Origin of the sequence: Flammeovirga sp. SubArs3, from assembly GCF_947387565.1 — a bacterium.
Lineage (GTDB): Bacteria > Bacteroidota > Bacteroidia > Cytophagales > Flammeovirgaceae > Flammeovirga > Flammeovirga agarivorans.
Genome location: NZ_CANDOA010000013.1, coordinates 1 through 115,343, shown reverse-complemented (window position 1 = coordinate 115,343; position 115,343 = coordinate 1). Strand labels below are relative to the sequence as shown.

The 115,343-nt window shown below is 33.3% G+C and carries 88 protein-coding genes and 2 tRNA genes (1 of these 90 running past the window's edge); 47 read left to right on the top strand and 43 right to left on the bottom strand.

What is annotated here, in order from left to right; genetic code table 11:
- From purH to QL232_RS24750, 9 genes are all read right to left on the bottom strand, one after another.
- Nucleotides 1-708: the 5' end (the start) of a bifunctional phosphoribosylaminoimidazolecarboxamide formyltransferase/IMP cyclohydrolase gene (gene purH, locus QL232_RS24790; protein WP_281616194.1), read on the bottom strand. It extends 837 nt beyond the left edge of the window; the window shows 708 of its 1,545 coding nt (coding positions 1-708); its start codon is at nucleotides 706-708; its stop codon lies off the left edge, out of view.
- A 144-nt stretch (nucleotides 709-852) separates the two neighbouring features.
- Nucleotides 853-1,461 carry a dephospho-CoA kinase gene (gene coaE, locus QL232_RS24785; protein WP_211093317.1) on the bottom strand — a complete coding sequence of 203 codons (609 nt, stop codon included), beginning with the start codon at nucleotides 1,459-1,461 and terminating at the stop codon, nucleotides 853-855.
- Between the two features lie 11 nt (nucleotides 1,462-1,472).
- A complete protein-coding gene (locus tag QL232_RS24780; protein ID WP_281616193.1) occupies nucleotides 1,473-2,516 on the bottom strand; it encodes a hypothetical protein in 1,044 nt (347 codons plus the stop codon).
- A gap of 120 nt (nucleotides 2,517-2,636) precedes the next feature.
- Nucleotides 2,637-2,972: a preprotein translocase subunit YajC gene (gene yajC, locus QL232_RS24775; RefSeq protein WP_168883491.1), complete on the bottom strand. Its 336-nt coding sequence runs from the start codon at nucleotides 2,970-2,972 to the stop codon at nucleotides 2,637-2,639.
- 100 nt (nucleotides 2,973-3,072) lie between these two features.
- Nucleotides 3,073-3,540: a DUF1573 domain-containing protein gene (locus QL232_RS24770; protein ID WP_168883492.1), complete on the bottom strand. Its 468-nt coding sequence runs from the start codon at nucleotides 3,538-3,540 to the stop codon at nucleotides 3,073-3,075.
- A 262-nt stretch (nucleotides 3,541-3,802) separates the two neighbouring features.
- On the bottom strand, nucleotides 3,803-4,126 hold the full coding sequence (locus QL232_RS24765) for a YtxH domain-containing protein (RefSeq protein WP_168883493.1): 324 nt from the start codon (nucleotides 4,124-4,126) through the stop codon (nucleotides 3,803-3,805).
- A gap of 18 nt (nucleotides 4,127-4,144) precedes the next feature.
- Nucleotides 4,145-5,332 carry a transcription antitermination factor NusB gene (gene nusB / locus QL232_RS24760; protein ID WP_281616192.1) on the bottom strand — a complete coding sequence of 396 codons (1,188 nt, stop codon included), beginning with the start codon at nucleotides 5,330-5,332 and terminating at the stop codon, nucleotides 4,145-4,147.
- A gap of 188 nt (nucleotides 5,333-5,520) precedes the next feature.
- Nucleotides 5,521-5,596 (bottom strand) — tRNA-Met (locus QL232_RS24755).
- Between the two features lie 90 nt (nucleotides 5,597-5,686).
- Nucleotides 5,687-6,388, bottom strand: a complete 702-nt coding sequence (locus QL232_RS24750) for a phosphoribosyltransferase family protein (RefSeq protein WP_281616191.1) — start codon at nucleotides 6,386-6,388, stop codon at nucleotides 5,687-5,689.
- Nucleotides 6,389-6,423: 35 nt separating this feature from the next.
- On the opposite strand from QL232_RS24750, the gene QL232_RS24745 reads away from it, so the two are divergent.
- The 8 genes from QL232_RS24745 (at nucleotide 6,424) to QL232_RS24710 (ending at nucleotide 17,833) form a co-directional block, all read left to right on the top strand.
- Nucleotides 6,424-6,822, top strand: coding sequence for a hypothetical protein (locus QL232_RS24745; protein WP_235958314.1), 399 nt, complete (start codon nucleotides 6,424-6,426; stop codon nucleotides 6,820-6,822).
- Between the two features lies 1 nt (nucleotide 6,823).
- Nucleotides 6,824-7,591 carry an exodeoxyribonuclease III gene (locus QL232_RS24740; protein ID WP_281616190.1) on the top strand — a complete coding sequence of 256 codons (768 nt, stop codon included), beginning with the start codon at nucleotides 6,824-6,826 and terminating at the stop codon, nucleotides 7,589-7,591.
- A gap of 140 nt (nucleotides 7,592-7,731) precedes the next feature.
- On the top strand, nucleotides 7,732-9,495 hold the full coding sequence (locus QL232_RS24735; protein WP_281616189.1) for an ABC transporter substrate-binding protein: 1,764 nt from the start codon (nucleotides 7,732-7,734) through the stop codon (nucleotides 9,493-9,495).
- A 133-nt stretch (nucleotides 9,496-9,628) separates the two neighbouring features.
- Complete coding sequence (locus tag QL232_RS24730; protein WP_281616188.1) at nucleotides 9,629-13,012, top strand: DUF4175 family protein; 3,384 nt, start codon at nucleotides 9,629-9,631, stop codon at nucleotides 13,010-13,012.
- Nucleotides 13,013-13,031: 19 nt separating this feature from the next.
- Nucleotides 13,032-13,433 carry an ATP-binding protein gene (locus tag QL232_RS24725; protein ID WP_168883499.1) on the top strand — a complete coding sequence of 134 codons (402 nt, stop codon included), beginning with the start codon at nucleotides 13,032-13,034 and terminating at the stop codon, nucleotides 13,431-13,433.
- Nucleotides 13,433-13,870: an rRNA maturation RNase YbeY gene (ybeY, locus tag QL232_RS24720; protein WP_281616187.1), complete on the top strand. Its 438-nt coding sequence runs from the start codon at nucleotides 13,433-13,435 to the stop codon at nucleotides 13,868-13,870. Before QL232_RS24725 ends, ybeY begins: the two co-directional genes overlap by 1 nt.
- A gap of 232 nt (nucleotides 13,871-14,102) precedes the next feature.
- The gene (gene mnmG / locus QL232_RS24715; RefSeq protein ID WP_281616208.1) at nucleotides 14,103-15,977 is read left to right on the top strand and encodes a tRNA uridine-5-carboxymethylaminomethyl(34) synthesis enzyme MnmG; all 1,875 of its coding nucleotides are present in this window, start codon (nucleotides 14,103-14,105) and stop codon (nucleotides 15,975-15,977) included.
- Between the two features lie 98 nt (nucleotides 15,978-16,075).
- Nucleotides 16,076-17,833 carry an Ig-like domain-containing protein gene (locus tag QL232_RS24710; RefSeq protein ID WP_281616186.1) on the top strand — a complete coding sequence of 586 codons (1,758 nt, stop codon included), beginning with the start codon at nucleotides 16,076-16,078 and terminating at the stop codon, nucleotides 17,831-17,833.
- Nucleotides 17,834-17,919: 86 nt separating this feature from the next.
- Here QL232_RS24710 and QL232_RS24705 read toward each other — a convergent pair whose 3' ends face one another.
- Nucleotides 17,920-18,594: a DUF6624 domain-containing protein gene (locus QL232_RS24705; protein WP_281616185.1), complete on the bottom strand. Its 675-nt coding sequence runs from the start codon at nucleotides 18,592-18,594 to the stop codon at nucleotides 17,920-17,922.
- 1,249 nt (nucleotides 18,595-19,843) lie between these two features.
- Between QL232_RS24705 and QL232_RS24700 the strand changes: the two genes are divergently transcribed.
- On the top strand, nucleotides 19,844-21,691 hold the full coding sequence (locus tag QL232_RS24700) for a tetratricopeptide repeat protein (RefSeq protein WP_281616184.1): 1,848 nt from the start codon (nucleotides 19,844-19,846) through the stop codon (nucleotides 21,689-21,691).
- Nucleotides 21,692-22,106: 415 nt separating this feature from the next.
- Here the strand turns inward: QL232_RS24700 and QL232_RS24695 are convergent, their stop codons facing one another.
- On the bottom strand, nucleotides 22,107-22,844 hold the full coding sequence (locus QL232_RS24695; protein WP_281616183.1) for a class I SAM-dependent methyltransferase: 738 nt from the start codon (nucleotides 22,842-22,844) through the stop codon (nucleotides 22,107-22,109).
- Nucleotides 22,845-23,193: 349 nt separating this feature from the next.
- On the opposite strand from QL232_RS24695, the gene metG reads away from it, so the two are divergent.
- From metG to QL232_RS24675, 4 genes are all read left to right on the top strand, one after another.
- A complete protein-coding gene (gene metG / locus QL232_RS24690) occupies nucleotides 23,194-25,257 on the top strand; it encodes a methionine--tRNA ligase (RefSeq protein ID WP_281616182.1) in 2,064 nt (687 codons plus the stop codon).
- Nucleotides 25,258-25,367: 110 nt separating this feature from the next.
- Nucleotides 25,368-25,589 (top strand): hypothetical protein, encoded by a 222-nt coding sequence (locus QL232_RS24685; protein WP_281616181.1) that lies wholly within the window; start codon nucleotides 25,368-25,370, stop codon nucleotides 25,587-25,589.
- 17 nt (nucleotides 25,590-25,606) lie between these two features.
- The gene (locus QL232_RS24680) at nucleotides 25,607-26,266 is read left to right on the top strand and encodes a hypothetical protein (RefSeq protein ID WP_281616180.1); all 660 of its coding nucleotides are present in this window, start codon (nucleotides 25,607-25,609) and stop codon (nucleotides 26,264-26,266) included.
- Between the two features lie 134 nt (nucleotides 26,267-26,400).
- On the top strand, nucleotides 26,401-26,757 hold the full coding sequence (locus QL232_RS24675) for a hypothetical protein (protein ID WP_281616179.1): 357 nt from the start codon (nucleotides 26,401-26,403) through the stop codon (nucleotides 26,755-26,757).
- A 66-nt stretch (nucleotides 26,758-26,823) separates the two neighbouring features.
- On the opposite strand, the gene QL232_RS24670 is transcribed toward QL232_RS24675, so the two are convergent.
- Nucleotides 26,824-28,263: an aldehyde dehydrogenase family protein gene (locus QL232_RS24670; protein WP_281616178.1), complete on the bottom strand. Its 1,440-nt coding sequence runs from the start codon at nucleotides 28,261-28,263 to the stop codon at nucleotides 26,824-26,826.
- A 191-nt stretch (nucleotides 28,264-28,454) separates the two neighbouring features.
- On the opposite strand from QL232_RS24670, the gene fahA reads away from it, so the two are divergent.
- The 4 genes from fahA (at nucleotide 28,455) to QL232_RS24650 (ending at nucleotide 33,317) form a co-directional block, all read left to right on the top strand.
- Nucleotides 28,455-29,714 carry a fumarylacetoacetase gene (gene fahA / locus QL232_RS24665; RefSeq protein WP_281616177.1) on the top strand — a complete coding sequence of 420 codons (1,260 nt, stop codon included), beginning with the start codon at nucleotides 28,455-28,457 and terminating at the stop codon, nucleotides 29,712-29,714.
- 178 nt (nucleotides 29,715-29,892) lie between these two features.
- Nucleotides 29,893-31,116 carry a hypothetical protein gene (locus QL232_RS24660; RefSeq protein WP_281616176.1) on the top strand — a complete coding sequence of 408 codons (1,224 nt, stop codon included), beginning with the start codon at nucleotides 29,893-29,895 and terminating at the stop codon, nucleotides 31,114-31,116.
- A 17-nt stretch (nucleotides 31,117-31,133) separates the two neighbouring features.
- On the top strand, nucleotides 31,134-32,180 hold the full coding sequence (locus tag QL232_RS24655; protein WP_281616175.1) for a hypothetical protein: 1,047 nt from the start codon (nucleotides 31,134-31,136) through the stop codon (nucleotides 32,178-32,180).
- 321 nt (nucleotides 32,181-32,501) lie between these two features.
- The gene (locus QL232_RS24650) at nucleotides 32,502-33,317 is read left to right on the top strand and encodes an energy transducer TonB (protein WP_281616174.1); all 816 of its coding nucleotides are present in this window, start codon (nucleotides 32,502-32,504) and stop codon (nucleotides 33,315-33,317) included.
- Nucleotides 33,318-33,451: 134 nt separating this feature from the next.
- Here QL232_RS24650 and QL232_RS24645 read toward each other — a convergent pair whose 3' ends face one another.
- Entirely contained in the window at nucleotides 33,452-35,092 is a 1,641-nt protein-coding gene (locus tag QL232_RS24645; RefSeq protein ID WP_281616173.1) for a C45 family peptidase, read from the bottom strand.
- Nucleotides 35,093-35,205: 113 nt separating this feature from the next.
- Nucleotides 35,206-35,538: a hypothetical protein gene (locus QL232_RS24640; RefSeq protein ID WP_281616172.1), complete on the bottom strand. Its 333-nt coding sequence runs from the start codon at nucleotides 35,536-35,538 to the stop codon at nucleotides 35,206-35,208.
- 219 nt (nucleotides 35,539-35,757) lie between these two features.
- Here QL232_RS24640 and QL232_RS24635 point away from each other — a divergent pair, with 219 nt between their 5' ends.
- The gene (locus QL232_RS24635; protein ID WP_281616171.1) at nucleotides 35,758-36,804 is read left to right on the top strand and encodes an aminopeptidase; all 1,047 of its coding nucleotides are present in this window, start codon (nucleotides 35,758-35,760) and stop codon (nucleotides 36,802-36,804) included.
- Between the two features lie 46 nt (nucleotides 36,805-36,850).
- Here QL232_RS24635 and QL232_RS24630 read toward each other — a convergent pair whose 3' ends face one another.
- The gene (locus QL232_RS24630; protein WP_281616170.1) at nucleotides 36,851-39,220 is read right to left on the bottom strand and encodes a TonB-dependent receptor; all 2,370 of its coding nucleotides are present in this window, start codon (nucleotides 39,218-39,220) and stop codon (nucleotides 36,851-36,853) included.
- A 105-nt stretch (nucleotides 39,221-39,325) separates the two neighbouring features.
- On the opposite strand from QL232_RS24630, the gene QL232_RS24625 reads away from it, so the two are divergent.
- Complete coding sequence (locus QL232_RS24625; protein WP_281616169.1) at nucleotides 39,326-39,826, top strand: GNAT family protein; 501 nt, start codon at nucleotides 39,326-39,328, stop codon at nucleotides 39,824-39,826.
- A gap of 58 nt (nucleotides 39,827-39,884) precedes the next feature.
- Here the strand turns inward: QL232_RS24625 and QL232_RS24620 are convergent, their stop codons facing one another.
- The 3 genes from QL232_RS24620 to QL232_RS24610 all read right to left on the bottom strand — a co-directional run bounded on the left by QL232_RS24620 (nucleotide 39,885) and on the right by QL232_RS24610 (nucleotide 45,167).
- Nucleotides 39,885-40,664, bottom strand: coding sequence for a hypothetical protein (locus QL232_RS24620; protein ID WP_281616168.1), 780 nt, complete (start codon nucleotides 40,662-40,664; stop codon nucleotides 39,885-39,887).
- Complete coding sequence (locus tag QL232_RS24615; protein WP_281616167.1) at nucleotides 40,664-43,348, bottom strand: TonB-dependent receptor; 2,685 nt, start codon at nucleotides 43,346-43,348, stop codon at nucleotides 40,664-40,666. Before QL232_RS24615 ends, QL232_RS24620 begins: the two co-directional genes overlap by 1 nt.
- Nucleotides 43,349-43,784: 436 nt before the next feature.
- Entirely contained in the window at nucleotides 43,785-45,167 is a 1,383-nt protein-coding gene (locus QL232_RS24610) for a pyridoxal-phosphate dependent enzyme (RefSeq protein WP_281616166.1), read from the bottom strand.
- Between the two features lie 414 nt (nucleotides 45,168-45,581).
- On the opposite strand from QL232_RS24610, the gene recA reads away from it, so the two are divergent.
- The gene (recA, locus tag QL232_RS24605; RefSeq protein WP_168883523.1) at nucleotides 45,582-46,628 is read left to right on the top strand and encodes a recombinase RecA; all 1,047 of its coding nucleotides are present in this window, start codon (nucleotides 45,582-45,584) and stop codon (nucleotides 46,626-46,628) included.
- 763 nt (nucleotides 46,629-47,391) lie between these two features.
- Here the strand turns inward: recA and QL232_RS24600 are convergent.
- From QL232_RS24600 to QL232_RS24580, 5 genes are all read right to left on the bottom strand, one after another.
- Nucleotides 47,392-48,807, bottom strand: a complete 1,416-nt coding sequence (locus QL232_RS24600; RefSeq protein WP_281616165.1) for a BCCT family transporter — start codon at nucleotides 48,805-48,807, stop codon at nucleotides 47,392-47,394.
- A gap of 113 nt (nucleotides 48,808-48,920) precedes the next feature.
- On the bottom strand, nucleotides 48,921-51,278 hold the full coding sequence (locus QL232_RS24595; protein WP_281616164.1) for an ABC transporter permease: 2,358 nt from the start codon (nucleotides 51,276-51,278) through the stop codon (nucleotides 48,921-48,923).
- Nucleotides 51,279-51,290: 12 nt separating this feature from the next.
- Nucleotides 51,291-51,980, bottom strand: coding sequence for an ABC transporter ATP-binding protein (locus QL232_RS24590; protein WP_168883526.1), 690 nt, complete (start codon nucleotides 51,978-51,980; stop codon nucleotides 51,291-51,293).
- Between the two features lie 32 nt (nucleotides 51,981-52,012).
- Entirely contained in the window at nucleotides 52,013-53,266 is a 1,254-nt protein-coding gene (locus QL232_RS24585; RefSeq protein WP_281616163.1) for an HlyD family efflux transporter periplasmic adaptor subunit, read from the bottom strand.
- Nucleotides 53,267-53,278: 12 nt separating this feature from the next.
- Nucleotides 53,279-54,607: a TolC family protein gene (locus QL232_RS24580; RefSeq protein ID WP_281616162.1), complete on the bottom strand. Its 1,329-nt coding sequence runs from the start codon at nucleotides 54,605-54,607 to the stop codon at nucleotides 53,279-53,281.
- Between the two features lie 311 nt (nucleotides 54,608-54,918).
- Between QL232_RS24580 and QL232_RS24575 the strand changes: the two genes are divergently transcribed.
- The 7 genes from QL232_RS24575 to QL232_RS24545 all read left to right on the top strand — a co-directional run bounded on the left by QL232_RS24575 (nucleotide 54,919) and on the right by QL232_RS24545 (nucleotide 61,178).
- The gene (locus QL232_RS24575) at nucleotides 54,919-55,737 is read left to right on the top strand and encodes an ABC transporter ATP-binding protein (RefSeq protein ID WP_281616161.1); all 819 of its coding nucleotides are present in this window, start codon (nucleotides 54,919-54,921) and stop codon (nucleotides 55,735-55,737) included.
- A 1-nt stretch (nucleotide 55,738) separates the two neighbouring features.
- Entirely contained in the window at nucleotides 55,739-56,539 is an 801-nt protein-coding gene (locus QL232_RS24570; protein ID WP_281616160.1) for a hypothetical protein, read from the top strand.
- Nucleotide 56,540: 1 nt separating this feature from the next.
- Nucleotides 56,541-56,909, top strand: a complete 369-nt coding sequence (locus QL232_RS24565; protein ID WP_281616159.1) for a GntR family transcriptional regulator — start codon at nucleotides 56,541-56,543, stop codon at nucleotides 56,907-56,909.
- Nucleotides 56,896-57,573, top strand: coding sequence for a hypothetical protein (locus QL232_RS24560; protein WP_281616158.1), 678 nt, complete (start codon nucleotides 56,896-56,898; stop codon nucleotides 57,571-57,573). The genes QL232_RS24565 and QL232_RS24560 overlap by 14 nt, the downstream gene beginning before the upstream one ends.
- A gap of 177 nt (nucleotides 57,574-57,750) precedes the next feature.
- Complete coding sequence (locus tag QL232_RS24555) at nucleotides 57,751-58,488, top strand: class I SAM-dependent methyltransferase (protein WP_281616157.1); 738 nt, start codon at nucleotides 57,751-57,753, stop codon at nucleotides 58,486-58,488.
- Nucleotides 58,485-59,834, top strand: a complete 1,350-nt coding sequence (locus tag QL232_RS24550) for a sigma-54 dependent transcriptional regulator (RefSeq protein ID WP_281616156.1) — start codon at nucleotides 58,485-58,487, stop codon at nucleotides 59,832-59,834. Before QL232_RS24555 ends, QL232_RS24550 begins: the two co-directional genes overlap by 4 nt.
- A gap of 27 nt (nucleotides 59,835-59,861) precedes the next feature.
- Nucleotides 59,862-61,178 carry a HAMP domain-containing sensor histidine kinase gene (locus QL232_RS24545; RefSeq protein ID WP_281616155.1) on the top strand — a complete coding sequence of 439 codons (1,317 nt, stop codon included), beginning with the start codon at nucleotides 59,862-59,864 and terminating at the stop codon, nucleotides 61,176-61,178.
- Nucleotides 61,179-61,248: 70 nt separating this feature from the next.
- Here the strand turns inward: QL232_RS24545 and QL232_RS24540 are convergent, their stop codons facing one another.
- On the bottom strand, nucleotides 61,249-61,836 hold the full coding sequence (locus QL232_RS24540; RefSeq protein ID WP_168883534.1) for a porin family protein: 588 nt from the start codon (nucleotides 61,834-61,836) through the stop codon (nucleotides 61,249-61,251).
- Between the two features lie 415 nt (nucleotides 61,837-62,251).
- On the opposite strand from QL232_RS24540, the gene QL232_RS24535 reads away from it, so the two are divergent.
- Complete coding sequence (locus QL232_RS24535) at nucleotides 62,252-66,823, top strand: prolyl oligopeptidase family serine peptidase (RefSeq protein ID WP_281616154.1); 4,572 nt, start codon at nucleotides 62,252-62,254, stop codon at nucleotides 66,821-66,823.
- Nucleotides 66,824-66,900: 77 nt separating this feature from the next.
- Here QL232_RS24535 and QL232_RS24530 read toward each other — a convergent pair whose 3' ends face one another.
- Complete coding sequence (locus tag QL232_RS24530) at nucleotides 66,901-67,863, bottom strand: hypothetical protein (protein ID WP_281616153.1); 963 nt, start codon at nucleotides 67,861-67,863, stop codon at nucleotides 66,901-66,903.
- Between the two features lie 170 nt (nucleotides 67,864-68,033).
- On the opposite strand from QL232_RS24530, the gene QL232_RS24525 reads away from it, so the two are divergent.
- Both QL232_RS24525 and gmk read left to right on the top strand, forming a co-directional pair.
- Nucleotides 68,034-68,627: a sigma-70 family RNA polymerase sigma factor gene (locus QL232_RS24525; protein ID WP_168883537.1), complete on the top strand. Its 594-nt coding sequence runs from the start codon at nucleotides 68,034-68,036 to the stop codon at nucleotides 68,625-68,627.
- A 66-nt stretch (nucleotides 68,628-68,693) separates the two neighbouring features.
- Entirely contained in the window at nucleotides 68,694-69,263 is a 570-nt protein-coding gene (gene gmk / locus QL232_RS24520; RefSeq protein ID WP_168883538.1) for a guanylate kinase, read from the top strand.
- 80 nt (nucleotides 69,264-69,343) lie between these two features.
- Here the strand turns inward: gmk and QL232_RS24515 are convergent, their stop codons facing one another.
- From QL232_RS24515 to QL232_RS24505, 3 genes are all read right to left on the bottom strand, one after another.
- Nucleotides 69,344-72,715 (bottom strand): cyclic nucleotide-binding domain-containing protein, encoded by a 3,372-nt coding sequence (locus tag QL232_RS24515; protein ID WP_281616152.1) that lies wholly within the window; start codon nucleotides 72,713-72,715, stop codon nucleotides 69,344-69,346.
- A 120-nt stretch (nucleotides 72,716-72,835) separates the two neighbouring features.
- Nucleotides 72,836-74,575: a transcription termination factor Rho gene (gene rho, locus QL232_RS24510; RefSeq protein ID WP_281616151.1), complete on the bottom strand. Its 1,740-nt coding sequence runs from the start codon at nucleotides 74,573-74,575 to the stop codon at nucleotides 72,836-72,838.
- Nucleotides 74,576-74,774: 199 nt separating this feature from the next.
- On the bottom strand, nucleotides 74,775-76,124 hold the full coding sequence (locus QL232_RS24505) for a neutral/alkaline non-lysosomal ceramidase N-terminal domain-containing protein (RefSeq protein WP_281616150.1): 1,350 nt from the start codon (nucleotides 76,122-76,124) through the stop codon (nucleotides 74,775-74,777).
- 205 nt (nucleotides 76,125-76,329) lie between these two features.
- Between QL232_RS24505 and QL232_RS24500 the strand changes: the two genes are divergently transcribed.
- From QL232_RS24500 to QL232_RS24470, 7 genes are all read left to right on the top strand, one after another.
- Nucleotides 76,330-77,019 (top strand): DUF4136 domain-containing protein, encoded by a 690-nt coding sequence (locus QL232_RS24500; protein ID WP_168883542.1) that lies wholly within the window; start codon nucleotides 76,330-76,332, stop codon nucleotides 77,017-77,019.
- Between the two features lie 40 nt (nucleotides 77,020-77,059).
- A complete protein-coding gene (locus QL232_RS24495; protein ID WP_168883543.1) occupies nucleotides 77,060-77,647 on the top strand; it encodes an outer membrane beta-barrel protein in 588 nt (195 codons plus the stop codon).
- Between the two features lie 99 nt (nucleotides 77,648-77,746).
- Nucleotides 77,747-78,205, top strand: a complete 459-nt coding sequence (locus QL232_RS24490; RefSeq protein WP_281616149.1) for a hypothetical protein — start codon at nucleotides 77,747-77,749, stop codon at nucleotides 78,203-78,205.
- A 92-nt stretch (nucleotides 78,206-78,297) separates the two neighbouring features.
- On the top strand, nucleotides 78,298-78,882 hold the full coding sequence (locus tag QL232_RS24485) for a TlpA disulfide reductase family protein (RefSeq protein ID WP_281616148.1): 585 nt from the start codon (nucleotides 78,298-78,300) through the stop codon (nucleotides 78,880-78,882).
- 239 nt (nucleotides 78,883-79,121) lie between these two features.
- Nucleotides 79,122-82,994, top strand: coding sequence for a DNA-directed RNA polymerase subunit beta (gene rpoB, locus QL232_RS24480; RefSeq protein WP_281616147.1), 3,873 nt, complete (start codon nucleotides 79,122-79,124; stop codon nucleotides 82,992-82,994).
- Nucleotides 82,995-83,236: 242 nt separating this feature from the next.
- Complete coding sequence (locus QL232_RS24475; protein ID WP_168883546.1) at nucleotides 83,237-83,668, top strand: DUF5606 domain-containing protein; 432 nt, start codon at nucleotides 83,237-83,239, stop codon at nucleotides 83,666-83,668.
- Between the two features lie 201 nt (nucleotides 83,669-83,869).
- Nucleotides 83,870-84,835 carry a calcium/sodium antiporter gene (locus tag QL232_RS24470; protein ID WP_281616146.1) on the top strand — a complete coding sequence of 322 codons (966 nt, stop codon included), beginning with the start codon at nucleotides 83,870-83,872 and terminating at the stop codon, nucleotides 84,833-84,835.
- Between the two features lie 57 nt (nucleotides 84,836-84,892).
- Here the strand turns inward: QL232_RS24470 and QL232_RS24465 are convergent, their stop codons facing one another.
- Both QL232_RS24465 and QL232_RS24460 read right to left on the bottom strand, forming a co-directional pair.
- The gene (locus tag QL232_RS24465; protein WP_281616145.1) at nucleotides 84,893-86,581 is read right to left on the bottom strand and encodes a DNA polymerase/3'-5' exonuclease PolX; all 1,689 of its coding nucleotides are present in this window, start codon (nucleotides 86,579-86,581) and stop codon (nucleotides 84,893-84,895) included.
- A gap of 36 nt (nucleotides 86,582-86,617) precedes the next feature.
- Nucleotides 86,618-87,409, bottom strand: coding sequence for an SDR family NAD(P)-dependent oxidoreductase (locus tag QL232_RS24460; RefSeq protein ID WP_281616144.1), 792 nt, complete (start codon nucleotides 87,407-87,409; stop codon nucleotides 86,618-86,620).
- Nucleotides 87,410-87,562: 153 nt separating this feature from the next.
- Between QL232_RS24460 and panB the strand changes: the two genes are divergently transcribed.
- Nucleotides 87,563-88,381 (top strand): 3-methyl-2-oxobutanoate hydroxymethyltransferase, encoded by an 819-nt coding sequence (gene panB / locus QL232_RS24455; RefSeq protein ID WP_168883550.1) that lies wholly within the window; start codon nucleotides 87,563-87,565, stop codon nucleotides 88,379-88,381.
- 117 nt (nucleotides 88,382-88,498) lie between these two features.
- Nucleotides 88,499-89,188, top strand: a complete 690-nt coding sequence (locus QL232_RS24450) for an RluA family pseudouridine synthase (protein ID WP_281616143.1) — start codon at nucleotides 88,499-88,501, stop codon at nucleotides 89,186-89,188.
- Nucleotides 89,189-89,692: 504 nt separating this feature from the next.
- On the opposite strand, the gene QL232_RS24445 is transcribed toward QL232_RS24450, so the two are convergent.
- On the bottom strand, nucleotides 89,693-91,417 hold the full coding sequence (locus tag QL232_RS24445; protein ID WP_281616142.1) for a GNAT family N-acyltransferase: 1,725 nt from the start codon (nucleotides 91,415-91,417) through the stop codon (nucleotides 89,693-89,695).
- A gap of 651 nt (nucleotides 91,418-92,068) precedes the next feature.
- Between QL232_RS24445 and QL232_RS24440 the strand changes: the two genes are divergently transcribed.
- Nucleotides 92,069-92,917, top strand: coding sequence for a flavin reductase family protein (locus tag QL232_RS24440; RefSeq protein WP_281616141.1), 849 nt, complete (start codon nucleotides 92,069-92,071; stop codon nucleotides 92,915-92,917).
- A gap of 73 nt (nucleotides 92,918-92,990) precedes the next feature.
- Here the strand turns inward: QL232_RS24440 and QL232_RS24435 are convergent, their stop codons facing one another.
- The 9 genes from QL232_RS24435 to QL232_RS24395 form a co-directional block, all read right to left on the bottom strand.
- Nucleotides 92,991-93,761, bottom strand: a complete 771-nt coding sequence (locus tag QL232_RS24435; protein WP_168883554.1) for a phosphosulfolactate synthase — start codon at nucleotides 93,759-93,761, stop codon at nucleotides 92,991-92,993.
- 184 nt (nucleotides 93,762-93,945) lie between these two features.
- On the bottom strand, nucleotides 93,946-95,334 hold the full coding sequence (locus QL232_RS24430) for a tetratricopeptide repeat protein (RefSeq protein ID WP_281616140.1): 1,389 nt from the start codon (nucleotides 95,332-95,334) through the stop codon (nucleotides 93,946-93,948).
- A gap of 112 nt (nucleotides 95,335-95,446) precedes the next feature.
- Nucleotides 95,447-96,427: an NAD-dependent epimerase/dehydratase family protein gene (locus QL232_RS24425; RefSeq protein WP_281616139.1), complete on the bottom strand. Its 981-nt coding sequence runs from the start codon at nucleotides 96,425-96,427 to the stop codon at nucleotides 95,447-95,449.
- A gap of 7 nt (nucleotides 96,428-96,434) precedes the next feature.
- Nucleotides 96,435-97,217: a CpsB/CapC family capsule biosynthesis tyrosine phosphatase gene (locus tag QL232_RS24420; protein WP_281616138.1), complete on the bottom strand. Its 783-nt coding sequence runs from the start codon at nucleotides 97,215-97,217 to the stop codon at nucleotides 96,435-96,437.
- Nucleotides 97,218-97,276: 59 nt separating this feature from the next.
- Nucleotides 97,277-99,757, bottom strand: a complete 2,481-nt coding sequence (locus QL232_RS24415) for a tyrosine-protein kinase (RefSeq protein WP_281616137.1) — start codon at nucleotides 99,755-99,757, stop codon at nucleotides 97,277-97,279.
- 23 nt (nucleotides 99,758-99,780) lie between these two features.
- Entirely contained in the window at nucleotides 99,781-100,713 is a 933-nt protein-coding gene (locus QL232_RS24410) for a polysaccharide biosynthesis/export family protein (RefSeq protein WP_281616136.1), read from the bottom strand.
- 180 nt (nucleotides 100,714-100,893) lie between these two features.
- Nucleotides 100,894-102,915: a thioredoxin family protein gene (locus QL232_RS24405; RefSeq protein ID WP_281616135.1), complete on the bottom strand. Its 2,022-nt coding sequence runs from the start codon at nucleotides 102,913-102,915 to the stop codon at nucleotides 100,894-100,896.
- A gap of 15 nt (nucleotides 102,916-102,930) precedes the next feature.
- The gene (locus QL232_RS24400) at nucleotides 102,931-103,242 is read right to left on the bottom strand and encodes a DUF4286 family protein (protein ID WP_168883561.1); all 312 of its coding nucleotides are present in this window, start codon (nucleotides 103,240-103,242) and stop codon (nucleotides 102,931-102,933) included.
- 161 nt (nucleotides 103,243-103,403) lie between these two features.
- Nucleotides 103,404-104,063, bottom strand: a complete 660-nt coding sequence (locus tag QL232_RS24395) for a peroxiredoxin-like family protein (protein WP_281616134.1) — start codon at nucleotides 104,061-104,063, stop codon at nucleotides 103,404-103,406.
- 579 nt (nucleotides 104,064-104,642) lie between these two features.
- On the opposite strand from QL232_RS24395, the gene QL232_RS24390 reads away from it, so the two are divergent.
- The 4 genes from QL232_RS24390 to QL232_RS24375 all read left to right on the top strand — a co-directional run bounded on the left by QL232_RS24390 (nucleotide 104,643) and on the right by QL232_RS24375 (nucleotide 108,686).
- Nucleotides 104,643-105,002, top strand: coding sequence for an Hpt domain-containing protein (locus QL232_RS24390; RefSeq protein WP_281616133.1), 360 nt, complete (start codon nucleotides 104,643-104,645; stop codon nucleotides 105,000-105,002).
- Nucleotides 105,002-105,940, top strand: coding sequence for a tRNA epoxyqueuosine(34) reductase QueG (gene queG / locus QL232_RS24385; RefSeq protein ID WP_281616132.1), 939 nt, complete (start codon nucleotides 105,002-105,004; stop codon nucleotides 105,938-105,940). The genes QL232_RS24390 and queG overlap by 1 nt, the downstream gene beginning before the upstream one ends.
- Before the next feature lie 443 nt (nucleotides 105,941-106,383).
- Complete coding sequence (locus QL232_RS24380) at nucleotides 106,384-107,862, top strand: BatD family protein (protein ID WP_281616131.1); 1,479 nt, start codon at nucleotides 106,384-106,386, stop codon at nucleotides 107,860-107,862.
- Nucleotides 107,863-107,873: 11 nt separating this feature from the next.
- Nucleotides 107,874-108,686, top strand: coding sequence for a hypothetical protein (locus QL232_RS24375; protein ID WP_281616130.1), 813 nt, complete (start codon nucleotides 107,874-107,876; stop codon nucleotides 108,684-108,686).
- Between the two features lie 66 nt (nucleotides 108,687-108,752).
- On the opposite strand, the gene era is transcribed toward QL232_RS24375, so the two are convergent.
- Nucleotides 108,753-109,646 carry a GTPase Era gene (era, locus tag QL232_RS24370; RefSeq protein ID WP_281616129.1) on the bottom strand — a complete coding sequence of 298 codons (894 nt, stop codon included), beginning with the start codon at nucleotides 109,644-109,646 and terminating at the stop codon, nucleotides 108,753-108,755.
- Between the two features lie 56 nt (nucleotides 109,647-109,702).
- Nucleotides 109,703-111,856 (bottom strand): DNA helicase RecQ, encoded by a 2,154-nt coding sequence (gene recQ, locus QL232_RS24365; protein ID WP_281616128.1) that lies wholly within the window; start codon nucleotides 111,854-111,856, stop codon nucleotides 109,703-109,705.
- A gap of 531 nt (nucleotides 111,857-112,387) precedes the next feature.
- Here recQ and QL232_RS24360 point away from each other — a divergent pair.
- Together QL232_RS24360 and QL232_RS24355 are read left to right on the top strand one after the other, a co-directional pair.
- Nucleotides 112,388-112,750, top strand: coding sequence for a response regulator (locus QL232_RS24360; RefSeq protein ID WP_168883569.1), 363 nt, complete (start codon nucleotides 112,388-112,390; stop codon nucleotides 112,748-112,750).
- Between the two features lie 106 nt (nucleotides 112,751-112,856).
- On the top strand, nucleotides 112,857-114,569 hold the full coding sequence (locus QL232_RS24355) for a hypothetical protein (RefSeq protein WP_281616127.1): 1,713 nt from the start codon (nucleotides 112,857-112,859) through the stop codon (nucleotides 114,567-114,569).
- Here QL232_RS24355 and QL232_RS24350 read toward each other — a convergent pair.
- Nucleotides 114,566-114,931, bottom strand: a complete 366-nt coding sequence (locus QL232_RS24350; protein ID WP_168883571.1) for a hypothetical protein — start codon at nucleotides 114,929-114,931, stop codon at nucleotides 114,566-114,568. The two genes, QL232_RS24355 and QL232_RS24350, sit on opposite strands and share 4 nt — an antisense overlap.
- A 335-nt stretch (nucleotides 114,932-115,266) precedes the next feature.
- Between QL232_RS24350 and QL232_RS24345 the strand changes: the two genes are divergently transcribed.
- A tRNA-Gly gene (locus tag QL232_RS24345) sits at nucleotides 115,267-115,339 on the top strand.
- The last annotated feature ends 4 nt before the right edge of the window (nucleotides 115,340-115,343 follow it).

The window sequence follows — 115,343 nt, the reverse complement described above, 5'->3', positions numbered from 1 at the left end:
CATGTCTGACAATTCACCATAGAATGTACCGCTTTGGTGAGGGTTCTCGCCATAACGTAATGTTTTAGCCGAACGTTCTGTTACTTTAAATGCTGGGATTTTTTCTTCCTCTTCTGCTTCTACTGCACTATTGAAGTAATCGAAGATTTTTGCATCATAGTGAGAAGAAATATCGAATGCTTTTGCTGCGAAACGCATACGATCTTTAAGTTCTGTAGCACCATTTTTCTCTGAAAGAATCTGAGCTACTTCATCATACTGCTCTCTTGAAGATACAATTAATGTATCCTTGTAGTTTTTAGCAGCTGCACGAATTAATGAGATACCACCGATATCTACTTTTTCAACAATGGCTTGATGCTCTGCACCAGATGCTACTGTTTCTTCAAAAGGATAAAGATCTACAATTACTAGATCAATGTTAGGGATACCAAATTCAGCAATTTGTGCTTGATCTTGTTCGTTGTCTCCTCTGTTAAGGATACCACCGAAAATCTTAGGATGTAAAGTCTTTACTCGTCCTCCTAGGATAGAAGGGTAAGAAGTTAAGTCTTCAACAGCCGTTACTTCGGCTCCTAGTTCTTCTATAAAACTCTGTGTGCCACCTGTAGAATAAATAGTGACGCCATTTTCTTGAAGGAGTTTTACAATTGGCGCTAGATTGTCTTTGTAAAAAACCGAAATTAAAGCTGATTCAACCTTTTTCATATTCGTTTGATAATCTTTAGTTTATGATTATGGCGCAAAAATAATCAATTCAAGTAAAAAAAATATCCTTTAACCCGAAAAAGGTTCATTTTTTTACTTACAGATAAGGTAAAAATCACCCTATCTGTAAGCAATAGTTAGTAATTAACTTTTAGTAACTAAAGTGTTTAACGTTACGAACGATTTATGTAGTTCGATAACTTGAGGAACAATTAAATGTTTTTCATCATTATTGATCACAAAATCGGCAAGAGTTGATAACTCTTCTTCCTGTCTTTGCTTATCAATAATTTCTTCAATTTGATGTTGTGGTCGATTATCCCGAGAAAGGACTCTCTTTATACGATCTTCGTATGGAGCTCTTACAACAATCACCTTATCAAGTGATTTGTATTGTTCATTGGTAAACATCAGCGCAGCTTCTTTAATCACATACGCATTTTTCAACAACTGGATTTTTACCCAATCGTCATAATGCTGTTTAACGCGAGGATGAACAATTTCATTCATTTTTTCTAATTTCTCTTTACTAGAGAAAATCTGATTGGCTAGGTATTTCTTATTTAGATAGCCATTTGGGAAATAGGATTCAGCTCCAAAATTAGATTTAACAAGATCAATAATTTCTGGGTCTTCAACCATTAACATTTTTGCGGAATTATCGGCATTGTAAATAGGTACTCCTAAAACTTTAAAAAGTCTACAGATGTAACTTTTACCGGCACCAATTCCACCTGTGATGCCAACTTGCATAATTTTAATTTTTATCTCGTTGTTTTGATCACCCTTAATTTTTTAGGGGATAGGATAATGTTTTCGTAAAAATCTTCTACAAACACCTTTGGTGTTACCGTTGAGTCGTTCCAATCTATATCCTTATAGTCAACAACTACAGGTATAGTATCTACGCTATTTATCAAGTCTTCTCTGATAATATAACTAATATACACATCTTTAGGCTGTAATAAAAAGATTGAATCTGTAGAGTCCTCAATATCAGGGAAATTCACCTTAAAAAGCTTTGTTTTTTCAGTGGTCGAAATGAAGTAAGATACATCAAAAGAGACCTTAACTTCATCATATTGAGAAACAATTAGACTTTTCTCATTATCTACAGGAATTCTAACAGGTATGTATTCATTTAAATTTTCAGCAATTGGATCTGCATCTTCCGAAGATAATTTCAAATCACTTGGAAAATGAGATAGCTCTGTACTTGGTCCTCTAAAAATTATACTGTCTGGTACTACTTTCACAGCACCTACCCTTTTATAGCCATTTTGAAAATGAAAAGATGTAGTATCAATTTTTACTGCTAACTTTTTATTGGTTAATGTATCGTAGTCAAAGGCGAGAGTATCCTCAACAATATAATTTACCTTCAACCCTTTTAAAACTTGAGAAAGTTCTTTTAGTAAAAACTTACCCGCTATATACTTAACGGAAACGGGGTCTTCTAAGTTTATATTTAACTTACTATTTCCCATTCCTAATGATTTACTTAATAAAGTCCAGCCATTTCCTGTAGCATTGACACTCACATGATTAGGGGGTTCCTGAAGTGCTACTACATTGTCCTCGCTGATTTTTACTTTTACAGGTATCTCTATTGTTGAAGTATGGTCTTCATTTAATGAATGGAAGATCCAGAAAATAAAAGCCGTCGTCAGGCAAACCATCATGGCACTCCAATCCCACCGCTTAATATCTTGAAGGAAAGAATTATCCTCAATCAAAAGATTAAGTTGTTCTTCTGCCCATTCAACAAGCTTTTTAAAATCTGGGATATGGTATTTTCTATCCGGCATAAACCTTTTACTTAACTATAGTACTAATAAATGATGTTTCATCATTCAAAAATAAAAAAACCGTAGTAGAAATCTAATTTCCGCTACGGTTTACAAGATACTTATAAAGGAAGTATTTATTTAGTCTTTTTTCTCTTTCTTCTTACCAAAAACAATGTTTGTGTTTTCAGCTGAGATTGAAGACTTTTCAAAAGTTACTTTAACGCCTCTATCAATTTCTAAAATTACTGTAGAGCTCTTCACTTCAACGATTTTACCGTGCATTCCACTGATTGTAACAACATTTTGTCCTTTCTTAATAGCATCAGAGAATTTTTGTTGATCTTTTTGTTTCTTCTGTTGCGGACGAATCATAAAGAAGTAAAATACTGCGATCATACCAACGATCATCACAATGTTCATGATACCATTAGGATCTCCAGCTACTTGAAGTAAGATATTATTTAAAACGTTCATTTTGTTGTTATTTTTATAATTAGCCACAAAAATACAAACCTCTACTAGGTTATGAGCCTAATAGAGGTTTTTTTTTGTGAAAATTAAAAAAGAAGTCAGACTACATTGTCTTTGCTTCTTCTTTTGGGTTCACCATAGTTTTTATGATTACTGCATCTAAACCATCTTCTACGTTAGCATAAAGAGTAATTTTCTTTACTTGTCTACCTTTTTTGTGTGATGAGTTAAATGTTACCGTTAATTCTGACTCTTCGCCTGGAGCTAAAGGTTTTCTATCCCAGTTTGGTGCAGTACACCCACAAGTTGTTTTTACGTTTGTGATCGTTAATGGCACCTCACCAACATTTTTATACTTGAAGATATGAGTTACTTTGTCACCTTCAGTGATAGTACCGAAATCGTATTCTTTTTCGTTAAACTTGATCTTAGCTAAAGGACCACTTTTCTCATTACTGTTTGTTACAGAAACACTCGATTGATTGTTTTCTGTTTTCTTCGCTTTCTCTCCACAAGAGATAAAACATACCATTGAGATAAGAAGTACTGATAGTGATTTTAAAAGTTTCATTATGATATAATTAAATGAATTTGATTAAAATGAAAGTTTAAAATACTGTATGATTTACTAATGGATAATTCTGTTCATAAAGCACCAGTATTAAAAACAAATTCTGAATACCTGATCCATCATAAACATTGTGTTTAGTGTTTCAATTAGGCACAGTATTCAAAAGTTATGTAAAGCTATTACAATTATAACAACTTTGTAAACAAAAAAAGGCAAAGAAGTATTCCTTCTTTGCCAATTATGTACTATTGAAGAAGAAATTCTATACTTCCTCCTCGTCATCAAGTACGGGTGTAGAAATTCTTTCTTTTAAAGCATCTACTTCACCCATTAATTCTTCAGCATGTTTGATGGCATCATCAATCACTTTCTGGCCTTCAGATTTTGCTGCTGTAACTGCAACTTTTCTTTCTTCAAGAAGGTCCTCAATTAAATCTTCCAATTCCTCACGGTATTTGTCTAATTTATATGATAAACGTTCTCTTGTGTTACGTCCTTTATCCGGAGCAAATAAAACACCTAATAAAGCACCTGCTGCTGCACCTGCAACAAAACCAAATAATGAACTTCCGCTGTTTTTTGCCATGTATAGTAATGTGTTAAATTATTTGTTATCTAGTAAACCTTTTCCAGACTTCTTGATCTTTCCTTCAGCCTGAAGGTCTTCTGAAATTGAATCTAACATACCATTGATAAACTGCCAACTTTTTGGAGTACTATATTGCTTCGAAATCTCAATAAATTCGTTAATTGTAACTTTTACTGGGATATTTCTAAAGTTCAACATTTCTGCTAATGCCATATTAATTAAGATAGCATCGACTTTTGCAATACGATCAACAGCCCATTTTTTAGACTTTTTCGCAATAATTTCTTTAAAAGACTCTTCTTGGTTTAAAGTATAGTCATAAAGATCTTCGAAAAACTCTTTGTCCTCATCCCAATTTTTTGAGATAGAAAGTATTTCAGTACCCTCATCTTGTGAAATATTTTTCACCGTCTTCAGTACCATACTTCTAAGAATTTTCTTGTTCTCTGACCAATTAAGATCTTCTCCTTCAAATTGAGATTCGATAATCTCATTTTTAAAAATGAAGTCTCTTACTATTAAACGTAAGATTTCTTTTTGCGTTTCAAAGTTGTCGCCTTCTTTTGCAAATTCTTCAATTTTTTCTTGAAGTTCTCCGTCGCGCTTTAAGATTCTAAGCCATTCTAAGACTCTTTCGTCGTCTTCAGCTCTTCTTAATTTATTTTCGGCAAGTAATTCGTTTAATGTTTCGTCTTCTCTAAGAATTGTGAAGACAGGATTGTGATAGAACCATTCTGTGAACTTTTGGTCAAGTTCAATGGATCTTGCTCCTTTATCGAGTTTTCTCTCCAATTCTTTGTGAGATAACTCTGAAATATCGATTAAATAAGAGAGGATTTTTAGGTATTTTGTAAATAGTTGTTCTGTTTCAACAACCATATTCTTGCGGGTATCTTGTTTCCCATCTGCCATTAATTGCTCGAAATAATTCTTAGCATTAGATGCAATCTTAAGAAGTTTTACATCCAACCCTTGAGTTGAAGGTTCTTCCTGATCTTCATCCATTACTGAATTAATGTATTCAATTACTTTGGCTTGCTCTTCATCTATTCTAGCTTTTTCTTCCTGACCAAACTCAAGTAACTCATCACGAAATTCTGCTTTGATTTTGTCTAAAGTTAACTCCTTGTTTGATGCTTTATTTTGTTTGAAAGCATAGATGTTTTGCATTACTTTAATGCGTAATAACCTTCTGTTGAGCATGGATCTTCTATTTACCTAAATTTCTAAAGAACTATTACATCTAAGAGACGATGAAACAAATTTAATAGTTTCATGCCGATTAACTTTATTAAGATACACCTAATTTTCTGATATACAGATTTATTAGGATAAAATATCTTAGATAAGATGAATAAAAAAGGCTAGTCTAAAATGTTAGACTAGCCATTTGGTAGCGGGGACCAGACTCGAACTGATGACCTTCGGGTTATGAGCCCGACGAGCTACCAACTGCTCCACCCCGCACTGTTTTTCTTAAATGCTGTGCAAAAGTAGAGGTTTAATTTTTAGTAACCAAATTAAATCTCAATTAAAGACGTTAATAACCATAAATCATCAGAAAACAACACTCATAGAAAGTATGCTAACATCATTAACACCTCCTTCTTTCAGCAAGTAAGTCACTGATTTTATGGTAGATCCTGTTGTAATCACATCATCAATAATTAAAATGTGTTTTTTTTGAATATTTTTTCTTTTTGATACATTAATCTCAAAAACTCCCTCTAAACTCTTTAATCTTTCAATTTTCGACTTTTTTGTTTGAGAGGTAGAGTGCTTCTTTCTTATTAATACCTCAGGATCATATTGTACATCCCATCTTTTAGAAAGACGTTCACAAAACTTATCCAATTGATTATATCCTCTTTGTTTCTGTTTTTTTGGATGTAAAGGAATGGATGTAATTAAGTCTATTGATTTGGGGTAAATGGTATCACAAGGAAATACAAAGTGATCCACCATCCATGCTCCTATTTTAGGAAGGTCTTTATATTTTAAGTGATGAATAAGAGATTGAACAATATTATCGCTCGTATAAAAGAATAAAGAAGTTGCCATATTAACTTCTTGGTCTAACCGGTCTCTAATATTATTTTGCTGAGGAGATATCCAAGAACCGTTATTTAATGGAAGTTCTGCATAGCATGAAAAACATAAATATTCTTCTCCTGATCTCAATAACTCTTCACAATGAAGACAAGTTGGAGGAAAAATAGTATAGCAAATTGAATTAAAAACTTTTGAGAGAGTAAGCATTAGTTTGTTATCGTATGAATCGTGTTTATTTTAGCATGAATATACACATTTCAATCAAATTACGATTTACATTGGAAAACGAAGAATTGGAACAACTAAGAACCGAATGGGCAAAGCTGCAAGGTGTACTCACTTCTGTTTTAGGTAAAACTCCTGGAGATTTAAATAGTATTTTATTTCTTATCGGTGTTCAAGAATTAGGTAAAGGCCCGATCCCTTTTTCTAAAGAAGAAAAACAGGATCTTATACATATAGCCACTTGTAAAGTACTAAGCTTTTCTGGGTACTACTCATTAGAAGGTGAAGACAAAGACGGTTGGCCACATTGGAAATTAGAAAAGAAGATACCTTCTATGGAATTGCTAGCACAAGAACAACTTATGAAATGGCATATTCTAGAATATTTTAAACAAGAAACTGATTTATTAGATTAATATGAAAATTATTTCGTACAACGTTAATGGGATTAGAGCTGCATTAAAAAAAGGATTAGACGGGTGGCTCAAAGAATGTAACCCAGACATTGTTTGTATTCAAGAAACAAAAGCACTTGAAGATCAAGTCGACACGGAGATTTTCAAGGAATTAGGCTACAAATATATCTATTGGCATGCCGCTGAAAAAAAAGGCTATAGTGGGGTAACAATTTTATCTAAAATTGAGGCGATTTCTACTAAAATAGGCATGGGAATTGATACATACGATATAGAAGGTCGAACAATACTGTGTGAGTTCGAAAATTTTACGTTAATCAATACTTATTTCCCTTCAGGAACATCTGGAGAAGAAAGACAAAGTTTTAAATATGCTTTTCTAGACGATTATTACAATTACGTATCCGAACTGAAAAAAACTTACAACAACTTGGTCATTTGTGGAGACTTTAATATTTGCCACAAGGCGATAGATATTCATAACCCTGACCGTAACAAAAATACTTCAGGTTTTCAACCTGCAGAGAGAGCATGGGTCACCAAGTTCATAGATGAAGGAGGTTTCGTTGATGCATTCAGAAAATTTGATGAAAGTCCTCATAAATATAGTTGGTGGACTTACAGAGCAGGAGCTAGAAAAAAGAATTTAGGATGGCGTATTGATTACTTTATGGTTCAGAAAGAATTCAGTGATGCTTTAGTATCATCTCAGCTACATAATGAGGCTGTTCACTCTGATCACTGTCCCGTAGAAATTGTACTTCGTTAAAAAAATGGTGTAATCTGTGTAAAAAAATCATTTTTTTAGATATTTTTAGACTCACACTAGGTTGTGCAAACTTTTGTTTTTAAAAAATTAGCCAGATAAAGGATTATTTTAGGCGAAATACATAAGAAAATTCATTGCAAATGAGAAAGCTGATCGCTGTTATACTCTCTTTTACATTCCTATCACTATTTGTAGGATGTGGATCAGGCAACCAAGAAAAGGGGGATGCTGAAACCGTATTGACTCCAGCTAAAGGCGGTAAATTTTATGGAGGAGTTTTTAAGGTTAATGAAGCCGAGTATATCAAAAACTTATTTCCTCTTAGTATCATTGATATTTACTCTTATAGAATAGCCTCTCAGATTTATGAGGGATTATTTAAGTTTGATCAGAAGACTTTACAAATTACCCCAAGTCTTGTTGATAGTTATGCTAAATCTGATGATCAGTTGGTATACACTTTCAAATTAAAAGACAATGTCTTCTTTCATGACGACAAATGTTTTGAGAGTGGAAAAGGTAGAAAGCTATCAGCTAAAGATATTCTATACAGCTTTAATTTAATCTGTACTTATAATAAAAATAATCAGTATGCTCATTTGTTTACTGATATTGTAGTTGGTGCTAAAGATTATTATAACGCTTCAAAGGCTGATTTAACTTTCACTAAATCTCCAGAAGGTCAATCTGGCGTTTCTGGTTTTAAAGTGATTGATGAATTGACATTTGAAGTAACGTTAGAAAAGCCCAACTCAATGTTCTTATATAACTTGGCTAGACCAGGTGCATTTATCTTCCCTAAAGAAGCTTACGAAGCATATGGTGAAGATATGAGAACAAAATGTGTGGGTACTGGTCCTTACCAAATAGCTAGTGTTGATGAAGATATTTCTATTATCTTATCTAAAAACGATAACTACCACGGTAAAGATGAGCATGGTAACCAACTTCCTTTCCTTAAAGCCATCGTTGTTTCATTTGTTAAAGACAAGAAAATCGAATTCTTGAAATTTAAGAAAGGCGAACTTGATATGATGTACAGAGTTCCTACAGAAGACATCATTGATATTCTTGCTGAATCTGATGAAACAAATGAAAACTTCAAGTATCATTTACAACGTACTCCTGAAATGTCTACACAGTTCTTAGCAATGAACAACGCAGGCAAAATCTTTAATGATATCAATATTAGAAAAGCATTCAACTTTGCTATTGATCGTCAAAGAATTCTTGAGTATATCTTAAATGGTGAAGGGTATATGGAAGGTCACTTTGGTATTACACCTCCTGTATTTGACAACTATGATATCGAAGATATCCAAGGATATAAGTATAATCTGGATTCAGCGAAATACTACTTAGCAAAAGCTGGGTATGCTGATGGTAAAGGTTTTCCAAAAGTTACTCTTGACTTAAATACTGAAGGAGAACAATACAGCAATGTTGCTCTTGAAGTAAAAAAGCAATTAAAAGATAAATTGAATATTGAAATCGAATTGAAGATTTCTCCTTTTGCTCAGATTGCTGAAAAGAGTATCATGGGTCGTTACGATTTCTTACGTTTAGCATGGATTGCTGATTACCCAAGTCCTGAAAATTACTTATGGGCTTATTACAGTAAAACACTTCCTAAGAACTTAGAAGATAAATCGTGGCCTAACTTAATACGCTACAGTAATCCTAAGTTTGATGTAGAGTATGAGAAAGCGTTAGGAGCTTCAGATCAAAAAACTGCAATGGTTCACTTTAAGAAGGCTGAGCAAATTTTAATGCAAGATGCTCCTTTTGTAGTATTGTGGTATGACGAAGGATATCGTCTAATTCAGAGAAATATTAAAGATTTCCCTAACAATCCGATGCAATATCGTGATTTCAGTACTGTTTATTTTGAGAAAAGTAATTAATATTAATTATATTACTATATAAATTATAAGACTGATTCTAAAATTAGAATCAGTCTTATTTTTACAGCATAGAATTTGGCATTAGCCTCTATGCATTACCCATTAATTATCAACTCTATCACTATAGTTCTATATGTTTGAAAGCAAAATAAAAGCCTATAAACAGAAGCTGTATAAGAATGCTGCATTAAAAGGTATCATCCTTTCTCTTGCTGCAATTCTAGGTCTTTTTTTGCTGATCAATATATTAGAATACATCAATAATTTTGGTACAACTGCTAGAGCATTATTGTTCTTTACATACTTATGTACATTCTGTTACACCTTATTTATTTGGGTAATACAACCTATTCTAAAACTTAAAGGAATAACAAAACAGATTACTGATGAACAAGCAGCGAAAGAAATCGGTCAGTATTTTCCAGAGGTTTCTGATAAGCTTGTCAATTCAATTCAATTACAAGCTGAAGGAAAAGATAATAGCTTAATCAATGCGACATTAAGTCAAAGAGATGAGCAATTCTCCCCTATTAATTTCTCTAGTGCTATTTCCTATAAAACTAACTTAAGATATTGGTATACCTACCTACTTCCTATTGTTATAGTTTTTCTAGGAATTCTTTTATTTAGACCTCAAGTAATCACTGATACAACTCCAAAAATTGTTCAGTTTGATAAAGAGTTTTTACCCGTAGCACCTTTCCAATTTTATATTTTAAACTCTAGTTTAAATACCTTTCAAGGAGATGACTTTGAATTGAAGGTACAACTAAAAGGTGATGCTATTCCATCTGATGTATACATTGAAACCAATAAAGGTTCACTAATTAAATTACAGCCTACAACACCTGGATATTCTTTTACACATACTTTCAAGAAGATTCAGCATGCTGTTACCTTTAGATTTAAAGCTGCAGGGTATTACTCACAAGAGTTTGATATCAATACTTTAATTCGTCCCTCTTTATCTAAGTTTAGTGTTCAAGTAGAGTATCCTTCATATACTAATAAAACCAACGAGACATTATCTAATACGGGTAACCTTCTATTACCTGAAGGCTCCAAAATAACTTGGTTGTTTGATACAAAAACAGCCGATTCCATCAAATTATTTTTTAAAGATGTTCCATTAACGGTGCATGCAACATCAGTAAATGACAACGTCTTTAAGTATGCTCAAAAAGCAAGTAGCTCTACTCCCTATAGTATTGCATTAAAAAATGAATTTGGAAGCAATAAAGACAGTATCTCCTATTTCTTAAATGTTATAGAAGATAAGTTTCCGAGTATTAGTATGCGCCAGTATCAAGATACTGTAATGTTCGATTACTTGGTGTTTGGAGGAAACATCAGTGACGATTACGGAATCACTAGACTACGTACGAGATATAGAATCAAAAGAAAAGAAGAGAACAATCCATCTAAGACTTTCAGTAAAATTGATATTCCTTTTAATAGAAAAGCAATCGATCAAAGCTTCTATTACAAATTAGAAACTGAACAATTTGGACTTCAAGAAGGAGACAAGTTGGAATACTATGTCGAAGTTTATGATAATGATGGAGTAAATGGTAATAAGAGAAGTAAGACACCTATGTACTCTTTCTCGTTACCGACAGCCAAAGAAATTGCAAAAGAAATTGACGAATCTCAAAAGGAAACAGAAGATAAGCTAGAAGAGACTTTGGCAAAAGCGGATCAACTGGATAGAGACCTAAAGAAGTTAGAAGAAAAACTAAAAGGTAAACGTCAACTATCTTGGCAAGATAAAAAAGACATTCAAAAGTTGATTGAAGAACGAAAAGAATTGGAAGCACAAATCAAAAGCCTCCAACAGCAGAGTCAACAATTACAAGACAAACAAAGTAAGTTCTCGAAGCAAGATCAGCAAGCTTCTCAGAAGGCGGAACAATTACAGAAGATCATTAATGATATCAATGATGAAGAAACTCAAAAATTATATGAGGAACTTCAAAAGTTGATGGAACAAAATTATATCAACCAATCTCTTCAAGAAAACCTGAAGAATATTGAGAACAAACAGAAGAACTTAAAGAATGAATTAGAACGTTCAATTAAGTTATTTAAGAAGTTACAGATAGAGCAAAAAGCAAAAGAAGTTTCTTCTAAACTTGAAGATTTAGCAAAAGAGCAACAAGAAATTGCCAATGAGACAAAATCATTAGAAGAAAAAGAAGCTAATTCAGAAGAGCAATCTGAAGAACAAAAGAAGGAAAATGCAAAACAGCAAGAAGATATAGCTAAAAAGCAGGACGAACTTAATAAGAAGTTTGAACAGATTAAACAAGAGATGGATGATTTGCGTAAAATGGATAAGAAGGAACAAACCAATCAGGACTTCGAACAATTTACGCCAAATGAAAGGCAAATAGAGAAAGAACAACAAAATGCCTCTCAACAACTAAAAGAAAATAATAAAAAGCAGGCTCATCAATCGCAGAAAAAAGCTGCTAATAAAATGCAGCAGATGGCACAAAAAATGCAACAAAGTATGCAGTCTGCACAAATGGAACAAATCAGTGAAGACCATGAAGCTTTACGACAAATAATGGAGAATCTCCTAAAACTTTCATTTGATCAAGAAAATCTAATGGAATCATTTAAGGAGGTTAGAAGAATAGATCCTAAATTTGTAGAGCTTTCACAAACTCAATTGAAATTAAGAGATGATGCTAAATATATTGAAGACAGTTTAGTTGCATTATCGAAAAGAGTTTTCCAAATTGAGTCTTTTGTTACACGTGAGGTTACTGAAATGAATAAATACATGGACGAAAGCCTTGATGCAATCAAAAGAAGAGTTCCAGAAGTTGCTGCCAGTAAACAGCAATTTTCTATGACCTCAATAAATAACTTGGCTTTGTTATTGAGCGATATTTTAGATAATATGCAACAGCAAATGAGTCAGAGTATGGCAGGGCAACAAATGAACCAAAAACAACAGTCGTCCTCTCCTAGCATGAGTCAGATGCAACAGCAATTAAATCAACAGATGGAAAACTTAAAGAAAAGTGGAAAGTCTGGTAAAGAATTATCTAAAGAACTTGCGAAACTTGCTGCCCAACAAGAAATGATACGAAATGTTTTAAAACAAAGTATGGGCAAAGGGCAAGAACAAATGCAAGGTAAAGATAAAGGTGACGATGGAAACGGAATCAAAGAAGGTGACAACGGTTACGGAAAGATTCTGAAAGAAATGGAAAAAACCGAAGAAGATCTAGTCAACAAAAAGCTTACAGATAAGTTGATTGAAAGACAAAAAGAGATCTTAACAAGAATGCTTGAGTCTGAAAAGGCACAAAAAGAAAAAGGTCAAGATGAAGAACGAAAAGCGGAAACTGCAAGACAAGAAAAGCAGATTCCTCCTCCTGACAGTTTTGATGAATATCTAAAACAGAAGGAGACGCAAATTGAATTATTGCGTACTATTCCTACTTCCTTGAATACTTACTACAAGCAAGAAGTGAACAAATACTTTGAAAAGATAAAAGATTGAAATGCCAACTAGCACAATAATGAATAAACCATTCAAATTAAAGATCCCTTCGCTAATAGAAAATGTTAGAATAGCGGAGAGTTTTATTGATCAAGCTCGTGACGAGTTTAATTTTAATGATGACATTTATGGTAACATTATGATTGCCGTAACTGAGTCTGTGAATAATGCTATCATTCATGGTAACAAAAATGATAAGGATAAAAATGTTCACTTAGAATTAAATGTTTCAGATAAAGAAATAGCTTTTACAATAGAAGATGAAGGTAAAGGATTCGACTTTGATGGTCTGCCTGATCCAACAGCTCCAGAAAATATTGACAAGCCAGGTGGTAGAGGTATTTTCTTAATGAAGCATTTAGCAGATGAAGTAGAGTTCTCTAAAGAAGGTAGAGCAATTACACTTACATTTTATATTTAATGGGGGAAATTACTTTTTTTACTGAAGACATTTCTTTTGATGTTCAACATGAAGAACAAGTAAAAGAATGGATTCAATCCGTTATCAAAAAATTTAATTTCGAACTCATTGGTGTTAATTACATTTTGTGCTCTGACGAATACTTACATAAAATTAATGTAGAGTATTTAGACCATGATACCTATACTGATATTATCACTTTTGATAATTCAGAATATGAGAACGAGATAGAGTCTGATATTTTTGTAAGCATTGACCGTATTAAAGAAAATGCTTCAACCATTGGAACAAGTGAAACTGATGAATTCCACAGAGTACTTATTCATGGTATTCTTCATCTATTAGGATTTAAAGATAAATCTGATGAAGAAGCTAAAAAGATGAGAGCTCTGGAAGATGAACAACTTGCTTCAAGATCTTCAGGTCTTACCCAATAGTACAGTCTTTTATAGTTAAATTTCATATATGTTCCACGTGAAACACTTTTTGTAGAAAAAATTAAGTGTTTCACGTGGAACATTTTTTTATTATATGAAAACATTAAGTCTTTACTAATAATTGATTATGTATCTTTGCATTATCAATCTAATTGATTTACAGTATTTAAAACTGTAGTTAGAAATTATTTCGGTTTTGTTCCACGTGGAACTTTTAAAAAAAGGAATTAGAATGTATCCATCTTATGACGTCATTGTAATAGGCGGAGGACATGCGGGCTGTGAAGCCGCCCATGCTGCTGCAACTTTAGGATCAAAAGTATTGTTGATTACAATGAACATGCAGACCATTGCACAAATGAGTTGTAACCCTGCAATGGGTGGTGTCGCAAAAGGACAAATTGTAAGAGAAATTGATGCGTTAGGTGGTATGTCTGGAATTATCACAGACAAATCTATGATTCAATTTCGTATGTTGAATAGATCGAAAGGTCCTGCAATGTGGAGTCCAAGAGCACAAAGCGACAGAATGGTATTTGCTCAGGAATGGAGAGATGCTCTCGAAGCAAATCTCAATGTTGATATATGGCAAGAAATGGCTACTGAAATAGTCATGGACGGTGACAAAATTACTGGTGTTAAGACTGGTCTTGGTGTTGTATTTAATACTAAATCTGTAGTCTTAACAAACGGTACTTTTCTAAATGGTTTAATCCATATTGGCGAAAAACAATTTGGTGGTGGCCGTAGTGGCGAACATGCTGCAAAAGGTTTAACTGAACAATTAGTCGCACTAGGATTTGAATCTGGTAGAATGAAAACGGGTACTCCTCCCCGAGTGGATGGTCGTTCGTTGAACTGGGAAAAAATGCAAGAACAAGCGGGTGATGAAAACCCTGAAAAGTTCTCATTCTCAGATCAGACTTCTACACTTACTAAACAAAGAAGTTGTTTCATTACCTATACAAGTAATGAAGTACATGACATCTTAAAAACAGGTTTTGATCGATCGCCAATGTTCAATGGTAGAATTCAAGGATTAGGTCCTAGATATTGCCCATCTATTGAAGACAAGATCAATCGTTTTGCAGAAAGAGATCGTCACCAAATCTTTGTTGAGCCAGAAGGATGGAACACTTGTGAGATGTACATCAATGGTTTCTCTACATCATTACCAGAAGATGTACAGTACAAAGCATTACGTAAAATCGAAGGTTTTGAAAATGCTAAAATGTTCAGACCTGGATATGCTATTGAATATGACTTCTTCCCTCCTACACAATTGAAGCCTACTCTAGAAACTAAGTTAATCGAGAACTTATATTTCGCAGGGCAAATCAATGGTACTACAGGTTATGAAGAAGCAGCATCACAAGGTTTGATGGCAGGTATCAATGCACACAATAAAATCACAGAAAAAGAGCCATTCATCTTAAAAAGATCAGAAGCTTATATTGGTGTTCTTATTGACGACTTGATCAACAAAGGTACAGACGAACCTTACCGAATGTTTACATCTAGAGCTGAGTATAGAATCTTACTAAGACAGGATAATGCCGACATTCGTTTAACTCAACTTGGTCATCAAATTGGCTTAGCCTCTGATGAACGATTTGATGCTGTACAAAAGAAGAAAGAGCAAATCAATAAGACTATTGAGACTTTAAAAGAAACTAGTGTAAAAGTAAGTAATGCAAACCCTCATTTAGAGGCTAAAGGATTACCTGCTATGAACCATGGTTTAAAAGCTGATAAGTTTCTTAAGAAGACAAAAGTTGATATGGCTTTAACAATGGATAGTGCTCCAACACTAAAAGAAGAGTTTGATGGTTTCTCTGATAAAGCATTAGAGGAAGCTGAAATCTTATTGAAGTATGAAGCTTATATTGAGAAAGAAGAAAAGATTGCAGAGAAGTTAGTCACTATGGAAAATTATAAAATTCCTGATGGTTTTGACTTTAGAGCAATCACTGCTTTGTCTGCAGAATCTAGAGAAAAGTTATCTAAAGTAGCTCCGTTGACATTAGGACAAGCATCAAGAATTAGTGGTGTAACTCCTGCTGATGTAACTATCTTAATGGTCTATTTAGATAAGCAGAAAAATTAAGAAGAAATAATCTTATATTTTATATAAAAAGGGGTATCTCATTCAAGAGATATCCCTTATTTTGTGATAGGAAAAATTAGAGAAACAGAAACGTTCCTATGAACTTATACCTAAGAATCATTATATCTATCTATATACTTTTCACAGTATATGCATGTGCTGTAGTCTCCTCTCCTACTGGTGGTCCTAAAGATGAAATACCACCTCGTTTTGGAGCAAGCGATCCCTTCGATGGACAAACAAATGTTGATACTACCAAGCTTAAAATCACACTTTATTTTGATGAGTATGTTCAAGAAGAAAAGCTAAAGCAGAACCTTATTATCACTCCTTATAAAGCAGACTTCAAATACAAAACCAAGTTTGTTAGAAATAAAGTAGTGATGAATATTCTAGATACTCTTGAACAGAATACTACTTACTTTATGGATTTTGGTAAAGCAGTAGTTGATGTGACTGAAAAGAATCCAGCAAAAAATGTACGTTTTGCTTTTAGTACTGGAGACTATCTAGACTCCCTTGAAGTCACCGGACAAGTATTTGATTTAATGACTAACGAACCAATTGAAGGTGGAATCATTGCTTTATATGATCCATATGATTCGTTGGATGTCAATACTGATCCACCATTATATTATTCAAGAACAGTAAAAGACGGGCTATTTATCTTAGAAAGGTTTAAGCCTGGATTCTATAAAGTTTATGCTATCGCAGATGCAAACGAAGATTATAAGTACACTCTTAGAGAAGAAAAAGTAGGCTTCTTTTCTGACTCTATTTCCTTAGATAAAAATATAGATGGTGTTAAACTATATGTCAGAGATTATGATTTAGTAGATCTAAAACTAAATAGAATCAAGAAAGAAAAAGAAGACCTGCATATTTCTTTCAATAAAGGTATTGTAGAATATGGTGTTGATTTCCCTGAAACGAATACTTATACAGATAGTATTTTTAGTATGGAAGAGAAGGGAGAAATTAAGCTTATCTATACTGGTTTAAGAGATCAAGAAGACTCTTTAAGAATTACCGGTTATGGTATTGATTCCTTAGATACAAAATTAGAATTTGATACTTTGATCATGTTCCCTAGTAAGAAGGAACTATTAGCGGAGGAGAAAAGACAAGAAAGAAAAAAGAGTGGAGGCCTTATTGGTGGTGCTCTAAAATCGGTAGGTAATGCTTTGGGAGCTGAAGAAGAAGAGGTTGAAATTACTAGAATATCTTTCGAACAATTACTTCCAAAAGACAATGATATTAAAGAAAATGATTCTCTTGATATAGTACTTCGATTTCCTATTCCTCTGAAAGAATGGAACATGGATAGTATGATGTATGTATATAGTGAAGACACTGTAATGCTTGATAGTGTTTTAGAATCAAGGGGGAAAGCATTGAGTTTTAATTTTGATAAAACTGAAGTAACTATTCCTGGTTTTGTTGCAGATTCTGCCTTTGCTGTCATCTTAAAACAAAATTCTTTTGTATCTGTAAAGACTGATTCTACAAAGCAAAAAACTTTAAACTTTAGTATTAAAGAGCCAGACAAATACGGAATTATTGAAGGACTTGTAAAAGGTAGTCATGATAATTTTACTGTTCAGTTATTAGACGGTAAAAATGAACCCGTCATGGAAATTGAAAATGAAAGAAAGTTTTCTTTCGAATATGTAAAACCAGGCACTTATAAAATCAGAGTTTTAATTGATGAAAATGGTGATGGTGTATGGTTCCCTGGAGACTTCAAAAATCGTATTCCTCCTGAACCTACTGCTTTCTTCCCGAAAGAAATTAAAGTAGAAGCCAATTGGGAAATAAGAAGAGAAGATACTGTCATTGATACTGATAAAAGATAAATCAAAAGTATCCATGTGGTATAAAAAAAGCCTTTGTAAAAAACATATTTACAAAGGCTTTTTTTTATTAGAACATACAAAATGTTTTACTCATCTTTTTTCTTTTCTAATTCCTCCAAATGTTGTGGAAGGGTTTTATAATAAGTTTCTAAATTCCATTTAATATCAAAAAACAATAGATAGTCTTCTATAGGTTCTAATCCCATCTCCGCTCTTCTTTCATTTACAGTTTCTGGATCATCAATAGGAAATACATAATTTTTTCCCTTATGATTTAAACTAACCTGACTTCCATAGACCTGAGGTTTACCATACTCTAAATTCAATCGATCTTCCATCAGGGCTAACTGTCTTTTTTTAGCTTTCTTATTTTTTACTGCTTCTCTTAATAAAGGAATATATTTCAATCTTATTTCTTTAGACGAATGTTGTATCACTAGAAATAAAGTCGAATTAGCGGTCTCCCCTATTTTGTCTTTTCCTATCCACCCATACTTATCCAATAACTCAGATACTAAAATTGTATTCAAAGAATCAGAATACATCATCTTCTTTACAGCTGATTGAAAAACTTCGCTTTCTTGATCATATTTTTTATAAACTTTTTCGAAGTCTTTTCTATTGGATTGATCTACTTCTCTAATACTATCCAAAAGTATTTTTATCTCAGAATAATTAATTGGTTTCTCTGATGTAGTATCATTTTCATTTGTACAAGAGCATTGAATCAATACTACTAAAAGAATAAATATTAATCTCATTTGTGGAAATTGAAAGTTTGCTAATAGTTTACTTTATTTTCTATAAGCTAAATATACAATCTATTTCAACAGGAGTAGATCCATTATTCAATAATTGTAGAGCTTATAAATAAACTGTGGATAAGTCTTGTAAATAAGAGGGATAAATAGAAAAAGAGTGTATATAAATTATAAAATTAGTGTTTCCTTTCCATGAAGGAGCTATATATGTGTGAATAAGTTTTTTTTACATCTAATAACGTAACTGGATAACACTTTAATTCATTTAAATATGTAGTAAAACGTCCTTTATGATATCATTAGCCTATATTTTTAGTGATTATACTAAAGTTTAATTAGTACATAGTGTTATCTACTTATTCAGTAAGATTTTCATTTACAAACATTAATATTCACATGCATTTATAATTATGTTAGTAAATCAGTTAGTTATCAACATAATTATTCACACTGTTAGACCATTTGACCTAATTCACTTCTTTATAAACAGAAAACTGGTATAATTAAGAATAGTAAAGACATATTAAATAGCTGATTTTCTAGTAATTAATATAGAACCTGTATTTAATTATAAACATATACACAAAATATACATTCACATAGTGTGCACAAGTGATAGGTATTTAACCCTTTATTTTTGATTAACTCTTTGTCATCGGATATAGAAATCAATTATTCATAAGCCTCTATTCATTTCAAATTGTTCATGTGAAAAACTTTCTGAAATCAGATCATTTTTTAGGCGCAAAAATGATTTAAAAATTTACAAAGTATGTATCTTCATATAAGATCAACGACTTACTCACAGTTTTTGATTGAAATAGTTTAATTATTGTACAAATCGAAGATATTTATTGTACTTATCCACATTATTCACATCAAAATTGTGAGAAAATGTGATTAGTGAGTAAAATGTTTAAAAGGTGTGATTATTATCCACAGTAATTCACAAATGGCACTTATTCACGCAATTCACAAGCCTGTGTATAAGTCGATGTGCGCAAAAATGGCGCTTGCGCACACACAAATTAACTGAATAACTTTGGTTCACTTATTATCTCACATACTGTGGAAAAGTACTCTAATCCTTTGTTTTTGATATTGTTAGGCAGTGAATAGTTATCAGCTTAGTTTGTTTATAAGCGCTTATTATCTGTTGGTAAAGTCAGTTATCAACTTATAAACACCCCTAATAATAATAAAAGAGAATTTTAAAATTTATTTTTTTATTATATATCTGTTTAGTGAAATGTTGAAAACCTTAATTCCTCAAAAAATCAGAAAGGCTATACCTTTGATTGGGGTTGGACTCTTTTTTATTCAAATAGGGTTTGCTCAAAATAAAACAGAGGAGAAGTTAGACCTAGCCCAGGAATATTATAAAACGGAAGAATATGATAAAGCCTTAGATCTGTACAGGGATTTATCAAAACAAAAAAACTTGATAAACCAGATCCACGAAAATTACTTATCTATTCTTTTAAAAAAAGAACTGTACAAGGAAGCGGATAAATATTTGAAGAAAGCAGTAAAGTCTGATGAGAGTAATGCTGTTTACCATGTGGACTACTCTCGCATAAAGCTTCTAGAAAAAGATACAGTAACGGCTGATAAGTACTTTGATACTTTTATCAAGGAAATAGCAGTCAATACCACGAAGTTGCGTTATACGGCTTTATATTGCCTTGATCTGAATTTATTCAAATACACAGAATCTTGTTATCGTATTGGAGAGAAGAATAGTAACGAACTCTTTTATTACGAATTAGCCGATTTATATTACAAATGGGGTAAGTATGATAAGATGATCGATGAATATCTTCAGTTACTCACATTAAAGCCAGATCAGTTAGAATATGTTCAGGTAGCTTTACAGGACAGGTTAACTACAGAAGAAGATTTTGAGCTATTAGAACCACAGTTACTCACAAAAGTGCAGAAGAATGCAGATATGACTGTATTCAATGAGATGATTGTCTGGTACTATCTACAACAAAAGAAATTTTATGGTGCTTTTATTCAAGCAAGAGCATTAGATAAGCGTTTACGTTTAGAAGGTTATAAAATTTTAGAGATAGGTAGACTAGCCAAGAACAATCAGGATTATAAGAATGCCCAGAAGATATTCCAATACCTTGTGGATAGATATAAAGAATACGCTGTTTATCCTGTGGCGAGAAAGTTCTTAATTGAAACTAAAGAAGCTATTGTTAAAAACACCTATCCTATCGATAGAACTGAAATAGAGTCTCTAGTAAAAGATTATCAACAAATTGTGAAGGAAATGGGATTAAATGCTCAAACTGCTGATGCTATGCGAAACATGGCACTGCTTCAGGCCTTCTATTTGAATCAGAGAGATTCTGCAATTGTTGAATTAAAAGAACTTATCAACAATAGAAACATTCCTAAGTCACTTATTTCACAAGCTAAACTAGATCTTGGGGATATCTATTTGTTAAAAGATGAACCTTGGGAAGCTTCTTTACTTTATTCACAAGTTGCTAAAAGTAATCGTGAATTAAAGATTGGACATGAGGCTAAATTGAAAAACGCAAAGCTTTATTACTACACAGGAGATTTTAAATTAGCACAATCGCAATTAGATGTATTGAAGTTGGCAACTTCTAGAACGATTAGCAATGATGCAATGGAACTCTCCATGCTTATTGGTGATAATCTAAACCTCGACACTACTTCTTTAGCAATGGAAGCTTATGCAGCCGTAGACTTGTTGATATTCCAAGGACAATATGATAAAGCGCTCGATAGTTACGAACAAATGTTAGTAAAATTCAAAGGACATCGATTAACAGATGAAATTCTTTGGCAAAAAGCACAATTGTTAATAAAATTGGGCAAATATGAAGAAGCGACTGAACCATTAAAAGAGATACTAGAGTTTCATAGGTACGATATTTGGGCAGATGATGCCAACTATCTATTGGGAACGATTTATCAAGATCAACTAAAGGATAAAGAACAAGCGATGAATTATTTTAAAGATCATCTGATTAATTATAAAGGTTCTGTTTATGAAGTTGATGCTCGTAAGCGTTTTAGACGTTTAAGAGGAGATAATGTGAACAAATCGTAGAAAATTTAAAATAAAGCCCCAAAAACAATAAAATATTCACCAAAATGTGGATAAGTTATTGATTTAAGACATAAATAAACTATTTGATACATTTTCAAGTAGTTATTCAAATAAAAGAGAAAGTTATTCACACTCAAAATAGTGATTTGTGAATAACTTTCTCTTTTTTGTTGATTAAAATAGCTGTTTTCGAAAAGTTATAAACAATTGAGATGGGATTTACTTTAATATTTGATTCATAACATCAGAAGTAGCTTAAAATCGAAATATTCACTCCTATTTAGTTGATAACTCTCTGATTTTATCTGAAAAAGTCTGAGAATATAATTTTTTACCAACAAAAAAATCCTGAACTCTTAAGAATCCAGGATTTTTCTTTTTAAACACTTGATTTGATTAACCATTAAAGTGTTGACTATTTTTTCTTTACTACGAAAATCATTCTGTCTGAATTTTCTCTATCAAATTCATTGAGTTGATAATCTCCATAGGTGTGTAGCAATTCGAGATTTACTTTTTGGAATAGATTACAGAAATCTTTGTTTTTTAAAGCTTCCACCCTTTCTGTGAATACATGGTTTCTTCCATCAGCTATAAAAGAAATTTCCTTCATCACATGTCGATTTTCCAGGTATTTATGCACATTAAAAGTGATTTCTGGACGCTCGATCACTGTTTTTTGTGGTAAACTGTTGATAACTTTATAAGTATTGAAGTAATCCAGTACTAAAGTACCCCCTTGTTTAAGACTATCAGCAATCATTTGCAATGCTAATAAATCTTCTGCTTCAGTTTCGAAGTAGCCAAATGATGTGAATAAGTTGAAGATGAAATTGAATTCTTCCTTTTTATAAAGTTCTCTCATATCATGAGTAAAAAACTTTAGTCGATCGTTTTCAAATTGCTGAGCATGATGTATATTTTCTGTTGATAAATCAATACCTTCTACATTGAAGCCAATTTTATTCAAGAAAATAGCATGTCTACCTTTTCCACATGCTAAATCCAGCACTTTGTCGTTAGTAGTTATATTAAGTTGAGACGATAAGATTCGCATGAAATCTTCTGCTTCTTGAAAGTCTCTGTTTTGATATAGAATGTGATAATATGGCGTATTAAACCATTGATCGAACCATTCTTCGCCCTTTTGCATTTTATTCACGACTTTTTATGAATTCTCTGACCAACAACTCTTACCTTTGTGGTCGTTTTGAAAAAATGTATGACACAAATGTAATTTTTTAGGTGGTATACATCAAAACAAAATGGTAAGCTGTGCATAACTTTTTGAAAATATGATATTTTTTTCGCTAAAAATGAATTTTTCAAAAAGTTATAAACAATTTCAGAGGTTAAGTGTGAATAACTTTGATTTGAAGTCACGAAAACATCTGTTATTCAATCATAAACAAAGTGAATAACTAGGTAAAAAATATTAACTTTGTGTTTGACTTATCGTCAGTTAAAATGAGTCTAAGGAACTGTAAACAAGTAGACAATTCATGTCAAAACATTACAATAGATATACTGTAACGGCGGCATTACCTTATGCCAATGGTCCTTTACACATTGGACATATCGCAGGTGCATATTTACCAGCTGATATTTATGTGAGATCATTACGTCAGAAAGGAAAAGACGTAGCGTTTATTTGTGGTAGTGATGAACACGGTGCAGCGATTACAATTCGTGCACAAAAAGAAGGAATCACTCCTCAAGATATTATAGATAAATACAATAAACAGATCGGGGATACTTTCGAGAAATTCGGTATTTCTTTTGATTTGTTTCATAGGACTTCTGCTCCAATTCACCATGAAACTGCTCAAGATTTTTTCAAAAACTTGGAAGCAAAAGGTCATTTTGAATTAAGAGAGTCTGAACAATACTATGATGCGGAAGCAAAGCAGTTCCTTGCTGACCGTTATATTGTAGGTACTTGTCCTAAATGTGGTAACGAAGGTGCTTATGGTGATCAGTGTGAAAAATGTGGTACTTCATTGAGTCCCACAGATTTAATTGATCCAAAGTCGACGATTACTGGGGCAACTCCTACTTTAAAAACTACTCGTCACTGGTATCTTCCAATGAACAAACATGAGGATTGGGTACGTGAGTGGATTGAGAAAGGTATATTAGATGGTAGAGAACACCATAACCCTGCCGAATGGAAAAACTCAGTGATGGGACAGTGTAAATCTTGGTTAGATCAAGGGTTACAACCTAGAGCCATGACAAGGGATTTAGACTGGGGTGTCAAAGTTCCTATCGAAGGTGCTGATGGCAAAGTATTGTATGTTTGGTTAGATGCTCCTATCGGATATATTTCGGCAACGAAAGATTGGGCAACGAAACAAGGTAAAAACTGGGAAGATTATTGGAAAAAAGCGGATACTAAGTTAGTTCACTTTATCGGTAAAGATAATATTGTATTCCACTGCTTGATTTTCCCTATTATCCTTAAAGCACATGGAGACTTTATTTTACCAGATAACGTACCTGCTAATGAATTCTTAAATTTAGAAGGTGCCAAGTTATCAACATCTCGTAATTGGGCTGTTTGGTTACATGAATATTTAGAAGATCTTCCGGATCGTGAGGATGAGTTACGTTATGTATTAACCTCTATCGCTCCTGAAAATAAAGATTCAGAGTTTACATGGAAAGATTACCAAGAACGTGTTAATAACGAATTGGTAGCTATTCTAGGTAACTTTATCAACAGAGCAGTAGTACTTACTCACAAATACTTTAAAGGTGAAGTACCTGTTGCTGGAGAGTTTACTCCTATGGAAGAAGGGATTATTGTCGAAATGAAAGCGATTCCATTAAGAGTAGAGAAGCTGGTAGAACAATACAAGTTTAAGGAAGCTTTACAAGAAGCAATGAAACTTGCTCGTTTAGGTAACAAATACCTAGCTGACACAGAACCTTGGAAATTATTTAAACAAGATCCTGAGTTAGTAAAAACGATTTTAAATATGGCACTGCAGATTGCAGCCAACCTGGCAATTACAATTGATCCATTCTTACCAAATACGGCGAAGAAGATTCAAAATATGTTAGGAATGGAATCATTAGATTGGAACCAAGTTGGTAATCCAGAACTAATCACTGCCTATGATCGTTTAGCTCCAGCTGAGTTATTATTTAGCAAAGTGGAGGATAAGACTATTGAGGCTCAAATTGAGAAATTAGAGAAAACTAAAATAGCTCAAACACCTGTTGAGCCTCAAAAAGAAGAAGCTACTTTTGATGATTTCCAGAAAATGGATATTCGAGTAGGTACTATCCTTGAAGCTGAAAAAGTGAAAAAAGCAAAGAAACTATTAAAACTGACAGTTGATACAGGAATCGATAAGAGAACTGTTGTAAGTGGTATCGCTGAATTCTTTGCTCCTGAAGATATCATTGGAAAGCAAGTATCTATTTTAGTTAACTTGGCTCCAAGAAAAATTAGAGGTATTGAATCACAAGGTATGATCCTAATGGCTGAAGATAAAGATGGATCACTATCTTTTGTTTCGCCTACAAATCAGATTGCTGAAGGTAGCATCGTAAGATAATTTAGAATATTTGATATTATCATAAATGAAGGAGTAAGATGTGTGGTTTAACAACAACTACCCTCTTACTCTTTTCTTTTTAGACCTAATTATATAAATATAAATTTACTATGAACAAAAGCTTCGGTATGGTCATTAATATGATCTTCGGAATTGCAGCCGCTTCTTTTTTACTTTTGGCCTATTATGATTGGGAGGCAGGTCGAGAATATGAAGGTACCATGAAATTGGGGTTATTCTCTGCAGGTTTACTGATTGTAAGAGTTTTTCTGATGAAATCTAATTCAAGAAATAAAGGCGGAAGAAAAAGACGTTTCGGTAAAGACAAATAGAACATATTTAATCTATCATGTATTCAGTAACAGAAATCTATCAATTAAGGGAGGAAGGTAAATACCAAGAGGCGTTTATTACTGCTAGAAGATTATTAGAGTTATCTCCTAATGATGAATCTTTACAAGCAGCAATGGCTTGGGTATTATATGATATGATAAAAGTTGCTGCTGATGAAAATAACATAGATTCTTTTGAGGAGTTATTTTCAGTATTTGTCGAATACATTCCATTGGAAGCAGACAAGCTTCAACAAATGGGCTGCTATATTCTTTACAATATGGTGGAAAGGTGTATCACTAAGCAAGATTATAAAAAGGCAAATGATCTAATGTTATTGATTGAGGGGTTAAAGTTTCATCCTGATAAAGAACGTCCAAATGGCTTTTATCAATTATTAGAAGTAGCTGTTGCTTTTAGCCAACAATTACCAGAGTTTTTAAAATTCATAAAAGTTTGGCGATTACAAAATCTATTACCAAAACATTATCAACAATACGGAGAGGCAATGTCTATTGCTGAGAAAGTACACTGGTTAGTGGGCCAACACTTGTTACAGAAAAAAAATGATAATGAAGAGGTAATAAACGCTTATGTTAAGCAGTTAGATTTATTATTAAGTCGCTACCCTCATTTTAAACACATCACAAAATTAAGGGCAAAACTTGTTGAATAGTATTAAGTAACACCTGATATAATAGTTACATAATATCTATTAACTATATATTAGTAACAATGTTTCTTTTTAAGGCGTAAGAGTATAATGTAAAGCATATTAAATCTATCAATCTATCTTAAATACATTATCTCATGAAAAAGCTACTTCTAATATTTTCGTTTATTGTTGTTTCATTATCAACATTTGCACAAACTGATAAGTATGTGAATTTGATTGATGAGAAAGTAGAAACATACCTTGAGAGTCAAGGACTATTGGGCAAGCTAGATCCAGATTTATCATTTAGAGATGAATATCAGAATAAAACTAGATACGTATTGGTTCAGTATTGTGGAGCGATTGCAGTATTTGATGTTTATAGTTCTGGAAATGTCAACATCGTTCATAAAAGTCAATGTTTATCTGAAGATGAACAAGCAAAAATATGGATGGATGAAGTGAAAAAATATACTGATGGAACTATCGCAAGACATAAGTTTCTTCGATAGCATTGAGTTGTGAAATATAACAAAAGAAAAGGCCTTACATCGATACAGATGCAAGGCCTTTTCTTATTAAAAATTCTTGATAATAAAGTCGGTTAATTTACTGGCAAGTTTACCATATGGAGGATAGATAGGTTTTATTCCTGTCATCCCTACTCTATTTTTTAGGATTGCTCTTTCATTAGAGAAGCCTATGAATCCAAACTTTCCATGTGATTTACCAATACCACTGTTGTTTACTCCACCAAAAGGTAAATCAGGATTGTTGATATGCACAATTACTTCGTTAATACAAGTTCCTCCTGCAGAAGTATTCTTTATCACTTTTTGAAGCTCCTTCTTTTTATTTCCAAAGGCATACAGTGCTAAAGGTTTTTCTTTACTATTGATATAGTCATACGCTTCTTGAATATCTGAGTACGTTTTTATAGGAAGAATTGGTCCGAATATCTCTTCTTGCATTACGATCATTTCTTCTGTCACATTAGTGATTAACGTTGGAGGAATATATCTTTCTTCAGGATCAAACTCACCATTCATAATCACTGTTGCTCCTTTTTCTGCAGCATCTTCTATCATTTCCTTTAAACGATAGAAATGTTTGATTGAGATAATTCTACAATAATCTTTAGAATGTTTGATGACCTCACCATCAGGAGAGTAAAATTCATTGATAGTATTTTGCATCTGATCAACAAACTCCTGTACCTTATTTTTATGTATTAGAACATAATCCGGAGCGACACAAGTCTGACCAACATTGATAAATTTACCCCATGTAATTTTATCTGCAGCATCCTTTAAGTCCGTATCTTCCATAATGACAGTAGGAGATTTTCCTCCAAGTTCAAGTGTAACGGAAGTAAGATGTTTTGCAGCAGCGGACATCACAACTTTACCTATTTGAGGACTACCAGTAAAGAAGATATGATTGAACTTCTGCTCTAATAGTTTAGTAGAAGTTTCAACACCTCCCAATACTACCTTTACTTCATTATCGGGATACAGATCATCAATCATTTTTTCTAAGAAATTAGAAGTATGAGATGAAATTTCTGATGGCTTTATAGCTACAGTATTTCCGGCCGAGATAGCATAAATTAAAGGAGAAATGGCGAGATAAAACGGATAATTCCAAGGAGAAATAATTAATACAACTCCTTTGGGCTCGTAGATAATTTTAGATCCCGTACCTAGCATACTTAATGGAGTACCTACTCTTTTAGGTTTCATCCATGCTTTTAAATTTTTCTTTGCATGACGAATGAGTCCAACAGTACTTAGTATCTCTGTGGTATCGACTTCAATAGGATTTTTCTTAAAGTCTTTATAGATCGCCTCTTGTATTTTAGGACGATGATCTAATATATATTTTTCTAATTGAGAAAGCTTTTTAATTCTTTCTTTAGCAGTAGTCTTTTTGGTGTTGCTGATATTATTTTTTAAATGAATGAATATATCTTCAACATTTTTCAAATTATAATCACTTTGAATAATTTCTGTTTCCATAGGTGATATAAATAGTGATGATTATATTACAAAAGAATTTGATGATAACTATTGATCATCTTTAGTTATACTCTATTCTTTATCTTCTTTTGCATGTGTTATAGAATAATATCAATTAGTAGAAATTCTTGATAATATGCAAAAAAATACATCACTAACTTATTGATAAACACGCATAAACTAGTAGCAAAATGCTAGACAAAACACATAACAAAAACGCTATATCTTGGGTAGCTATTCCTGAGAACTCTGATTTTACGCTTCAGAATTTACCTTTTGGTATTTTTTCAACCAAAGACAATCCCAACAGAAGAGCAGGGGTAGCAATTGGTCATCAAATTGTTGATTTGGAAAAGATTACTTCTCATTTCAAGTCTATCCATGAGGATTTAAATACTGTTTTTTCTTCCTCTACTTTAAATGATTTTATTGCTCTTGGTAAAGAAGTTCATACTCAAGTAAGACATCAACTTTTTGATCTTTTATCTGAAGGAAATACATCAATTTCTGAAGCTGTATTAGTACAACAAAAAGATGCTACTTTACATTTACCAATCCAGATTGGAGACTACACAGATTTCTATTCTTCTAAAGAACATGCGACCAATGTAGGAACAATGTTTAGAGGAAAAGACAATGCCTTGATGCCAAACTGGACACAAATGCCGATTGGATACCATGGTCGTTCTTCATCTATTGTAGTTTCTGGAACTTCTATACATCGACCAAAAGGACAAAAGATGCCTCCTAACGCTGAACAACCAGTTTATGGCCCATCGTCTAGAATGGATATCGAATTAGAAATGGGATTTGTAATCGGTAAATCAACAAGTTTAGGAGATGTTGTAGAAGCAGAAAAAGCAGAAGACTATATCTTTGGAATGTTATTATTCAATGATTGGTCAGCTAGAGATATTCAAAAATGGGAATATGTTCCATTAGGACCATTTTTAGGAAAGAACTTTGGTTCTACGGTTTCTCCATGGATTGTAACTATGGATGCTCTAGAACCATTTAGAATAGAAGGTCCATCACAAGATCCAACTCCTCTATCCTATTTACAAACAACCGGAGCGAGAGCATTTGATATTCAATTGGAAGTAAGTATGCAACCTAAAGGAATAGCTCCTAAAGTAATTGCTCAATCCAATTTTAAATACTTGTACTGGAGTATGAGTCAACAATTAGCTCATCAGACAGTAAATGGGTGTAATATTAATGTTGGAGATATGTATGCTTCAGGTACTATTTCTGGACCCACAAAGGATTCATTTGGTTCTTTATTAGAACTTACATGGAACGGAACTGAACCTTTAACCATGTCGGATGGATCAGAGCGAACCTTTATCGAAGATTATGATACATTGATTTTGAAAGGTTGGTGTGAGAAAGATGGACTGAGAATTGGGTTTGGTGAAGCTATTGGTCAGATTCTACCATCAAAAGAATAAAAGGATATTTCATTCTTAATGATTTAAATAAAAACTGTTTTTAAGTGAAAAAAGGTATTTCTAAATGGAATACCTTTTTTATGGTACTATTTTTTTAGAAGCTTAATTGTTAACCTCGAAATGATTATCTTATTATACAAATACCTTATCTAAACAAAAGGTATCTATTTATTGATATATGAAAATTATCTACTTTTTACTTTTTCTTATTTGTCTGCCATTCAAGTCTTCTGCTTTCGATCTCACTGCAGATATAGAAGCATTTTGCATTAACGATATTCCTTCGGTACCAATTGTCATTACGATCACTCATAGTGCAGATGAAAGCTTTCATTCTATTACTGGATACGAAGAATTGGGAAGTATTATCGATACTGTATATATCAGTTCTACAGAAACCAAATTAGGAGTTTTAGTGAACGATGAAGTTACAGTAAAAATACATACACTAGCTATTGAGATGATTAACTCATCAGCAATAGTATCTTCTAACACTATTGATATAGATGTTTTTGGGTTAGTAAAAAGAACAGTTTACGATATCAATTTATCATATGATTGTTCTCTGTTAAGTATCAGTTTCAAAACAGAAGGAGACGTTACAGATAAAGAGGTGGTCAGAATTTATGTAGATGATAAATTTTTCAGAGAACAATCTCTAACGATAGATAACAATATTGGTACTCTATCAAACCTTCTTATTGACAGACCTGCAACGGATACACTTTATTTTAAAATGTATCTGGAATCTTCAAGAAATAGTTCTTGTTTAGAAAGTCAGTGGGTGCAAGAAATATCATTTGTAAGTCCATTGCCTCAGGCTACAATTTCTTCAAGTTATTCTCCTTCTGATGAAGTATATGGCGAAGTGACTTTTAATGCAGATTCTTCTATTAATACTGGAAATCACCTTTGGGAAATTTATGAAAATGATGTGAAGATAGATGAAGTATTACTCCCCAGCGAAGAAGAGTTGGTCTATACTTTTGCTACTTCTAATTTTGATAAAGGAGTCACTTCTCCTTTCAAAAAATATAGTGTGATACTTATTGCCACAGATGCTGAAGAAGCTGAAAATTGTAATGGGTTTAAAGATACTTTAGATCATGTACAGGTTCCGTATTTTCCGAGAGTAAAGGTACCTACAGCAGTATCAGTAAGGTCTTCTTTTGGAGAAGACAATGTGTTTAAGTTAAAGATCCGAGAGAATGTAGGTATTTATCAATGTAATGTTAGAATCTTTGCTGCGAATCAGAAACAAGTGTATGAGTCCAATGATATCAACTTTGTTTTTGGAGACAATGAAGAATTTACCGAGACCTTTTATACTGCACAGTTTTCATTATTATATGATGATGGATATGCAGAAAACTTTCAATCATCATTTATCATTACTCCTTAAGAGATCTAACTACTACTATGACTTTACGATTTATTTTCATGTTTACTTTTGTGATGTACTCGTATATTGGTGTATCACAAGATTTACCAACGGGTACTCCATTTTGGTTAAACTCTGCTCAAAACCCTGCCTTAGCAGGAACATCTATCAATAAGGGTACTGCTGCATTTCGCTATGGCTTTGCAAAAGATGGAATTGACTATGTAGATGCTGGTGGAGAATTAGGTTGGATGATGAAGAACGAGAATGGTTTAGGAGCAGGTATCAATTATCATCAAATTGTTTACCCATTGTCTAATGATATTTCGGAAAACGGAACAGTAACCTATAGAAATGTCTCTTTGCCATTTTCAATGATTTTTAGAGATCGAGAAAAAGCTTTTTCGATGGGTATTTCATTAGGATACGAACAATATGCATTAGGTAATAATATTGGAGTGTATAGTAGTCAGCTAAGTACTACTTCAAATACGATTGGAAATGCACCATCGTATGCATTAAATAATCAGCAAGAGGGAAAATTAGATATTGGTATTGGTTTGAGCTTTTTCACTCATGAGCATTGGGTTGTAAGTTTTTCAGCATTACACCTTCAACATATTATTACTTCTAGTTCAGAAAGTTTATTTCATAATTCATATCCATTGATTAATACCTACGGACAGTATATTATTAATAATCCTCACAATGCTTTTGGATGGGTATCTACTGCAGGTTATACATGGAATGGAAATACCCAGAGAATATTTTTATCTACAGAATTTAGAATGTCAATTATACAGATTGGTGGTGGATGGACTCCTTATTATTCTAATAACTCTTTTGACCATATTGGATTTGTCTCTTCTTCAGTCAGTATTCCTTTTGGAGAAACATCATCTTTAAACAGAAGAGGAAGAATTGAAAAAGCTTCAGATACTATTTCTCTAAAATTGGTGTATTATCCATCTGTGGCGACAAGAACTTTAATTTATCCAGAATTAGAACTGACACTTTCTGCAAACATTGGGCAGGGAAAGTATACAGAGCAGTTGAAAAAATTGTGTACACTACCTAGAGATTAGATGAATATTTCATTTATGTGAACAAATAATAAACTGAATGTTTACAAAAATGTAGTATTATATTCTATCTAATTGTTGATGTTTGATATTAATTATTGATGTTTTGATTACTACCAGTATTTATTTTAACTCCATTTTAGTTTTTTATACTTTTTACTGTTAATCAATGTAAACATTTTAGTATACTGTGTTAAGTTGGATTAACTCATTTACATTCTTACCAATATCTTTCTACATTGAGATTACCAAAGAGGCCTCTTTTTAATCAAATCTGTTCACATAGAGGGCATGTTTTTGCATGCTCGTTAAACACCAATGTCTATGAATGAATTTTTAAACACTATTGGGCCAGGAGGTATTGTACTTCTATTTCTGGCATTGTTAATCTCTTTGGTGCAGCTCTTCCGAAGGATCGTTAAGAAGAAAAGCTCTTCTTCTACTTCAAATCAACATCATTTAGTAAAGAAGTACGATGATGTTAATCTTAATAGGTATACCGGCTTTTTTAGATTATTGGGATTATCTATTGCCATGTTAACTGTTTTAGCGGCATTTGAATATCCAGTGATCAATAAGGCTTTAATTACTCCCGAGAATATTGATAGAGTAATTGGTAACGAGCATTATGATTCTGTATTGACGATTGAAATCATAAAGCCGAAACCTCAACCTAGACCAAGAGTAATACCCGATAAAATCGAAGTAACCGATGATCCTACTATTGAAGATATCATTTTTGATAATAATGAATTTGATCCTGATGCTGAGATTCCTGATGAACCTATTGAGGATGATCTGTCACCTGACGAAGAGGTTAGTGATGAACCTTTAATTATTGTTGAGCAGACTGCTGAATTTAAAGGAGGTTTAGGGAAGTTCTATAAATTCCTTGGTAAAAAATTAAAGTATCCAAGAATGGCAAAGCAAATGCATATCGAAGGAAAAGTATTTGTAGAATTCATTGTTGAAAGAGATGGTACTTTAACAGATATCAGAGTCTCTAGAGGCATCGGTGGAGGATGTGATGAAGAAGCCATCCGTGTATTGAAAGAATCTCCAGCATGGCAACCGGCAAGACAAAGAGGTCGAGTAGTTCGCCAGAGAATGGTTATTCCTATCTATTTCAAATTAAACTAAAATGTAAACGATACTGTATGAAATAATATGTAAGTGAATATTATTCGTATATTCCTACAATCCGTAATCAACAGGCAGGTCTAATCAGCCTGCCATATGAGGCATCAATTATTCTAAAGAGTATTGATGCCTTTTTATTTACTCACCATTAAATATTTATTTTCGATGGCTTTTCTTTTTTCGAAAGTACTCACCTCTTTATCTAGAGCTATTTTATAATACACTTGAGCCATATCCCAATCATTCATCTTAGCAAAATAATCACCTAATAGCTCATAGGTTAAATACGAGTCTGGATTTAACCTTCTAAAATGTAAAAGTTCTTTGTCTTGAAACCTAGGAAGATCTGGCGTCCAGTCTTCAATAAGTTGGGCAAAGGTCTGAAACGATTGATAGTTTCTATATTCTTGTGAATCTTTAATATGATCCCTAGGAATGTATTTATTACTGGAAGCTAATGTTGGTTTTGGAGGATAGTTATAAGCTTCAATAAATACAGAATCTAGATTATAGCAGATAAACTGATCGAGTTGTCGATGATCTGCAGAGACCCACATTTCTCTGGTGTTTGGTTTAAAAATAACGGAGTGATGAAGGTTCAATGAATTAATCGATTTTTTATTACCCAACCCTATTGTTGTATTCTCAAATCCTTTTGTATCTCTTAGTATTGATGCGATATCCGGAACAGTAAACTTTTCTTTGTTGTTGATTAATTCCTGAATACGGATGGATTTATAATAAGAAGCATATGTAGGATCATAGACTCTATTTTCTCTCAATTTTTCTGTTTGAAGGTGGTTGGTAGCGATGAGTTCATTGGTTCTCATCTGAATAGAATCTATTCCATCTGGCGTTTTTTCGATGATAATAGCAGTGCTATCAAAGGCTGAGGCAACAAGGATAGTTTCAGAAACATAGGCCTCTTTAGTTAGAGCGATATTGAATGCTTCTTCTACCGTCATGGCATATTGTAAAATTTCTCTTGTAATCAGAGACATAGGCATGGTGGCTTTTGTCGGAATATCAGATTCTACAGGATTTGTACTTACTGTTAATCCCATTTCATTCATACCCGATACAGTACCCACAAATCCACCCCAAGTAATAGACGCGAACTTAAATCCTTCTAGAGGTTTTACGAAGTGTATGAGCTTCTCCTTCTGAAAATCTGGATGAACTTCAAATTCAAAATTCCTCCCTACTAGAATATTACTCTCATAAGTTTTGTTGCCTGTGAGTACAAAGCCAATAGAACTGTTTACTTCTACTTCATCAAAATTTCTTTCGATGTCGTATAAACTGTGATAGTTTAAAATACGTTGATATGCTGAACCATAAGCATTGTATTTAGGATTAGCACTTTTCGATAATCCATACATTTCTTCACAGTATTCAGGTAAAATTCTATTATCAAGATGTCGGTTGTACATCGATTTTATTGCCCGAATCGCATACTTATTTTTTATTGGAGATTTTTCAGTAATCTTCTTAATGTAGGCTTCTTCATGACGATCCAAGAGTTCTTTGGCTAAAACTCCAGTACTATATCCAATGTCAAATGGGGAACCTTCGGTATATAACTCCCAAAGTCCACCTTCATTTTTATTGATGAAGTTTTTATGAAGCATTAGATGTTGTTCATCCAATGTATCAACAGGATATTGAGTAATGTCTGTATTATTAATTTTTGGAGTAGGAATAAACAGCCACGATTGTACCCAAACGATAAGAATAAAGAATAACAGCAAAAAAGCTATGCCCAGTCTTCGCATAGTATATTAGAGAGTTATGTATTGAGTGATGATTATTTAATATGTTAACCCTCTAAAATAAAAAAGCATTCCCAAAGTTTCAATTTTTACTTTAAAGAATGCTTTATCTTATTTTAATTATGATTTACAGCAAGTGTTCCATTGAATTTGAAAAGTGCTTTATCTCTTTTATTGATCGTTGCTGTTACATTAAAATGTTGTGATGAATACGCCTTCCAATCAATTTTTACTTTCAGCCCTTGGTTGATATATCTTTCCATAGGATATAAAAGTTTTACTTTGTGCGTATGAGCAAGAGAACAACTCAATTGTTTTTCTTTTTCAAAAACTGCCAATATTACCTTAACCAAAGATAATTCTGGAAACTTCTCTGCATTTAATTCGTCTTCTGAAATGTGCAATGATGAGACAATTGATTCTTCTAAAAAATTCGTTTTGATAGTCATTTGTATCTATTTATGGTAGTATAAACATCGATATTTAAGTGAATCGATATTCAAATATACAAAAGTATAAATAGGATAAAACAAGGTATTGTATCGGTTTTCCTAAATAAAGACGAAGCGATATTCTACAGATATATTAGATATAAGGATTTGAAAAATATTTCGTCGAAAGGAAATTCATTGTAATTTTATCCACTAAACTTTATAGAAATAAACAATATGCATTCTTGGAAAACTTGGTTAAAGCGTTCCCTTTTATTTTTACTTTTTGCCGTGTTGGTTTTCTTGGGATACTATCATGAAGAAACTGTTTATGGTATTCGTCAAGGGGCAGGGCAATTGGATATCATTTTTAATGCTAAACCTTTACAGGAATATTTAGACAATCCATCATTTTCTCAACAACAAAAAGATAAGATACTTTTGATCCAGGAAATTCGACAATTTACCATTGACTCTCTTGGTTTGGACGAATCTGAAAGCTATACCAAAATGTATGATCAAAAAGGAAAGCCAATTCTATGGACAGTAACGGCTTGTGATCCTTTTAAATTGGAAGCTAAAAAGTGGTCTTTTCCTATTTTCGGAACATTTTCATACAAAGGCTTTTTTGATATCGATTTAGCAAAACAATCAAGAGATGCTCTTAGAAAAGAAGGGTACGATGCAGAAGTAGGTGAAGTGGCAGCATGGTCTACATTGGGTATTTTAAATGATCCCATACTTAGTAGTATGCTCAATAGAAATACAGGTAGTTTGGCTCATTTAATCATTCATGAGTTGACACATGGAACACTCTATGCCATGAGTTCAATTTCTTTTAACGAAAATCTAGCCGATTTTGTTGGAGATGAAGGAGCAAAACGCTTCCTAATTTATAAATACGGAAAAACCTCAGACGAATACATCCATTATATTTCTAGGAAAGATGATAGAAAGACATTTTCTGAATATATTTTGAAAGGTAGTAATGAGTTAGACGATTTATATAACTCATTTACAGAGGAGATGTCAGTGGAAGAAAAACAGGAAGCTAAGAATAAAAAAATAGAAGAAATAAAAGCAGGGATTCAAGATTTAGATTTCGCCAATTATCGTTATTGTAATTACTTTAATGATTTCACTCCCAACAATACTTTCTTTATGAGTTACAAGCGCTACAGAGAAAAACAAAATGAATTTAAGGAGCAGTTTGATAATGAATTCAATGGTGATTTCCATGCTTACATGGATTATCTAAAAGACAATTATAAATCGTTGTTCTAGAAAAAAGAGGTAGTAAAGAGCTTATATTCTTTACTACCTCTTTTGTTTAAAAGGCTACTCTGTAATAGAAATTTGGCATAATGAAAAAGACCTTATCCTCATCTATCGTTTGTTTATGATGGTTGTATTTATAACCATTCATTTGTTCTGTTAGCAATGCATTTTGCATATCCAATCCCCAAGTTCTAATGGTTTTCTTCTTTGGAATTTTATAAGTGATACCAAAGTTCATCCATATCTCATCCTGACCTTTTACTGTATACAATTCGTTTTCTTTGTATACCACTTTTTGTTGTTGGTGAGAAGCTGCCTCATCATAAGGCGTCAAAGGTATTCCTCCTAAATAGGTCGCGTTGATATTCACTCCCAATAAGTTTTTCCCTTTAACAACAAACTCTTTTCCAGCGGTAATAGTGGCCATATAGTTTCTATTGAACAATGTATTTCTAGTTACTCCAAGGTCATCGGTATATTTAGAATCATACAAAGAGCCTGTCAGCATATAATAATACCCATTGACCATAGATCTCTCTAATGTAATATCAATACCTTTATTGATACCTGTGCCTGTATTTACAATAGGTGCATTTGCTTCCCACATTGTCGTATAATTGGCAAAAGAATAAGAAGTACCTTGCAATACTGGAACATCAAATAATTCTTGATAATACACTTCCGTAGTTAATCGAATATTTTTTGATAGGTTGATTTTTACACTACCCACATAATGATCCGATTTAGATAATTTCATATCATTGACTTTTTGGGTATTGGGATTGATAAAAGAGTATACTTTTAATTCTTCCCTTTTACTGTGTCTACCATACGCAGCACCTAATGTGATATTTTCAGAAGGATTGTATTGAATACCAAACCTAGGCTCTAGTGATACTTCATCGACGAGTTCAAACTTAGTGACAGCAACACCTGCGTTGACACTTACATTATGAAACAATTGATACTTGAACTGAGTAAATGCATTTGCATTATAAGCTTGTAGATTACCTTCGTATCGATTTTTTAAATCTCCCATCAGCGTATCTACTTTGTAAGCATATCCATCCGATTGAATGACATCAGTTCGAATACCTGTTTTATTGATTAGCCTGTTAGTAATATTGGTAGTAAAAGTGGAAGCAAAAGTAACCTTACTTTCAATGTTTTGCTGTTGTTCATGAGGATGTAAAATACCTGTGTTTAAAGTATCAGCATCTTGCTCGAAATATAGTGTATTGTTTTTATACAGATTGGTAGTGACGCCTACACTTGTGGATAAAACACTGGAAGATCCAAGTGGTAATAAATAATTGGCTCCTAAAGCACCCATACCAAAATCAATATCTTTATCTAAAAAGTCTTGGTCATACTCTCTGTATTTTAATTTGATATCTGTCGGGTCCTCATCGTCTACTTCATGTACATATTTTTTATACGGAGTTTCGATATCACTTAATCCTCCTATACCCCAAATATTCAGTTGACCTTTATTTTTTGATGGAAAGGAAAGGTTGAACGATAGATCCTGAAAATTGGGAGCAGTACCTCCTGATAGTTTACCAATGTATCCAATAAAGCCATGTCTATAGTTGATGAGGTAAGAAGATCCCTTTTCTTTATTAATAGGTCCTTCTGAAGCTAAGTCTACACCAAGAATACCCAATTGCACCGAATGATGATGTTCTTCTGTATTTCCTTTTCTAAAGTTGATATCAAAAACTCCAGAAGTGGAATTCGAATATTCAGAAGGAAAAGCACCAGTAAAAAAATCTGTTCCTCTCAATACATTTGCACTATAAATAGAAATAAGTCCTGCTCCAGCTAAGTTACCACCACCGAAGTGAGCAGCCCCTGATACATCAATATCATTGACCCTCCAAAGTACAGAAGTTGGAGAGTTGCCTCGAATGACCACACCATTATCTTGAGGAGCCGAAAATGTAACTCCGGCAAAATTATAAGCTACTCTGGATGGATCACTTAAACCACCAGCAAAACGATTGGATTCTTCAATAGTAAATGATCTATTACTGACTACCGACATGACATTGGATGCATCTTTATCGTTTGTTGCTGAAATCGTAATATTATCAAGTGTTGTTACTTGCTCTTCCATCTCGAAATTGATCTGGTTCTTACCTTCACCCGAAACCAATACTTCAGTTTGTCTGATATTTTTATACCCAATGGATTGAATCAAAATAGTATATCGACCCAACTTAAGATTACTGATCACAAATACCCCTTCTTCATCGGTGATTCCTCCAACAACTGGAGAAGAATCTTCTATCTGTATAGCGGCTCCAATAATAGGTTGTTGGCTGACTTTATCAATTACTTTACCTTGAATGGAAAATGTTTGTCCGAAAGATGTTTGGTTTAACAGAAGTATAAAAAATAATAGCGTTAGACGTTTCATTGATTGATGTTAAGTTTGATGAACATGATTTCTAGTTTTCATATTCAAGACCCGTCAATGATTATTTACCCCTATTTTCACTAATATATTTTTTAATTTTATACGATGATATCATTAAGAAAACTTCAAAAAGAAGACAGAACCATAATTGTAGAGTTGATCAATAATAGGAAAATACTCGATAATTTAAGAGATAGAATTCCGTATCCTTATTCATTATCTGATGCTGACTTTTTTATTGATTTAACCCACAAAGAAGAACAACAAAATACTTTTGCCATTACTTATAACGGAGATTTTTGTGGTGTCATCGGATTAATTCGATTAGAAGATATTCACCGACTTAATGCTGAAATTGGTTATTGGATTGGAGAAAAATATTGGAACAAAGGAATTATTACTGAAGCAATCGAACAAGTAACGCAATATGGTTTCGAGACCTTACAGTTAGAAAGGATTTTTGCAGGCGTATTCGATTACAACAAAGGATCTATGAAAGCACTTGAGAAAAATGGGTTTCAATTAGAAGGAATTCACAGAAGAGCTATCGTAAAAAATGATGTGATTTATGATGAGCATCTTTATGCAAAACTAAAAGAGTATTAGATATGAAATGTTCATACCCAATACTCTTTTACTAAATCTATCTTTATCTGAGTAACTACTACTTACTTACAGTGATCAGTTTTTCTTTTATCACTTCCCTACTTTTCTTATCTATTCCCCATAGATTTCCATTTGGATCTAAAGCAATTCCTTGTCCTCTAATTTCTGTTGGAATTGTTTCTTCCCATACAAGGGTGGATCCCATTTTTGGAAACTGAAGTTTATATAATTCTTTAAAGTGATGATGCGTACAGAGTAGTGAATTATCCTCTAAAATGATTCCTCCAGATATGCTGTATGGAGATACTTTTTCTATCAATTCTTTAGGAAGAACCCAGCCTTCTTTTCTGTTCCAATTGAGATCATATTTTATTAGTTGAGACCATGACACATCTCTATTTTTTTGCATCTTTCCTTCATTGGCATAATGAACAAACATGACATACCAATGTTGCTCATGTTGAACAATCCAAGTACAAGATCCTATATCAATACCAAAACTATGCGACCCGATATGTTCTAATGTATTGATATCCCACATTTCTATAGAAGAATGCATTGGAATAGATGGATAATTAGAATGAGCACAAAACAGCGTATCATTTTGGATATATGCACTATTGAGATGTTTCAAACGCTTATCTTCCCACCTTTTGATCTCCTTTCCATCTACAATGTCTCTTTTTACAATAACATTATTGTCAACAACAAAGAAGAATTCGTCTGTAGCAGCCACGGCCTGACGGGCATGTGGAGCATCATATTTTTTAGTTTCTTCTTGAGCTTTTACACTAAAGAACAAAAGACCAAGAACGAAAGTGATATATAACCTTTTCATTATAATTCGAATTTTAAACCTACTGTAACTGTTGGACCGTATTGTTCTGTTTGATGTAATAAGTGATCATATGAAGGATTTCCATATGTTTCTATTTCCATCTGATTGGTCAGGTTATTCATCTGTGTAAATACACTAAATTGTTGGTTGACTTTGTAGCTGGCAGAAATATCTAAATGGAACTGTGAGGTGAAATAAACATCTCGATCTTCTCTATCTGCTACATCAATCAATAATGGACCTCTGTAGTTACCCGCAATAGCAATCATAAATCCATTTTTAGGGTTATCGTAGGTTAGAATAACATTGGCCATATCTCTAGGGCTATTACCCATCACTACTTTTCTACCATCTTCCAGTTCTTGTTCAGAAAGAGTATAAGTATAGTTTGCCATTACGTTTACCCATTTCAACATAGGAATATTTAAGTCTCTTAGGTTTTTATTGTAGGCCACTTCAAATCCATAAAGGTGTGAGCTTTCTCCATTTTCAGGTTTAGTAATTTCCCATACCTGACCATTCTCTTCAACAAAATTCTTAGAAGTATAGATTTGATTTTCTAGGAACTTCGCAAAAACACCCACTGTAAAGTAACCCATATTGTTAGTGTATCTTTCGAAGATTAAATCAAAATTGGTAGAGACTGCTGGTTGAAGATCAGGATTGGATAAACGCTTTGTAAAGTTTTCATCATCGATCACTTCTCTTGGAATTAAAGAAGTAAATGATGGTCTACTTAATCCTTGTGCAATGGCTGCCTTAATCATATTTCTTTCATTGATTCGGTAGACAGCATTGATAGATGGTAGTACATTAATGTAGGAAGAATTATCAGAAAGCGTTCTTAAGTATTGACCATTGTCTTCATCGTATTCATGAAACTCATAGCTGTTTCTTGTTGCTTCGATTCTTGCACCGATTAAAGTATTAAATTTTGATGTCCATTGAATATCTCCCATCAAGTATCCTGAATTGATAATTTCATCTGCTTGATAGTTTTGATTTTTGACTTCATAATTTTCTTGAGGATCACCTAATAGCAGGGTACTGAATTCTGCATCTGTAAATCTTAAATCTCTTCTGTAGAATTGTCCTGGTGCTAAGTAAATAGGTGATGTATTTTCCATCATAAACCTCTGGGCATTGTTGACTTTATCTTTATGCCAGAATTTATATCCTGCAGAAATAGTAGAAGTCTCTCCAAATAAACGAATAGGCTGAGATGCATTCACAGTAAACGAGTGATCCAGTTCAGTATTCTCTTTAGTATCCAATCTAACTGGTTTATTCATTTCTAATGGATTGTTAGGTTCTAATGCCATTGTTCCATCAATATCCCAAGGACTCATCGTATCAAAGTGAGAAGTACCTAGCTTTCTACTAAAGTAATATTGGGTACCGTCCGGTTCATCGATCACCGTTTTAATTCTGGTTGCTTTATAATCTAATTTTAAGCCACTTTTAAAGCGGTGTTCGCCACCTAAACCAAACATATCTGTCATGGTTCTTTTTGCTCTTGTTTGGGTTTCTCTATCTTCTGTAAATGAAGAAATAGGTGCATCAGGAGTATCTAGATCATATTTGTAGTTGAAGTTAGTTCTTCCTCTTCTTCTGTCATCGTTAAAGAAGTTAGAATTATAAGAGGCTCTGATGATATGATTATCATTGAATTGGTAATCCATACCAACATTATATCCATAACGCTCTCTTCTTACATCATAATCATTCCATCTTTTTCTGGTTAGCTGATCATCATCATTGAGGGTATATTCTTCTAAAACAGTTCCTCTATTGGTAAGGTAATAGCTACCAGTTGCATATATTCCTAGCTTATCATTGAAGAAACGATTACCTACATATAAACTATGATTTTGTTGACCTAAACCCCAACCATCGTTGAAAGGATCTGCATGAAAGTTTTTACCTCCCGATGTAATCGCTCTTAAGGTAAATTCAGAAGGAGCATCTTTTAAAGTAAAATTCACCGCACCGCCGATAGCTCCACCATCCATATCCGGTGTTAATGTTTTCTTTACTTCAATAGATTCCATAATATCAGCAGACATAAAATCTAGTGCTGCACCTCTACTGTCTTCTCCACCGGGCATTGGAGTTCCGTTCATTTGCACCTGATTGTATTCAGAAGCCATTCCTCTGATCTGAATATTTTGTCCTTCTCCTCTATTTCTTACGATCGAGATACCTGGAATACGTTGTAAGGCTTCAGCTCCGTTTCTATCGGGCATAGTTGAGAATTGTTCTGAAGAAACAATGTTCTTGATACTGACCGCATTTTTCTGCTCGTTTAATGATTTCGCTTGCCCCTTAGTAAACTCACCATAAACAGTTACTCCATCTAATTCAGTAACATCAGTATTCATTTTGATAGTCAATTTAAAAGGCTCACCATCTATTAGTGTCACATTAATTAGGTCTGTGTTATATCCTAAATAAGTAGTAGCAATCGAATAATGACCAGAAGGAATATTATTGATATGAAAGTTACCATCCATATCTGTGATACTCGCAAATGTAGTTTCCATAACATTTACTTGAGCGTATGGAAGTGGATCGCCATCAGGACCAATCACTTTACCGTAGAGATCGGTGTGTTGGGCGAAACTTTCTGATATCAATAGAAAAAAACAAATTGCCGACAATGAGTAGTGTAAATAAAGTCGCATAATTGATTTAGTTTTCTGAGATGATTTTTTAATTGGTTTTAATTTTCGGGTGCAAAAGTAGTCGTTGAATATTACGGTGCTGTTAATCCTTTTTCTTCTTCAATATTAAAATTAGATGACATGTCTCTTTTCTGGAACATCTTCTATTGGTCATTGTAATCAATTGTGTTTTTTGTTTAGTAATAAACAATGTATAGAGTGTATTTGGGTAAAGTAGGTATGTTAAGTAAAGTATGACTGTTTATTAAGCAGTGATGAAATCAATATGAATACCGATGTAACATCACTATTTCCTTAGAATAGATGTGGAGGTTGTTATTGATTTTTGTTAGGATACGGATGAGATTTAATAGTTATGAAATGAATTTAATCCATAAAAAAAGGATAATAAGAAGTGATTTTCCTATTATCCTTTTGATGTATCAAAGTTGATGATCTATCCTTTTCCTTTGTCGTTGGCTGTTTGTTCTCTTAGATGATTTAAGACATCAATTTTTGTGATTAAACCAACAAACTTTTTATCGTTCATTAAGATTGCCACCATACCGTCTCTAAAGATTTCCATCAATCGGTCGATACTATCTGATACTTGTACAACAACAAGGTTGGAAGTCATGTGTTCAGCAGCAAAACGTTCAAATGCCGTTTCGTCTTCATACACACTAAATAAAATATCTGATTCGTCGATAATCCCTAAGATTTCATCTCCATCCATAATTGGAAGCTGAGAGATATCGTACATTTTCATTTTTTTGTAAGCATCTAATAATGTGTCTTCGATACTTGCAGTGACTACATCACCCTGCGAATAATAATTAGAGATCAAATCACGAAGATCTCCGAATACCTCTTTTTCGATAAACCCTTTCTCTTTCATCCAATGATCATTAAATAGTTTTGAGAAATATTTATTGCCACTATCGCAAACAAACGTCACTACTCGTTTTGGTTCTGTTTGTTCTCGACAATATTTTAAAGCTGCAGCGATCAATGTACCAGAAGAAGAACCTGCTAGGATACCTTCTTTTAATAACACTTCTCTTGCAGTAACAAAACTCTCTTTATCTGTAATAGAATAGGCTGTTCTTGTCTGAGAGAAATCAGCAATGTCTGGAATAAAGTCTTCACCAATTCCTTCCACATACCAAGAACCTGCTTCTCCAAATTTTCCTGTATCGATATAGTCCTTTAATATAGAACCCTCAGGATCTGCTAAAACTAAATCTGTTTCTGGACTTACTTTTTTAAAGTAGGCAGCCATACCAGAAATAGTACCCGAAGATCCTACACCAGCTACTACAGCATCTACATCTTGCCCCATTTGTTCGTAAATTTCTGGCGCTGTAGTTAATTCATGTGCTAAAGAATTGTACTGATTTGAAAACTGATTAATAAAGTGATAACCTTTTTCTTTTGAAATTCTTAAAGCCATGTCCTGATAATATTCAGGATGTCCTTTACCCACATCAGATCTTGTCATTAACACCTGTACTCCCATTGCTTTTAAATGAGCTACTTTTTCCTTACTCATTTTGTCAGGCATTACTAGAATCAGTTTATATCCTTTGAGAATAGCAATTAAAGCTAGTCCTAATCCTGTATTACCAGCAGTAGCTTCAATAATAGTATCTCCAGGTTTTATCGTTCCATCTTTCTCAGCATTTTCGATCATGCTCAAAGCAATACGGTCTTTGATAGAACCACCCGGGTTTTGATTTTCTAGTTTTAGATATAACTCGCACTTGCCAGTATCTATAGCATTGACTTTAACTAAAGGAGTATTACCAATTAATGATATAAGATCATGTGGTTTGTTCATATGCTGTATAAAGTTTTCTTGTGATGTTACAAATGTACATAAGTAGATCTGAAGTAAGAAAGAATTTAAGATGAAGTAACTCTAAGAAAATGAGCACTTCTCTATTTTTTGTATATAATTTATTCTTATTATTTGATCATTGATTAATTATTTATCAATTAAATGTTATTAATTTACTCTTTGTTAGCATTTTAAATTTTTATGTTTTACATTTGATTAAATATTAATCGTTAAACGTTTCATTTTTGAGACTTTTAATGATTTGTTTAAAAAAACATCGAAAATAATTTTCAAATTTTCGATGAACGTATCTAGAATACGTTCTACTCCCCTAAGTTTGTATTATCAACAAAAAGGGATACTTCCTGGTTGATATAACAGTAAAAAAACATACACACTATAAAATATTTTATCATGGCTGCGGATAAAGGGCAAAGCACAGAAAAGTTAAAAGCATTAGAAACTACTATTGCTAAATTGGAAAAACAGTTCGGTAAAGGAGCTGTAATGAAAATGACTGATGATAATGTAGAAGAGGTTCCTGTAATCTCAACTGGTTCATTAGGTCTTGATTTAGCATTAGGTGTAGGTGGTATTCCTAAAGGTCGTATCATTGAGATCTACGGTCCGGAATCTTCTGGTAAAACTACTTTGACACTTCACATTATTGCTGAAGCACAAAAGCAAGGTGGTATGGCTGCATTTATTGATGCGGAACATGCTTTTGATAAAATCTATGCTGAGAAATTAGGTATCGATATGGAACGCCTATTAGTAGCTCAGCCAGACCATGGTGAACAAGCTTTAGAAATTGCAGAACAATTAGTTCGTTCAGGTGCAATTGATGTATTAGTTGTTGACTCAGTTGCAGCATTAGTACCAAAAGCAGAATTAGAAGGTGATATGGGTGATAGTAAAATGGGTCTTCATGCTCGTTTAATGTCACAAGCATTACGTAAAATCACGGGTGCCATCTCAAAAACAAATTGTTCAGCGATCTTCATTAACCAATTAAGAGAGAAAATTGGTGTAATGTTCGGTAACCCTGAAACAACAACAGGTGGTAACGCATTAAAATACTATGCTTCTGTACGTTTAGATATCCGTCGTATTGGTGCGATCAAAGAATCTGCTGATAACGTAACAGGTAACCGTACAAGAGTGAAAGTTCAAAAGAACAAAGTAGCACCTCCATTCAAACAAACTGAATTTGATATCCTTTATGGTGAAGGTATCTCAAGAGCAGGTGAAGTTTTAGATATGGCAGTTGACTTTGATATTGTGAATAAAGCAGGATCTTGGTTCTCATATAGCGGTTCTAAATTAGGACAAGGTAGAGAAACTGTAAAAGAACTGATCAAATCTAATCCAGAGCTAATGGAAGAATTAGAAGAAAAGATCAGAACAAAAGTTTTCGGTCATGGTACTGAAGAGGAAGTAGTTGAAGAAACTGCAGAATAATTGAGATTTTAATACGAAGAGAGGGATACTCTTTATTTAAATAAATCAGTAGTAGAATACCCTAGTCTGTATAGATTAGGGTATTTTTTTGTGCTAAATCCAAGAATGAAAAAGATCAGAGGTTTTACTCTCAATGCAATAGTTTTTATTTAATCTATGACCATTAAAAAAAGAGAAATAAATGGTATGAAATAGCAATTATACCTTAGTTTAATTTCACTTTTTTTATTTTATCATTTTACATGTTAAGTGATTGATTATAAGTTTTTTATTGTGATTTTAATATATATGTAAAAATCACATGTTTTTTACCCAATACTATTATATCTTGAATAATTTAGAGGCTGTAGTTCTATGAAAGTTTATTATGATGATTTCTTAAAAAGTAAAGAATTGCATAGCTTCTAATAATCAATTATACCTTAGTTTAATTTATAAAATTTCACTACTAAAAATAAAAGTTTATATAGCTGTAAATCAGTTTTTTATGTCAATTTAAATATATGTGTGTTTTTGATGAATTTTCATTGTATTAACCTTCTATTTTGCTTATTAACTAGGCAAATAATCTTACTGATTACATCAATAAAGATTACGATACAAAAGGTGAAAAATTTAGTTTTAATAGCTATTTATATAATAGTTATATCTTAGTTTAATTTTAAATATTTAAATCTAAATATTTTACATTTAATGTATTTATAATCAATTATTTAAACTCATTTTAATATATGTGATTTTATGGCTATTTTTTTCTGATGTATTACTTTTTGAAAATATCTCTGAAGAACATAATACCTTGAAAAAGAAGAATAAAAGTAAAAGGTATAGCACCAGTAATAGCAATTACTTTATTGAGGTCAACATTATTTTTAATTAATAAAGCACTTGAGATTCCAAGAAGTAAAACTGACCATACTATCTTATTTACTTTAGAACTATTTCCTGTTAAAGCTGCAGTGACAAAGATGGCAGAGTCTGCACTTGTAATTACAAATGTGACGAGTAGCAGAATACATAAAAAGGAAAGAGTAGTTCCAAAAGGTAATCCTTCAAGAAAGACAAAGAGTCCATTCGTATAATTCTCATTTATGACACTTTGTAAAGTGGCCACTTGATCGCTAAATAAACCATTTCCACCAAAAACAGTAAACCAAAAAATTGTAATAATAGTGGGGTATCCAATGATGCTAAAAAGAAATTCTCTTATGGTTCGCCCTTTTGAAATTCTCGCAATAAATAACCCTGTAAAAGGAGCCCAAGCAATCCACCATAAAAAGTAAATAATCGTCCAGGACTGAGACCATTTTCTAGCACTTTCAGGTAAGATAAAAGATAATAAGGGTAAGTCTTTGAAATAAGAAATAGATACTTCAACAAATAGTTTCAGAGTATCAAATGGAGAAGACATTAGAAAAATGATAAGAAGAATCAGTAATGCTAAAATGACATTGAAATCACTCAAAGTTTTCACCCCCTTTTGAAGACCACTAACTGAGGATAGCATAAAAGCAATGGAAATAAATAGAAGTACAATTAAACGAAATGGAAGTCCAGTAATGTCATAAGGGACTAAATGTTCTACACCGGTTTGAATAAGTGCAATAGAATTGGCTAAGGTTCCAGCTACTCCGAAAATAATCGCCATAACAGCAAGCATATCGAACGATTGAAATGCTTTCCGAGTGGTACCATCACTAAAAGTTGAAGAGATATTCATACCCCTGCCTCTATTATAGGAAAACCAAGCAATGATTAATCCTGAGAAAGCATATACAGCCCATGCATGAATCCCCCAATGGAAATTAGTGATAGATAATGCCATCATTGGAGAGTGATCTGTATTTAGAGGAGATTGTAAATGATAGATAGGTTCTGCTACACCCCAAAAAATTAACCCACTTCCCATGCCTGCAGCAAATAGCATAGCTACCCAGGAAAATGTAGAAAATTCAGGAGGTTGATCACCAAGTTTTTTATTTCCCAATGGAGAGAAACCAATAATCAAACAGAGAATTAAAACGCCAGTAACTGTCCATAATAAAAATCGATCAAGAGAATGTAAAATGGCATTAATTACATGATCTAAAATATTGGTTGTTGCTTCAGGGAATAAAATAAATAGGCATCCAATAAGAATACTAATAATAATACTCCATTGGTTAAATGATAATTTCATGGACAGTTTTTTATAGATGAGTATACAATATAATCACCTCAACTGAGGGAAATAAAAAAGTACCTAAGAAAGTCTTAGATACTTTATGATATTACTTATTTATGATTTCTTTTTTAAAGGTCTCTCAATACTTTTGACGGATTAATATTGACAACCTTCCAACATATAATAGTGATTGTTGATATTGCTATGCCTGATATACCAATACCAAGAATAGACCAAGTGATAAAATCAATATCAATTCGATCTGGAAATGTAGACATCCAATCCGCACTAAAATGATAAGCCAACGGTATTGATATTAGAAAGGATAAAGTAATCCATTGCAAATAATCTTTATTAAAGAGTAACAACACATCAATTCTAGAAGCACCATTTACTCTCCGAATACTCATTTCTTTAGTACGTTTAAGTACAGAAAACCTTGTTATCCCCCAAAGCCCAGATATGGCAATGAGTAATGCAATACATCCAAAGAAAAAGCTAGCCTGTTGTTGCCCTTTAATGGAAGCATAATTTAATGCAATCTCATCATTGTAGAAATAGATAAAAGAACGAACATTTGGAAAGTCTTTTTGAAACTCTTCTTTAAGTTCTTGTGATAACTTATAAGGATCTGGTGAAGATGTTTTTACATTGATATAATCTAACTCCCAACCATCAATTTTTGCTGAGGATGTAATAACTAACGGTCCACTTTGTTGGGTGAGTGAATTAAATTTAATCGAAGGAATCACCCCTACAACCTCATAGTCTCGACCGTTTCTGTGTACAATGGTACCGAGTCCTTTCCAGCCTTCCAATTTTGTAAATGCTTCATTCACCAATAATTGATAATCACTTATTTTTTTATTGGTATGAAGATTCTCACCTTCTAAAAGAGGTATATCAAAACACTTTAAAAAATCATTACTCACATACAAAGCATTTAATATTTCAGTTTTGTCATGATCGCTTAATCTATACCCATTTTTTGTAAGCCCGACTCCTATCATTTGAGAAGACATACTCACAGCTTCTACTCCAGGTTTCTTTAGAATTTTTTGCTTAAAATTATTCAACTCATCTAATGGAACTGCTGAAGATAAATCAATGGTAAATACATTTTCATGTTGAAAACCTAAGTCTCTGTGAAGTAAATAATGATGTTGTTGATAAACAGTAATACCAATACAGGATAAGACAAATACTGTTGAAAACTGTAGCACCAATAGAACTTTTTCACTTTTACCTTTTGAAGAATAAATACTCGTTTGACCATTTAAACTTCTCGAAAGAGAGGTCTTTTTAATACCTCGTAGTGATAGACTACTGAGTAACATAGTAAGAACTACTCCAATGGTAACATAAAACCCAACAATGTATGGAATGTAGTTGCTTAAAAATACTCTTGTTACTAATTGGTGGTTTAAAAATGGTAAAGCAATATTGAGTGCAAGGAGAGAAATAAGAATCGCTGAACCTACCATAATAAAAACTTCTAAGCAGGTTGAAATCCATAAATCTCGGTGATGTGCACCATAAATTTTCATTAAAGTGAGTGAATGAATTTCTTCATCTTTTTGAGCGGTGTAAAGTACTACAAAGTTCAAAAGAGATAATGCTAAAATGATTACACCACCCGCAATAATAATCCATAAACTTTCGATACTTCTTGGTGTACTAGGTTCAAAACTCAATCCTTGATCCAAGTGTATATCTTCTATGGGTTGTAAGCTTGTTTTTATTGATAAATCTTCTTGAGTAAAAATGCCAGCCAATATTTTATCCATAGCTGCTACTGTTTCTTCTTTCTGATTTTCATGAAGCAATTTGATGTAGACGTTAAAAGTCCAACCACCATTCCACCCCAAATAAGCATTATTAGTTTCCGACACCCATTTTAAAGGTAATAGTATATCAAACTGTAAATGAGAATTGGCAGGTCGATCGGGCATAATACCATCAATTGATAGCTTATCTCCATATATTTCTAGCTCTTGTCCTATGGGATCATCATTACCAAAAACCTTCTTTGCAAAAGACTCAGATATAACTGTACTATTTTTGGTTTGTAGTACCTCTTGATCATTTCCTTTGATCAATTCCATTCCAAAAAAATCAAGATAATTTGCCGCTCCAACGGCAGTATTTACTTCTTCATGTCGTTGGTCAAGAATATAAATTGGCATTTGTCCTGGGTTACTCACCATGAACATTTCATTTATATTCTCTACTTTTTCTAGAAAAGTACCTCCTTCGGGATAATTTGCCTGTGCTGAAAAATCAACATTTCCATAAAATGTTCTTTTATGTGTGATTCTATAAATTGAGTCTTTGTAGAAGTTATCAAAATTAGTTTCTAGATGGAAGAATAGGAAAATGAACAAAGCACTTGCCAACCCTAAACTTAACCCTAATAGGTTTATGATGGTATTTTGATAGTTTTTGATCAGGTTTCTGATCGCTAATGATAGATATAGTTTATACATGATCAGAAGGTTTTAGAATAAATCAATTTCGTTTTCAACTTCAGTAACGATTTCTCCATCCAATAAAGAAATCACACGGTGTGCATAGTTTGCATCTCTTTGTGAGTGTGTCACCATTACGATAGTTGCCCCCTGACGATTTAATTCTGTGAGTAACTCCATTACTTCCTGACCATTTTTAGAATCTAGATTACCTGTTGGTTCATCGGCCAATATCAACTTAGGTTGAGCAACTACCGCTCTACAAATTCCCACTCTTTGTTGCTGACCACCCGATAATTGTTGCGGATAATGATTTCTTCTATGGCTAATTTTTAAACGATCGAGTACATCTTCCACCTTCTTTTTTCTATCTGTTTTACTAAGGTCCAGATAGGCCAATGGAAGCATGACATTTTCAGAAACAGTCAGTTGGTTAATCAAATGGAAGTTTTGAAAGACAAAGCCAATATTTCCTTTTCGGAGGTTGGTACGTTGTGATTCCTTGTAGTCGGCTACTTCTTTTCCATCTAACTGATAACTACCAGAAGTAGGACTTTCTAATAAACCAATAACATTAAGTAAGGTAGATTTACCACACCCTGAAGGCCCCATAATGGCAATAAATTCTCCTTCTTTTACATGTAGGTTAACATCTTTCAGTGCCTGCGTTTGTACTTCTTCAGTTTGAAAATACTTATTGATTTTTTCTAGCTTGATCATGATGATTGAGTTATACTATAATGTAATTATTTTTATTTAAAGACAACTTTGTCGTAGCCGCCTAATTGCTCATATTTTGAAATGATTACCTTTTCTCCAGCTTTTAAACCTCTAATAATCTGATATTTTGAAGTGTTTTGAGCTCCAATTTTTATTTCTCTTTTTTGTGCATAAGTACCGTCTTTAGATATAACATATACCCACCTTCCAGCAGTCTCGCTGTAGAAATTTCCTTTCTTTATGGTTAAGGCATCAACAGGATCATCCAAGTCTAATTTTACATAAGTAGTTTGTCCTGTTCTAAGATCTAATGGTTTATCATGGTCAAATAATAGTTCTACTTTAAAGACAGCATCATTTACTTCAGGGTATACTCGATCGACCACTAATGAATAGTTTTTGTTTTGATATTGAAATGTTCCTTTCAATCCTTTTTTCACTTTGGTAATATACCGTTCGTCTATATCCGCGATTATTTTAGCATCGGATAAATCATATAGAATACCGAGGTGTTGTCCTTTTTGTATCGATTGACCAATTTCAGCATCTAAATTTCCCAAATGTGCTTCCGTTGAAGCAGTCACTTTTAAATGCTCTAAACGTGAACGCACCAGTTTTAATGTTTCTCTCATTTTTACTAAATCTTCTTCGAGAGTTTGCATGGTAGTTACTTGTAATAGAGAATCATTTTTCAATTTCATCCAATTGATCTCTAACATGCTTTCTTGATATTCATAATCTTCTTTGGCTTTGATAAAGTCTTCTTCCGGAACCAAGCCTTTGGTGAGTAGTCGCTTTTGTTGTTCGTAATTTCGTTTAGCTCTTTTAAGTTGATAATCGCTATCCAATAGGTTTTTCTTAGATTGAATCATATCATTTCTAAAAGAGATACGGGTATTTCTGAGGTAGTTTTCTTTCTCTGCTAATGCGACTTCACTATTCAGTATTTGTTGGTAAAGTTCATTGTTTTCCAACTCTATAATTACCTCTCCTTTGTTGACTTTGCTACCTTCTTTAGCAATAATTTCTTTTACCCGACCACCTTCTACAGCATCTAAATAGATAGTTTGTTTTGGCTGTACTTTGCCTTTAGAATTTATATAATCATGAAATTTTTCTTGCTTTACTTCAGAAATCTGAAGCTTATTTTTATCGATAACAATGGTTGAAGTATCATTGATTGAAATAATTAAATAGGCTATCAATACGAAAGCAGAAGCGATAAAACCTAACCATTGAAAGTATTTACCTTTGATCTTTTTTTTCTCTTGAATTACGGTATCCATATGAATTAATTTTTAAAGCCAGAATTTATTGCCTTGGTAAAACATCAGTAATTTTTCTTTGGTCTGACACTTCAATCGGGAGAGCAAAAGATCCAAGTCTGCCTGTCCAAGTTTTTGTTTTACTGTTAATAAATTGATGATATCAATAAGTCCTTCGTCATACTTTTGTAAAGCTACTTTATAGGCAACCTGTGCAGAAGAACAAACTTTTTCTCCCTGGATAATTTCTACCCTTAAAGCTTTCCACTCTCTTAAATCGTTACCTACTATACGTTTAGTTTCAGTTCTAATTTTTTGCAGCTGATTTTCTGCTTCCAATTGGTTTATCTTAGCCCGTTGAACATTTAGACGTATAGTATTTTGTTGGAAAATGGGAATGTACATACTGAAACCCACTACTTGATTGAGGTTATTAGTTAGTTGGTCTTGATACGGTATAATATTATTCTCCGAGTCTTTATTGGTTTGTGAATAACCCGTATTCATCGATGCAGTCATCGTAAGTTGTGGAACATAATTGGCTTTCGTAGCTTTTAATTGTTTTTCACTCCCTTTAAGAAGTAGATATTGAGATTGTATTTGTGAAGAAGTAAGTTGAAAACTTGAAAAAAGATCTTCAGTCGTTCCAAAATCATTTAGTTTATTCACAGTGTTAGTAAAGCTCAATTGTAAATCATTTATGCCCCTATCGAAATTCATTTTATTGATAAGGATGGCCTTTGCTTCCATCATGTTATTAAAAGCTTGAATAGACAGTAATCTTTCTTTTTCTAACTGTGCTGTCATTTCTACAACATCGGCCTCAGCTTTTAACCCCACTTCTTTTTGAGTATTGGCTCTATCAACGATTTTTTCAGAAAGCTCTATTTGATCTTTTGTGATTTCCCATAATTCGAAGTAGTATTCTACATCATAAAATGCTTGCATCACTTCAAAGACTAATTGCTCTTGTGCATCCTGTAACTGATAATGAGAAGCTTGTTGTCGATACTTTTGAAATTGTAATTCGTTCTTCAATTTGAAGCCTTGAAAAACAGTAAAGTTCATATTGAGGTTGCCAAAAATATTGAAGAACTGATTGTTGATATATCCATTAGTATTAGGATCAATAGATCTCCCTGCATTGAAATTTCCATTAACGTTACCACTAAAACTGGGAGTGAATTTCCATTTTGCTTCTTTGACATCTACCCCACTTTGTTTTACCAACAATTCTTTTTGAATAATATCTAGGTTATTCTCTAAAGCATAATTGATACATTCATTCAATTGCCAACTTTTCTGTGCAACTACAGATGTTGATACTGATAACATTACTATGTAATAAATCCACTTTTTCATGTTTTATTCTTAATGTGATACTACTAACCATAGAAAAAGTGAACTATTTTATTTAAATAATTGATTGTTAGTTGTTTATATGTTTTTAATGTAAAGAGAGTGTAAAATTTTTATACACCTATTTGTAAAAATATTTTACGGTTATAGTTCGTTTATCATACCTACTTTATCCGTTGATATTAGTTTTTTACTTCTCAATTTGGACTACAGAATTAATTAAAAAATGATTTCCTATTTGGAATATTAATTTATTTACACCACTTTTACAGTGCACTATATAACTAGTGCACTTAATAACAACTATAAATAATATGGTGTCAATTAATTCTCTTCAATTTAGTTACTCTAGTAAAGCGACTATCATCGACCAACTTAATTTAGATCTGGATACAGGTAAAATTGTTGGTTTGTTAGGAAAAAATGGTGCTGGTAAAAGTACCTTTTTTAAACTTCTAAGTGGTCTATTAGAACCCAATAAAGGAAGTATTGATGTTTTAAGTGAAATCCCATTTAAAAGAAAGCCTTCCTTCCTATCGAAACTATTTTTAGTTCCGGAAGAATTTGAACTTCCTCCTATCTCGATTAAAAACTTCGTTGAAAGCACATCTGTATTTTATCCTAGGTTTGATAAAGGCTTAATGGCTGAACTGCTGAGCAAGTTTGAACTTAACGATGAGCTAAATCTTAAAGGGTTGTCTTATGGTCAGAAGAAAAAAGTAATTATTGCCTTCTCATTGGCCACAAAAGCCGAGTTAATTCTAATGGATGAACCGACTAATGGATTAGATATACCTTCTAAAGCGATTTTTAGAAAAATTATGGCAGGTCATTTTGAAGAAGATCAACTGATAATGATTTCCACACATCAGGTAAAAGATATCGATACAATTATCGATCACTTGATAGTATTGGATAAAGGTGGAGTAATCTATAACGAATCTATTTTTGATTTAACTCAAAAGTACGATTTCCTTAAAGTTCCTCAGATCAAAGTCGCAGAAACCTTATATGCGGAACAAGTGCTTGGAGGGTATAAAACAATCGCTCCAAAACAAGACCAAGAAGATACTCAAGTAGATCTTGAACTTTTCTTTAATGCTTTAATGAACGACTTCACAAAATTTATCTAGAATGAATAATTTATTTGATTTTCAGCGTTTCGGGAAATATGTTTCTTTGGAACTTATTTATAATAAGCAGTTATTTTATTATGGTTTAGGTGCTATCATATCTATGATAATTGTGGGCTTATATAGTATCCGGGCTTTAAATGAATCTCCAATTACGGAAGGAGATCTAACTGCACTACTTATTTTCATTTACGTTGTATTAGGAACTGTGATTATTAATCGTGCTTTTGCAGCTTTTAGGTCTCAGAAGAGGTTAATTACTTTCTTAACTTTTCCTGTATCACAATTCGAAAAATTTCTTTTTGAATACTTATCTACAGTTTTAATAGGTGTATTTGTATTGCCTTTAGTAATACTTTTTGCCTATATGACCGAAGGAGAATTGCATAAAATAATCAATCCGGGTATTGGGTACACAGGATTAGATATTGTTACGAACATCACTAAAGAAATTTTTATTGGAAGTGAGCATGAGGTATATATCAAAAAGCTTTTAGCAACGATAGTATGTTTGATTCCATTTAGTATCATGAATTTAATATTCACTGGTAACTCAGTTTTTACAAAATGGCCTTTGATAAAATCGGTACTTTTTGTGGCAGCATTTTTAACTTTTCATGGTTTTCTGGTGTATACCATCTTTGAAAAAATGGGAGTTGGTGAATATATCACAAATGAGAATCCTCTATTCTTCTTTTCAACATCTGAAGCTGCTTTACTATTTGTTATTTTCTATATACTAGTGGCTAATGCTGTGATTGTATATAGTAGTTATTTGAAGTTGACGGAAAAAGAGTTGTAAGATGGAATTTAAAAACACAAAAAGCATTTTTACTCAAATTGGGGATGATGTAAAAGATAAAATAATGGATGGCGAGTATGTTGAAGAAGGGAAAATTCCTTCTACAAGAGAGTTGGCAGGTATTGTTGGAGTAAACCCCAATACTACGATTAAGGCGTATGCAGTACTGCAACAAGAAGGCATCATTTATACTCAGAGAGGTAAAGGATACTTTGTAAGCCAAGGAGCAAAAGACACTATAGTGAACAGTAGAAAATCAGAATTTCTTACTGAGGTTTTACCAGAAACTGTAGACCATGCTCATAAATTGGGAATCACATTCAACGAACTAAAAGACTATCTAAAAGATTTATACCATGAAGAAAAGTAATATATTATTGATCTCTATATTTAGTAGTATTACTCTATTTATTATTTCAGGAGCTATTTTCTCAGTTGCAAAAGGAAAACCTGAACCGAATAAAAATAACCTAACAATGAGTACTCCACCCTACTCACATGTTCAATTGATGGAAGCAAATTACGATGTAAATGTGAAATCAGGAGATAAATTTGAACTGGTTGTTTGGCTAAATAAAGGAGAAGAAAAGTTAGCGTTACCTTTCGAAACACAGGGAGATACTTTAATCCTATCTACGATTCCTGAGGCATTGACATCGAAAATACGTTATGTAGAAATGAAGTTTCCATCTCAAGATATGGACTTTGCTTTAAAAACATCATCAGTAACTTTTAATGAATACTTAGGTAAATCGTTAAAGCTTCAATTAGATGACTCTGAAGCAAATATTTATTCAGAAAATATGGAACATATTTCAAAAGTGGATGTGGTTTGTAAAAATCAATCAAGCTTCTATTCTTTATCTGGTATAGATCATTTAAAATTGGAGATTAGCAATTCTGACTTTACTAATTACGGTAGTGTAAAGGTGTTGGAAGGATTAGCAAAAGATAGTGCTGAAGTGATTATCAGTAGTCCTGGAGTAACTGATTTTAAAAAAGATGCTAGCTCTATCGTAAGATATGATTACTAGTTTGTAGTTATACTTCTAGTCAGAAACCCTATCCATTTATTATATAATAAGTGATAGGGTTTCTTTTGTTATATGCACTTATATCAGATGTGTAAAAATTTTTTACACTTATACTTTACATTCAATGATATCTCGTTTAATTTGAAATTATCCATTTAATCCAACCTAAATAACTCCATGAAAAACGTAAATCAAGAAAATAAAGAGATCTGGAATACAAACGCAGATAAGTGGGACAAAGCCATGGGAGAGTTCGGTAACGATTGGCATTTACAACTGATTGCACCAGAAACAGAAAGACTTTTGAGTTTATCGGAAGGACAGTTTTTATTGGATGCTGGTTGCGGAAACGGTATTTTCTCTAGAAGAATGGCCAATAAAGGAGTAAAAGTAACTGCATTTGACTTTTCAGAGACTAACATAACATTATCTAAAAAATACAATAATGATCATATCGATTATCAAGTTCTTGATATGACTTCTGAAGCTGATTTGATGCAGTTACTCCAAAAAAAGTATGATGGAATTGTTTCTAATATGGTCTTTATGGATGTTCCTGAGGTAGAGACCTTTTTCTCTAAAATCAATGCTTTGATGAAGGATGATGGGCACTTTGTCTTTTCTATTCAGCATCCATGTTTCAATTCTGAATTTATGGAAATCACTGATCAAGATGATATTCTGATGAAAGGATATATCGATGTGAGTACATCAAAAGGAAAAGCAGTTTCTGAACAAAAAGAAGAGCAATTTTACTTTCATCGTCCGATCAGTTATTATATCAATCTTGGTGCAAAAAATGGATTGGTAGTAGATGCCTGTATCGAACCCACATTTGAAAAAGAGAAAGGTGGTCCATTTGCTAAGTTCCCTCCAATCATTATCATCAGCATGAGAAAACTAATATCTAAATGAGTAACATTCTAATTATTGATGATAACCTAGCGGTTCATTCAACGCTAGAAATTATACTGGAACCACATTTTGATAACATCACTTGTCTAGCCGACCCTTTAAAAATAATGGGAACTTTGATTACAGACACCTATCATATAGTGCTTTTAGATATGAACTTTTCTCCTGGATTAAATACAGGTAGAGAAGGAATTCGTTGGTTGAAGAAAATTAAAGAGACATATCCTCAAATCTCCGTAGTAATGATGACGGCTTATGGTCATGTAGAATTAGCCGTCGATGCGTTAAAACTTGGGGCAACAGACTTTATTCTAAAACCATGGGACAATAGAAAGTTGTTAGCTACTTTGAAATCGGCACTTCAGCTGAGCATTTCTAAAAATGAGGTTAAACAGTTGAAAGAAAAAGCAGAAGCTTTAAAATCGACAGAAGTATTTCCGGATATCATTGGGGAATCTCAAAGTATCAAAAACATGATGTCACTGATTGAAAAAGTAGCTAAAACAGACACCAATATTTTAATTACTGGAGAGAATGGAACAGGAAAAGAATTGGTAGCAAAAGCAGTACATCATTTATCCAAAAGACACAAAGAAAGTTTAGTGGAAGTAGATATGGGAGCCGTTTCTGAGACCCTCTTTGAAAGTGAATTGTTCGGCCATGTGAAAGGAGCATTTACGGATGCACATCAGGACAGAATAGGAAAATTTGAGTTAGCTAATAAGGGAAGCTTATTTTTGGATGAGATTGGTAATTTATCGTTCTCCTTACAGGCAAAATTATTGGCTGCATTACAAAACCGTCAAATAACTAAAGTTGGAGGAAATAAAGTGATTCCAATAGATATTCGTTTGATATCGGCAACCAATAAGAACTTATTCAAGATGGTTGAAGATGAAGAATTCAGACAGGATTTATTATACAGAATTAATACGATTCAAATTGAAGTTCCCCCACTAAGAGATAGAGAGGATGATGTGATTGTTTTAGCTAATCATTTCAAAGACCTTTTGGCAAAGAAATATGAAAAAGGAACACTTCGTTTTACAGACAAGTCTATTGATAAATTGAAAGCTTATCATTGGCCAGGAAATGTCAGAGAATTACAGCATACTATCGAAAGGGCAGTAATTCTTTCTGATGCTGATAAAATAAGTGATGACCTTCTAGTAACCACGGCAGTGGACAATACTTCTGTACAAACACTTAATATGGTAAAAATGGAAGAAGTACTTATTAAAAAGGCTTTACAGAAGCATCCTAAAAATATAAGTGCAGCAGCAGAAGAGTTAGGAATTACTAGACAAACTCTCTACAATAAAATGAAGAAGCTGAATATCGATTAATTTACTATTTGTTGATAACTTATTTCTATGAAAACATCCCGTTACCTACTGCTTGGATTTAGTGGATTACTCCTTATTCTATTAGGAGGACTGATGGTACACTACCAAAATACTATTTCATTGTTGATAACTTTCGGAATTTTGGCAGGGCTTGTACTCACTTATCAACTTACAACTATCAAAAAAATAATTGATAAAGGGTTGTTGATGGTTGAAGCGATAGGCAATGAGGATTTAGGTTTTTTACATGCTCATAACTTTAAGTTGTTTGATGAACATTACCAACATCGACTTCAAAAGCTGTATCATTCATTTTCTAAGATAAAAAAAGAGAGTTTAAAGCAAGAAAAGTATTTATCATGGTTGGTCGAAAACCAGGATGTTGGTATCTGTACATATAATGAAGAAGGGCATGTGATACATGTGAATACTTCATTTAAAGAAAAGGTAAAGTTATCAACACTCACACATATTCAGCAGCTTTTTAATAAGTCAATTGTGAATAAGTCGGTTGTTGAAAAAGCATTAATAGAGAATAGTTATCAACTACCAGATACCAACATGGTATTGAAAATAAAGAAGCTGAAAAGAGAAAATCAACTTATTCACTTACTCACATTGCAAGACTTATCAACAGAGTTAGATGAAAAGGAAAATACAGCTTATAATAAGTTGATAAGAGTACTGACTCATGAAATTATGAATGGAATGACACCTATTATCTCATTGACTGATAGCTTATTAATATCATTCACTAAGGAAGGAGGAGAAGCTGTTGATAAAGAGAATGTATCAGAGAAAATGTTGGTAACTAACGCGAAAAGCCTAAAAATCATTTATCAACAAGCACAACATCTAATGAACTTTACAGAAACGTATCGTTCAATTACAAAGTTACCAACACCTAAAATAGAAACTATTCATGTTGATAAGTTCCTTACTCAACAACTGGCGTCTTTTCAAAATAGACTTCATCAACAACAAGTACAGACTAATATCATAAATGTTGATAAGTCAGAAATAGTAGCTTCTTTTGATACTAATTTAATAGGGCAATGTGTGAATAACATAATAAAAAATGCACTAGATGCTATGGAAAATGTTAGTAACCCAAAACTTCAAATTACATTTCAAAAGAAAGATCAATTAATTATTCACATTACAAATAATGGCCCTATGATTCCTGAAGAAGAGCTAAAACATATCTTTGTTCCTTTCTTTACCACTAAAACTTCAGGAGATGGAATAGGCTTAAGTTTAAGTAAGCAGATCATAAGAGTACATCATGGCAGTTTAAATGTGATATCAACAGAAGAGAAAACAGAATTTATCCTCAAACTTTAAAGACAAAAAATCCTCTCCAATTATTTATATAACTAGAGAGGATACACTATTTGCAAGTTGAGAAGATCGTTTAAAAGGCTAATCCAGCAGTAAGTTGAATGACATTACTTGGATAAAATTGATCACTTTTGCTTACTGTATTGGTTAAACCTAGATTATACCTTAAATCAAAAGCGATATTATTAATATCTACTCCCATACCAAATGCAAGACCGAATCTGATTTTACTTATCTGATCAGAGATCGTCTCACTAGTATTACCAGATTTAATTTTAGCGTTAGCAAGAAATCCGAACTGAGGACCTGCATTAAAGTTTAAACCAGTTCCTTGGCCATTCGCGTATAATTTAAACAATACCGGAATATTGATATAATTATAATTTACTTGAGTACCAGAATTATCATCAAACTGGGCTCCTTCTGAGGAGTAAACCAATTCGGGTTGAATAACTAAATTCTCAGTTCCTTTGATTTGAGCAAATAACCCAATTACTAATCCAGTTTTTGTTTTAACTCCAGTGGCATCACCAGCAATAGTGCTAAAGTTTGCTCCAATTTTTACACCTACTTTAGTGTTGTCTTCTTCTTGAGCGTATGAAGAAATGCTCGTCAAAAAAATGAAAGTGAAGAGCGTTAATATTACTTTGAAGTATTTCATTTGTAGTCTTAAAAAGTTTGCTAAAAAAATTATTATAGATTCTTGTAAATAGTGCTTTAGTAGGATAAATGTAATTGATTTTATTAGATTTTTCTTGTGGTCTACTAACTTATATTTTCTCCAAAAAATATTTCTTCTGTATTTACTTATTTGCTAAAACTTGCAGAATGATAGTATGTGTTGTGTTTTATAGCAAAATGGTTAGCTCTAATCAATCAATTTATTTGTGTTCATATTTCATTTTCTTCTTGGTAAGAATTGTATTATCAAAAGTAATTTAACCAATAAGCCTCCCCTCATTATTTGTCTAAATTGATCTTATAGCATTATTCTAGGCTTTCGTCAAAGTGTTTAGAATGTAGCACTTCTTATTCGAAAATAAGTACGGTAGCCCTAGATCAAATACCGACAAAGTATGAAACATATTATTACATTTTTTTTACTGTTTACTACAGTATTTTTTAATAGTTTATTGGCACAAAACCCACAAGAACTTTGGGCTAATTTTGATCCTGACGCAGGAGACTTCAAAGAAGAAATCATTGATGAAAATACCGTTGGAGGTATTTATGAGAAAAAATCTTATATCAGTGCTTACTTTAAAGGTAAGGAGATTCGTATCTACTGTGAGTTTAAGAAAAAGGTAGATGTCACCAATGCTCCTGCATTATTAGATGTGCATGGTTGGATGTCTCGCCCAAATCCAGATAATAGTTTTGTTGAAGACGGGTGGGCTGTATTAGCACACGATTATTGTGGTAAAAAGAAGGAAAATAATTCAGAAGAATTAAGAGCAAACTATACAAAGTATCCTGAAGGTTTAGAATATGGTAATATGGAACCTGAATATGGATACGCTAATCGTAAGTCGAAGGATAAAGAAGGAAATCAGCTTTCTGATCCTACTGAAACAGATGATTATTTATGGTATGTTCTTCAGAGAAGAGCGTTAAGTTATTTGTTAGCTCAAGAGGGGGTTGATAATACTCGAGTAGGTGCAAAAGGATATTCTTATGGCGGTACTACGATGTGGAATCTTGGTATGGATGAAAGAGTTGATGCAATAGTTGCCTATTTTGGTGTTGGCTTTTTAGAATATTACAGAACTCGAAGTGTTTTCTTATACAACAATCCGTATGTAGAACCTGAAATGACGTCGGGTGAAGAAATGTATGTGGCTAACATTGCTCCACAGGCACATGCTCCATACATCAAAGCAGCTTCATTATGGTTAAATGGCTCAAATGATCATCATGGTGGACATGAAAGAGGGGAAACAATTTTCCATAACTTTCAACCAGATGTTCCTTGGAATTTTGCAATTCAACCTAAAGCTTTCCATTCCACAAGTGAGCTAGGTGATGATGCTAAAATATGGTTAGAAAAACATGTGTTAGGAACAGACCATTACTTTCCATCTCGACCAACATCAAATATTTCTTTAAACGATGAAGGTATTCCTTTCTACACACTTACTCCTGCCGATCCTGAAAAAGTAGAAAAAGTAGAGATTTTATATGCACTGAAAGACCCTAACAATAATTCAAGAAATTGGAAGGATACGGAGGCTATTCGTATCGGAAATCAATGGACAGCAACTTTACCTGTGTCAAACATTGATGATTATGTTTTTGCATTTTCAAAGATAGACTATGAAGGTAATGTAGTGATATCTGGTGATTTTGAAGCTGAAATTCCTGCTGACCTTGGTGACGCTCTAGCTACTTTGGAACCGGAACCAGTGGACCCTTTAAAGTGGGAAAATGCAGGAGGGGCAATTCAAGTACCTGGTGGAGTTGAGGCTTTTTATCCGGTAGAAAATAAAGCTATCTCCAATGATATTTATGCCGAATCGTTTTATAAAGCACCAAAGAATTCATCTTTTTCAATTCAATACTATGGTACACAACCACAAAAACTTTTTGTGAGAGTAAATGGAAAGTACACAGTAAATGTTGAAACAGGTGCTCATAATGATAATATACAAGAGATCATTATTCCTGCATCAGGTTTAAGAAATATCAATAATGCTTTTGATCTAATGGGGTCATGGTCGGAAGCTGATTTTATAGAAATTGGTCCCCAAGACGGACAAGACATCACAAAAGTGGCTTTCACCGGAATGATGTGGGTAAAGAATAACGAAGGAGAAGATTTTCAACCGATATACCACTTTGATGGTACTGAAAATAGAATCATCGCTCAAGAACTGAATGTGACTACTGAGTTAGTAGCCAACCCTTTTGAAAATGCTACAATAGGTGATGCTCAAGTAACAAAAGTGACAAGACAGGCAGGTGAAAATGCATCTATTTTATTACCATTAGAAGGAGAAATATTTATAGGTGATCAGCCTAAAATTAAAGTTTTAGTTAACCAAAATTCAGGTCAGTTACCTTCAAATAATGAGCTGATACTCACTTTACGAAATGAATCTACAGGTGTTATCGTCTCTAAGACATTACCTATCGAACAACAAGGTCAATGGGTAGAATATGTATTTGATTTTGAAAATGAAATAAATAGTGATGATTCTTCTACTGCTAATAGAGTATATAGTGAAATTTCACTAAACTTTGGAACAGACACTGATAATGTGAACGATGTTGTTTATCATGTCTTCAATTTAGTAGGTCCAAAAGTAGATTTCGAAGGAACAAATACACGTTTGAAAGAGATCATTGTGAATGAGAAGAATATTAAGGATTTTGATCCTACTTATTCTAAAATAACTATTGATTTACCTTACGGAACGAAAACAGTACCATCAGTAATGGTGATAACTGAGGATAATGAAGCGACCTATGAAGTCATCGATGCAGCAAATATTTATGAGGAAACGGTTGTAAGAGTAACAGCTAAAAATGGTTATACTCAGAAAGACTATAAAGTGCGTTTTAATGTACCGGGTAGAGATATTTATAATTTTAATGATGTAGTTGATGGCATAACCGAAAATGATGAAATAAAACTTCGTTTGGTAACTACTGAGGTTACGGTTGTCGATAATCCTTTCCCTGATGATATGGTAGGTAAAGGTGTACAAGTGGGCAAAGTATTTAGAAAACCAGGTAATGGCGGAACTGTAGAATTTATGTTCAAAAAAGGTAACTGGAAGCCTGGAGAAGATAAATTATTCAGAATAAAAGTTTATCAAGAGTCTGGACAAGAAGCCTACCCTACTTACAATAGAATGCAATTCTATGCCGATGGAGAAGTAAATGGTAAAGGCCATCGCGGTACAGTAAAAGAGATTGAAAAGCAAGACAAATGGGTAGAGTATGTATTTGATCTATCCAATATAAATCAAGAGTTTCCCGAGGATGGAGAGTATAGTAAAATAACAGTTTACTTTGGTGGTGATGCACTAGATCCAGGTACTGATTTTTACTTTACAGGGTTAGAAGGGCCTAATATGAACTACAAAGATGACGCTACTTTGAATTCAATTAGTGTAGGTGGAAAATTATTAGAAAACTTCACTCCAAATCAATTAGAGTATACAATAGAATTGCCTTTTGGTACTACTGGTCAATTACCTACCATTGAAGCTGAGACAACAAATAGAGAAGCAAGTGTTGATATTTCATCAATTACTGACTTTACTGAAGAGCAAACAATTACAGTAACAGCAGTTAATGGATCTACTCGTATATATAAGATCAATTACATAGAAGAAGTATTGAGTACAAACGCTTTGTTATCAGAATTAACTTTAGATAATGCGTTAATCTCAAACTTTGATGCTGACCAATTGGAGTATACTTATGAATTACCTTATGGATCAACGAGTTCTGATATTCCTGTAATTGGTGTAATCACAGCAGATGAGAAAGCTACTTTTGTATTAAATGACGCTTCTTCTTTACCAGGTGAAGCAACGATTACAGTTACGGCTCAGGATGATACTTATGAAAAAGTATATAAAATAATGTTTACTGTTGCACCTAATACAGATGCTTCATTGTCTGATTTAACATATAATGAGGTAAGCGTTTCAGAGTTTTCATCAAGTACTTTTAATTACTCTATTGAATTACCATATGGAACATCAGAATATCCTAATGTAGTTGGAGAAGTGAATGATCAAAATGCAATAGTTTCTACAACTTATGATGAATCTTTTCCAGGAAATGCAATAGTGAATGTTGTAGCAGAAGATGGTGAGACGACATTGAATTATGTTGTAACATTTACTGTAGCTTCAAATACAGATGCAACACTCACTGGGTTAAGTTATGATGATATAATGATCGAAAACTTCTCTTCGAATACTTTCGAGTATGATGTTTTACTAGCTCATGATTATGAAGAATTACCATCTGTGAAAGCTACATTGTCTGATGAGAATGCAACGGTATCTATTTTAGATATATTAGAATTACCAGGAAGTGCAACAGTTACAGTCACAGCAGAAGATGGTGAAACAATGTTAGTATATACCATTAACTTTAATCAAGAGGAAGCACCTTACATTCCGAATAATGACGCTACATTATCAACATTACGTTATGATAATGTTGAGGTGTTAGGTTTCTCTTCTTCAACCTTTGAATATGATATCACCTTACCTTATAATTACGAAGGTGTACCGACATTAGAAGGGTTATCAGTAGACGAGAATGCGATTGTGGTGATTTCAGATGTGGAAGAATTGCCAGGAAGTGCTACAGTGACAGTCACTGCAGAAGATGGTCTAACAGTTTTAGAGTATACAGTAAACTTTACAAAAGAAGAGCAACCACTTTCTGCTATTGATAGCCTATCAACTTTAAATGTCTATAAATCCTCTCCAAATACATTAACTGTAAGTTCAGAAAGTATTTTGACAGGTAAAATGTTAGTCATTTTTGATCTCAATGGTAAAAAGGTTGGTGAACATCAATTGATAGGTCATCAACAACAAATTAAAATATCAACTAGAGGATTAATGATTATACATATTTATGACAACAACGAGTCGTCTGTGCATAAAGTCATTTTCTAGATAAGTAATATTTCTGTACTTAATAAATAAGGATGAAGAGTGATTGAACAGTTACTTTTCATCCTTTTTTAATTACCCTAATTAGAATGAAATGTTTGATTAACCTCTTCTTGTACTTCTTCTATACTCATTTTCTTTAAACATTCGCAAGGCTTATCCCCTACGCATTTAATACAACTAGCATCAGGAGTAATTACTTTTCTAATGTCATTATGTAGATAGAAAGTTTCTGCAGAGGAGGAAACAACTAATACATCTTTTCCCATTGCATAAGCAAAATGGGCAATATCTGTATTGTATGTTATGAGAAGGTTTGATTTTCCAATAAGAGCCAATCCCTCTTCTAAGTCTTCAATTTCAGTGTAGTCTTTTACACTCGGAGCTCTGAATAATTCTGGAGATGTAAACTTTAGAGCTTTTCCTTCATCTTCGAATCCTCCAATGATATAGTTATGTTCATACTTTGGCAGAGTATCAATGAGTTCAAAATATCTAATACCTGGCCATGCTCTGTGTGCATTTTCTCTGTAGGGATAGAAAAGAAGGTTGTTCAAGTCTTTTTTAATGACTCCTCGGAATGTTTGAACTGGTACGTCGATGATATCTTTTGATGTAAAACATTGATCCATTGTTATTTCTAATGGAGAAAGTAAAAGGTAGTAAGCTTCTATAAGGCTAGAAACATTATCAGTGTTAATCACATCCGTTAGTCTTCGATTGTATCTCCATGATGTTTTACCTCCAATTCTTAATGGAATCTTTAAATCTCTAATCATTTTACAGATATCATTATTTTCTGATAGAAGAATAACGGCACCAGTCTCATCAAAAGTAGATTCATTGACATTATCGAAAGTAGTAAAAGATTGAATTAGAGGAATATATTCCACTATAGAAGACTGTTCCTGTGATCCAATCCAGTGAATTTCAGTATTTTCTGAGTATTTTTTGATAATAGGAAGCAATTGGATACCAATACTGAAATCTCTCAAAAAAGAGTTCCCACTTATAACAATTTTCTTTAATCCTTGTACTCTCATAACATTATATACCCCTTAGAGCTCCAAAATTCGCATTTAATGTTGCGCAATCACTATATTAGATTACCTAATTAAAGCGTGATTACTTATTCCTGTATAAACCTTTATTTTTAATCCTTAAAATCCAATAAAGAGTTACAAAGGTAATTCTTTTCAACTAACGTATTATTATGAGTGACGCTACTAAAAAATCATTGTCTACTGAAGAACGCATGCAGGTGTTTAATCGAGAATTTGCACCTCACACCGATTCCATGTACAGTTTTGCTTATCGATTAACAGGAGATGACGAAGATGCCAAAGATTTGGTACAAGATACCTACATGAAGTCGTACAGGTTCATAGATTCTTTTGAAGAAGGGACCAATGCCAAAGCTTGGCTGTTTAGAATTCTAAAAAATAGTTTCATTAATGAGTATAGAAGAAAAAGCAAAGAACCATCAAAAATTGATTACCAAGAAGTAGAAACCATATACAATGGTGAAAAAAATGACCCAGCCATGATATCTGGTATCCGATTAGAGAATACGAAATACAAAATCGGAGATGAAGTAACAGGGGCATTAAATGCACTTGCTGTCGATTTTAGAATTGTTATCATATTGTGTGATTTAGAGGGTTTTACCTATGAAGAGATGTCAAAAATCCTTGATATACCTATTGGAACTGTGCGTAGTAGGCTCCATAGAGCAAGAAATTTACTGAAGGAAAAGCTAGAAACTTATGCAAAAAAGATGGGTTATTCTCAAAAGAAAGCAAACTAAATGAGAAATAGCCGTTTAAGTCACTATCTTTGTGACCTTAAACAAAAAATTTTTGCACAATAAAGCATGAAATCAGGCAAAGTATTTATCTTTTCCGCACCATCAGGATCAGGTAAAACCACCGTTGTGAGACATCTATTAAGTGTATTTCCAGAATTGACCTTTTCAATTTCTGCAACAACACGCGCTCCTAGAGGGCAAGAGAAAAACGCTGAAGACTATTACTTCATCTCGTTAGACGAGTTTAAAAAGCGTATAAATGAAGATGCGTTTGTAGAATACGAAGAAGTCTATGAAGGACTTTTCTACGGAACTTTAAAAAGTGAAGTAGAAAGAATATGGAGTGAAGGGAAACATGTTGTTTTGGACGTTGACGTTCAAGGCGGTATTAACCTTAAAAAGTATTTCCAAGAAAAAGCGTTGTCAATTTTTGTATGTCCTCCAAATGTAGAATGTTTAGAGGAAAGACTTCGCGCAAGAGCAACAGATTCAGAAGAAGCGATCAAAGAAAGAGTAGCAAAAGCAGCAGAAGAAATGCCTTTTGGTGATCAATTCGATGTTCGTTTAATCAATGAAGATTTGATGACAGCTTTTGAAAACGCTGAAAAGTTAGTAACGAATAAGCTGTCAGAATAAGCAGTAAATTCGAGTGATATAAAAAAGAGTGAAGATTGATACACCAATCTTCACTCTTTTTTATTACAGAAAATCCGTCATTAAATTTTCTCTTTTGTAAAACTTGAGGCTTTTTCATTCTTACGAATACGTTGACCTAATACTTTCATAATTCCGACCATTAAACTTCTTCGATAACCCATTAAGGCAAGGAAGTCATCTTGTTCGATTCTTAATAGCACAGAATCTTTTGTAGTAATAGCTGATAACGTACGAGGAGATGAATCCAAGATACTTAAATCGCCGAAAAAGTCTCTATTGATCAAATTGGCATAAGTAGAGTTTCCGTCATGAAGCCTTACTTCGCCTTCATAAATGATATACATCTCTCTACTTTCCTCTCCTTTTCTAAAAATAGTAGTATCTCTTGAAACTCGAATTTCATGAGTGATACTAGCAATATCAACCAAAACATGTTCGGGTACTTCTCTAAACAGGTTAGTTGATTTCAATAGAATTACTTTTTCTAATTCTAATAGAGGTTTAGTTCCTTCACTTAATATGCCCATAATTAATTCTTTTTTCTCTGGAGAAACCATTTCATCCAAGGTCTTCTCAATATTTAGATCTTGGTATTTATGAATTCTTTTTAAACTGATAGCAGCAGGTTCAATTAACCTCAGCTCATCTCTATTTAGTATTTGACCGATAAACTTAAATAAACTTGGGGAAACGGAGTCCCTAACACTAATAAGTGCAGTGATTTTGGTCCAAGTATTAAACAAAGGTCGATTATATGAGAACGGTCTAATAATACCTAAAGTGATACTCAATGGATCAACAAGGTTCGAAGAGTAGTAATCACCTAACTTCTGCATTTTTATTTCTAAGCTATAATAGCCTAAAACAATCATTAATTTTTGATAGATAGATGCAGGTAGTGATTTCCATAAATACTTTTCGGTTTCTGCACTGATCATCATATTTTCAATATTGTTCAGGTCAGAATAGCTTTCTTGTTCACCTCCTCCTTGATATAATTTAGCTTCATTACCTGCAATCAAAAATTCTTGAATGATAGTAATTTGTTGCTCTATCAATTTCAATTCATCTTCAAGTGCTTTGATTAATAACTGTCGGATGGGTTTTTCATGGTTGAGTACATAAATAGCATTACATACCCAATAATAATTAGAGAAGAACCTTTCCAATAGTTTATGTAATAAATCAAAATCACTTTTTGATTCAGGGCAGTACTTTAATCTCTTTAATGCATTGTAAGCCGCCATTCTCATTAAAGGCCATGGATATTCTACCAATTGCCATAGAATTTCGTAAGTCTTTGCACAAGGAATTTTACCCATCACTTTACATAATGTGATCAAGTATGTTTCCTCTCTTCTTTTATTGACAAACAGTTCATTCTCGATAATATCAAGACAATCTTCTCCGTAATTAATCAATGCTCTTAGAATAGCATCATTAAATTTATTGTCTTTTAAAAGTGAGATTAAAATGGGTAAATGCATAGGGCTTTTCACTATGCAAGTTATATTGATTGCACCCTTTACTTTCTTAGAAGATTCACCCATTAAAGCATTTAGAATATAATCCTCACTTTCTTTTGGCGATACCTTAGCCAAAACTTCTAATGCCATCAATGAATGGTCGATATTCTCTGAGTTGATAGTATTCTTAATAAAATTAAGAGCAATATCCCTCATTTCAGCATCAGTAGATGACAATAGACTATAAAGTGCTCCTTTTCTTATTTCTGCATCATCGTGGTCGATTAAATCGATGACTTCTTTAATAAAACTTGGAGTTAGTTTACAAGTGATCATGATAGCTTTCTTCCTTACTAAAGGATCTTCCTCATGTTCAGCAAGACGTTGAATGCTTTCCTGAATCTTTTTTGTCATGATATCCTCACTAAATTCAATAGAGAAATATCGAATGGCAGGATCTGGGTGACGAAGCATATGTAAAACAATTGCTTCATTCTTTTTGGGATTAATTACCGTATTGGCCTCTAATGCATAAATGATATCTTCGGGCATCTTAGACATCAATTTAGAGTTCAATAAACGGTTTACTTCTTTATCATGTGTCGCAATCTCGTAGCTTTCCATATCTCTTAATAGGAAAGCTCTACGGATAATCACTCGATAATCTCTTGAAACTAGTTTGGCTAAAATCCACCAGAAGACAAGTATGGCCATAAGTAACCAAACAATAAATGATCCTTCCTCTGTAGGGCGATCAGCATCCAAAACCCAAAGAAAAAGGCCGGCTAGAAATAATCCTCCAGAACCAAAAAATCCTCTTAAGATTCCAAAGGTAAATCCTCTATGTTTTCTCTGAATAGGTCGAAGTAGAGATGGAACTACTGTTGCGAACACAATATTTCGGCTAAAAATAAAAGTGATAGCAATTAAAGTAAGTAGTATTGGAATTTCGGCAGGGTGTAGTTTTAATACGAGATAAGTAATAAAAGTAATTACTAGGAGAATTAATGGTGGAGTAAGTAATAGTTTCTTAATACCGATATCCTGTAATTTTCTCGTAGAAAAATAAGGTTGTATGATCGATGTTAGTGCATAGGCAATAACTAATAACAAGCCTAAAACACTTAATCCTTTAGAAGGACTGTAAACAGAAATACGGAGATCTATCATAAAGAAGAACTCAACAATTCCCCATACACAAGCTATACAAAGGGACAATAATCCCATTTTAAAGATATAGGGATTGGATATGCCGAAGAACCAAAAGCTTTCAGGTGTAAATTTTCTTGAAGGTCTTGTGATCTCTTTATGATAATCATTCAGCTGATCTGAGGTATATGTTGATGTAAGTAGTCTCCATAAGCTCCAACCACTAATGATAGATAGTATAATTCCACCAAAAGCGATAGTAGAAATTCCTACTAAATTGTAGGCGATAAGAACAACGATAAAGCCAACTAGCTTTGAGAAGATTTTTATGGATTTAGCTTTTTCGAAGTAGTTATTATCGTCTGAATTCACAAAGGTATTTTCAGAGACGGTCCAGTAAGTACAATCTTCTAAAAACAGAATTCCTTTGAGCGACATAATGAGTAATATAATACTCCAATAATCTTGTTCTCCTAAGCTTAAACTCCAAACATTTATACTTAATAGTATTTTAATAACGGCATAAACAGCATTGAGATGCTCTACTCTTAAACGTCGTTCTAAGTAAGCAAATATCCTTGCGACTGCCATAATTCCAGCTCCCGAGAACATAAAAATAAAGGGTAGCGTATCTACAGCTCTTTCTTTAAATAAGAAGTAGTAGGCAATAGAAAAAACAATAGAAATGGAGGTTCCTTCTGTAACAAAAAAGGAAATCAACCATGCAGGGTTGTTTTTACTAAGTATTTGGAAAAGCTTGATAAAGATACTCTTCTTAGGAAGGTAATAGTAAATCTTTGAAGCAATTATGTTCATCTGCTGATATGTACGAACTGTTTAGGTATATGCTTTTAATATTATTTTAAATTAAGAAAAAAAGCCGAGGTAATTAATATAATCACCTCGGCTTTTTTGAATAGAATTTTTGAGATTCAACTATTTATTCATTGAGATTAAGAAATCTTCATTTGAACGTGTTCCTCTCATATTACTTTGTAAGAATTCCATAGCTTCTGTCGACTTCATGTCAGACATCATTCTACGCATAATCCATACTCTTTGTAAAGTATCTTTATCCATAAGAAGATCTTCTCTACGAGTACCTGACATAGGAATATCAATAGCAGGGTAGATACGCTTGTTTGCAAGTTTTCTATCCAATTGTAATTCCATGTTACCAGTACCTTTAAATTCTTCGAAGATTACTTCATCCATTTTTGAACCAGTATCAATTAGTGCTGTTGAAATGATTGTCAAAGAGCCACCATTTTCAACGTTACGAGCTGCACCAAAGAACCTTTTTGGTTTATGAAGAGCATTGGCATCAACACCACCAGAAAGGATTTTACCAGATGAAGGAGCAACGGTATTGTATGCTCTTGCTAAACGAGTGATAGAGTCCAATAAGATGACAACATCATGAGAACACTCCACCATACGTTTGGCTTTCTCTAGTACTAACGATGATACTTTAACGTGTTTGTCCGCTGTTTCATCGAAAGTTGAAGCAATAACTTCTGCATTTACACTACGCTGCATATCTGTTACTTCTTCTGGACGTTCGTCAATTAGAAGAATAATCAAATAACACTCAGGGTGATTTTGTGCAATAGCATTAGCTACTTCTTTTAGTAAAACAGTTTTACCTGTTTTAGGTTGTGCTACGATCATACCACGTTGACCTTTACCAATAGGGGCAAAAAGATCAAGGACACGAGTAGAATATATTTGTGGTTTTGTAGATAAGTGTAATTGATCTTGTGGGAACAATGGAGTAAGATACTCAAATGGAATACGGTCACGAATTTCATCTGTAGTCTTACCGTTTACAGTATCTACTTTTAGTAATGCAAAATATTTTTCACCTTCTTTTGGAGGTCTGATATTACCTTGTACGGTATCACCAGTTTTTAATCCAAATAATTTAATTTGTGAAGGAGAAACGTAAATATCATCAGGACCAGCCAAGTAATTGTAATCTGCAGATCTTAAGAAACCATATCCATCTGACATAATTTCTAGAACACCTTCACTACCAATTACACCGTCAAAATCCTTTACAGATACTTTTTGAACAGGTTTTGGAGGTTCACTAGCTTTTTGTTGAGAAGCTGTTTCTTTCTCTTGTTCTAAAGTAGGAAGTCCTTCATCATTGTTATCGTCCAAGAACATATCGAAATCTGGTAAATCGTCGAAAGCATCGATTCCTAAATCGATTTCTTCCATCGACATGATATCGTCATGTGTTACCTGTACAGATTGTTGCTGTTGAGGGTTATTTCCTTTCTTTTTTCTTTTATTTCCGCCTTTTCCTTGTTGTTGCTGATTAGCAGGAGCGGCTTTTTTAACGTTTTCTCTTTTAACTCTGGATTGCTGATTAGGTTGTTTGCGTCGAGTTAATCTTTTGTCTTTAGACGGGCTAGATTCTGTCGTAGTCTTAGATTCGTCAGCGGCAGGGGTAACAGAATTAGAAGGAGCAGCCTCGGTTGCAGGAGCTGAAGCAGGAGAAGGCGTTTTTGGGGAATCGCTCTCTTTTTTAGTGGCATTCACATGCTTCTCTATCCTTTCAATGAGCTCTTTCTTACGGAGGTTACTGAAATTTTTCATGCCAAGACCCTCTGCTATATCTTTTAATTCAGATAGCAGTCTAGCCTCTAGTAGCTTTCTTGTATACATATAAATAAATGATGACAGTTTTATTCACACTGTCGGTATAATGAAATACTTTTTTGAAGAACTTATATTAAAATAAGGTGTGAGGTAGGGATTAATCATTTCCCTAATTATGGTCGATACCGGAAGGAATTGTGGTATGTTCGACCTCTATATTACAAATCTAAGGTATTGTATTAAATTTCACAATACAAATCCAGGATTAATTTTCTAGTAATTCTTTAATTATTTCACCGAAATATGCCCCATATTCAGGTCCTACCCAATTCATCTCTCGAATTTCATAACTATTTAAAGAATCGTAATAAGCATCGCATGTGATATAACCTGCATAGTTACCATTAAAGCTTGTAACCATAAATTCTTTATTTTGTTGGTGTGCAACTCGGTCAAACTGATAATCCAAAGCAATTTCACCTGAAAAATCAGAAGGACAGGCAAACCAGTCGATATTCCCTATACGCATTAAAGTGATATCTCCTTGTAAACCTCCATCTGAAGCAGATTTAAATACCCAGTCTCTTACTTTTAAATTACTTTCAATTCTAATTTGTGACGGTCTGAAATCAATAGGTATTTTATGTATATCTACATTCACAACGGCATTAGTCTGTGTTTTATCCCAGATGTGAAGGATTGAATCCGATAAAACACTACCCATATCTTTGATTCTTTCGAAACTATCTTCAATATGTTTTGGATCTCCAGGACCATGACTTGCCACCATACCGGCACAGAATGCTGCAAAATCGATAGTTTTAGATGCTTCCAAATGATTAATCCATTCGCCCGGATAATCTCTTGATAAGATCCAGTAATTCATATTAATATGTGTGGGATGTGCATTATAGGTAACGATAGCAGCATTTTTACCATCTACCCTATTAATTTTAATACCACGGATAGAGTTTTCTTTTCTACCATTATATACAATTCTATTAGTCACCCATTCAGGAGATTGTGTTTTTAAGAATCCAACACTTCCTTTCTTCTTTGAAGCCTTGGCATTTAGAATTGCTTGATAAGCAGATGCAACAATTTTACTTGTTCCTTCTTCGGAAAAAATACCCATTGCTACATTACCTAATAACGAAGGGTCGAAACCGCCCATGCCATTATGAGTATGTGTTGCAGAAAACAAAACATCTTCTTCTGTAATACCTATATTAAGTAATTTCTTTCCTAATCTTTTTCGAACTTCAGTAGGGAAAATCATTAAGTCTAACGATAACACATACGTTTGCCTAATGCCATCATCAAAAGCAAATGCCCTTGCGTATAAAGAATCTCTTACAGCTCTGTACTGTGTTCTAAAGCCATACCCCGCAACAGGTAACGGTACTCCTTTTGGAATAATACATTCTTTGGCCCATCCAATTTGTAAAGTGTCGTCAGTAGAGACTTGCTGTTCTAGCTCTTTGATGGTTTCAGCTACATTCAGAAAAGTTTTTTTGTATTCTTCTGTTGATTTTAATGGTGTACGGTCTATGGTACCGATCAACGAAAAAGCCAAAATTAGAATAACTGAAACGGAGATTATTGCTTTTTTCAAAAACTTAAGTGATTTAAAATAAGATATTTGTAATTCCTTAATAAGTTGTTCGGCAATTTACTCAAAAACAACCAATAACCGGAAGAAGCAATCACAATAAAAATAAGTATCAATAAATATTATTTCAAAGATTTACTTATTGAAAAAAATAGGATTATATTTGATTTCATTAACATATCAGATTTATAAAAACTCATTTTTAATCATGAAAAACCTCTTTCTTAAAGCAGTTGCATTTATCGCCGCTTTAACTATGCTGCAAGGATGTTACCCAGGTGGAGCAGAATATACTAGTGATCTAGATATTGCTATTTCACAGTATTCTTCAGTAGAAGCATTGAACAGCTATAAAACGTATTATTTAGTTACTGATTCTATGTCAATCATTGGTGTTGGTACTGATAATACATTGAGCGAAGCAGAACAACAAGATGTAATTAGTTACACAAATGAGATGCTTCAGCAAAAATTAGGGTTAACTCCTTTGGTCAATCCAACTGCAGATAATAACCCAGATTTATTTATTCAATTATCACAAATTGCAGTGCAGCAATCAGGTGTTATCTGGCAACCTCCATATTGGCCAGGTTACCCGGGTTACCCAGGTTGGGGATGGCCAGGTTATCCTGGATACCCAGGTTATCCAGGATATGGTGGAGGATACTCTTACTATTCTTATAGTAATGGTACAATCCTAATCGATTTTGTTGATGTTGCTAAAACGCAAAGTGAAAATGCAGATACTCCAGAAGATGGAGATTACTTGCTTTATCTTGGTTGGCAAGGTGGTTTGAACAGTGTTTTGTCAAGAGCAAACAGTGTTGATCTAATTAAAGAAGGCATTGATACTTTATTTGATCAGTATAACTTGGCCAAAGACGGTTCTGATGAATAATTAACACACCACACACAATTTAAAAATCGAGAAACTTATCATGAAAAAATATATTCTTTCTTTAGTGTTTGCTGCTTTAGCATTTGCAGCATCAGCACAAGATTCAAACTTCATTATTACATATCAAATGTCTTTACCTGTAGGTGAGACCAACGATTATATTAGTGCATTTAGTGGAAGAGGTGTAGGAATGGAATGGAGACAACATTTGGCTTCTGCCCCACTTTCTTTTGGCCTATCGTTAGATTGGAATGTCTTATATCAGAAAACAGATGATACTTACACAAATCCAGGTGAAGGGATTGTAGCGAATGGTAGACAATATAGATACATGAACATTGTACCTATCTTGGCACATGCTAATTATTACTTCAATAAGGATGGTATCATCAATCCATATTTAGGAGTTGGTGTGGGTACTTATTATATCAACCAAAGAACAGAGTTTGGACAATGGGCTATCGTTGAGAAAAACTGGCATTTTGGTGTAGCTCCAGAGCTTGGTATTTTAGCTGATGTAAACCCATCAGTAGATATGATTTTCAGTGTACGTTACAATATGGCTTTCAAAGCTGGTAATTCTACTGACCACTCTTATTTAGGTTTCAATATTGGTTTTGTATACTAGAACCTAGTATCATAAAAATATTTATATAATCCTGATACGTTAAAGTATCGGGATTTATTTTCAATTCAAGATAGATCAAATTTTAAAACAACTAAACTGATGAAAAAATTATTTGTTTCATTATTCCTTTTATTAGGTTTAGCAGCAGCCTCTAATGCTCAAAATATTGATACAGAAACAATAAAAACTGTTATTAAAACAGAGAAAAGAATATTCTTCACAGAAAACATGCAATTATCATTAGATGAAGCAGGCAAATTCTGGGAATTATATGACGAGTATGAATTAGCTAAAGGCGAAATCGGTAGAGAAAAAACAAAGCTTTTTGAGCAAATGATTGAAGAAACTGATGGTATCACTGACGAAGAAGCACAACAAATGGTGTTAACTTTATTAGACCTTCAGCAAAGATCTCTCAAAGTTGAAAAGAAATACATGAAAATTATGATGAAGGAATTATCACCAAAGACGGTAGCAAGATTCTTTCAGTTAAATGAACTAGTAAATAGTTTCTTAAAGACTCAAATTTTGAGCGAAATGCCTATCATTCAAAAATAGGTTATTGATATCAATTGATAAGACTAAAAAAACTCTGTATTTTTCAATAAAGTACAGAGTTTTTTTATCTCTAAATTTTAGGAAACGAAAAAATGAAATTTTCAAAAGAAGCGATCCTCAGAGAATTAAAATCATGGGGGGGGCTAGCGATCATATTTGGTGGATTATACATTACAGGACTACATACAGAAGCATCTGCATTATTACAGAGAGTTATTTTAGCAACTGGTTTAAGGAATGCAGATACAGACGGACATGTATCTGGAAAAGCAGACTATTCTTGGAAAATGTTAGAGTGGAATACACAAAAGCAGATTCAATTATCAGATTTTAAAGGGAAAACAGTGTTTATTAATGTATGGGCTTCTTGGTGTCCTCCCTGTATTGCAGAAATGCCTAGCATCCAATCTTTATATGACCAATTAAAAAATAATGAAGATGTAGTATTCATTATGTTGAATATCGATGAAGACAAAGAGAAGGCAAATAAATTCCTAAAAAGAAAGAATTATACTTTTCCGATATACGAAAGAAACTCCCCTACACCAGAAATTTTTCAGAGTAGATCAATTCCGGTAACTTTTGTGATAAATAAGCAAGGAGAAATAATTTATAGCCACAAAGGAATCGCAAACTATGACTCACAAAGTTTTGTGAATATGCTTACATCAGACTGACTTTTATTAAGTTATTTAGAGTTATTGATAAAAGTAATATGCGTAAAGGTATGACTTTAGCAACTTTTGTCTATATTTGCAAGTTGCATGTAATAAATATTTTTTTCATTGGAGAAAAATACACTTTTTACAAGCAACAAAAATACATTTGGCGTACCTGTTTTATAGGATTATATATGGCTTTTATAATCTTAATATTAAGACAGAGTTAGTTTTGAAACTTAAAAAAGAAAACCACCTTGGCAACATTCAAGAACGGTAGAAAGAATTTTGCAAAAGCAAAAAGGGTGTTAGAATACCCGGATTTTCTAGATGTACAGTTTAAGTCTTTCCACAACTTCTTCCAGATTGATACTCCACCAGAGTTGAGAGAAGATGAAGGTCTTTACAAAGTATTCATGGAGAACTTCCCAATTACGGATTCTCGTGAAAACTTCTTATTAGAGTTTATTGACTACACAATTGATCCTCCGAAATATACGGTTGACGAGTGTGTGGAAAGAGGTTTGACTTTTAGTGTACCTTTAAAAGCAAAATTAAAGCTTTCATGTAGCGATGAGGATAACGAAGACTTCGAGACAATCGAACAAGACGTATTCTTAGGTAATATCCCTTACATGACAAGACGTGGATCGTTTGTAGTAAACGGTGCAGAACGTGTTATCGTTTCTCAGCTACATAGATCTCCAGGTGTTTTCTTTGCACAGTCAAAACACACAAACGGTACGAAACTTTACTCTGCAAGAGTAATTCCTTTCAAAGGATCATGGATCGAATTTGCTACTGACGTTAATAACGTAATGTATGCTTATATCGACCGTAAGAAAAAGTTCCCTGTAACGATGCTTCTTCGTTCTATCGGATACGGTTCAGATAAAGATATCTTAGACTTATTCGAATTATCGGAAGAAATTCCAGTAACTAAGGAAAACTTAGCTTCATTAGAAAACAGAACGTTAGCTGCTCGTGTTCTTAAGACATGGACAGAGGACTTCGTAGATGAAGATACAGGTGAAGTAGTTTCTATTGATCGTAATGATGTAATCTTAGAGCGTGATCATATCATCTCTGACGAAGATCTTGAATTGATCGAAGATGCTGGCGTAAGCTCAGTAATCGTTCATAGAAAAGATATTAACATCAACGATTTCCGTATCATTTTCGATACATTAGGAAAAGATAATTCAAACTCAGAGAAGGAAGCGGTACACCAAATTTACCGTCAACTTCGTAATACTGAGGCTCCAGATGATCAGACTGCTCGTGATATCATCCAAAACTTGTTCTTCTCTGACAAACGTTATGACTTAGGTGAAGTTGGTCGTTACAAACTAAACCGTAAGTTAAAGTCAGAAACAAGCATGGATATCCGTGTGCTGACAAAAGAAGATATTGTCAAAATCATCAAACACTTGATCCACTTGATCAACTCAAAAGCTGTTGTTGATGATATTGACCACTTGTCAAACCGTCGTATCCGTACGGTGGGTGAGCAACTTTACTCTCAATTCGGAGTAGGTTTAGCTCGTATGGCTCGTACAATTAAAGAACGTATGAACGTTCGTGATAACGAAGACTTTAAGCCAGTTGACTTGGTTAATGCTCGTACGTTATCATCAGTGATTAACTCGTTCTTCGGTACTAACCAGCTATCTCAGTTCATGGACCAAACTAACCCTCTTGCAGAGGTAACGCATAAGCGTCGTATCTCAGCATTAGGTCCAGGTGGTTTATCAAGAGAGCGTGCAGGTTTCGAGGTTCGTGACGTTCACTACACTCACTATGGTCGTCTTTGTACTATTGAGACACCAGAAGGTCCAAACATTGGTTTGATTTCGTCATTAACTGTATATGCGAAAGTAAACAATATGGGCTTCATCGAAACTCCTTACCGTAAGGTAACTAACGGTGTTGTAGATATTGAGGATACTAACGTTACTTATATCTCAGCTGAAGAGGAAGATGAGAAATTCATCGCTCAAGCAAAAACAGATCTTGATGAGAACAACCGTTTCGCAGAAGAATTTGTAAAAGTGCGTTACGAGGGTGACTTCCCATTGAAGACTCCTGAGGAAATCGATTACATGGACGTTGCTCCTAACCAAATTGTATCGATTGCCGCTTCATTAATTCCTTTCTTAGAGCATGATGACGCCAACCGTGCCTTGATGGGATCCAACATGCAGCGTCAAGCAGTGCCATTATTGAAAGCGGAAGCTCCAATTGTAGGTACTGGTTTGGAAAGAAACGTAGCGATTGACTCAAGAACAGTTGTTTTAGCAGAAAAAGATGGTGTTGTTGATTCAGTAGATGCTAATAGCATCAACATGCGTTACGATCATACTGAAGATCAAAAGTTAGCTTCATTTGAAGCAGACGTAAAATCTCATAACCTAATCAAGTTCCGTAGAACTAACCAAGATACTTGTATGAACATGCGTCCAATCGTTAAGAAGGGACAACGTGTTGTTAAAGGTGAAGTATTATCAGAAGGTTATTCTACTGAAAATGGTGAGTTAGCTATCGGTAAAAACTTACTAGTAGCCTTCATGCCTTGGCAAGGTTATAACTTTGAGGATGCTATCGTAATTTCTGAGCGTGTTGTACGTAACGATGTTTATACATCATTGCACATCGTAGAGCATGAATTAGAAGTTAGAGACACTAAACGTGGTGAAGAAGAATTAACTTCTGAAATTCCAAACGTTGGTGAGGATGCAGTGAAGAACTTGGATGAAAACGGTATCATCCGTGTGGGTTCTCGCGTTCGTCCTGGTGATATCCTAATTGGTAAGATTACACCAAAAGGTGAGTCTGATCCAACTCCAGAAGAAAAATTATTACGTGCTATCTTTGGTGACAAAGCAGGTGATGTTAAAGATGCTTCATTAAAAGCTTCTCCATCATTGATTGGTACTGTAATCGATACTCGTTTATTCGCTCGTCCTAAAAAAGACAAAGAATTACGAGCTAAGGCTAAGAAAGAAGTTGAGTTATTGAAGAAACAATACTCTCGCGACTTAAAAGGCTTAGAAAATAAAATGATGGTCAAATTAGTAGAATTACTTGATGGCTTAACTAGCCAAGGTGTATTCCATAAATTTGGTCAAGAGATAATGAGCAAAGGAGTTACTTTCTCTGAAGCTAATATCGCAGAAAACATCTTCCCTGGTGAAAACCCATTCAGAGATGATTCAAGTTATGCAGTATCTGAGGAGGCTAACCTTTTAGGTGACCTTATCTTAGATAACTGGACTGATGATACTCGTGTAAATGAATTGGTTAGATCTACGGTGAAAAACTATGTAAATGCTCGTAACGAAGTAACAGGTTTCTTCAAGCGTGATAGATTTACATTAGAAGTAGGTGATGAATTACCAACTGGTATTGTAAAACTTGCTAAAGTTTACATCGCTAAGCGTCGTAAATTGAAAGTAGGTGATAAAATGGCCGGTCGACATGGTAACAAGGGTGTTGTAGCTAAGATCGTTCCTGAAGAGGATATGCCATTCTTAGAAGACGGTACTCCAATGGATATCTGTCTTAACCCACTAGGTGTACCTTCACGTATGAACATTGGTCAGATCTATGAAACTGTTCTAGGTTGGGCTGGTTTAAAAATGGGTAGAAAGTATGCAACTCCAATTTTTGATGGAGCTTCTGAAGAAGAAGTAGTAGCAGAATTGAAAGAAGCTGGGTTACCTGACTTTGGTCGTGCTCAATTATATGATGGTTTAACAGGTGAGCCATTCCACCAAAGAGTATCTGTTGGTGTGATGTACATGCTGAAACTTGGTCACTTAGTTGATGACAAAATGCACGCTCGTTCTATCGGACCTTACTCATTAATTACTCAACAGCCATTGGGTGGTAAGGCACAGTTTGGTGGTCAGCGTTTCGGTGAGATGGAAGTTTGGGCATTAGAGGCATTCGGTGCAGCTAATGTACTTCGCGAAATCTTAACTGTTAAGTCTGATGACGTTCAAGGACGTGCTAAAGCATATGAGGCAATTGTTAAAGGTGACAATATGCCGAATCCAAATGTTCCAGAATCATTCAACGTATTAGTTCACGAACTTCGTGGTCTTGCATTAGAAATTACGTTGCAATAATTCAGGTCTGAACAAGACTAAAAAGCCAAAATGTATATATGAAAAACCTGTGGAGTTCTCTTCACAGGTTTTTTCATAATCATTAATGACTAAATCCAATTAATCAGTTCGGAAAAAAGAGTTCATTTATTAAATTGCGAAGCGTTTTTCTTACACATGATATTTTGTCAAACATATGATCGCAATAAAGGAATTCATTTCTTTGTAGTGAGATTATCAATCATAAATACTTATTTCTAAATATGAACTTAAAAGACATTGCTGCAATTGCAGGTAAGCCAGGGTTATACAAAGTATTAAAACCGTCTCGTACAGGTGTTATTGTTGAATCTTTAGAGGCAAAGCCAAAGAAGACAATTGTAAACGCAAGCCAAAGAATCTCAATCTTAAAAGAGATTTCTATGTATGTTACAGGTCAAGCTGAGGAGTCAGTGCCATTAGAAGAAGTATTTACTTCTGTAAAAGAAAAATTTGGTTCGACTAAGTTAGATGTTGATACAAAAAGTGAAGAAGCTTTAGAAGACTTCATCTTCCAAGTATTACCAAACTGGGATTCTGATCGTATCTATACTTCAGATATTAAAAAATTAGTGACTTGGTTTAGCAAGTTAGCTGAGTTCTACCCTGAAGCTTTAGAAGATAATAAAGAAGAAGCAGAAGAATCTGCTGAATAATTACTAAGTACTTGATAACAAGTATATAGCAATTAAAAATTTAAAAGGAGATGCAATAGTTTTTTAGGCTATTGCATCTCCTTTTTTATATAAAAATGTTTTTTGAAATTCTGAAAGCTAATTTTTATATACTCAGAGTCAAAATAAGTATAACCAACTTAAAATCATACCGTTGTTATCTATGAGTTCAACAATAAAAATATGATTTTATCAATACTTTTAGTTGCAGTAGGCTTTACTGCATTAATCTTTGGGGCAAATTGGCTAGTAGATGGGGCATCATCACTAGCAAAAAAGCATAATATATCTGATTTAGCGATCGGATTAACTGTTGTGGCTTTTGGCACTTCAATGCCTGAATTATTAGTGAATGTCATTTCAGTTGTAAATGGACATTCTGATATCCTTTTGGGTAATATTGTAGGTAGTAATAACTTCAATATCTTTTTTATTCTAGGTGTTGCAGGTATTATTATGCCAATCGCTGTAAAATCAAGTACCGCTTGGAAAGAGATACCTATTTCTTTATTCCTTACTGTATTGCTATTATTACAGGTCAATGATTACTTTATCAATACAGATTCAACAACTCACTTTTTATCAAGGTTAGATGGTGCCTTACTGTTTATCCTCTTTGTATTATTCCTCTATTACATCTTTACTAGCATGAAAGAGGAAGGTGAAATATCACAAGAACAAGAGGTAAAAGTAGCTAAAAATGTAGTGCTTAAAATTGTTGGAGGTTTAATACTACTGATTGCAGGAGGGCAATTTGTCGTAAATAATAGTATTGAAATAGCTCAACAATTGGGCGTAAGTGAAAAAATTATAGGTCTGACTATCGTTGCTATAGGTACATCATTACCAGAATTGACAACATCAGTAATTGCAGCATTAAAGAAAAATAGTGATATAGCTATCGGTAATGTTATTGGTTCGAATATCTTTAATATCCTATTTATACTTTCAGTGAGTAGTATGATCCAGCCTGTAGAATATAATACAAAGTTTAATCTTGACCTTTATGTATTAATTGGAGGTACACTTTTACTTTTTGGGATGATGTTTACTGGAAAGAAAATAAAGGTTGTTGATCGATGGGAAGCAATAATATTATTATTAATATATATCGTTTATACTGGATATCTTGTGATGCTTGAATCCTAAAAAAAAGACCATATTCTATTATAGAAGAATATGGTCTTTTTTTAGCTTATATATCGCTTATTTCTTTTTTCTGGATGTGAAATAATCTTCTATTTCAGCTAGTGACATAGCATTTAGAGTCATTTCTTTTGTGAGCCCAGCTTTTCTTCCTACGAGTAAGCCATAATGCATATCTGCATATCCTTCTACCGCATGAGCATCTGGGTTTAATGAAAGTTTTACACCTTGATCTAATGCATATTTTGCCCATCTCCAATCTAGGTCTAAGCGCCAAGGGCTTGAATTAATTTCTATTACAACACCATGTTTAGCACATGCATCGATTACTGCTTTATGATCGATAGGGTATCCTTCTCTTCTAAGTAGTAAACGCCCTGTAGGGTGTCCTAAAATAGTTGTAGTAGGATGTTCAATAGCTTTGATTAAACGAGCAGTAGCCACTTCTTTAGTCATCGTAAGAGGAGAATGTATTGAAGCCACTATAAAATCAAATGATGCTAAAACATCTTCGTCATAGTCTAAACTACCATCATTTAAGATATCAGACTCTATCCCTTTAAATATTTTGAATGGAGCTAGCTCTTTGTTTAGTTCATCAATTTCTTTGTGTTGCTGTTCAATCCTTTCAACAGACAAACCGTTTGCATAAAATGCTGTTTTTGAGTGATCCGAAATACCAAGATATTCATATCCTTGATCTTTCAGATAAGTAGCCATTTCTCTCAAAGTATTTTGACCATCTGAATAATCGGAGTGATTATGAAGACTACCTTTTAAATCTTGATCTTCAACTAATGTCGGAATACCTTTTGTAGCAAAACTACCTACATACTCCTCTCCTTCTCTTAATTCAGGTGGAAAGAATGGTAGACCTGCTTTTTGATAAATATCCTCTTCAGAAGTTATTTCCTCTTTATTTAATACTTCTCTAATACTTGGATGATCTGCTCCTTTTAATGATAGGTGTTCAGGAGTACAACTCTTTTGGAAGGCTAGTTTAGTAAATTCTTTCTCAGAGGCGACAAAAATAACGACTTCACTTTTTGTATCAATTAGATATCCTCTAACCGTTAATGGTGAAGAAGCCTTTGGATCTATTTCAATTGCTGAATACTCATCAATAATGCCTTTTACTGCAGCAGTACTTTCGCATAGAACAGTGAAGCTTAATGTATCAATCACTTCTCTGTTTAAGGATAATTCTCCAGACATGACAGTTTTAATACCTCTGTCATCCATAAACTTTAAGAAATCTTTAGCATAAACTTCTGCTTTTGCATAGTGCAGACGCTTTTTATTTTCTTTTAAAAACAGTACTTGTTGAAGAATCTTAGCTTCAGTTTTTGCTGCAAAACCTTTTAAAGTTTGAACTTTATTTTCCTCACAAGCGGTTTGAAGTTTATCTAACGAATCAATATCAAGTTCTTTCCATAAAGCTGCTATTTTTTTAGGACCAACACCACTTAATCCCATCATATCAATAACACCTGCAGGAGTTTTTTCTTCTAATTCTTCTAAATCTGCTAGTGTACCGGTTTGAAACCATGTCGTTAGTTTTTCAGACATAGTTTTGGAAAGCCCTTTTTCCATTAATCCATCATTATCAAGGTCGATTAGTGGAGTTCCGGCATTTTCCATACTTTGAATCGCTGAAGAATATGCTCTCGTTTTAAATTGATTTGCTCCGTGAAGTTCCATCAAGGAAGTCAATAAACGGAACGTTTTAATTATATCTTTATTTGTCATGATTTGTCGATGTGTCTGAATCCTAAAGTTAGAAGATTAGGATTTCTTTCTTACTAATTTTTCAAAGAAAGATGGAAAGAATCTTTTGATTAAAACTGCAGCTTTTTCTCTTGGTCTTCCGATGACTGCTTCACTTTTTCCAACAGATGTAAAGTGAAGTATATCTTTACTGGCTTGCTCTGTAGAAATCCCTCCTTTTCCATCATCTAAATGCCCTTGTTGAGAACCATCACCCAATAATGCATTTTTGGCTAAATCGGTTTTTACGTATCCAGGTAGAATTGAAGTAATCTGTATTTTTTGATTGCCCAGCTCTGCTCTTAAAGAATCAAAGAACCCTAATAAAGCATGTTTTGATGATGCATAGGCAGACCTATCAGGAATACCAAATTTTCCTTGAACACTATTTATGACTACTATAATAGGATCATTTGCTTTTAGTAAGTGTGGTAATATTGATTTAGTAATATGAACGGCTCCCCAAAAATTCACCTTCATAATTTGTTCGAAAGTGGATGTTGCTGTTTCAAGGAAACTTGATCGTTGGCTAATGCCTCCAACAAAAAAAACAATATCTATTTGAGAATATATGGCTTCAGCTTGTTTTACTTTACTTGCAAGTGCTTCTTCTTGATCACTTAAGTCTAGAGGTAAAACGCTGGAATCTACTTTTAAAGACCGTGATAAAGTAGTTAGTTTTTGTTCATTTCTTCCTGAAAGAATAAGCTTAGTATTCATCAAACTCAAATCAGAAGCAAGTTGATAACCAATTCCAGAGGATGCTCCAATAACCCAGCAAACCTTATTTTCGAACCGTGTTTTTTTCATAATGCATCGAAATTACGAACTATTGACAAAACTTTAGTAAAGAACGGGCTGTATTCGGCTTACTATCATTCATTAAGTTATTAACAACCCGTCCAATATTGTATATTTGCGCTACTATAAATAGGGTGAAACAATTAAACATCAGTAGATAAAATGTCAATCCATAAATCAGATATCAAAAAAGTTACGACACATCAGTTAGCAGCGATGAAATCTAGAGGTGAAAAAATCTCTATGCTTACAGCTTATGATTATTCAATGGCTAAAATTTTAGATAGCGCTGGTATTGATGTTTTATTAGTTGGTGATTCGGCATCTAACGTAATGGCAGGTAATGAAACTACTTTACCTATTACATTAGATCATATGATTTACCATGCTACTTCTGTTGTTAGAGCAGTAGATAGAGCTTTAGTTGTTGTGGATATTCCATTTGGTAGCTACCAAGGAAGCTCTTCAGAGGCATTACGTTCAGCTATTCGCATTATGAAAGAAACTGGCGGACATGCTGTAAAAGTTGAAGGTGGAGCTGAGATTAAAGAATCTGTTCAAAAGATTTTATCTGCAGGTGTACCGGTAATGGGACATTTAGGGTTAACACCTCAATCTATTTATAAATTCGGTACATATACTGTTAGAGCAAAAGAAGAAGAAGAAGCTCAAAAGCTTATTGACGATGCTAAGCTTTTAGAAGAACTTGGCTGTTTTGCTCTTGTCTTAGAAAAAATACCTTCTGCTTTGGCTGAGAGAGTTGCTAAGGAGCTTACTATACCTGTAATCGGTATTGGTGCAGGTGCAGGTGTGGACGGACAAGTACTTGTTGTACATGATATGTTAGGAATCACTCAAGATTTTAAACCTCGTTTCTTAAGAAGATATGCAAATATCGGAGGAATGATGAAAGAAGCTGTTCAAGGGTATATCTCTGATGTAAAATCACAAGATTTCCCTAATGAGAAAGAGTGTTACTAATGCTTTTCAATTAATAAATAGTATTTGGTTCTGATGACTGTTTATTAATTATAATTGTGAATAATTGGAACTTTATATTGATCACTTACGTGATGTAAGCGAGGAAAAAAGAATATTATGAATTTAGATCAGTCACAGATCATCTATGAAGACAATCACTTAGTGGTTGTAAATAAGGCACCCGGTATTTTGGTACAAGGTGATAGTACTGGAGACGAAACCCTTACGGATATCGTTAAAGAGTACATCAAAGAAAAATACAATAAGCCAGGAGCAGTATTTTTAGCTCCAGTACATAGATTAGACCGTCCTGTAAGTGGTGTAGTTGTTTTTGCTAGAACTTCTAAAGCTGCTGAAAGAATGGCTAAGATCTTTCAAGGTCATAAGATTACGAAAACCTATTTAGCATTGGTTGAAAAACGCCCTCAACAAGAAGAGGATACTTTAATTAACTGGCTAAAGAAGGACGAAAAGAAAAATAGAACACACGTTTATTTATCAGATAGACGAGGTGGGAAATATTGTGAAACGTATTATAAAACATTAGGTCGTGTAGGTGAAAATTACTGCTTACATGTTGAACCTAAAACTGGACGTTCACATCAAATCCGTGCACAATTAGGTAATATTGGATCTCCAATTAAAGGAGACATGAAATATGGTGCAAAACGTAGAGTGATGAATGGTAAGTTAATTTTCCTTCATGCAAAAGAGCTTGCGTTTGAACACCCTGTGAAGAAAGAACCTATGCGTTTTACGGCTCGTGTTCCTGAACACGATGTATGGAAGAACTTCGCCAAGATGTAATTCAGTTACATCACCAATTCAAGTTATATTGATAGAATCCCTGGTCTCTTTTGAGATTGGGGATTTTTTTTGATTGTGAATAACTTTTGTTGATAAAACTATCTTCTAACAAAGATTTAAATTCTATATCAACATTATTTTACTCACAGTGATATCTAGTTAAAAATCATAGAATTAGGTAGTTATCAACATGATTTTTCTAAGATTGAATAACCTTTTTTGCGCATACACTTATCAACAAAAATGTGAATAAGTAATTAAATCACTGAAATTAACCATAGAAACAAAGAAAATTATTCACAATGGTACTGTTCACAGTATATAAATTGTGTGGATAACTATTGTACATTACTCATAGTAATAATTTTATTCACATTCGTTGCTAAATGATTGAAATTAAGTACATAACGATAATTATCTGTTGATAAATAAAAAGATCTCAACATAAAATGCAGAGATCTAACAGGTAACAAATAAGGTATTTTGGTTGATCAGATAAAAAAATTATGTCAGCTGATTGGTGATTTTTTTAGGAATGTTATCCACATTGACTAGGATTAGCCCATCGATACAGTGGTTAAATTTCGGATCGATGTTGAAACCAATCAACCTGCCATTTAATTTTATATATTGACGTATAAGAACTGGAACTCTATATTTTTTGGGTTCAATATCCATGATGAGTTTATCCAATTCATCTATAGTTATTTTCTCTCCGCTAATTAAATTATCAATGTATTTCTTCATATGATCCTTGATTTTATAGCGCTGTCTGGCTTTTACAAATTGAGCCACTTCTTCGTCGAATAAATATTTATAAGAATAATAGATGATAGCATCTTTAGCTGCGTCAGAATAGTCGTTACTGATACTGACAGGACCAAACATATATTTATACTGTTGATTTCTTTTTAATAATAAGTTGATTCCCTTCCAGAGTATAAATAGAGGAAATGCATCTTTTTGCTTTTCTTTTATGATAAAAGAACGACCAAGTTCAATTCCATTAGCCAAAACATGTGTAAACTCATCTTTAAACTTAAATAGAGTATGGGTGTAAAAGCCTTTTTTACCAAGATGTTTAATGATCTCATCTCCCATTCCTATGCGGTATGCCCCAATAATTTTTTGAGTATACTTCTCCCATATAAATAAATGATGGTAGTATTCATCAAACTTATCTAAATCGATTTCTCTATTGGTCCCCTCTCCTACATCTCGGTATGTGATTTCTCTTAGTCTTCCAATTTCTAACAGTGTATAAGGTATTTTATCAGCAGGAGCAATACGTACTTCATAATGACCATGTTCACAAAGAACTGATGACGATGGAAGTTGGTCAATTTCATCTTGAATGATACTGTTTGGTATTTGAGGTATTATAGGTTCGACGTTATCCTTAACACTCTTATTCGGTTTGAGAAATCTTTGTTGTTTCATTCCTTCTCCTAACAAATAGGTCTTATTTCTTAGGTATTGCCGTAAATCATTTATCTGATCAAATTGCTGTAATTTTGAAACAGGTATTTCTTGACCAATTCTTACTTTGATTGTTTGGTTTCTTTTCTTTAAAAATTCATTAGGTAGTTGAAATGTCCGTAATAAAGGGTGGATCTTACCTAATAAATGGAATGACCAGCTGTTAGCTCCATGAAAGTAAATGGGTATTACAGGAACATTTGCTGATTGAATAAGTTTAATTGAAGATTTACTCCAAGGCTTGTCTGTGATGGTTTTGTGGGTATTATGATAGGTCGAAACTTCTGCAGCGGGAAAAAGACCAATACAATGCCCTTCTTCCAATCTTGATAATACTTTTTGAAAACCATTTAGACTTTTCTTTTTAAAAGGATCAACAGAAATAAATAATTTTCTGAAAGGCTCCATTTTCTCTAAAAGAACATTTGCTGTCACTTGAAAATCCGGTCTTATTTTCTGAAGTACTTTGATTAAAATAATCCCATCAAGTAATCCATATGGATGATTTGACACAGTAATGAATGGACCATTTTTAGGTATATTTTTTAGTTCATTTTCGTTGATATCAACCTCAATATTTAGTAGTTTTAGGGTCTCTTCTATTAGCTCAATTCCTTCATAATCAGAAAGAACTGTATATATATCGTTGAAAACAGATAAGCCGGTAGCCTTCATCATTAACTGAGCAGTCCACTGACTTAAATTGAGTTCATTCATTATTTCTCTTGTAGGAATAATTTCAGTTTTCATATTGCTTTGTTGTATTTATACAAAGCTACAACTCACACATTATCTGATTTTTATGTATATGAAAATCCTATATTGTTTTATAATGAATTCAATGTTATCTGTTCACATTAGATTAAAAGTAGTTTACAAGGTTATTAGTTTAATGTCAAATTAAATTAGTTGATTATTTAGGTATTATATAAAGGCATTTACTCTTCATTATCAATGATTTAATTAAAGTTGTTGATGTTTATTTATAGTTTTTCTTTAAAAAGTATATTTTATATCTTGTTCTTACATTAGTAAAGAATAAATATTTGTATAAACGTGTATATAAATATGAAATAAATAAACGATCGTAACTTTATTAACTATGGGTAGTCGATAAATTGAATAATTTTAGGTCTTCATTCATTTAATATAATCTGTATTGATTATGTAAATCGTTATCAAGGGATAATCTCTTGACTTTAACATCATATAGATCAAATATTGAATATGCTTAAGTACGAATACATATATATTTGTTTTTTAAACTATGTATTAATTTAACTCATAATTCCTCTCTTTTCTGTCACTTCAAAAAGTTAATTTTATAGATAATAATTACATGATTGTTATTCAATAGCTATTTATTTACATTTAGCAGAGAATTATTACCGATAAACACATATGAAAACATATACACCATCAGAATTATCAACAGCACAAATGCATAACTATCTTCTAAGTGCTGTAGCACCTAGGCCTATTGCCTTTGTAAGTACTGTTGATGGCAATGGAAATGTGAATTTAAGTCCATACAGTTGTTTCAATTTTTTTGGTGCAAAACCACCAATTCTTGTTTTCTCTCCCACAAGAAGAGTAAGAGACAATACGATAAAGCACACTCTAGAAAATATACTTGAGACAAAAGAATGTGTAGTTAACATTGTTCCTTTTACTATTGTGGAACAAATGTCACTATCAAGTACAGAATATGATAAGGGAGTAAATGAGTTTACAAAAGCAGGGTTAACAGAGGTTCCTTCTAAAGAAGTAAAAGCCCCTAGAGTGATGGAGTCACCTGTTCAATTCGAATGTAAACTGCAACAGGTCATTGAGATGGGGCAAGAAGGAGGAGCAGGAAATCTAGTAATATGTGAGGTGGTAAGAATACACCTTGATGAAGATATTCTAGATACAAAAGGAATGATAGATAATACAGCAATGGATCTTATGGGAAGAATGGGTGGTCATTATTATGTGAGAGCATCAGGAGATGCTTTAATGACGATTCAGAAACCTATTCGACAAAAAGGTATTGGTATTGATAAATTACCATTACATATTGTAGAAAGTGATGTATTAACAGGAAATCAGTTGGCTAAATTGGCCAATGTTGAAGCAATTCCATCTGAAGAAGTACTTAATTCTATAGAAGTACCACAGATGAGTTCAAGAGAGAACAATCATCTGTTAGCATCCAAGTTATTAAATAAAGGAAGGATCATAGAAGCATGGAAGGTCTTGCTGTCATAAACACATCGTAAAGAAAAAAGCGTCACCTTTCTTAAAAAAGTGACGCTTTTTATTTTATATCATTGATATGATACTATTTCCAACCTTCGTTTAAGAAATCATGGAAAGTATCACCTCTTAAACCTAAACGAATAGTTTCTAAAGGAATAACTTCTTTAGGTGCAATGTTTCCTAAGTTTACATTAGTACCGATCAATTTGATGAACCATACTTGTTGAGCTTTTTGTGGCGCCTCCCAGATGATATCTTCGTAAGGAATTTGAGTAAGAATTTCTTCCACTAAACCTGATCTTACTTCACCAGAAGAACGGAAAAGACCAACGTTTCCACCTTCACGAGCTTCACCAATAACTTTCCAAGCACCAGCATCTAATTCGTTTCTCATCAATTCGATCCATTTATATGGAGGAATGATTTTTTCTGCGTCCTTAGATCCTACTTCAGAAAGTACAGTTGCTCTTTGTGATAATTTGTTGATATACTCACACTTTACATCATGAGCCATGTCCATAGAACCATCTGATACCTCAGCGAACTCTAAACCAAATTTATCTAAAACTCTTAAGTAATCCTCGAATTGGTTTCTGATAACAAATGCTTCGAACAATGTACCACCAAGGTAAACATTGATACCAGCCTCATGATAAAGATTAATTTTCTCTTGTAATTTAGGATATACGTATGAAGTAGCCCATCCTAATTTCACAATATCAATGTAATCTCCTGAAGTTTCTAGAACGTCTTCTACTTCGCGTAGTGATAAACCTTTATCCATAGCCATAGTAAGGCCTTTGTTTCTAGGTTTTACTGATCTTTCAGGTAGATTATTTAATACGTAATTCATCATCTGACGATTTGAAATAAAAAAAATCGACCTACAAGTTTTTTGGGAGTCGATACATTTTTTAACCTTAAATTTCTGAATTTGACAGAAATATAAGCTGCAGCGCAATTTCGTAAATGCTCTGCTCTTTAAGGTTATAATTCTGTTAAAAAATCAAAATATTTAATCAAATTATGATTTAATGTCATTTAAACTTAGAGATAGCTACCTTAAGAATTTTCTTGATTGTCTCATTTGGTACATAATCTATCATTTCTTGATGTGCATCATAATTAAGTTTCAATGCAACTTCAATGGTTTTGTATGCTTCCTGTAGTTTTCCCCCAATTAATTGATAAGCTGCCAATCTGTAATGTAAAGAGTGATTTTCAGGTAGGTGATTGATTGCTTTTTTTAAAACTTCACAAGCTTCATTCAACTCTCCAGATTTGTTATATACCTCCGACCAGTCAATCCATATTCCTTCATTATTAGGATTAATACTGCTGGCTTGCTCAAAAGCTTCTAAACCTGAAACAAGATTACCTAGTTCACATTCTGCTTTTGCTAGAGAATACCAATATTCATCATAAAACTTATTCAGTTTAACTGCTTTATTCAGGTAATGTGTTGCTTCTAAAAAGTTGCCTAGTTTTCTGTGGTTCTCACCAACACCAAACCAACCTTCATCAAAACTTTCATCTAGCTCAATCGCTTTTTTAAAATAACGGATTCCTACATTATAATCTTCCATCATTTCTGCAGAAGCTCCTAAGTGACAGTATAATTCTGATGTAGGCTCACTTGTATTTTGTAAAGCATTTAGGTATTGGCGAAAAGCTTCTGGGTACATTTTCTTATTAAGAAAACAATGTCCCATATGCATATATGCTAGATCAAACTTTTCATTTACAAGTGTAGCATATTCGAATGCTGCAAGAGCCTGATCATATTGTTGAGACTGACTATAAAATATCCCCATATTGTACCAAGCATCTGCACTATAAGGATCTTTATCAATAAAACCTTGAAGAAAATCATGGACACTCTTCAAGCGTTTTGTTTGTGTTCCACAGTCAATTAATTCATACACACTATCTTCATGAGTAATATCTTCTTTTAATGCTTTTTTGTAAGCAATTAAAGCTTGATCAAATTCATTAATGGATTGAAGAGTAACTCCTATATTATAAAACACATCTGCAGGTTGTTCTGTATAAGGAAGTGCCTGTTCAAAACTTTCAATAGCTTTATCGGTATCCCCTAAAATAGAATGTAATGTTCCTTTGTAAAATAGAACTTGATAATCATTGGGGGCAATTTTTTCAGCCTCATAGATTACATCAAATGCTTCTTTATAATTACCTAAATAGGCTAATATTCTAGATTTTAAGACTTTAACTGAAGTAGAAAACGGGTAAATATCTTCTGCTGTATTACAGACTGATAATGCTTTTTTGATACTAAAATTAATGAAGTAATGCTCTATGATATCTTCGAAGGTCGATAAGTCGAAAAACTCAATACGCCCCTCCTTTTCCATCTTCTCATATTGTTGAATTACTTTTTGTATATCGTTTTGACCTTCTGACATATTATGAAGTAGCTGTTTATTAATACCGTTTCTAACAATATCGTAATAAATAAATTACCATGCTGTTAATAATTGGTAGATATTAATAAAACTAAGATTTTAAGAAATTGGTTTATTTATGGTCTTCTTTCACCCAATTCATGGTTTCTTCTAAAGATTTGAATTGAATATTCATACTGTCTATAACTTTGTTGTTTTCATAGACAAAAGGAGAAAATAACGTATTGATTAAGTTTTTAGATAGTTTTCTTGAACGAGAAGAGATTAATGATAGAAATTTCTCAAGGTAATAAACAAACATCACATACGATTTAGATACTTGCTTTGTGGGTGGAGTAACATCCAGTCCATTACTAATAATAGTGAGAGCATCTTTATAAGGTATACTTCCGGCGTTTAATATGAACCTTTCACCAGAAATATTCTCATTAAAAGATTGTAGAGTCGCTGTTACAACATCTCTGATGTCTACAGAACTGAAAACGCCAGTTGGATAGTATTTGACTCCACTTTTTAGCAGTTTAAAAATAGTCAGACTACTTCTATTCCAATCTCCTACCCCTAAAATAACTGAAGGGTTGAGAATGACGACATCTAACCCTTCTCTATATCCTCTCCAAACTTCTTGTTCTGCATTATATTTCGAAATGGCATAGGCTGACATTCCTTTATCACCACTCCATTTAGAATTTTCATTAATATTTACACCATATTCAGGATTGCCTAAAGCAGCAATGGAACTGATATGAATAAATTTTTTCACATTGGCTTGAAGTGATATGTTGACCAAATTAGCGGTACCGTTGATGTTGATAGCTCTTAATTCGTCAAGTGTATTATTAAAAGATACAATAGATGCTGTATGCACCACATATTCAATATCTTTCAATACTTCAATTAGACCATTTGGATCTAATAAGTCAACATCAAGCCAAGTAATATTATTACTGATGTCACCCAAGAAAGATTTATCGTTTTGTTTGCCATTAAGAGCGTAGATGTTTGCTTTCTGTTCATATAAAGCTTTCGTGATATAACCACCAACAAAGCCTGTTGCTCCTGTAATAAATATGTTTTTTCCTTCGAGTGACAAGGTGTAATTATTTTTGTGGAATTTCTGATATTGTATTATTACGCAAAGATAAGCCTAGTGATTTATTATAATAGGAGAGATTCCTCACTTTTTCTAACCAATTCAAGTGTTTTGCTTTGTGAGTATCCGTTCCAATGAAATCTACGGCTTGGTCATTAATAAGGCGCTCAGCATATTTCTTTGCAGTAGAAGAATAGTATCCCGCTAAAGAAAGAGCATTTATTTGAAGTAAAGCTCCCAATTCTTTCCATCTTAGAATCTCATCATATTTCCCATAAGCATAGGTATATCTTTCTGGGTGAGCAATGATGGGTTGGTACCCTTTAGAAATTGCAAGGAAAATCGCTTCATCAATAAATACACAGGGATTGATGAAAGATGTTTCTATTAATAAATACTTTGCATCGCCAAAAGTTAGAAGTGGCTCATCATTTCTAAGCTTTCTCATAAAAGCATCATCAAGGTAGTATTCAGCGGCAGCATCAATTTTAATATTAATACCTTGCTTTTCTACTTCTGTTCTAACCTCTTCTAGTTTTCCTAAAATAATTTCAGGAGTATTTTTAAAGAAATCACTCATAACATGTGGCGTTGCTATCAGATGAGTATAGCCAAATCCATGTAGAGTTTTTATTATATCTATAGACTCATCCATATTCTGAGCCCCATCATCTATACCTGGTAAAAAATGAGCATGCATGTCAGTAGTAAGCTGTGGTCCCATAGGACTTGTAATTACTTCTTCCTTCTTCTCTTTTTTCTTACCGAATAAGTTTGAAAAAAATCCCATTATCGTAAGCAATTTAATCTACTATAATTAGTACAAATTGTGTACTAAATTTACCCTCCTTATGATTTTCTAAATATTTTCTTCCAGAAAGGTTTTTTCACCTCATCAAAATATTCCATGTCCTCTTCAGACAAATCGCTGTCATATCCATAGGTGTATCCGTATCCGTAACCATAGGCACTATAAGACATGGAACCATAGCCATAACCATAGCCTCCATAACTTCTTCTGTCAGGAACAGAGTTAAGAATGATGGATATATTCTTGAATTTGCCAGATTTATAAAGGTTGTTGGCGTTGTCAATAAACGATTGTTTTGAGTAATCAGCTCTAACAACATATATCGGATTATCGACATGTCGCATAACAATCATACCATCTGTAACTAACCCAATTGGAGGTGAATCAAGCATAATTACATCAAATTCGTCTTTCAATTGTTGTAAAAACCTGCTGAAGTTTGATGATAAAATTAGTTCTGATGGATTTGGAGGAATAGGTCCTGCACTTATATATTTTAATGTAGGTACCTCAGTTTCTTGAAGACATTCTTCAATAGTATTTTGTCCGACTAAAATAGATGAAGCACCAATTGTATTGCTACCACCCATAGCAAGGTGAACTTTTGGCTTTCTTAAGTCTAAGTCTACCATTACCACCTTTTTATCAGACATAGCGATAATTCCTGCTAAGTTTGACGCAACAAAGGTTTTACCTTCACCACTAATTGTCGATGTAACAGAAATTACTTTTGTTTCTTTATTTTTAACTTCTCCGTTTTCATTTTCCGTAACCATAAAATCTAGGTTTGTACGGATAGAACGGAAAGCCTCGGACATTGTTGATTTCGGATCTGAAGAAACAACAAGTTTTGATACCTGCATTTCCTCTTTTATGTATTTAGGAATCAGCCCCAAAATTGGCATAGTAGTTCGACGCTCTAAGTGTTTCAAACTACTAATTTTATCCATCATAAGATAATTAATAAGAATGAGAATGATGGATAAGAAGATACCAATAGCAATACTGATTGCTATAGAAACAAATTTCTTTGGTAGAATTGGTATTTTGCTAGCATATGGAGCATTGATTACCGTAGAACTCTCAATCGTACTCGCCTGAGCCATACTAACCTCAATCATTTTATTGGTTAATAGATCAGAGATATTAGTATAAATGGCAACTCTTTTTTCTATCTTCTTAAGGTCTGGATCACCACCAATATTTTGAAAAAATACACTTCTAAGTTTTGTGATTTCTTTTTGAAGATCATTGATATTCTCATTAAGAAATTGCTCGGCAAATTTGATAGATTCTGCCACTTCAAATCTTAGTTTCTTGTAGAGTTCAAGCTTTGAATTACTAGCTATAGTATTAGTCGTATATGATTCTTTAATACGAAGAGCTTCTGTTTCTAATTTAGCGAGTTCATCCAAACTAGAAGTAATGCTCCCATCAGTAAGTATAGTTGCATAAGCTTGTATATACACAATACTACTATCTGCTTCTAGAAACCCTCTTAATTTCTGATACTTTTTCTTTTCGTTCTTGAGTTCGTTAAGCGATTTTTCTAATTGTTGAATATTATCTACAATGGGCCCCGCTTCCATGTAAGCACTAAGATCTTTACTATAACTTAAAGCTCGCATCTGATTTTCTAATTTATTAAGAGAGTCTTTTGTAATATCTACCTGACTATATAAGTAGTCTAATGCCCTTTCATAAACGAGAGCTTTCCCTTCTCTAGAAAGTTGACTATAAGCTTTATTGATGGCTTCAAGAATAGCAACGGCCTTCTGTTGATTGCCTGCGGTAAATGAAATTTGAATCGTTTTTGCTCTTGGATCAAAAATCATTACTGATAGATTTTTTCTTAAAAACGAAATAATTTCACTTCTAGAATTAAACTTGAAGCTGTATTGATTATTATCTAAAGTGACACTTTTACTTGATATAATTAATGGTGTACCTCCCAGTATAATTTGTTTTCCAGATGCTCCATAAACTGTAAATTCATCTTCGCCAATTTTATACTTTATCGTATAATTTTTCCCTTGATCTGTGAATTGAATAAAAAATCTCTGATTCGTTAGTCCTGGTTGTTTCCCAGAAGGGTAGCTTAATTTAAAAGGTACTGAGTTACCGAATAGTTCTGAATCACGAACATCACCTACTGAGTGATAATCAACAGATAGATCAATTAGTGAGTCAATAATACGATTATAAGTTACTCCTGAAGTAATTAGTGCCATCTCACTCTCTAGTTTTCCTTCTTCCAAAGAACTAGAAGTGATGCCAAATTTTTCAGCAAACTCTTGCGATGAAGATGTAAGTTTTACTTGGTTGAGAGTTTTTGCCTCAAATATTCTAGGAGTCCATCGAATATAAAGAAAAGCACCTATACCGCTTAAAATGAGTATTAAAGCGATATAAATTAAATTTTTCTTTACAACGAATTCTAATTTATCTAAGTCTAAATTATTGGTAGAACTATCATCATTATTGTCAAAGTCCTCCCATTCTTTATCAAAATCATTCATATTTAACAGGAATGAATATAATTCTAGTTGTTAGGTGTTGAGATCTGCTGAATCAATAAATAAAGTGAAACTACACTTGAAACAACACTTACTAATAATGTCAGATCTTGTAAGTTTCTAGTATCTGACTTTCTACGGGGTTCAATGTAAATAACATCATTAGGCATTACATTAAGGTTTGCTTTTGCCATTCCTTGTATGGTGCTTAAGTCAATAAGTTGAACTGCAGGTTTGTTGAAGCCAAGAACCGGATCAGGCCTAACCATTCTTATATTGGTAGCCATAATATCGTTTTGAACTGGAATACCATTATTGGCAGCATTAGTGGCACTTTGTTGAGAAGCCAAAGCAATGATTTCTAATAAAGTCATATGCTCACTTCTAAGTGGAACAATTTCAGCTCCAGTCGCACCTAATACGATCACCCTTTTGTTGGTATATTGAGTAACAACATAAGGTTCTTGATAATATTTACTATATAGCTCTTCAAGTTTTCTATTGGCTTGCTCAAGGGTTAAGCCTTTTAAAGAAACATTCCCAACTAAAGGAAAATTTACAGTTCCATCACTTTTCACAAGGTATTTCGTGGGATCGTCACCGTTTTCTCTAAGAGGTGAATTCATAACACTGTTTGGGTTTTCCAACATAGTATTATTTCCCATGTTTCCATTAGTGTTTCCTTGTTTTAATAACTGATTAGGTTGTATAAAATCTCCATTAGGATCTACCATTTTCTCACCTTTATTGGTGAAAACGGACATTGCGATATAATCGTCAACCTCAATAGTATAATTATTTAATGCAGCGTTTTCAGCAGAAATAAACGCTTCTTGATTGATACTTTCATCAGTTTTGAAAAGAATACTTTTTCTAATTGAACACGATGACAATTGCATTGTCATGGTTAATAATATCAGGTAGAAAACAGTATCTTTTTGTATAAAATTGCCTTTCATGTAGAATTTCTGTTCGAGGCTTATTCGTTTAGCGATTTAACTGTGTAGAATAAACGTTGAAAAAATATCAGAAGTATACTGATTTAGGTAAAAATAATAAAAAAGGTCCACTCCATAAATTAAATATGAAGTGGACCTAAAGTATTTTGATGATAAAATGAAATTATTCGAATTATCGTCTTATTTCTTATACATTTTAACTCCGTTATCTAAGAATTGAATGAAATTCTCTACATCTAAATCGTATGCTTGTGCTGGTTTCATCCAATTTCCATCTGAATCTAATAAGCAATAGAATGGTTGTGCATTACTATTGAATTTTGTGATCTGGAAATCAAAGTTTTTAGCACCAATTGTTTTTTTGACGTTACCATCAAAAGTAGAGGTAATCCATTCTGCTTCTGGAAGTTTTGTAGGGTCATCAACATAAAGAGCTAAAACGATATAATCTTCTTTTAATCGTTTCAATACTCTTGGATCAGACCATACATTATCCTCCATTTTACGACAGTTGGCACACCCATATCCTGTAAAATCTAAGAAAATAGGTTTATTAAACTTCTTTGATGCTTCCAATGCTTGTTCATAATCGAAATATCCTTTTAAACCGTGTGGTAAGTGGAAAATCTCTCCATATTTAATAGGATATAACATATTTTGAGCATCTCCATTTCCAGAAATGTGTGCATTTTCAACCTCTCTACGAATGATATCTTTGATATCAAAGGTATGATGAGTTTGTGGTGGTAGAATACCTGATAATAATTTTAGAGGAGCACCAAATAAACCAGGAATTAAGTAAATCATGAAGGTGAAAACCACTGTTGCTAAAATCATTCTTGGAGGACTAATCGTGTCCATTGGAGAATCGTGTGGCAATCTGATTTTACCGATAAGGTATAAACCAAGCATCATTGTGATAGCAATCCAAATTGCTACCATTATATCTTTATCTAATACTCCCCAGTGATATACTAAATCTACTGTTGATAAGAATTTAAATGCTAATGCAAGTTCAACAAAACCTAAAACAACTTTTACAGAGTTTAACCAGCCACCAGATTTAGGTAAACCTTTCATTAACCCTGGGAACAATGCGAACATTGTAAAAGGTAATGCAAAAGCTGTGGCAAAAGCTATCATACCAAATATTGGTTTAATGTAAGCTCCACCAACAGATTCGATCAGAATAGTACCTACAATAGGACCAGTACATGAGAATGATACAAGTACCAATGTGAAGGCCATAAAGAATACAGCTCCCCAACCACCTTTGTCAGATTGTTTGTCCATCTTGTTTACCAACGAACTAGGTAAAGTGATTTCAAACATTCCGAAGAATGACATCGCAAATACAATAAAGATGGTAAAGAATAAGGTATTCGGAAGCCAGTGTGTGGAAATTGCATTTGCAACACTTGGATCACCTGCTAATGGGGCTAATACTGCACCGAAGAAACCATAAATACCAACGATTGAAAATCCATATAAGAATGCTTTTACTTTACCTCCACTTTGATTCGTAAAGAAAGAAACAGTTAAAGGAATCATTGGGAAAACACATGGTGTAAAAATAGCTGTTAAACCAAATAAGAAGGCAGATAACATAAAACCAAAAAGGCTTTCTTCATCATCTTGTCCACTTGAAGATACTGCTTTTATAGTACCTTTATCTTCACTTTTTATAGTTTTTTTTTCAGTATTGTCAGCAGGAGTGTGGCTGATTTTAGCATCACCAAAGGTGAAAGACTTTTCTAATGGGATACATTGCCCTGTTTCATCAGAACAGCTTTGTCCAGAAACACTAACTTCAATCTTAAAGTCCTTATTTAAGATTTTAATCTTCTGAGTAAATGTTCCTTCTTTTTTAAAGTAAGTAACATCGCCTTCCCACAAGTCATCATATTTTTTCTTAGGATGAATAGCTTTTAGAGCATCAACAACTTCATAGGTATTATTTTCAGAATATTTTACTGTAGTAAGCATTGGCCCTAAATCAGGATCAAAGTCGTTGGAATATAAATACCATCCATCTTTGATTTTGGCTTTGAAAGTTACTTCAATAGTTTCTCCAACTTTCGGTTCATTGTTAGATAAACTTGCTGACCAAGTTACAGGATTGATAAGTTGTGCATTTGCTCCACTCATAAAAGTGATAAAGAGCAAAAACGTAAGGTTAAGTAATTTGAAAAAGTTTTTCATGCTAGGATAATATGATTAAATGCTTTCTTCTCTGAGAACGGTACGGAATTGACTTACTTTTTCTCCAAATTTATTTTTTAGAGCAGTATGTAATTCCATTTCATGTTGTCGCATAAACTTGTCCACTTGAACAAGGTTATCCACATCAAGCATAAGAGCGAAGTTAGTTCCTGCTTGTTCTGCTTTCTCAGATAATAATTTCATTAATTTATATTGAGTGAAACACTCACTTTTCATTACAGCTGGTATAAAAAAAGAATTCATCCACTGTTTCCATGAAGGTAAGACTTCATCTTCTACATGGAAGGAAAGGTTATATATAATCATGATGCTTTAGTATTTGCGAAATATTGAGTGTAAAAATAATTATATAAGATAGTTTAGAAAACTTTTACTCCTCATACTTCATACATCCTTCAAAAATAAGGTTTTATACTAAAGCATCATTAAAGTTGACTTATATTTTTCTTATCTGTAAAAGAGATCAACTATTTTACTTTCAATGCATTGATGATATCGCTAGGTTCAGCTCTTTTTCTGTAGTCAATATCAATAAACGCATAAATAATTTCTCCTTGTTGATTAATTACATAGGTAGCGGCTAAAGGAAGTTCATTGTCTTGATTTCCATTATACTCACTTAGTCCAAACTTCTCTTCGTAGATTTTAGCTACTTCAGGTGTTAGTTTGAAGACTATTCCATATTCTTTCCCTACCTGATTGTCGATGTCGCTGAGTACTTCAAAATCAAGTTGGTGTTTTTCAGATGTTGATAATGATTTATCTGGAACTTCAGGAGTTAGTGCCAAAAGATTAGCTCCTGCAGCTTTGAAATTAGGTAATTCTTGTTGTAATCGGTGCAATGTTAAATTACAATATGGGCACCATCCACCTCTATACCAAGTAAGGATAACAGCTCCTTTTTCTAAATATGATGATAAAGAAACGTTTTCTCCTACAGCATTTTTTAATGTGAAATTGAGGGCAATATCACCTATATTTTTTGCAGAAGAAGTAATGCCACTTTCTTCAATAGCATCAAGTCCTTCTTGATAAACTTTTTTTGTCTGATCATCTGCTTTTGCATTGAAATTATCTTTCTGATGATCTAAAGTACTTTGTAGAGATTCGGTTTCTTGAGTGTTCATTGAATTTGATGATATTGGTGATAAGGCACTTTTACATCCAAAAAAGGAGATTAAAAGTGAATAAATTAGGATTTGATATTTCATAGTTAAGCTTGTTTTTATTATCAGTTCAAATATCGATGCTAACCATTTGATATCCATTGGTTATTTTTCCTTGGAGGTTGTTGTTTTTTCCTTTTTATAGTAGATAGCATTTAATTACGTTCTTTATATGATTGATTGAGTATTATCAATAACATTATATACACCTCACTGATATTGTTTGTCTATTTTCATTAATAGTTTGATTTAAAGAAGAATATAAAACGTAAATAATTATGTTCTTTATTTGTGTAGCTATAATTTTTCATATCTCAACAACATGTACGATATAGTCCAAAAGGAAAAAGAAAGATCGTTATTGAATGTACTTCTTAAGACTTCATTTATGAAAGGGATAGAGAATCAGTGATATAAGAAAAGTTCCATAAGGTAATAAAGTATAGTAAATAGAGTTGGGAATGAATAAATTATAGAAAAGGAAGAATTTCAATACGTACTGAAGTAAACGAAGACCTATTTTCTTTGGTTTTTGTATTGATGGATACTTTATTTTTTAAAACATACAGTAGTATACCTTTACTTAAGCAAAATGTTTGGTTAAAATTTAAGACCTTTGCAAGAGAGGATCAATTGAAATTATTAATTGAAACCTTTGGAAGTGATGTTCATGATTTAGTGGATGCTACAAGGCAGGGTATTGCACAGAATAGCAAGATGAAGGTAAAGCGATCGTTACATACTTTAAAAGGTATGGCAGCAACTGTAGGTGCTTCAAGATTACAGTTTATCGCTCAAAAAGCAGAAAGTTTAGATCCCCAACTAATTCGTAAAAATCATTTGATTGAAGAAATTGAAAAATGTGGAAATGCCTCCGTTAAGGAGATGAATAACTCATAGTGAACAAAGAAATACAAAAACATAAAAATGCCGCACTCATTAAAGCTGAAGCAAAAAGACTTGGCTTTAGTGAGTGCGGTATTGCTAAAGCAGGTTTTCTTGAGGAAGAAGCAGACCATTTAGAAAATTGGCTGAAACAAGGTATGCATGGAGAGATGGGATATATGGCCAACCATTTTGATAAGAGATTAGATCCGACAAAACTAGTTGATGGAGCTAAATCTGTGGTTGTCCTATCTTATAATTATTTTCCAGAAAAAGATTTCAGTCAACAGGATACTTATAAAGTAGCCAAATATGCTTATGGAGAAGACTACCATTATGTGATAAAACGAAAGTTGAAAGATTTGGTGAAGTTTATCCAATCGGAAATAGGAGATGTTAATGGTAGAGTATTTGTCGATTCTGCTCCCGTAATGGAACGACAATGGGCTCAAAAAGCAGGTGTTGGTTGGATTGGAAAACATAGCTTACTATTAAATAGACAAATGGGGAGTTTCTTCTTCCTTTCTGAGCTAATTATTGATCTCGAATTAGAAGCAGATCCTCCAGTAAAAGATTTTTGTGGAACCTGTACCCGGTGCATTGATGCCTGCCCTACAGATGCAATTCCTCAGAAAGGTGTTGTAGATGGAAGTCGATGTATTTCTTACCTAACGATTGAACTCAAAGATCAAATTCCTACTGAATTTCAAGGTAAAATGAACGACTGGATTTTTGGTTGTGATATTTGCCAAGATGTATGTCCATGGAATAGATTCTCAAAACAGCATCAGACTCCAGAATTTAATCCTCACGAAAACCTTGAAGGAATGACCAAGAATGATTGGGTTGAGCTAACAGAAGATGTTTTCAAAGAGTTGTTCAAGAAGTCAGCAGTAAAGAGAACGAAGTTTGAAGGTTTACAAAGAAATATTTCTTTTGCACAAAAAAAGTGATCAACTACCTCAAAGCTGATCACTTATCCTTTATATTATTATTCTTATGTTTAATTTTAATTAGCCTACTAATGAGTAGGTACTGATATGTTTATTACATTCATTTTGAATCACAAAAGCGTAGTTAGGAAAATTAGATTTACCCCATGTTCTTAAGGATAAAACTTCGTTAATTGATAAAATTCCCAATGATTTTCTTAGTTCTTTCAAAAAAAGATGGCGATCAAAGGCCACTTTCTTTAAAATTATCTTAGAATATTCAAGCATGATCGGGTTGTGTTACTTGGTTATTTTAGAAAAATCGGAATATAAAAATAAGTCATTTTTTACTTCCATTATCAATAACGTTAAAAATAGTGTATTTGTTACGTTTTATTGAAGAAATATTTATTTTTTAGTTTTTTTTTACATTTTTTCTTGAAGCTAATCTACATCTTTACAATATGAAAAGAAATAAGTTAGTAGCATACAGCAAATTATCGATTTCATCATTTACAATACTGCTATTTAGTTTACTTTTAGTCAGTTTTCAAGGGATGTCTCAAACCGTTTCTGTTGTTTTAGGTAAAACAGATATAGGTCAGAATGAGAACTTCGAAATCACTTTAACGGTTAAAAATGGCCGTTTAACTAAGTATTCGTCTTTTCCTGATATTCCTGGTTTTAGAAAAGGTAGACCATCTTCTTCTAGTCAGACATCAATTGTAAATGGACAAGTTTCTACTCAACAGAGTATTACTCAACTTTATCAGCCTACAAAACAAGGTACTTTTAAGTTGAATGCTTTTACGATGACTGTAAATGGAAAATCTGTATCTAACCCGGGTACTACCATTAAAGTGGGAGCCCCAGTTCAGAGACAAGTATATGATCCATTTGCAGATTTTTGGGGAGGAGGAAGTTCTTTCGGAAAGCAACAGCAAGAACAAGACTTTATTGATGTGAAAGCTGATGCCTTCTATTCCGTAAGCACAGATAAATCTTCTGTTTATAGAGGTGAAGGGTTTAGAATGGATGTTTCTTTTTATGTATCTGTTACTAATAGAGCCGAGTTAGAGTTTTATAAAATTGATGAACAGGTTACTAAAATCTTAAAGCAAGTAAAACCAAGAAACTGTTGGGAAGAAAACTTTAATATTGAATCAATTCATCCTGAATACGTAACAATAAATGGAAAATCGTATCGTCAGTATAAGATTTATGAGGCAATGTTTTATCCATTAAACTCAGAAGATATCGTTATTCCTCCTACAGAACTTGAAATGATTAAGTACCAGGTGGCACAACGTCAATCATTTTTTGGACGAAATAGAAAAGAAGATCATCAAATCTTTAAATCTCGAGGAAAGACGATAAAAGTAAAACCGCTTCCAGATAATCCTTTAAAGAGCGTAGCTAGTGTTGGTAACTATCGATTAAGAGAAGAGATCAGTACAGCAAAACTTAAAACAGGAGAAAGTGTAACACTTGAATTTAGAGTTGAGGGAGAAGGGAATATTTCTTCAATCAGAGAACCTAGTTTAAAGGAAACAGAAGATCTCTTATTTTATCCACCAAGTGTGTCTCAGAATATTAATAGAGCAAATGGTAGAGTCGTTGGTGCTAAAACTTACCAATATTATATCGAGCCTCAGGAACCAGGAGAATATAATTTAGGAGAATACATTGAGTTGCCAATTTTTAATCCTCGTACAAAAAAATATGAAATGCTTCATCCTGAAGTGACGATTGTTGTGGAAGGAAAAAGCCTAAGAGATGCTCAGATATCTAAAACAGATTTAGGATCTTTCTACGATGCAATGCGAAATGCAGACAATTCGATTGTATCTATGGATAATACCAATTGGATTCAAATTATTTTAAACATCTTTGTGGTTATATCAATTGGTCTGACTATCTTCTTTTTAGTAAAGAAGTTCTAGAATTTTGAATTATGATGAGAAAACATTTCTCTAAAAAATATATAAACGCTGTTTTACCATTATTCTTGGGGTTATTCTTCTCTTGTGAGAAATTTGTAGATACTACAGCTCCAGAAATTAGAGAGTACACAGTGAACGGTGAAGATGGTACTGGAGAAGTTATGGTAGATACATTAAGTACTGACTTAATTGTAACGGCATATTTTGTAGATGACTATAATCTTCTCTCTTATAAGTTGGGTTTTGAATACAAAGGAACAGATGACTCTCCTGGTTTAAGGTTTCCAGCTTATTTAGTCTATGAAGATACGTTTGCTATTGCAGGTGCTCAGACAGAAATTTATCAAACATTTACGGTTGCTTCAGGACAAACAACAGGTTCTTTATTTGCTGGTACAGGAGAATATGAAATTTATATCCAAGCAAAAGATAGAGCATTAAATGAAAGTCAGGTCTCTAGGATTCCAATTGAATTCAAGAATTTTGCTCCTTACTTTAAGTTTCCTGAATACGAAATAGATACAATTACTCATCAGCAAGCTAATAGTATTATAATTAATGCTTACATGGATGATTTGGATAATAATATGAACCAATGTGAGATGTTGATGTATTGGAGAATGCCTGATGAAATTGAGGAAAGTGGATATTATGACTCACTAATCCATGATTTTGCTCTTATCGATCCAGTGCCGGGTGCAGGTCAATTTGATATCTCGGAAATGTATAGTTTCCCAGATACTGGTTTGTATGATTTGAGAGTATCAGGTTTTGATCAAAGGAGAAATAATACACTAGCACAGATTACTTTTAAAGTAGAGTAATTGCTCGTTCTATTGTAAAAAGAAAACCCTCTTCTATTTAATAGTAATAGAAGAGGGTTTTTATTTTTAGTCATTTTTATAACCAAACATTTTAAGACTCTTATCGTTCTTTCGCCAATCTGCATCCACTTTTACATGCGTTTCCAAGAAAACTTTCTTCTGAATAAATTTCTCGATTTCCTTTCTAGAGTCGGCACCAACATGCTTCAGTTTAACACCGCCTTTTCCGATAATAATACCTTTTTGGCTATCTCTTTCTACCATAATTGTAGCTCTGATCTTTACAAGGTCAGGAGTTTCTTTATAGCTTTCTACGACCACTTCGCAAGAGTAAGGTACTTCTTCTTTATAATGAAGGAATATTTTTTCTCTAATAATTTCAGCAACAAAGAAGCGCATAGGCTTGTCGGTAAGTTCTTCCTTGTCATAAAAAGCTTCATGTTCTGGAATAAGGTTTAGGATCTCATCCAAAATCACATTTACATTAAAGCCATGAAGGGCTGAAACAGGCATAATTACCTTAGGGTTCAGCTTTTCTTGCCAATACTGCACTTTTGTTAGTACATCGTCTTGTTTAGCAAGATCGATTTTATTGATAATCACAATGATTGGAGCTTTTGCCTTTTCTAACTTAATAAGGGCATCTTTCTCCTTAAATTGTTCAAAAATATCTGTAACAAAAAGAATAACGTCTGCATCATTCAATGAGTTATCTACAAAGTTCATCATAGACTCATGTAACTCATACTTTGGGTTAATAATACCTGGAGTATCAGAATAGACAATCTGATAATCATCAGTACTTAAAATCCCCATAATTCTATGACGAGTAGTTTGAGCTTTTGATGTAATGATTGATAACCTTTCCCCTACAAGTTCATTCATAAGTGTAGACTTACCAACGTTTGGTTTACCTACAATACTTACAAAACCGGCCTTATGTTTCTTTCCCTCACCCATGATGTATTTCTATATTATTCTTTAATTTTTTTGATCAATAATTCTGTCAGATTAATCTATGATTTGATGGTTGCTTGTAGCATACGTTTTGTATGAGCTAACCCAAAATAAATGCTGATATATGGTAGTTCTCCGTTAAAGTAATCAAAAATAGCCTTAACTCCTGTATTAGGTCCAAGATTTCGTACTGCATCGGCTACTGCTTCCAATTGTTCTCCTGTGATGTATTGGAAGATATCTATAGTATAACCCATCTCATAGAGGTTGGCCAGATGATTATAAATACTTTGATCTTGAAGCTTACGTTGTTGAGCAATTTCATGAATACTTAAGCCCTTTTTATAGAGCTCATAAGTCAGTAATGAGGTACTTCCTTTTATTTTGAAGCCAGCTTTAGATTTTCTAACAATAAAACTGACAATCGCTCCGATAAATTGGTTGCCATACTTCTTCAATTTTGTTTCACCAACACCAGATATTTCCATCATATCCATAACTGATACAGGCATTTTTTCTGCCATATCTTTTAATGTAGCATCGTTAAATACTACATATGGAGGTATATTTTCTTTATCAGCAATATTTTTACGAAGTACTCTAAGCTCTTCGAACAAGTCGGTAGCCAATTGCTCTTTGGCAGAAACCTTTTTTGTTGGTGCTTTAGTAGAAGGCGTACTTTTGAACTGTGATAGTTTCGCAAAATTTACCGGAAACTTACCCATTAGAACTTGTTCTCCAGTTTTGGTCACCCTAAAGGTATTATGATGATCATAGGCAATTTCAATCAACCCGAGATTGAGCATTTGTTGTAAATACAATTGCCAGTGATCGTAACTGATATCATTTCCTGCTCCATACGTTCGGATACGATCGTAGCCTGCATTAACCAAGTCTATTCTTCTGGATCCTCTTAGAATATCAATCAGCATACCTGCTGAAAGGCTTTTATTCATTTCTCTTTTCACCCGAATTACTGCAGACATTGCTTTTTGTGCGATAACAGTACCATCAAATAGTTCTGGAGGGTTTCTGCATACATCACAGTTCCCACAGTCTTTTTCTAAAGTCTCTCCAAAATAACTTAATAGAATTCGTCTTCGACAAGTTCTTGTTTCAGCATACTGCTGCATTCGTTCAAGCTTAGATAACTGGAGTTGATGTTGTCCTGATTCACTCACCATCTCCCTTAATTGCATGACGTCTGCAAAAGTGTAGAATAATAATGTGTCAGAAGGAAGTCCATCTCTACCAGCTCTACCGATTTCTTGGTAGTAACCTTCCATATTCTTAGGAAGGTTATAATGTATAACCCATCTCACATTGGGTTTGTCGATACCCATACCAAAGGCAATAGTTGCACAAATAATAGGTGTATCATCTTTTATAAACGCTTCTTGAACTCTTGACCTTTCATGTGCCGGCATACCTGCATGATAATAGGTCGCATTATATCCCGCGTTTCTTAATTTATTGGCTAGTGATTCTGTATTCTTTCGAGATAAGCAATAAACAATACCTGATTGATTAGGTCTTTCTCTTAAAAACTGAATAATCTTCTCAATTCTTTTTTGCCCTGCTTCTACTCTTAAACTAAGATTTGGTCTATCGAAAGATGAAATAAACATCTTAGGATCATTCATGCTTAGTTGACTGGCGATATCATTTCTAGTAGCCTTATCTGCGGTGGCGGTAAGAGCTACAAAAGAAATATGTGGTAACCTTTGTCTTAATGAGGTAAGTTGTGTGTACTCTGGTCTAAAATCATGCCCCCATTGAGAAATACAATGTGCCTCATCAATTGCGATAAAGCTAATGTTCATACGGCACATGAAATCTAAAAATGCCGGAGCTAGTAACTTTTCAGGAGATACATATAAAAGCTTGAGTCGTTCTGTTCTAAACTCCTCTTCTATTTCCCTTTGCTCTACATAAGATTGTGTACTGTTTAAATATGCTGCATTAACACCATTTGCTTTAAGGCTTTCAACTTGATCTTTCATCAACGCAATAAGAGGAGAAATCACGATGGCTGTGCCTTGTGAAATAATCGCAGGTATTTGGTAGCAGATAGATTTACCACCACCAGTAGGCATTAAAACCACGGTATCTTTTTTTGCAAGAACATTTATAATAATATCCTCTTGCATAGGTCTGAATCGGTCGTACCCAAAAAAATGCTTTAGGGCTTGTTGAGCAGTGGAAATATTCATTGATTTAATTTATACAGAATTTCGAAGCAAGTTACAATCCTGAAATGACGATCTCAAATAGATAATAAGAGATTCGTAATATTTTGTAAAAATTATTTTGAACGATAATTCACTAAAATTCAATTACTCTAGTAAGTCTATAGTGTTTAATAGTGGTGTGCATAGTGTTTTGATTATAAATAAGATATAATTTGATTTTTTTAATGCTAAATCTTAAAATTTTATATTGTTTTCTTGTGAAAAAGTCAATATTATAATATGTTTACAAATAAGAAATCAAACAAAAGGCATTTTTTTTACGAAAAATGCAAAAATGTTATGGTTTCTCACTTTTGATGTAAAACATCAAAAATGAAAGATTTCGATGGAAGTTTAAATAATTGAATTGGTTAGAAAGGAGGTGAGTTTTACTCACCTTTTTTTATATCTTTATTTTTATAATCAGGAAACATAAAAGATTTTATAAATTTGTCTTCTATTCAAATTACAAGAGAAAAAGACGTCTCTGCTTAATATTTGAAAAATCTACTTATGAGTAATTATAAAAACGTATTTGTGATCGATGACGATCCAACAAATAATATGATCTGTCGTAAAATGATAGAGAAAACAAATTTTGGTGAAAATGTGGTCACTTTTTTAGATGTGGATACTGCTGCTCAATCTTGGGATGATGTACAGCCGGAATTAGTGTTTTTGGATATCAATATGCCTCCTAGTACTGGTTGGGACTTTCTAGATCAATTGGCAGATAAAGGAGTGAATCCTGAAAAAGTATACATGTTATCTGCAGAAGTAACTTTAGATGATAGAAAGAAGGCAGAACAATATAGCCAAGTAGCAGGTATTATCATTAAGCCATTAACACCTGCAAAACTAAACGAGATCAAATAATTCATTATCCTTCAAATAAAGGATAAACTTGACGATATATAATGTAAAGGTGAAAGTAGAGAAAATATATAGATGCTGGATTGTAGGGATTGGGATATGTGTTTTCATGCTTTTACCTTTTTTTTCATCTGCACAAGTAGCTGAGAACGATTCTATTAAGATAAAAGAACATGATGTATCAGAGATACAATACACTTTAGATTCTTTATTATCCTATAATTACCATATTGAAGCACAGCAAGTTGCGGATAGCGTAATTCAAATAGCCAAAGATACTTATAGTAATACAGACGAAAGAATTGTATTACTTCATAAACGAATAGCTGAGAAGTTTGCTGACAGAGGATTTTCTAACATCGCATCCCAATATATTCAGCAAGGTCTTTCTATTTTAAGATCTCAGCCCTCCCCTAATTATGCGTTTATTGGTGATATGTATATTTATCTTGCTCAGATATTTAGACATCACCAATTGTCTAATATTGCAATAAACTATTATGAGCAAGCTGCAGAATCTTATGAGCAATCAGAGGGGACGAATCATTATTATAATTTGATTAATGTCTACATGACGTTAGGTACATTCCATTTTGAGGTTAAAAACTTCGGTACTTCTAGTAGTTACTATACAAAAGCATCGAATATTATAGCAAAAATGGATACAGAGTACCGAGCAGATATGGTAGAAATATTAAATCGCATCGCAGTAGCCCAAACAGCCACTGGTTCATTCAAAAAAGCTCAACAAAATTTATTGAGGTCTGAGATGATTGCTAAAAAAGTATTTGGTAAAAATGCTTTGGAGCTTGAAAATGTATATGAACAATTAATAGATATGTATATCCAAAAATCCGAATTTGATAGTGCTGATATTTATGCTGTAAAAGCTGTCAAAATATTAAAAGGTAATATTGGGACGACAGAACGTAGACAAAAATATGAACGCTTTCTGGCAGATACCTTTTTTGGAAATAGGGAATATTCTCTAGCCTGTAAATGGTATGATGTATTGTATGATGATGCCTATATTACCAATCAAAACTCCTTAGAAGAAATAGCGACAATTACAGATTGGTACATTACTATTGGTGAGAAGATGGAGAGAGTTAAGCAAGATTCTTTAGCCAATAATGTATATGAAAAAGCACTTTCTGTGAACCAAAAATACTTTGGGGAAGAAAACTTGAAAGCAGCGAGTATAATGCATAAAATTTCTAGAACGCAGACCAAGTTAAACTACTTTGAACAGGCAGAAATATATACTAATAAAGCATATGCTATTGAGTGGGATTTAGGTACAGAAAAAGATAGTACTCAGTTTATCGTTCAGCAAATAGATCTGGCAGGATTGCTCTTAATGAAAGGCGATACAACAGACGCTGAAGACTTATATCACAAAGTATTAGAGTTAGAAGATGATAGAGAAAGTAGGTGGAAAGCGATAGCATTTAATAATCTGACAATGATCCATCTAAGTGCTCTAAAATATGATTCTGCCAATTACTTTGCAGAGCAACTTTTGGTGTATTACTCTACGAATTATGGCAGGGATTATATCAAGACTTTAGGATGTTATCTTTTGCTAGGGAACATTGCTTTTGCTCAAGGTATGGAACAGGAAGCTGTAGAAAAATATTACAGTAAACCGATACGTTTAGCACCTCAATTATTTTCTAAAAAAAATGAGGTAGCTTTATTGGCAAACCTCAACCTATCTCGTTACTACGCAGAGTTAAATAAAGAAGACCTGTCCCGTCGCTACGATAGTTACGCACGCGAGATACAGGTCTATTTATCTTCAAAGGAAAATTATCCTTAGTTATTTTTAATCTCTGTTAACTTCTCATTCAAAGTATCAAGAATATTACGTAGATGACGCTCTAATTCTGCCCAAGCCATAACAGGGTCAACAGAGTTAACATCTTCTTTGTAGTTCGCTCCCACTTCAGACATAAATTTTTCTAAAGTCTCAAGGTTGAAAGTATGTAGTCTTGTGCTGAATTTGTGTTTAACTGCACTGAATAAGTCAGAATCTCTATCTTCTAAAGCCAATTTAAGTTTTGGAAAGTCTGACTCAAATTCGTCAATCGAGATAGAAAGAAAATCAATGTATCCCTCTTTATCTCCTTCGAATAGTGTATCTGTGAAACTGAAATCCATAGGATATGTTGAAATTGCCATAATTTATATTCATTAAAAGTAATGAAATCTTTCCATATATCTAATTAAAAAATAGTTTTAGTGGATTAAAACATAATGATATAAGCAAGAATTTCTTTCGTCACAAAGATATAGAGGATAATTACTCTATTTGTGATGTCATCCATAATAAACGTAAATCGATAAGTTTCATTTAATGTTTTAGGAGATTTTTTATTTTTAATAAAATGAATGTGATTATCAATGCGTTGACATTCGTTTATTACTTTTTTTGAAATAAATTTTGGAAATATAAAAAGTCGGCTTACCTTTGCATCGCTTTCAACGGAAAGCACCTGATGAAAGGAACGAAATAAGCGAAAATAGCTCAGCTGGTAGAGCGCAACCTTGCCAAGGTTGAGGTCGCGGGTTCGAACCCCGTTTTTCGCTCAAA

Excerpts from the sequence above, each read along its gene's own strand:
- QL232_RS24595 (WP_281616164.1), bottom strand. The coding sequence starts at position 51,278 with ATGTATAAACTATATCTATCATTAGCGATCAGAAACCTGATCAAAAAC.
- rho (WP_281616151.1), bottom strand. The coding sequence starts at position 74,575 with ATGTATACAAGAAAGCTACTAGAGGCTAGACTGCTATCTGAATTAAAA.
- QL232_RS24675 (WP_281616179.1), top strand. The coding sequence starts at position 26,401 with ATGAAAAAGCTACTTCTAATATTTTCGTTTATTGTTGTTTCATTATCA.
- QL232_RS24490 (WP_281616149.1), top strand. The coding sequence starts at position 77,747 with ATGAAAAAATTATTTGTTTCATTATTCCTTTTATTAGGTTTAGCAGCA.
- QL232_RS24655 (WP_281616175.1), top strand. The coding sequence starts at position 31,134 with ATGACTTTACGATTTATTTTCATGTTTACTTTTGTGATGTACTCGTAT.
- QL232_RS24435 (WP_168883554.1), bottom strand. The coding sequence starts at position 93,761 with ATGAATTACGTATTAAATAATCTACCTGAAAGATCAGTAAAACCTAGA.
- QL232_RS24485 (WP_281616148.1), top strand. The coding sequence starts at position 78,298 with ATGAAATTTTCAAAAGAAGCGATCCTCAGAGAATTAAAATCATGGGGG.
- QL232_RS24560 (WP_281616158.1), top strand. The coding sequence starts at position 56,896 with ATGAAGAAAAGTAATATATTATTGATCTCTATATTTAGTAGTATTACT.
- QL232_RS24625 (WP_281616169.1), top strand. The coding sequence starts at position 39,326 with ATGATATCATTAAGAAAACTTCAAAAAGAAGACAGAACCATAATTGTA.
- QL232_RS24565 (WP_281616159.1), top strand. The coding sequence starts at position 56,541 with ATGGAATTTAAAAACACAAAAAGCATTTTTACTCAAATTGGGGATGAT.
- QL232_RS24600 (WP_281616165.1), bottom strand. The coding sequence starts at position 48,807 with ATGAAATTATCATTTAACCAATGGAGTATTATTATTAGTATTCTTATT.
- QL232_RS24350 (WP_168883571.1), bottom strand. The coding sequence starts at position 114,931 with ATGGCAATTTCAACATATCCTATGGATTTCAGTTTCACAGATACACTA.
- QL232_RS24570 (WP_281616160.1), top strand. The coding sequence starts at position 55,739 with ATGAATAATTTATTTGATTTTCAGCGTTTCGGGAAATATGTTTCTTTG.
- QL232_RS24765 (WP_168883493.1), bottom strand. The coding sequence starts at position 4,126 with ATGGCAAAAAACAGCGGAAGTTCATTATTTGGTTTTGTTGCAGGTGCA.
- QL232_RS24525 (WP_168883537.1), top strand. The coding sequence starts at position 68,034 with ATGAGTGACGCTACTAAAAAATCATTGTCTACTGAAGAACGCATGCAG.
- QL232_RS24460 (WP_281616144.1), bottom strand. The coding sequence starts at position 87,409 with ATGAAAAAAACACGGTTCGAAAATAAGGTTTGCTGGGTTATTGGAGCA.
- QL232_RS24730 (WP_281616188.1), top strand. The coding sequence starts at position 9,629 with ATGTTTGAAAGCAAAATAAAAGCCTATAAACAGAAGCTGTATAAGAAT.
- QL232_RS24575 (WP_281616161.1), top strand. The coding sequence starts at position 54,919 with ATGGTGTCAATTAATTCTCTTCAATTTAGTTACTCTAGTAAAGCGACT.
- QL232_RS24590 (WP_168883526.1), bottom strand. The coding sequence starts at position 51,980 with ATGATCAAGCTAGAAAAAATCAATAAGTATTTTCAAACTGAAGAAGTA.
- QL232_RS24545 (WP_281616155.1), top strand. The coding sequence starts at position 59,862 with ATGAAAACATCCCGTTACCTACTGCTTGGATTTAGTGGATTACTCCTT.
- QL232_RS24640 (WP_281616172.1), bottom strand. The coding sequence starts at position 35,538 with ATGACTATCAAAACGAATTTTTTAGAAGAATCAATTGTCTCATCATTG.
- QL232_RS24620 (WP_281616168.1), bottom strand. The coding sequence starts at position 40,664 with ATGAAAAGGTTATATATCACTTTCGTTCTTGGTCTTTTGTTCTTTAGT.
- QL232_RS24535 (WP_281616154.1), top strand. The coding sequence starts at position 62,252 with ATGAAACATATTATTACATTTTTTTTACTGTTTACTACAGTATTTTTT.
- QL232_RS24695 (WP_281616183.1), bottom strand. The coding sequence starts at position 22,844 with ATGCAAAAGGGCGAAGAATGGTTCGATCAATGGTTTAATACGCCATAT.
- QL232_RS24400 (WP_168883561.1), bottom strand. The coding sequence starts at position 103,242 with ATGATTATATATAACCTTTCCTTCCATGTAGAAGATGAAGTCTTACCT.
- QL232_RS24475 (WP_168883546.1), top strand. The coding sequence starts at position 83,237 with ATGAACTTAAAAGACATTGCTGCAATTGCAGGTAAGCCAGGGTTATAC.
- recA (WP_168883523.1), top strand. The coding sequence starts at position 45,582 with ATGGCTGCGGATAAAGGGCAAAGCACAGAAAAGTTAAAAGCATTAGAA.
- QL232_RS24650 (WP_281616174.1), top strand. The coding sequence starts at position 32,502 with ATGAATGAATTTTTAAACACTATTGGGCCAGGAGGTATTGTACTTCTA.
- QL232_RS24500 (WP_168883542.1), top strand. The coding sequence starts at position 76,330 with ATGAAAAACCTCTTTCTTAAAGCAGTTGCATTTATCGCCGCTTTAACT.
- QL232_RS24380 (WP_281616131.1), top strand. The coding sequence starts at position 106,384 with ATGAAAAGAAATAAGTTAGTAGCATACAGCAAATTATCGATTTCATCA.
- era (WP_281616129.1), bottom strand. The coding sequence starts at position 109,646 with ATGGGTGAGGGAAAGAAACATAAGGCCGGTTTTGTAAGTATTGTAGGT.
- QL232_RS24610 (WP_281616166.1), bottom strand. The coding sequence starts at position 45,167 with ATGAACAAACCACATGATCTTATATCATTAATTGGTAATACTCCTTTA.
- QL232_RS24750 (WP_281616191.1), bottom strand. The coding sequence starts at position 6,388 with ATGCTTACTCTCTCAAAAGTTTTTAATTCAATTTGCTATACTATTTTT.
- nusB (WP_281616192.1), bottom strand. The coding sequence starts at position 5,332 with ATGCTCAACAGAAGGTTATTACGCATTAAAGTAATGCAAAACATCTAT.
- QL232_RS24725 (WP_168883499.1), top strand. The coding sequence starts at position 13,032 with ATGAATAAACCATTCAAATTAAAGATCCCTTCGCTAATAGAAAATGTT.
- QL232_RS24430 (WP_281616140.1), bottom strand. The coding sequence starts at position 95,334 with ATGTCAGAAGGTCAAAACGATATACAAAAAGTAATTCAACAATATGAG.
- QL232_RS24405 (WP_281616135.1), bottom strand. The coding sequence starts at position 102,915 with ATGAAAAACTTTTTCAAATTACTTAACCTTACGTTTTTGCTCTTTATC.
- QL232_RS24630 (WP_281616170.1), bottom strand. The coding sequence starts at position 39,220 with ATGAAACGTCTAACGCTATTATTTTTTATACTTCTGTTAAACCAAACA.
- QL232_RS24355 (WP_281616127.1), top strand. The coding sequence starts at position 112,857 with ATGCTTTTACCTTTTTTTTCATCTGCACAAGTAGCTGAGAACGATTCT.
- QL232_RS24660 (WP_281616176.1), top strand. The coding sequence starts at position 29,893 with ATGAAAATTATCTACTTTTTACTTTTTCTTATTTGTCTGCCATTCAAG.
- recQ (WP_281616128.1), bottom strand. The coding sequence starts at position 111,856 with ATGAATATTTCCACTGCTCAACAAGCCCTAAAGCATTTTTTTGGGTAC.
- metG (WP_281616182.1), top strand. The coding sequence starts at position 23,194 with ATGTCAAAACATTACAATAGATATACTGTAACGGCGGCATTACCTTAT.
- coaE (WP_211093317.1), bottom strand. The coding sequence starts at position 1,461 with ATGCAAGTTGGCATCACAGGTGGAATTGGTGCCGGTAAAAGTTACATC.
- QL232_RS24580 (WP_281616162.1), bottom strand. The coding sequence starts at position 54,607 with ATGAAAAAGTGGATTTATTACATAGTAATGTTATCAGTATCAACATCT.
- QL232_RS24555 (WP_281616157.1), top strand. The coding sequence starts at position 57,751 with ATGAAAAACGTAAATCAAGAAAATAAAGAGATCTGGAATACAAACGCA.
- QL232_RS24740 (WP_281616190.1), top strand. The coding sequence starts at position 6,824 with ATGAAAATTATTTCGTACAACGTTAATGGGATTAGAGCTGCATTAAAA.
- QL232_RS24585 (WP_281616163.1), bottom strand. The coding sequence starts at position 53,266 with ATGGATACCGTAATTCAAGAGAAAAAAAAGATCAAAGGTAAATACTTT.
- QL232_RS24440 (WP_281616141.1), top strand. The coding sequence starts at position 92,069 with ATGAAAACATATACACCATCAGAATTATCAACAGCACAAATGCATAAC.
- QL232_RS24670 (WP_281616178.1), bottom strand. The coding sequence starts at position 28,263 with ATGGAAACAGAAATTATTCAAAGTGATTATAATTTGAAAAATGTTGAA.
- gmk (WP_168883538.1), top strand. The coding sequence starts at position 68,694 with ATGAAATCAGGCAAAGTATTTATCTTTTCCGCACCATCAGGATCAGGT.
- QL232_RS24420 (WP_281616138.1), bottom strand. The coding sequence starts at position 97,217 with ATGGGATTTTTTTCAAACTTATTCGGTAAGAAAAAAGAGAAGAAGGAA.
- QL232_RS24550 (WP_281616156.1), top strand. The coding sequence starts at position 58,485 with ATGAGTAACATTCTAATTATTGATGATAACCTAGCGGTTCATTCAACG.
- QL232_RS24745 (WP_235958314.1), top strand. The coding sequence starts at position 6,424 with ATGAATATACACATTTCAATCAAATTACGATTTACATTGGAAAACGAA.
- QL232_RS24770 (WP_168883492.1), bottom strand. The coding sequence starts at position 3,540 with ATGAAACTTTTAAAATCACTATCAGTACTTCTTATCTCAATGGTATGT.
- QL232_RS24410 (WP_281616136.1), bottom strand. The coding sequence starts at position 100,713 with ATGAAAGGCAATTTTATACAAAAAGATACTGTTTTCTACCTGATATTA.
- QL232_RS24705 (WP_281616185.1), bottom strand. The coding sequence starts at position 18,594 with ATGAGATTAATATTTATTCTTTTAGTAGTATTGATTCAATGCTCTTGT.
- QL232_RS24445 (WP_281616142.1), bottom strand. The coding sequence starts at position 91,417 with ATGAAAACTGAAATTATTCCTACAAGAGAAATAATGAATGAACTCAAT.
- fahA (WP_281616177.1), top strand. The coding sequence starts at position 28,455 with ATGCTAGACAAAACACATAACAAAAACGCTATATCTTGGGTAGCTATT.
- QL232_RS24470 (WP_281616146.1), top strand. The coding sequence starts at position 83,870 with ATGATTTTATCAATACTTTTAGTTGCAGTAGGCTTTACTGCATTAATC.
- QL232_RS24495 (WP_168883543.1), top strand. The coding sequence starts at position 77,060 with ATGAAAAAATATATTCTTTCTTTAGTGTTTGCTGCTTTAGCATTTGCA.
- QL232_RS24450 (WP_281616143.1), top strand. The coding sequence starts at position 88,499 with ATGAATTTAGATCAGTCACAGATCATCTATGAAGACAATCACTTAGTG.
- QL232_RS24465 (WP_281616145.1), bottom strand. The coding sequence starts at position 86,581 with ATGACAAATAAAGATATAATTAAAACGTTCCGTTTATTGACTTCCTTG.
- QL232_RS24680 (WP_281616180.1), top strand. The coding sequence starts at position 25,607 with ATGTATTCAGTAACAGAAATCTATCAATTAAGGGAGGAAGGTAAATAC.
- QL232_RS24515 (WP_281616152.1), bottom strand. The coding sequence starts at position 72,715 with ATGAACATAATTGCTTCAAAGATTTACTATTACCTTCCTAAGAAGAGT.
- yajC (WP_168883491.1), bottom strand. The coding sequence starts at position 2,972 with ATGAACGTTTTAAATAATATCTTACTTCAAGTAGCTGGAGATCCTAAT.
- QL232_RS24685 (WP_281616181.1), top strand. The coding sequence starts at position 25,368 with ATGAACAAAAGCTTCGGTATGGTCATTAATATGATCTTCGGAATTGCA.
- QL232_RS24375 (WP_281616130.1), top strand. The coding sequence starts at position 107,874 with ATGATGAGAAAACATTTCTCTAAAAAATATATAAACGCTGTTTTACCA.
- QL232_RS24360 (WP_168883569.1), top strand. The coding sequence starts at position 112,388 with ATGAGTAATTATAAAAACGTATTTGTGATCGATGACGATCCAACAAAT.
- QL232_RS24700 (WP_281616184.1), top strand. The coding sequence starts at position 19,844 with ATGTTGAAAACCTTAATTCCTCAAAAAATCAGAAAGGCTATACCTTTG.
- QL232_RS24390 (WP_281616133.1), top strand. The coding sequence starts at position 104,643 with ATGGATACTTTATTTTTTAAAACATACAGTAGTATACCTTTACTTAAG.
- QL232_RS24780 (WP_281616193.1), bottom strand. The coding sequence starts at position 2,516 with ATGCCGGATAGAAAATACCATATCCCAGATTTTAAAAAGCTTGTTGAA.
- QL232_RS24540 (WP_168883534.1), bottom strand. The coding sequence starts at position 61,836 with ATGAAATACTTCAAAGTAATATTAACGCTCTTCACTTTCATTTTTTTG.
- panB (WP_168883550.1), top strand. The coding sequence starts at position 87,563 with ATGTCAATCCATAAATCAGATATCAAAAAAGTTACGACACATCAGTTA.
- ybeY (WP_281616187.1), top strand. The coding sequence starts at position 13,433 with ATGGGGGAAATTACTTTTTTTACTGAAGACATTTCTTTTGATGTTCAA.
- QL232_RS24415 (WP_281616137.1), bottom strand. The coding sequence starts at position 99,757 with ATGAATGATTTTGATAAAGAATGGGAGGACTTTGACAATAATGATGAT.
- QL232_RS24615 (WP_281616167.1), bottom strand. The coding sequence starts at position 43,348 with ATGCGACTTTATTTACACTACTCATTGTCGGCAATTTGTTTTTTTCTA.
- QL232_RS24710 (WP_281616186.1), top strand. The coding sequence starts at position 16,076 with ATGAACTTATACCTAAGAATCATTATATCTATCTATATACTTTTCACA.
- QL232_RS24530 (WP_281616153.1), bottom strand. The coding sequence starts at position 67,863 with ATGAGAGTACAAGGATTAAAGAAAATTGTTATAAGTGGGAACTCTTTT.
- QL232_RS24635 (WP_281616171.1), top strand. The coding sequence starts at position 35,758 with ATGCATTCTTGGAAAACTTGGTTAAAGCGTTCCCTTTTATTTTTACTT.
- QL232_RS24645 (WP_281616173.1), bottom strand. The coding sequence starts at position 35,092 with ATGCGAAGACTGGGCATAGCTTTTTTGCTGTTATTCTTTATTCTTATC.
- QL232_RS24395 (WP_281616134.1), bottom strand. The coding sequence starts at position 104,063 with ATGAACACTCAAGAAACCGAATCTCTACAAAGTACTTTAGATCATCAG.
- QL232_RS24735 (WP_281616189.1), top strand. The coding sequence starts at position 7,732 with ATGAGAAAGCTGATCGCTGTTATACTCTCTTTTACATTCCTATCACTA.
- mnmG (WP_281616208.1), top strand. The coding sequence starts at position 14,103 with ATGTATCCATCTTATGACGTCATTGTAATAGGCGGAGGACATGCGGGC.